The organism is Stappia stellulata, from assembly GCF_020176715.1.
Lineage (GTDB): Bacteria > Pseudomonadota > Alphaproteobacteria > Rhizobiales > Stappiaceae > Stappia.
On the sequence record NZ_JAIVMF010000001.1, the window covers coordinates 112819 to 225474 of the forward strand.

Below are 112656 nucleotides of genomic sequence, written 5' to 3' on the forward strand. Positions count from 1 at the left end.
CGATACTCGGCTCCGCCCCTTTGGTCCATACATCCGATCGGCGGGTCCGGGAAACCTGGCCGAACCGGCTCCGACAGCCTGGAACAGGCAGCAGGATCATCGCTGTCGATAGTTTTTTTCATCGGCGAGGTTCTGGGCGTCGCGCTTGCTTGCGAGCTGGCGGGCACCGCCGCTCCCGCTCCGCGTGCAACACGCGAACGACCTTCCCTTGAAGGTTGGTATTAAAAGGCTTTTTCTCGCATTCCTTATTGCCAGTCTCGTCGTGCCGCCGTTAGATGATTGAGGATAGAGCGAACGCCATCCCAACGACGAGCGAAGCAAGCGCAGCGCGGGGAGGAAGCGATGCGGATCAAGCAGGTGACGCCGACCGCCCTGCGGGGGCGGGCCGGTGCGGCGATCGACGAGTTCCACAAATGGTGGCTCCAGACCGACGGCACCATGCGCCCGGACATGCCGCATTTCGCACGCCAGGTGTTTCTCAGCCCGGAGGCGGACGGCGAGCGGATCCCCGACATCGGCTATCTGGGTCAAGGCTCCTTCATCAACGAAGTCATGGGCGGCAAGTTCGGCGACGATCAGGCGGCCGCCATCCGCCAGGCCGATCCACGGTTCGAGGCCAGCGTTGCGGCCGGCTATGCGATTGCATCAACCGGCCGCGCCGTGTGCGAAGACGTGGAGATGGAGGTCACCCCTCCCGGCATGCAAACGCCGCTCCACGTCGCCTATTACCGGATCATCGTTCCGGTGAAATTCGCACCCGAGACATTTGCCCTCGTCAATCTGACGCTTCCAAGAGACGACTGGCGCGTGACACACATTCAGCCAGATACAAGGCATCCTCGCGCGAACTGACCAGGAAGGCGTCGTCCTGCTGGCGTCCCGGCGCCGGGTCATGCCAGATCGTTGCAAGCGGGTACTGCCGGCAGGCGCCGTAGATATAGCCGAGCCCGAGCCGCACATGCTTGTCCCGCGCCAGGCCGACCGACCAGTCGGGCGCCCAGGACATCATCGACAAAAACAGCGCCATCTGCGCACCGTGTGCGAGCGCCCGGCGTGATTTGCCGGTCGACCGAAATTCCTCGGCGGTCAGCGCTTCACCGGAATAGCAAACCCGCCCCCGAATTTCCTGCATGGGCCGGCAAGACCAGGTTTCATCCAGAAGATCCTGCCCGACGGACCGGTACAGCCGCGTCAACTTGTTGCGATGGTGCTCCAGAAAGGACATGTCTCCGGTTTCGAAGACTTGCGAGCAATAGAACACCACCGGCTTTCCTTCGTGAAGAAGGGTCAGACAAAATCCGTTCTCGCGATTGAATTCGAAGTGCTCAAACTGGAAGTGCTCCGTTACATGCTTTCCTGCCTTTTCGATACTTTGAACGATGTCGCGAAAGTCCACGTCGACCCTGTACTCCAGATCCATTTCATGGAGCTTTCTGGCGAGAATGTCCCGCGCCCGGGCGAAGACGTCGGTTTTAAGCGGTCCGATTGTCATGATTCGATCCCTAAATCATTGGTGGTAACGGACCTTTTACGACGGCCGGAATCGGCTTGCGTCAATCCGGCCTGTTAAAAAAGCCAATGTCGGGATCGTGAAGGATGCCACAGGGAGCGCGCGAGCGACGCAGCGCTCCTCCAAGGGGCAGGCGAGCATCCGAGGCCGACCGGCGCACGGGCGCGAGCCATAGTGCCACCGGCAAGCCGTGCGGACAGAACGCGCAGAAACAGCGCACAGGCTATCCGGCAAGTGTCGGATCTGTCCAACATCGCACCGACAGGAGGTTGCTGAGAGTTATTGCGGGGTCCTGATGTTGCCCATGATGGCAATGGCGCGCGCAACCATCTCTTCCACCGCCTTATCCGGGATATCATACGTCCGGGCGTAGGCGGCCATGGCCAGAGCGACCGCCTGTAGGTTGTTTTCCTCGGCGAGTTCGCTGTTTTCACAAGCGGTCAAGACCGCCTCGCCGACCAGGACTTCCTCGATATCGCGTTCGCTCACTTAAAATCGCTCCTGCAAAATGACCGGGCCAAAAAGACCTGCACAAACGCAAGAGATCAGACCCGGTTTGCCTGCACTTGCAAGATTGTCAGATTTTACAATCTACCGCCGCTCACGACCAGTTGTTTTTGCCGGCACGCGCCTGCCGCTTCGCCCCGAAAAGGTGACATGCGGCAAGGCGCGGGTCGAAGGCCTGGTGCCGCACAGCGCGGTGCGACACGCCCCGAAATGTCCCGGCATCGGCGGGCGCCGGAATTGATCATACAAATTGCCGCTTGCCGACCCGGTCATTTTGTAAAACCATGAGGCAAGAAAAAAACAAAAAACCCGAGGGAGGTTGTCATGTGCCGCATTTTCGCCGGACAGGACCCGGCCGACTATGAACCCGAGACCCGCAGCCTGAGGCTGAACGGGCAAAGCACCAGCATTCGCCTTGAACGCTCGTTCTGGGACATTCTGGACGATATTGCCCGCAGCGAGGGCGTCAGCACGCCGGCCTTCGTCTCGAAACTCCATTCCGAAGTGCTTGAGCTGCGCGGCGAGACCCGCAATTTCACGTCGCTTTTGCGCTGTGCCTGTCTCGTCCGGCTGCGCCATACGCTGCCAGCCGTGCAGATGGAAGCGGCGGAGTGAAATTCTCCCTGTAGTAAACACATACCACCCGCCTTCAGTTCAGGCGCCTAGTCTTTCTCCCGGAGCAGCAATCATGCCGGGAGACCATCGTGGCGAAGTTTATTCACGCAATGATCCGCGTGCTCGACGAGGCGCGCTCGGTCGAATTCTATCGAACCGCGTTTGGACTCGAGATCGCGGACCGTTTCGTTTTCGACGACTTCACCCTGATCTATTTGAGAAATTCCGAAGCCGACATCGAGGTCGAGCTGACGGTCAACCACGGCCGGAGCGACCCTTACGATCTCGGCGACGGCTACGGCCACATGGCGTTTTGCGTCGATGACCTCGATGCGGAGCACGCGCGCTTCACGGCGGCCGGCCTGGCGCCACGCAAGATCGTCGCGTTCAACCGCGACGGCGCGTTGATGGCCCGCTTCTTCTTCGTCCAGGACCCGGACGGCTATCAGATCGAGGTGCTGCAACGCCACGGACGCTATCGCTGAGCGGCGGGCGTTCGAACGATCGGCAGGGAGGAAAACCGATGACACTGAAGCAGAAAGGCATAAGCCGGCGGCAGTTGCTGGCAGGCTCCGTGGCGGCGGGGGCCGCCTTCGTCGTGGGGGCGGGCTTCGTTGCCGCACCGACGGCCGCCTGGGCGATGGAGGTGAGCCACCTTCAGCCCGCCACCATGGCAACGCTGATCCAGATGGCGCGGGACATCTATCCCCACGATCACGTGGCCGACGAATATTACGCGGCAGCGGTCAAGGGCTACGACACGGCGGAGGCCGCACCCGGGATCGAAGCCGGCATCACGGCGCTTGATGCCGCCGCACGCGGCAAGGGGCACCCGAGTTATCTCGGCACCGGATGGGAGCGCGACCGCGTCGACATTCTGCGCGGCATGGAGGAAAGCGCCTTCTTCCAGGCGATCCGGGGCGGCCTCGTGACCGGGCTCTACAACCAGAAAGCCGTCTGGCCGCTCTTCGGATACGAGGGCGAGAGCTACTCAAAGGGTGGCTACATCGACCGGGGCTTCAACGACATCAACTGGATCTGAGGGAGGAAGCGGTCATGACAGCACCTTTCGAGCTGACCGACGACAGCGTGGTCGTCGTCATCGGAACGGGCGCCGGCGGCGGCGTTCTCGCCAACGAGCTGGCGCAAAAGGGCGTCAGCGTGGTGGCGCTGGAGGCGGGTGGACGCTACCTGCCCGAGGATTACGTCAACGACGAATGGGAAAGCTTCGGCCAACTGGCCTGGCTCGACAAGCGCACCACCTCCGGCGACTGGCGGGTCGCGCGGGACTTTTCCGGCCTGCCGGCGTGGATCGTGAAGGCGGTCGGCGGCACCACCACCCATTGGGCCGGCGCGTCGCTGCGCTTCCAGCCGCATGAGTTCAAGACCAAGACCACCTACGGCAATGTCCAGGGCGCCAATCTGCTCGACTGGCCGATCGACCTGGCCGAGATGGAGCCCTGGTACGAGAAGGCGGAAGCCAAGCTCGGCGTCACCCGCACGGGAGACCGGGCCGGCCTGCCGGGCAACAACAACTTCAAGGTGCTCGAGGCCGGCGCCAAGGCGCTCGGCTACAAGGAAGTGCACACCGGCCGCATGGCGATCAACTCCGCCGACTATGACGACCGCCTCGCCTGCCAGCAGACCGGCTTCTGCTTTCAGGGCTGCAAGTGGGGCGCCAAATGGTCGGCCGCCTATACGGATATTCCGCGCGGCGAGGCGACGGGCAATCTGGAGGTGCGCGAGCGCGCGCATGTGCTGAAGATCGAGCATGACGCCAGCGGCAAGGTGACGGGCGTGCTTTATGCCGACAAGGACGGCAACCAGCACCTGCAGAACGCCCGGATTGTCTGCGTCGCCGGCAACTCCATCGAAAGCCCGCGGCTGCTGCTCAATTCGGCAAGCGCGATGTTCCCGGACGGGCTGGCGAATTCCTCCGGACAGGTCGGACGCAACTACATGCGCCACATGACCGGATCGGTCTATGCGGTGTTCGACAAGCCGGTGCGCATGTGGCGCGGCACGACGATGGCCGGGATCGTCCAGGACGAGGCGCGCCACGATCCCTCGCGCGGTTTCGTCGGTGGCTACGAGCTGGAAACGCTGGCCCTCGGCCTGCCGTTCATGGCGGCCTTCCTCGATCCCGGCGGATGGGGACGGGAGTTCACCACGGCGCTCGATTCCTACGAGAACATGGCCGGCATGTGGATCGTCGGCGAGGACATGCCGCAGGAGACCAACCGGATCACGCTCAATCACGATGCGCTCGATCAATACGGCCTGCCGGCGCCGAACGTGCATTTCGACGACCACCCCAATGACGTCGCCATGCGCGCCCATGCCTACCGGCAGGGCATCGCGATCTACGAGGCGGTCGGCGCCACCCGCACCTTCCCGACACCGCCCTACCCGTCCACCCACAATCTGGGCACCAACCGCATGTCGGAAAACCCGCGCGACGGCGTAGTCAACCGCTGGGGTCAGACGCACGACATTGCCAATCTGTTCGTCTCCGACGGCAGCCAGTTCACCACGGGGGCTGCCGAAAACCCGACGCTGACCATCGTCGCACTGGCGATCCGGCAGGCGGACCATATCGCTGGACAGATGAGCCAAGGCACGCTGTGACCCGCGCCGCGCCGCAATCCTGTTTGCGGCACGGCAACCTGACGTAGAGGGCCCTTGAGGTTTGCCAACACCAGTCGCTATTTGTATGATTTAATATGGCCCGCATCCAAGAACAGGCCACAGTCGAAAAACAAGACCGAACTGTCTGGGAGGACATCATGAAACGCGCACTTTTTGCAGGCGTCTGCCTGTTCGCAATGACGGGTCTGGCGCAAGCGCAGGCACCGGTGCCGGACAATCTGGAGAAGCTGTCGAATTTCCAGAGCACCGGCACGACCGAGTTCACATTCATCGAGCAGTCCGGCGACTACGCCGACGGCATCCGCAAGACCCTGGAGCAGATCACCGTGCCCGACGGGTTCAAGATCGAGCTCTACGCGGTGGTGCCGGACGCCCGTCACATGGCGGTCGGACCGCAGGGGATCGTGACCTTCGTCGGCACGCGCAAGGACAAGGTCTGGTCGGTCACCGACCGCAACAAGGACCGTGTCGCGGATGAGGTGAAGGACTTTGCGCCCTCGCTGAAATTCGCGATCCCGAACGGACCGTGCTTCTCCAGGGACGGCTTCCTCTATATCGCCGAACAGAACCGGGTCCTGGTCTATCCGGCGGCAGAGTTCTTCTATGAAAGCCCCGATGTCGCGGCCTTCAACGTGGTCAAGCAGGGCGAGCTGATCCCGCCGGCGGAAGAGAGCTACAACCACACGGCGCGCGTGTGCAAGATCGGCCCGGACGGCAAGATCTACATCTCGCTCGGTCAGCCCTTCAACGTCGCGCCGCCCGAGAAACTTGAGCTCTACGACGAGGTCGGGATCGGCGGCATGATCCGCATGAACACCGACGGGACCGACCGCGAGGTCTATACCCGCGGTATCCGCAACTCGGTCGGACATGACTTCCATCCGGTCACCGGCGAGCTCTGGTTCACCGACAATCAGGTGGACGGCATGGGCGACGACATCCCGCCGGGTGAAATCAACCGCCAGACGGCAATGGGCCAGCATTTCGGCGCGCCCTGGTATGGCGGCGGCGATGTGCGCACCAACGAGTACAAGGATCAGGAACCGCCCGCGGATGTCGTGTTCCCGGCGGTGGAAACGATCGCCCATGCGGCGGATCTCGGCATGCACTTCTATACGGGCAACCAGTTCCCGGCGAAGTACAAGAACGCGATCTTCTCCGCCCAGCACGGTTCCTGGAACCGCACGACGCCGGTCGGCGCCCGGGTGATGGTCACCTTCATCGACGACGAGGGAAATGCCAAGATCGAGCCCTTCGCGGAAGGCTGGATCGACGAGAACGGCGAATACCTCGGACGGCCGGTCGACGTCGCCCAACTGCGCGACGGGTCGATCCTGGTCTCCGACGATCTCGCCGGCGCCCTCTACCGCATCTCCTACGAGGGCAATTGATGCGAAGAGCCACACTCATCGGTCTGGGCGGGGTTCTCCTCGCCCAGATCGCCCTCGCCCTGCCGGCGGTCGCCCAAAGCCCTGTCGGCGATCCGCAGGCGGGGCGCAAGAAGGCGGGCATGTGCCGCACCTGTCACGGTCTCGACGGGTTCGCGCGCATCCCCATCGCGCCCCATATCGGCGGCGAACCGGCCGGATATCTTGAAAAGCAGCTTAAGGCCTTTCGCCAGGGCACGCGCACGCACGAGATGATGAGCGTTGTCGCAAAGAGCCTCGACGACCAGTCGATCGCCGATCTCGCGGCCTGGTATGCCGCGCATTCGGTCGAGACAACATTTCCTGCGGGTGCCTCCGCCGAGGCCGCGCCCGAGGCCTGTGCCGCATGCCATGGAGCGAACGGCATCGGACAACTTGAAAACGTTCCGAATCTCGCCGGCGAAAGCGCGATCTATATCGACACCCAGCTAAAGGCGTTTCGCCTTGGAAAGCGCAACGACGAGGTCATGAGCGCGATTGCCGCCGATCTCACCAACGACGAGATCCGCGCGTACGCCGACTGGTATGCGGCGATAAGGCTGAAGATCACGCAGGCCGAGTGACCGACGCAAGAACGGCCTGAGCCTCTCGACCGGCGCGCTTGCGCGCCGGAGCCGTCAGTAGCGGATGCAGTCGGTGGCGGGTGGCGAAGGATCAGCGTGCCTGGTCGAGGATGCGCTTGCATTCCAGCAGCTCGAACAGCGTCGCTTGCAGGCGGCGAATGTCGTCCTTTGAGAGATTTCCTGAGGCTGCGGCCTCAACCCGCTCTCCAAGCAGGCGCTCCATCAACCGAAGGCCGGCACGCGCCTGGGACGGTTCACCGCCCTCCACGACGTCTGGAAGAATTCCACGGGGAAGATCCGCGTCTTGCTCGGCAACCGAGGCGACGGCACCCCCGACATCCGCACCCGTCGGCTGCGTCTTCGTCCCGCGACCGGACCCGGCCCGTGCTGTCGACGGCGACGGCGACGCACCCGTCGACGGCGAGGCTGCCTGGCCATCGTCGGTTCCGGCGACCTGGGCGGCAAGAGCGGCAAGCGGAAGACCGTCCTCGCGCCAGACCTGCATGACGAAGCGCGCGCCCTGTTCCTTCAGGATGCGCTGCACGCCCTTGATGGTATAGCCCTCGCCATAGAGCAGGTGGCGGATGCCGCGCAGGAGATCGATGTCGTCGGGACGATAATAGCGACGGCCTCCGCCGCGCTTCAGCGGGCGAATCTGGGTGAAACGGGTTTCCCAGAATCTCAGGACGTGTTGCGGAAGATCGAGGTCTTCGGCGACCTCGCTGATCGTGCGGAAGGCGTCTGGGCTTTTATCGGTCGACACGGACTTACCAGTCTATTGTCGCAACGGAATTCAATCGTCGCCGGATGGCCCGATCATCGTCTCGTTGATCTTCTTCTTCAAAACATTCGACGGCTTGAAGACCATGACGCGGCGCGGAAGGATCGGCACTTCCTCGCCGGTTTTCGGATTGCGCCCGATGCGCTCACCCTTGGACCGCACCACGAACGACCCGAATGACGAGAGCTTCACAGATTCACCGTCAACAAGACAATCCGCAATCTCCGACAGGACCTTTTCAACCAGTTCCGAAGACTCGGACCTGGAGAGGCCGACCTTCTGGTATACAGCTTCGCACAAGTCAGCCCGTGTGATTGTCTTGCCGCCCATGGTCCCTCCTTGGCCGAGCATATGCCCTAGCGGAAATAGGGATGTTCTTTATCGATGCGCAAGCGTATTGGCTTGCGCCCCGACGGTCAACCGCGTCGGACAAGTCCGACAGGAAAAACGCACGCCATACAAGCGTTTGACACCCTACCAGCGAAGCAGCGACGCGCCCCAGGTAAAGCCACCGCCCATCGCTTCCAGCATGATGAGATCGCCGCGCTTGATGCGCCCGTCGCGCACGGCCGCGTCCACGGCCAGCGGGATCGACGCCGCCGAGGTGTTGCCCTGGTCCTCCAGGGTGATCACGATCTTGGCAGGATCGATGCCGAGCTTCTTCGCACTCGCATCGATGATGCGCCGGTTGGCTTGATGCGGGATGAACCAGTCGAGCGCATCGGCATCGGTGCCGGTGGCGGAAAACGCATCCTCGACCACGTCGGTGATCATCGAGACGGCGTGGCGGAACACTTCCTTGCCCTGCATGCGCAGGTGACCGACCGTTTGGGTGGAGGACGGCCCGCCGTCGACATAAAGCTTGTCGCGATGGTTTCCGTCGGAGCGCAGGTGCGAGGTCAGGATGCCACGGTCGGCCGTCGTGCCCTCGGCCTCGACCGCCTCCAGCACCATGGCGCCGGCCCCGTCGCCGAAGAGCACGCAGGTGGTGCGGTCGGTCCAGTCGAGGATGCGCGAGAAGGTCTCCGCGCCGATCACCAGCGCCCGCTTCGCCATGCCGCAGCGCAGATAGGCGTCGGCTGTGGAGATCGCGTAGACGAAACCCGAACACACCGCGTGAACGTCGAAGGCGAAGCCGCTGGTCAGGCCGAGTTTCTGCTGCACCGTCACGGCGGACGCCGGAAAGGTGTTGTCGGGTGTCGCCGTCGCGAGAATGATCAGATCGATGTCCTGGGCCGTGAGACCGGCCGCCTCGAGCGCACGCGTTGCCGCCTTCACGGCCAGGTCGGAGGTGAATTCGCCCTCGGCCGCGATATGTCGCGCCCGGATGCCGGTGCGTTGCACGATCCATTCGTCGGACGTGTCGACCATCTCTGCCAGTTCCGCATTTGTCAGCCTGCGCTGCGGAAGATAGCTGCCCGTGCCGAGGACGATGGAACGCTTTATTGTCACTTATCACCTTCCGATCCGTCTCGCGCGCCGAAACGGCCGCGATGGTAGTGCTTCAAATCGTCTGAAATCTTGTGCATCAGGTCATTGCGGGCCATGTCATAGGCCAGTTCGATCGCGGAGGAAAAGCCTTCCGGATCCGTGCCGCCGTGACTCTTGATGACAATGCCGTTGAGGCCGAGAAAGACCCCCCCGTTGACCTTGCGCGGATCCAGCTTCTCGCGCAGCACCTGGAAGGCATCCCTGGCCAGCAGGTAGCCCAGCCGGGCGCGCCAGCTGCGGTTCATCGCGGAGCGAAGATAGCCGCCAATCTGTCTTGCGGTGCCTTCGGCGGTCTTCAACGCGATGTTGCCGGCAAATCCCTCGGTGACAACCACATCGACCGTTCCCTTGCCCAGGTCGTCGCCCTCCACGAAACCGGCATAGGTCAACGTGTCCAGATCGGCCTCGCGCAACAGGCGTCCGGCGGTGCGGACCTCCTCAAGGCCCTTGACCTCCTCGACGCCGATGTTGAGCAAACCGACGCTCGGGCGCTCGATGGAAAACAGCACACGCGCCATCGCGCCGCCAAGCAGGGCGAAATCGATAAGCTGCTGCGCATCCGCCCCGATCGTGGCGCCAACGTCGAGGACGATGGATTCGCCGCGGGCCGTCGGCCAGATCGCGGCAATGGCCGGACGCTCGATATTGGCCATCGTGCGCAGGCAGAACTTGGACATGGCCATCAGAGCGCCGGTGTTTCCAGCGGAAACGGCGACATCCGCCTCCCCGGTCTTCACCGCGTCGATGCTGCGCCACATGCTGGACTTCCACCGCCCCTGGCGAAGCGCCTGGCTCGGCTTGGCATCCATCGCCACCGCGACTTCACAGTGATGCAGGCTGGCGGTATCACGCAGCCGCGGATGCGCCTCCAGCAAAGGGGCGACCACATCCTTGTCGCCGTAAAGCGAGAAGACGATGTCCGGGCGACGTTCGAGCGCAAGCGCGGCCCCGGCCACGACGACCTTCGCCCCGTTGTCCCCGCCCATCGCATCAAGTGAAATTCGAACCGTTTGAGCCATCGTCCGCGTTGTTTCCGGCCGTTTCTTGTCCTGTCGACGACATGTCCCGCTGGTGGCATGTCCTGCCGGTGGCATCGGCCACCGCTCCAAGCCACCCTCCGGCGCGACCTTGTCCGGTTCCGGCGCGGGATGCCCACCGGCTGATGGTCCGCGTCAGGCCCACGACGGAAGCCGAGGCGTTGGCGAACATACCCGTTTGCCACCGCGAAACAACCGCTTTCTCCTTTCGCAGCGCAACGCGATTGCCCGCCAGTGACCGCGTCACTCGCTGTTTTTCTTCAACCCGGCAAGGACCGCAAAAGGTGACGGGCGCGACACGCCACCGCCTTTGCCGTCATCCTCCTCCTCGGGAGGACGATAGGCCTCGGGCACCTCGGCGGCCTGGGCGCGGGGGTACAGATCGAGCGCAAGGGCGAACTGTTCGCACAGCACGGCGCCAAGATCGAGATCGCGCCCGGTCAGCGGGTCCGGCGGATCATCGCTGAAGGCCTCGACCTCGATTTCCGCGGTCTCCTCCTCTTCCGCCGCGCGGGGATCGAAGCGGCGCGAGAAGGTCTCGTCGATCACCTGCTCGACCGGCGAGAGCGTCACCACGCAGGGCTGAGTCGCCCGCGCCCGCAGGTGCCCGTCGACCGCGATGCCGTCCTTGCGCCAGGGGCGAAGCCGGAAAACGCAGCTCATGTCCTGCAGGTCGAGCAGGTCGTAGGTCTCGATCAGACGGGCACGTTCCTTTTCGTCGGGCTCGAAGGTCACTTCCTTGGGTTGGTTGCCAAGACGGGTGACGTCAAACGGGCGGGTTACCGGAAACGTCTTCACGATCATGGGTCGGTCTCCCCTCATTTTACAAAATCGGTTGGCGCCGGCCAGTCGAGGCGACCGGCGAGGATCTCTTTCGTCTGCTGTGCAGCGAGCGCATCGGACGCGGCGCGAATGTAGCGGGCGATGGCGAAGGCCGCCGCGGGTCGCGGATCGTCGGCGAAGAGGTTTCGCTCGACCGTCTGGGCAAGCGACTGGGTGCCGCCGTCCCCGAGCGCCTGCGAATAGACGGCCGCGCGCCCGTAAAAGGCCTCCGCCATCTTCTTCACCTTCTTCGGCACTGTCACGTCACCCACGCCCATTTCCCGCAAGGTGCCGTCCATGTCCTCGAAAAACAGATCGAAGAGATCCTGCGAAAACGCCGTTTCGATCTCCGATCCGCCCCGCAAGCGCTCCAGAACGAGGATGGCATGCAGGATCACCAGTTCGAAACGGCCGTCGAATGTATCCGGCACATCCAGGCTGGCATAAAAGTGGGGTTGCCGCGCCTGCGCCACGATCGCGGTGTAGGTCGCGATGACTTGAGGGGGCGTGCGTCGGCGGAACAGACCGAATATCATGGTTTGCCTTCGTCTGGCGCGAGGTTGCCAAGTCGCCTATCGCAGGTTAGGGACTTTGCCTAGGATGCACGGTCCAGGACATTGACCGGCGTTTGCCCTTATGTCGGGCTTTGCCGCACGGAAAGCAACAGGACAAGTTTCAATGAAGAAATGGCTTCGCGGTGCACTGGTGGTGGGCGTGTTGGGATTGCCGCTCGGCGGCTGCTTCACAACGACCCTCAATCACGGTCATGTCATCCCGGCCGAGCGCGTGCGGGACATTCAGGTCGGCTCGTCGCGCGAACAGGTCGAACTCCTGCTCGGATCGCCGTCGACCATGTCCCGGCTGAACGGCGAAGCCTATTACTACATCTCGCAAACGAAAGAGACGACCGCGTTCCTGGCTCCCGAAACGGTCGAGCAGCGGGTGGTCGCCATCTATTTCGACGAGGACGGATTCGTGCGCGACACCGGCTACTACAGCCAGGAGGACGGCAAGATCGTCGACATCCTGACGCGCAAGACCCGCACCGGCGGTTCCGATTACGGCTTCCTGTCGCAGATCCTGCGCGGCGCGAAGAACCCGAGCCTCGGCCTCTGATCGAACGCAGGGCGCCCGACGGGTTCCCGGTCATGCAAAACGCCCGCCGCGATCCCGCGGCGGGCGTTTCTCGTCCAGCCTGAGTGAGCGGACCCGCCGTGTCGTACCGGCGGCTCCGACAGCCGGTCAGCCGTGCGCGAGCACGGCCAGCAGCAACAGGGCCATGATGTTGGTGATCTTGATCATCGGGTTCACGGCGGGTCCTGCCGTATCCTTGTAAGGATCGCCCACCGTGTCGCCGGTCACCGAGGCCTTGTGCGCCTCCGAGCCCTTCTCGTGCTTGACGCCATCCTTGTCGATGAAGCCGTCCTCGAAGGACTTCTTGGCATTGTCCCAGGCGCCGCCGCCGGCGGTCATGGACACCGCCACGAAGAGGCCGGTGACGATCACGCCGAGCAGCATCGCGCCAAGCGCGGCAAAGCCCTGCGACTTGCCGGCAATCGCGGTGATCGCGAAGTAGATCACGATCGGCGACAGCACCGGCATCAGCGACGGCACGATCATCTCGCGGATCGCCGCCTTGGTCAGCATGTCGACGGCCCGCCCGTAATCCGGCTTTTCCGTCCCCTGCATGATGCCCGGCTTTTCCTTGAACTGCCGGCGCACTTCCTCCACGACGGCACCGGCCGCGCGGCCCACGGCGGTCATCGAGATGCCGCCGAAGAGATAGGGAAGCAGGCCGCCGAACAGCAGGCCGACGACGACATAGGGGTTCGACAGGGAGAAGTCGACGCTCACCCCCTCGAAGTAGCTGCCGGGCGCCGCATTGGCCGCGAAGAACTTGAGATCCTCCGTATAGGCCGCAAACAGCACCAGTGCGCCGAGACCGGCGGAGCCGATCGCATAGCCCTTGGTCACCGCCTTGGTGGTGTTGCCGACCGCATCCAGCGCATCGGTGGTGACGCGCACCTCCGCCGGAAGGCCCGCCATTTCGGCGATGCCGCCGGCGTTGTCGGTGACGGGACCAAAGGCGTCGAGCGCGACAACCATGCCGGCGAGCGCCAGCATCGTGGTGACAGCGATGGCGATGCCGAAGAGGCCGGCCAGGTTGAACGCCGCCAGGATGCCCGCGATGATGATCAGCGCGGGAAGCGCGGTGGCCTCAAGCGAGATCGCAAGCCCCTGGATCACGTTGGTGCCATGCCCGGTGACCGAGGCCTGGGCGATTGAGCGCACCGGACGATAGTCGGTTCCGGTGTAATACTCCGTCACCCAGATGATCAGTCCCGTCACGATCAGGCCGACGAGGCCGCAGTAGAACAGCTGCCGTCCGGTGAAGGTGACGCCGCCCGAGGTCGTATACTCGGTGGAAAAGCCCAGCCAGAAGAACACGACGGCGAAAAGCGCCACGGCGGAGAGCACGGCGGTTGCGACGAACCCCTTGTAGAGCGCGCCCATGATCGAGTTGTTGGCACCGAGCTTGACGAAGAAGGTGCCGATGATCGAGGTCACGACGCAGGCACCGCCGATCACGAGCGGCAGCAGCATCAGATCGGTGGCAGCCCCCCCGGTGAAGAAGATCGACGCAAGCACCATCGTCGCAACGACGGTCACCGCGTAGGTCTCGAACAGGTCGGCCGCCATGCCGGCGCAATCGCCGACGTTGTCGCCGACGTTGTCCGCGATCGTTGCCGGGTTGCGGGGGTCGTCTTCGGGAATACCCGCCTCGACCTTGCCGACAAGATCGCCGCCGACGTCCGCGCCCTTGGTGAAGATGCCGCCACCCAGTCGCGCGAAGATCGAGATCAGCGAGGCACCGAAGCCGAGCGCGACAAGCGCATCGATCACCGTGCGGCTTTGAGCCGCAAAACCCATGCCCTCGGTCAGGATGGCGTAATAGACCGTCACGCCGAGAAGCGCGAGACCGGCCACGAGCATTCCGGTGACCGCGCCGGACTTGAACGCGATTTCGAGCCCGGCGGCGAGCGAATTGCTGGCCGCCTGCGCGGTTCGCACGTTGGCACGGACCGATACCAGCATGCCGATGTAGCCGGCCGCGGCCGACAGGATCGCGCCGATGGCGAAGCCAATGGCCACAAGCAGGCCGAGCAGCCAGACCAGAAGCGCGAAGATCACGACACCGACGATGGCGATCGTCGTGTACTGACGGTTGAGATAGGCCTGAGCGCCTTCCTGAATGGCGCCGGCGATTTCCTGCATGCGTTCATTGCCGGCGTCCGACGCCATGACGGACTGGACTGCCCAGATGCCGTAAGCGATGGAAAGCAGACCACATAAGATGACAAGTGTGAGTTCGAGCATTCTTCCCCCCAATGAAGGACGCGAGATGGGCCTGTATTTGTTTTGCTTCTGGCCCGGAGGATTTCGACGGTAGCCGTCCTGCGCCTGCCGTCAAGGCGCAGTTTGGCCAAGAGCGGCCGATCGGGGGAATCAGATGCCCGCGCCTGTCATTTCCAACGGGGGGAGTGCTGCGGTCAGACCCGGGAGGCGGAGCGCTCGGACAGGACCAGCCACGAGATAAGAATCACGCAAAGCAACGTGAAGGGGAAAACGAGCCAGTTGACGGTCGCCCATCCGAAGGCATGCAGCAGCGCTCCAGACGAGAAGGACGCTGCCGCGACAAAGCCGAAGACAAGGAAGTCGTTCACGGCCTGCACCTTGTTGCGCTCGGCCGGACGATAGACATCGGTGAGCATCGCCGTCGCGCCGATGAACCCGAAGTTCCAGCCAAGACCGAGCAGGACGAGGGCGATCCAGAAATTGGCGACATCCACACCCGCAAGTGCAACGACCGCGCAGCCGGCAAGAAGCGCCAGACCGACGACGACGATGCGCTCGCGTCCGAACCTGGCGATCAGGTGGCCAGTGAAGAAGCTCGGGCCGAACATCGCCAGCACATGCCACTGGATGGCGTGCGCCGCGTCGGTCTGGGTCAGGCCGCAGCCGATCATGGCGAGCGGCGTTGCCGTCATGACGAGGCTCATCAGTGCGTAGGAGGTAATCCCGCAGGCCGCCGCGACGATGAACCGGGGCTGCGCCATGATCTGGCGCATCGGACGGCTGGCGCCCGCCGCCACCGGCCCGCGCGCCGGACGGGGAATGGAGATGAAGGACAGGATGACGAGGCTGATCAGGGCGAGCCCGGCCTGCGCGATATAGGTGCCGGCAAACATGATCGGGTCGAAGAGATCGGCCGTGTTGATCACGGTTTGCGGTCCGATGATCCCGGCGGCGACACCTCCGGCGAGCACGAAGGAGATCGCCTTGGGGCGAAAGGCATCGCTTGCGGTATCCGCGGCCGCAAACCGGTATTGCTGCACGAATGCGCTGACGAAACCGCTGGCCATCACGCCGAAGCAGAAGAGCAGGAAATCCGCCTGGAAGATCGCATAGGCGGAGACGAGCCCGGAGAGAATGCCAAGCAGCGCCGAGCCGACAAAGCCGGCGCGGCGCCCGAAGCGATGCATGATCGCGCCCGCAGGCAGCGTACCGAAGGCCGTGCCCAGCACGAAGCTTGAGACCGGGAGCGTCGCAAGCGACTTGTCGGCGCCAAGCAGGCTTGCCCCGACGAGCGAGGCCGACGCGATGACGATGGAGGCCGACGCGCCGCCAAGAGCCTGGGCGATCGCCAGCAGGACCGCGTTGCGGCGCGCGAGGCGGTCGTCGACAAGGAGATCGGTTGCGTTGGCGGCTGCGGTCATCGTCAGGTCCGGCTGGGGTGCCATGGCCGTTTTCAGCCCGGAAAACAGGCCGTGCGACGGTCGCAAGCCCATGGCAAAGATGGGATGTCGACACCCGGTTTAGGACGCAAAATCGAAAAGCGCAAATCGCGGCATCGAAGGTCCCGGACCGGGCGCGCAAGCTTCCCCAGCGGCAGTCGCGCGGAAATCAGGCGTCGCCGCTGCCCGGCTCCGACGACTCACCGGCCGCTTTCGCCGAAGGCTGGCCGCCGAATTCCTTCTCGCGGAACTCCCGTGCCAACCGATCCAGCACGCCGTTGACCATGCGCGGCTCGTCGCCATCGTAAAACGCGCGGGCAACGTCGATATATTCGCTGATGACGACGCGCCCCGGAACATCCTTGCGCTTCATCAGTTCGAACGCCCCGGCGCGCAGGATCGCCCGAAGGGTGGTGTCGATCCGCTTCAGCGGCCAGCCGGCGACGAGCGCGCGGTTGATTACCGGGTCGAGAATGCGCTGCTGGTCGACAACGCCGCCGACCAGATCGCGGAACCAGGCCGGATCGGCTTCACGATACTGTTCGCCGTCGAGTTCCGCTCCGAGGCGAAACGCCTCGAATTCGGCCAGCACGTCGGCGAGATTCGCCCCGCCGACGTCCATCTGATACAGCGCCTGGACGGCGGACAACCGCGCGGCACCGCGCTTGTTTGCGGGGCGCGGCGTGTCGGCGGGTGCGGGCGTGGGGTCGGACATCGTCGTCAAACTCCGAGCTGGTCCCGGACGGCGATCATATCGAGTGCCGCCTGCGCCGCCGAGCCGCCCTTGTTCTTCTGCTTCACATCGGCGCGCACCCAGGCCTGGTCGCTGTTTTCGACGGTGAGAATGCCGTTGCCCACCGGCAAGGCAGCGTCGACGACCAGTTCCATCACCGCGCGGGCCGATTCATTGGCCACGATGTCATAATGGGAGGTCTCGCCGCGAATGACGCAGCCGAGCAGGACCGCGCCGTCGAAGTCGGCGACGCCGCCTTCCATCGCCGCCAGCGCCATGGCGAGCGCCCCGGGAATTTCCAGGACGCCGGGCACGGAAACGCGCGTCACCTCGGCGCCGTTGGCGTCGAGCACATCCATGGCGCCGGCCAGGAGCGCATCGGCGATGTCGTCATAAAAACGGGCATCGATAACCAGGATTTTCGGGGTTGCCATATCGCCTTTTCCACTCTCAAAGCGCGCGAGACCGAAAGCCTGAGGCCGGTCAGCAGCGCGCGGGATCGAATTTTGATGTCGCGGTGTCCTGCCGCTCAGCCCCGTCGCCGGTCAGCCGATGGGCGATCCGCCGGAGGCAAACCGCCGCGCGCGACGGCGGCTGTCAGGGTGCCGGTAGGAACCACGCCTCGCCCCCTTTGTCCAGCCCGGATTGCCGGTGCCTGCCCTGCGCCGGACGCGGGTCCTAGCGGTACTCGGCAAGCCGCGCCGCGTAGCGCGCCATCATGTCGACTTCCAGATTGACCAGATCGCCGGCCTTGCGGTCGCCCCATGTGGTGGCCGTCAGCGTGTGCGGAATGAGAAACACCGAGAAGGTGTCGCCCTCGACCTCGTTCACTGTGAGCGAGGTGCCGTCGAGGGCAATGCCGCCCTTTTTCGCGATGAAGGGCGCGAACTCAGCCGGCACGCGAAAGCGGAAGTAGACGGAATCCGGATGGTCGGTGCGCTCGATGATCTCGGCCGTGGCGTCGACATGTCCCTGCACGATATGACCGCCGAGCTCGTCGCCGATCTTCAGTGACCGCTCCAGGTTGATCCGCCCGCCGACGGTCCAGGTGCCGACGGTGGTCAGGCGCAGGGTCTCGGCCGCCGACTCGATGTCGAACCAGTTTCCATCCGTCCCCCGGCCCTTGGCCGTCACCGTGTGGCAGACGCCGTCACAGGCAATCGAGGCGCCGATGTCGATGCCGTCAGGATCATAGGCGGTCGCGATGCGGGTGCGCAGACCCGCAGGAATCGGAGAAATCTCGAGGATGCGTCCGATGTCGCTGATGATGCCGGTAAACATGCTCAATCCATCCTTCGCAGATAGCGCGTCATCGTGTCGGATCCGACCGGCACCGTTTTCTGCATCGCATAGCGACCGGTCTCGCACAGGGCTTCAAGACCGCGGCCGGCGAACGGGGGAATGCCCCCCTCGCCCACGATCATGTCGCCGCGCGAAATGATCACCTCGTCGGCAAGATCGGACTCCAGCAGCGCATTGGCAACCGTCGCCCCGCCCTCGACAAGCAGGCGGGTCAGACCGCGCTGGCCGAGCGCGCGCATGGCCGCATGCGGATCGATGCGCCCGTCCACGGGGGTTGCAAGCCGAACGACCGTGCACCCCGCCGCAGACAGCGCCGAGACGCGGTCCGGGTCGGCCTGCGCCGAGACGAGCACCCAGACCGGCACGTCCCGGGCGGAGCCGACGAGGCGTCCGTCAAGCGGAAGCCGGGCGGAGGTGTCGAGAACGACCCGCACCGGCGACCGGTTCGCCAGGCCGGGCAGACGGCAATTCAGGATCGGATTGTCGGCGATCGCCGTGCCCACGCCGACCAGAATGCCGTCGCATTCGGCGCGCAGCACATGGACGCGACGAAACACGTCCGGCCCGGTGATGGCAATCTGCCCCTCGCCCTCGCGTCCGATGAACCCGTCGCGGGAGACCGCAAGCTTCAGGATGACATGCGGCCGCCCCGCCAGCACCCGGCGGATATGGCCCGCATGATGCTCCGCGCAGGCATCGCGCAAGACGCCGGTAACGACCTCGACACCGCGCGCGCGCAGCATCTCGACGCCCCGGCCGGCGACGCGCGGGTTGGGATCGGACAATCCGATGACCACGCGCGAAATGCCCGCTTCGGCAAGCGCCACCGCACAGGGGCCGGTGCGGCCCTGATGGGAACAGGGTTCCAGCGTGACATAGCAGGTTGCCCCGCGCGCCCGCTCACCGGCCTGGCGCAGCGCGATCACCTCCGCATGGGCGCCGCCGGGCGGCTGGGTAACGCCCTGCCCGACAACCACGCCTCCGGATGCGGGGTCGCTGACAATCAGCGCCCCGACAGACGGGTTCGGCCAGACGCGACCGAGCCCACGGCGGGCATAGGAAAGGGCGGCTGCCATAAAGCGCGCGTCAACCGCGGCCATGGCGGCATGGTCACTGCGTTTCACGGGCTATCCGTCGTTGAATGTCGCGGCATCGGGGCCGCTCATCTCGTCGAGCAGCGCCTCGAAGTCCTTGGCCTCGCGGAAGTCCTTGTAGACTGACGCGAAGCGGACATAGGCCACATCATCAAGGACCTTGAGGCCCTCCATCACCAGATTTCCGATATCGGCGGCCCGCACGTCGCTGTCGCCGGAACTTTCCAGCTGGCGCACGATCCCGCTGATCATCCGTTCCACCTGGTCGGGATCGACCGGCCGCTTGCGGGTCGCAACGCGAACGGAGCGCTCGAGCTTGTCCCGGTCGAACGGCACACGCCGGCCGGTGCGCTTGACCACCGTCAACTCGCGCAGCTGCACGCGCTCGAAGGTGGTAAAGCGGCCACCGCATTCCGAACAGATCCGACGCCGGCGGATCGCCGTGTTGTCTTCCGTCGGCCGGGAATCCTTCACCTGCGTGTCATCGCAACCGCAATAGGGGCACTTCATGTGGCACTCGGCTCCGAACCGGTTTGCGCCGCCCCGGCCATACACACTGGCGACAGGAGCGGCGCAAGGCCGGGGTTGTCACAGGGAGCGGGCGCCCGGGGGCGCCTGCGTCCCCCTTAAAGACCGGGATAGATCGGGAAACGATCCGTCAGCGCGATGACCTTGTCCTTCACCGCCGCCTCGGTCGACGCATTGCCCTCTTCGGAGTTGGCGGCCTTGAGACCGTCCAGCACCTCGGTGATCAGCTTGCCGATCTCGCGGAACTCCTGCGGGCCGAAGCCGCGCGTGGTGCCCGCCGGCGTGCCGAGGCGAATGCCGGAGGTGATCGTCGGCTTCTGCGGATCGTTGGGAACGCCGTTCTTGTTGCAGGTGATGTTGGCGCGGCCGAGCGAGGCCTCCGCCGACTTGCCGGTCAGGTCCTTGGGCCGCAGGTCGACCAGCATCAGATGCGTGTCCGTCCCGTCGGAGACGATGTCGAGACCGCCCTCGCGCAGGGTTTCGGCCAGCACCTTGGCATTCTCGACGACGTTGCGCGCATAGACCTTGAATTCCGGCCGCAGCGCCTCGCCAAAGGCCACCGCCTTGCCGGCGATCACATGCATCAGCGGACCGCCCTGGAGCCCCGGGAACACCGCGGAATTGATCTTCTTGGCGATGTCCTCGCGGTCCGTCAGCACGATGCCGCCGCGCGGACCGCGCAGGGTCTTGTGCGTCGTGGAGGTCGCGACATCCGCGTGGGGGAACGGGCTCGGGTGCACGCCGCCGGCAACAAGGCCGGAGAAATGCGCCATGTCCACCATCAGATAGGCACCGACCGCATCCGCGACCTCGCGGAAGCGGGCGAAATCGATCTCGCGCGAATAAGCCGATCCGCCGGCAATGATGAGCGCGGGCTTGTGTTCGCGGGCCAGCGCCTCAAGCGCGTCGTAGTCGATCAGGCCGGTCGACGTGTCGAGGCCATATTGCACGGCGTTGAACCACTTGCCCGAGAGATTGGGGCGTGCGCCATGGGTGAGGTGACCGCCGGCATCGAGGCTCATCCCGAGGATGGTGTCGCCCGGCTTGATCAGCGCGAGAAACACGGCCTGGTTCGCCTGGCTGCCGGAGTTGGGCTGCACATTGGCGAAGCCACAGCCGAACAGCTGCTTGACGCGCTCGATGGCCAGGTCCTCGGCGACATCGACGAACTCGCAACCGCCGTAATAGCGGCGGCCCGGATAGCCTTCCGCATATTTGTTGGTCATGATCGAACCCTGCGCCTCAAGCACGGCGCGCGAGACGATGTTCTCGGAAGCGATAAGCTCGATCTCGTGGCGCTGGCGTCCGAGTTCGCGGGTGATGGCCGAATGGATTTCCGGGTCCGCGTCCGCAAGACCGCGCGTGAAGAAGTCCGGATAAATCGGCGTGTCGAGCGTTGAGTCGGTCATCGACATCGTCGGTCCCCTCTTTCGTGAACTGATCAGAACGCAAGCAAATGCTTGGGCAAGGCGCGCGGGCGGAGCGTGTCTCCGTCACCACCTGGTCGCAGGAGACGAACAGGCACCGCTGTCAAGGGCTTCGCAAATAGCACAGGCCAGATGGTGAACCAAGAGCGAAGACCGCATGGCGATCGCGTCACGGCGCGTTTGAAAGTCGCCTGGTCAGTTTTCGCAAGGCCAGTTGCTGCAAGTCCGCCTGGCTTGCCTGCCTGGGTCCGAGGACGACAACCTCGATCCCGGTGGTGGCGTCAATTGCCGTCACCCGAACCTGTCGTCCAACCGGAAAAAACTCGAAATAGACCTCGCCCGCCGGGCCGCCCGACTGGCTCATCCGGCCGCCCCGCCGATCCCGATCCGGCGCGAACGCCGCTTGCGGATCTTGAAACGAAAGGCGGACTTTTCTGCAGAAAAACGCATCTGCGGTCTATTGATAGGCGGAAACAGCCGTGCCGGCTCCATCGAGAGCCAACCCGTCGCGGTCGTAGATGTCGTCGCGGAAATGCACCACGCCCTCGGCGGTCGCCCAGCCGGTGACATAGGCCAGATACAGCGGGATCTGCGCCTTCAGACGAACATCCTCGCGCACGCCGCTGCGGATGGTTTCGTCGACCCGGGCACGATTCCAGTCCGGCGTGGTGCTCTCAAGCAGCCAGGTGATCAACTCGCGAACATTCTGCACGCGGACGCAACCGGAGGAATGGAACCGGTAATCGGACCCGAACAGGGACTTCGACGGCGTGTCGTGCAAATAGACCTGATGCTTGTTGTGGAAGTTGATGCGAACCGACCCGAGCGAATTGATCTCGCCCGGCTCCTGGCGGAACTGGAACTTCGTTGCCTCGTCCGTTCCCCAGTCGATCTGCTGCCAGGCAAGTTCGTTGCCCTTCCAGTCGAAAATCCGGATCCGGTTTTTCTCCAGATACTGCGGATCCTCGTTCATCTTCGGGATCAGGTCCTTGCGGATGATGGAGACGGGCACCGTCCAGTAGGGATTGAAGTTCAGCTCGTAAATCTTGGAGTTGAGGATCGGCGTCTGCCGGTCGATCTTGCCGACGACAGCGGTATGACGCGACCGCACGCGACCATTTTCGACCGCCTCGATCTCGGCGGCCGGAATATTAACCATCACGTAGCGGTCGCCCAGGAAGCCGGACATGGAGCGCAGGCGCACCATGTTGGTCTCAAGCTGCGACAAGCGCACCACCGCGGGCACGTTCATCGCGTCCAGCGTGCTCTTGCCGACCACCCCGTCCGGCGTCAGACCGTGGCGGATCTGGAAGCGGCGCACCGCGGCATCGACGTAGGAATCGAAGGTGTCGGACATACCTGCGGTCTGCTCGAGGTCGCCAGAGACCATCAGACGGCGGCGCAGCGAGATCACATTGTCCTCGCGCGTGCCCAGACGCATGGCGCGGCGTCCGCTCGTCACCTGCGGCCAACCGCCGTTCTGGACGATCGAGGAATAGCGCTGGATCGCGATTTCGACATAGGTCGCGGTGTCGGGGGAAAGTGTCGGAGACGACGATTCGACGGCCTGGAGACTGCGCATCGTGTTGTCGAACTGGTCGCGCCATTCAACGCGCTGCTGCTGTTCGATCAGCGCTTTCAGGGCCGCGTTCTGCGCCAGCGCCGGGGCCGGCGCTACAGCCGCGCACAGAAGGGACACGGCGCCGAGCAGGGAAACGCCAAGCAGGCCGCGCCGCATCCGGGGGCCCGTCGCACCCTGTTTTGCCGACTGAGATGCCACCATATTCATTCCGTCCCGCCTTGCCGTGCCATGTCACACAGAGGTATCGCCACCGGATTAACAAATACTCTCTCCCGAAACGGGAGCATCCGGCAACACCAGCCTGGTTTGCGCCGCAATCCTTAACGCATGGCAATATGGCACATTCATGTCGCAGCGTCCGCCCCGGTTCCGGCGGTCTACGGGGCGGCACACCGCATGGATCGGCCCGGATTGCCTTCCAGAAACGCATCGGGCCGCTCCATGAGGATGCGGCCCGATCGTCAGGTCGTCCGGATTTCGACGGCGTCGACCGCCGCCAGACCTCAAAGGCGATACAGGATCTGGTCGGTCCAGAACCGTTCCAGGCGACGGAGCGACCGGTTCAGCACCTTGAAGTCCTCCGGACCGATCTCGCCGACCTGTTCCACAGACAGCATGTGCCGCTGGTACAGAGCATTCACCTTCTCGGCGACGCCCTTGCCCTTCTCCGTCAGGCTGACACGAACCGACCGGCGGTCGGTGCGCGAGCGCTGATGGTGAATGAAGCCGAGATCGACCAGTTTCTTCAGGTTGTAGGAGACATTCGAGCCGAGATAGTAGCCGCGGGTGCGAAGTTCACCCGCCGTCAGCTCGGCATCGCCGATATTGAACAGAAGCAGCGCCTGCACGCTGTTGACGTCGGAGCGACCCTCGCGGTCGAACTCATCCTTGATCACATCAAGGAGACGCCGGTGTAATCGCTCGACCAGAGTCAGTGCCTCAAGGTAGAGCGGCTGGATATCATCGCCGTCTTCGGCCTGCAAAGCCGCGTCGACCGCTTTCGTTGCCGTCATCATCTGTTTGCGCCTCATGTATTGTTTGCGGTGCATTTTTTGTCACCTTGATGCAAACCATACCCGGCGGCCTCTAAAATCCGCTTAAAAAGGAGACTAAATCATCGGTTAACGCGCCAATGCATTGCATATTGATCGAATTCAGGAATTCTTAACTGTAAATATTGCCGGGTTGGGCGGTTTCGACCTCGAATACATGAAACGAGGGTTCAACGGGCAGCCGAATTTTTTTCAAGATTCCCGATGCGCGACAGATGGAAAAAAGGCCGACATCCACCCACCTCCGCATTTTTCACGAGGAAAAAAGCCGCGCCGACGAAATGCCGGCGCGGCCCGTAATCCGTGACCCAAGGCACCCTCGCCGCGTCAGGCGGTTTCCGCGCCACGCAGGAAGCGGATGATGCCGGAGAAATCCGTGCCCGCCTCGCCCTGATTGCAGAACAGATTGTAAAGGGCTGCGGCTTCCGCGCCGAGCGGGGTAGACGCCCCGCTGGCGCTCGCGGCCTCCTGGGCGAGCTTCAGGTCCTTCAGCATCATCGCGGCGGCGAAGCCCGGCTGATAGTCCCGATTGGCCGGAGAGGTCTCGACCGGGCCGGGAACCGGGCAATAGCTCGTCAGCGACCAGCATTGACCCGAAGCCGTCGAGGAGATGTCGTAAAGCTTCTGGTGATCGAGGCCGAGACGTTCGGCCAGCACGAAGGCTTCGCAGACGCCGATCATGGAAATTCCGAGCAACATGTTGTTGCAGATCTTGGCGGCCTGCCCAGTGCCGGCTCCGCCGGCATGGACGATCGTCTTGCCCATGATCTCCAGGTAGGGTTTGGCCGCCTCAAACGCCTCGTCCGGGCCACCAACCATGAAGGTCAAAGTGCCGCCGGCCGCGCCGGCAACACCGCCGGAGACAGGCGCATCGACCATCTTCATGCCGGCGGCCGCCGCATCCTTTGCCACGGCGCGGGCGCTGTCGACATCGATCGTGGAACTGTCGATCAGCAGGGTGCCGGGGCGGGCATTGGCGAGAATGCCGGTCTCGCCGCCATAGACCTTGCGAACATGCGTGCCTGCGGGAAGCATGGTCACGACGACATCCGCACTTGCCACGGCCTCGGCCACAGATTCCACCGGGTTGCCGCCGGCGTCCTTCAGCCGGGCACGCGCGTCGGGCGAGAGATCAAGTCCATAAACCGTGTGGCCGGCCGCCACCAGATTGGCGGCCATTGGCCCGCCCATGTTGCCAAGTCCGACAAATCCGATCGTTGCCATGGATGTCATCTCCCCTTTTCGATGTTTGAACGTGTTCTTGCCGCGCGCGGCGCGTCACCTTCGCTGCTCCCGGTCGCTCAAATACAGAAGCACCAGATAAATCGCGATGGTCGTGAGGTAGAAGCCGATCTCGTAGGGCCGGCGCCCGAAGACATCGGAAAACGCCGTGTGCATCACCACCTGCGTCAACGCGCGGGTGAGCCACATCACCGTGCCCCAGGACACGGTCAGCCACAGACCGATGGCGGCGACGAGATCCAGAACCGCGAAAAACACGGTGGCCGCCTGCCATTCGATCGGCATGTCCCAGAACCAGAACCCGCGCCAGGGCACGATGCCGATAATCCGGGCCCAGTGAATCAGCCCGCCGCCGATCAGAAGCACGGCCATCGCCCGCAGATACCAGATCAGCGCCACGGACCAAGCGGGCCGGTTTTTCCAATAGTCTTGTAGCAATGCGTTCATGTGATCTCCGGCCCCCCGCGCCCGGTCAGCGCAGCCCGGCGCCCCTTGTATCAGACATCAAGATCGCCGCCATCGGGAAGCTGGAAGTAGCGCTCGATCTCGTCCGACCGGACCTCGGCGATCTGCCCGGGCGACCAAATCGGTGCATTGTCCTTGTCGACGATCACCGCGCGTACGCCCTCATAGAAGTCGTGCCCTTTCAGGATATGACTGACAATGCGGTATTCGAGCCGCATGCAGGCCTCGAAATCGAGATCGGCGCCCTTGCGCAGTTGAGCGAAGGCAAGCGCGACACTGGTCGGCGATTTGGAGCGGATCGCGGCGAGCTGCTTCGATGCCCACTCCCCGTCATCCCCCTCGCCGGCAACCGCCTCCAGTGCCGCAAGCACCTCCTCGAGCGAGGACTTGCCGAAGACATCCGCACAGGTCGCCGCGCGGGCCGCGAGCGGCGCTTCACCGGCGCCGAGGTCGGAGGCCGTGCGCGCAAAGGCCGCAAGCGCCTCGTCGGGATGCGCGCCTTCGCAAAGAGCGGTGGTGAGCGCCTCCAGGTCGGACGACGTCACCGCCTGGGTGAGAACCCCGGCCCACAAGGCATCCGCCTGCTTCAGGCGGGCGGCACTCAGGGCCGCCATCATCCCGGTCTGATGCGGCATGCGCGGCAGGAAATAGGTTCCGCCGACATCGGGAAAGAAGCCGATCCCCGTCTCCGGCATGGCGAACATCGTGCGTTCGGTGCCCACCCGGTGGCTTCCATGAACCGAGACGCCGACGCCGCCGCCCATGACGATGCCGTCGACCAGCGCGACATAGGGCTTGGGGTAGCGCTTGATCTGGACGTTAAGACGATACTCGTCGGCGAAGAAATCGACCTGCGCCGGATCCTTCGCCTGCCCCTGATCGTAGATCCGGCGGATGTCGCCACCGGCGCAAAAGGCCTTTTCGCCCGCCGCCCGCACGACCACGCAGCGCACCGTATCCTCCTCGCGCCACTCCTCGAGCTTTTCGGCAAGCGCGGTGACCATGCCATGGGTGAGCGCATTCAGCGCTTTCGGCCGGTTCAGGGTGACAAGACCCGCATGGCCGCGGATTTCGAACAGGATTTCGTCTTCGCTCATCACGTCCTCACAACCTTGTCGCCGAACAGGATCAACACGGCGAGGATCACGCCGTAGCCCCACAGCATCATCGCCGCGAACAACACATCGAATGCCGGCGGAAGCGCTGGAAACACCTGCGCGAAGGCCAGCGTCGCGGCGGCATCTCCCAACAGCCCCGGAATAACCACTCCGGCGGCAAAGCGCGCGCTCTTTCCCGGTTCGCAGAACAGACGCGCAGCAAGAAGCGCGACCGCGCTGGCCAAGACGCCGCCGACGATCAGCGCGAGGACATAGGGAAGTCCCGGACCGACCAGAATGAGATGGCCGAACAGCCGGAAGACAAGGCTCGCGGCAAGCCACCCAATAATGCCAACGATCAGACCGCGTCGCATATCGTCATGCCCTTGTCCCCTTGCAACCGGCGCGCGGGGCTTTCAATCATTTCAACAAATCCCGAGCGATGATCAGCCGCATGATCTCGTTGGTGCCTTCCAGGATCTGGTGCACGCGGACATCGCGCAGGAACCGTTCGACCGGATAGTCGCGCAGATAGCCGTAGCCGCCATGCAATTGCAACGCCTCGTTGACGACAGAGAATCCCACATCCGTTGCCATGCGCTTGGCCATCGCCGCCATGCGGGTGGCATCCGGGGTCTTTGCGTCCACGAGCGTCGCCGCCTTGTGCAGCAGAAGCCGCGCCGCCTCCAGCTCCGTCGCCATGTCGGCGAGGCGGAACTGCAGCGCCTGGAATTCGGCGAGCGGCTTGCCGAACTGCTTGCGCTCCTTGAGATAGGCAATCGACCGGTCGAGACAGCTCTGCGCCGCGCCGAGCGAGCAGGCACCGATGTTGAGGCGTCCGCCGTCGAGGCCGGCCATCGCGATCCTGAACCCGTCGCCTTCCGCGCCGATGCGATTGGCGACCGGCACGCGGCAATCGCTGAAGTTCACCTGCGCGGTCGGCTGGCTCTTCCAGCCGAGCTTGGCCTCCTGCGCGCCGAAGCTCAGGCCCGGCGTGTCCTTTTCAACCACCAGACAGGAAATGCCCTTGGGACCGGCGTCGCCGGTGCGCACCATCACGACATAGATGTCTGAGCGCCCACCGCCGGAAATGAAGGCCTTGGAGCCATTCAGCACATAGTCGTCACCGTCGCGAACGGCGCGTGTGCGAAGGCTCGCCGCATCCGACCCCGATCCCGGCTCCGTCAGGCAATAGCTGGCGAAATGGTCCATCGAACACAGTGCCGGCAAGAACCGTTGGCGCTGGGCATCGTCGCCAAAGCGGTCGATCATCCAGGCGGCCATGTTGTGGATCGAGATATAGGCGGCCGTCGAGGTGCAGCCTGCGGCCAATTCCTCGAAGATCACCGCCGCATCCAGCCGGGTCAGCCCGGACCCGCCGACATCGTCCCCGACGTAAATGCCCCCGAAACCGAGCTCGGCCGCCTTGCGCAGCGTGTCTTCGGGAAAATGGGAGGTTTCGTCCCATTCCCGCGCGTTGGGCTCCATCTCGTCGCGTGCGAACTGGCGGGCAACATCCTGAAACGCGCGCTGGTCTTCGCCAAGAGTGAAATCCATCGAACCGCTCTCCTCCCGTAGCGTCGACGCGGGAACTCGCGCGGCGACCTGCCCCGTGGGATTATCCGCCCCCTGCGCCTGCGTCAATTGCGACCCTGAATTCCCTCTGCCCTGTCTTTCGGCCACAGGCTTTCCGGTGCTAGTGTCTCGGCTCAAAGGTAAAACGTCTTTCCCGGAGTAGAAGCATGACAGCGCCCCAGCGCCCCGCGAACGGTCCGAGCACCGCCACCGTCGATGCCGTCGTGGGCGGCCGGCGCATGCGTCGAAACCGGCGCACCGACTGGTCGCGACGCATGGTCCGCGAAAACACGCTGACGGTCGACGACCTGATCTGGCCGCTGTTCGTCACCCGCGGCACCAATCTCACCGAAGCCGTTCCCTCCATGCCCGGCGTGATGCGCCACAGCGTCGACCGCATCCGGGCGCAGGCGGAGGACGCCGCGGCGCTTGGCATTCCGGCGATCGCGCTGTTTCCCAACACCGACCCGGAGCTGCGCGACGCGCGCGGATCCGAGGCGCTGAACGCGGAAAACCTCGTGTGCCAGGCCTGCAGGGAAATCCGCGCGGCGGGACTTCCCATCGGACTGATCACCGATGTCGCGCTCGACCCCTACACCAGCCACGGCCATGACGGGCTGATGGAGGGCGAGACCATCGTCAACGACGAGACGGTGGAGCAGCTTGTGGCGCAGGCGCTGCTGCAGGCGGATGCGGGATCGGACGTGATCGCGCCTTCCGACATGATGGACGGACGCATCGGCGCGATCCGCGCGGCGCTTGACGCCAACGGACATCAGGACGTCCAGATCATGTCCTATGCGGCGAAATACGCCTCCGCGTTCTACGGGCCGTTCCGCGACGCGGTGGGCACCAACATCACGCTGGTCGGCGACAAGCGGACCTATCAGATGGATCCGGCCAATTCCGACGAAGCGCTGCATGAGGTCGAACTTGACCTGGAGGAAGGCGCCGACATGATCATGGTCAAGCCGGGCATGCCCTATCTCGACATCATCCGCCGGGTGAAGGACGCCTTCCTGCGCCCGACCTTCGCCTATCAGGTGTCGGGGGAATACGCGATGATCTGCGCCGCCGCCCAGAACGGCTGGCTCGATCGCGAGCGGGCGATGATGGAAAGCCTGATGGCCTTCAAGCGGGCCGGTGCCGACGGCGTTCTGACCTATTTCGCGCCAGAGGTCGCGCGTCGTCTCAAGGGCTAACCGCCCCTTGTCGGCGGAACGTCACGGCATGATCGACGACGTGCGCGGCGCCTGTGCAAGCAGCGCGGCAAGCCTGTCGATCCCCTCTTCGTAGCGGGCGTCCTGCGCGACATTGGCAAGGCAGAGCCGCACGGCCTGCGGGGCGTTTCTTGGCTCCACGCAAAAATGGCGTGCGGGACTGACGCGAACGCCGAGCGACGCGGCCTCGGCGGCAAATCCGTCCGCGGTCCAACTGTCGGGAACCGGCAGCCAGGCGATCCCGCCGGCAAGGCGCTCGCGGTCCAGTCCGGGAAGCCGGACATGGCAATAGTCGGCACGGCTGGCGATCCCTGCGCGCAGCAACGCGGCGCGCTCCGACAATTCCGGCTGTTCCAGCACCCAGCTTGCCGCATCGGCAAGCAGCGGCGACACCATCAGGCTCGTGGCGTTCAGCACCGCCTCGATATGGCGGATCCTCTCCACAGGACCGGCGGCAAATCCGACACGCAGCACCGGCGCGACGGATTTGGACAGTCCGGAGACCAGCACCGTGCGCTCCGGCACAAGGCGCGAAAACCCCGCCGGGGCATCCGGCATGAGAAAACCGTAGATCTGGTCCTCCACGATGGTCAGTCCCTGACGCGCCGCGACCGCGGCGAGATCCGCGCGCCGCGCCTGAGTCATGGAAATGCCCGTCGGGTTCTGCACATCGGGCATCACCACCACCAGCGAAACCGGATGACGGCGGCAGACCGCCTCAAGCGCGTCGGGACGCATGCCCTCTCCATCCCCAGCAACCGGATGCAACGGAATCCCGAGCGCGACGGCGGCCCCGATCACGCCGGGATAGGTTACCGCATCGCAGGCAATCGCTCCCCCGCGCGCGGCGAATGCCTGAAACGCGGCAGACAGCGCCGACTGCGCGCCATGGGTCAGCACCACCTCCCGCGCGTCGAGCCCCGGACGCCACCGCGTCAGATAGGCCGCCGCCGCCTCGCGGTCCTCCGCCCGGCCCGCTGAAGCGGTATAGCCGGCGGGAATGGCGCCGGCCGACAACCGCGCCGTTGCCCGCTCCAGCGCCGCGGATACAAGCGGTGCCGCGTCATGCATCTGAAAGCCGTTGACCGCGAAATCGATGACGCCCGCATCCGCCGCCGTTTGCGCCGATGCGCCGGGCGGGAAAGACACCCGCCGGTCCGTGGCGCCGACAAAGGTGCCCCGCCCGACCTCTCCGTGGGCAAGTCCGGCCACCACAAGCGAACGATAGGCGCGCGCCACGGTTGCCGGCGCACAGCCAAGCTGCCAAGCCGCCTCGCGGATCGGCGGCAGGCGCGTTCCGGCCGGCACGCGCCCTTCGGCGATCTCTGCGCGCAAATGCGTTTCGATGGAGCGGGCGGTCGCCGGCCGCGCCGGCGCATCGGCCGTGATCTGCGAGAATATTGTCATGAGTACAATATAAGAATTGTATCAAGTTTTGTCTCAGTCATTTTGTGGGCTCACGCGACAACTCCAACGCCGGGAGATTGCGGATGCCCTCCGATGTTCTCATGCCCCTCGCCCAATATGGCGTGCTCGTCCTGTTCATCGTCGCCATGGTCGGCTCTCCCGGGCCGGCAAACATGTCGCTGATGGCCAGCGGCGTCGCCTTCGGCGCAAGGCCCGCGGTTCCGTTCCTGCTCGGCACCATGAGCGGTTTCCAGATTATCTTCTGGCTGAACGTGCTGGGGCTCTATGCGCTGCTGCAGGGCGCGCCGCAGGTGTTCGAACTGCTGCGCTGGCTGTGCATCGGCTACATTGTCTATCTCGCCTGGACCATCGTGCGCTCGGGCAGCGGCGCGCCCGGCGACGCCCGGCGGGTTCCGGGCTACCTGCGCGGCCTGTGGGTGCACCCGCTCAGTCCCAAGGCCTATGCGATGCAGATTGCCGCGATCTCGCAGTTCGTCTCGCCGGAGCGCTATCTTGCCGATGCGCTTCTCGTATCGCTGACGTTCTGGGTGCTCGGCGGGATCCTGAACGGCCTGTGGCTGCTGGCCGGCGGCCGGTTGCGGATGGCCGTCCGCGCGTCGCGTTTCCTGTATTGGCTCAAGCTCGTCCTCGCCCTCCTCATGATCGGCTCGACCATCGCGAGCTTGCAAATGATCCCGGCTTGATGGCACAGGGGAGGTCCCGGTTCCTTTCGCGGTGACCTTTCATGTCGGTTTCGCTCGATTCCATCCGCACCGCGGCCCAGGTGATTTCCGGGGCCGTGATGCGCACGCCGTGCCTGCCGGCGCCGAAGCTCTCCCGCCTGACCGGCGCGGACGTCTGGGTCAAATACGAAAATCTCCAGGTGACCAACGCGTTCAAGGAACGCGGCGCGCTGGTGAAACTGTCATCGCTCTCGCCCGAAGACCGCAGGCGCGGCGTCATCGCCATGTCCGCCGGCAACCACGCCCAGGCGGTTGCCTATCACGCCGGACGGCTCGGCATCCCCGCGACCATCGTCATGCCGAAACCGACGCCCTTCGTGAAGGTCGCGGCGACGCGCGGCTATGGCGCGCGGGTGGTGCTGGCCGGCGAGATGCTGGCCGACGCGCAAGCCGAAGCCGAACGGATCGCGGAGGCGGAAGGCCTCGTCTGGGTCCACCCCTATGACGACGAAGCGATTATCTGTGGTCAGGGCACCATCGCGCTGGAGATGCTGGAGGACCACCCGGACCTGGAATGCCTGGTCGTTCCGGTGGGCGGCGGCGGGCTGATTTCGGGAATGGCGACGGCGGCCAAGGCACTGCGTCCGGACATCGAGATCATCGGCGTCGAAGCCGCGCTCTACCCGTCCATGAAGGGCGCGCTGGACGGCAAGGCCGTTCAGTGCGGCGGCGCGACGCTTGCCGAAGGCATCGCGGTCAAGAATGTCGGCAAGCTGACGCTGGAGATCGTGCGCAACAGCGTCGACGACATTCTCCTGGTCGACGAGGCGACCATCGAACAGGCGGTCAACGCCTATCTCACCCAGCAAAAGACAATGGCCGAAGGTGCCGGCGCCGCCGGTCTTGCCGCCCTTCTCTCTCACCGCGAACGCTTCGCCGGCCGCAGCGTCGGGCTGGTGATGTGCGGCGGCAACATCGACCCCCGACTGTTGTCCTCGATCATGGTGCGCGGTCTGGCGCACGAAGGGCGTCTGTTGTCGATCCGCATAACGACCCCGGACCGGCCCGGCGTTCTGGGCGACATCTCGACCCTGATCGGGTCGCTTGGCGGCAACATCCTCGAGGTCTCGCATCACCGGCTGTTTCTCAACGTCCCGGCGAAGGGAACCACGCTGGATGTCACGATGGAAACCCATGACCGCACCCATGCGCAGGAGATCCTCGCCGCGCTTGAAAGCCGCGACTTCAGTGTCCGCATGCTGGATCTGGGAGAATCGCGCCTGTGACGCTTTATCCCGGCCGCATTTGACAGCACGCCCGGCAATCCCCACCTGAAAGGGGCAACCGAGCGAAAGGACGCCATGACCTCCCCCTCCTCCGGACACAGCGAACAGGACGCCTCCGTGCCCGCCTATGCTCCCGCCTTCGACGACCCCAGGCTTTTTGCCAGCGTGCGCACGAACCGGATCTTTGCCTTCGTCATCGATGCGATCCTGATCGGCGCAATCACCTTGATGGCGACGGTGCTGGTGTTTTTCCTGGGCATCTTCACGCTCGGGCTGGGCTGGTTGCTGTTTCCCATTCTCTGGCCCGCCGTCGCGCTCATCTATGTCGCACTGACACTCGGCGGACCGACCGGCGCGACGCCCGGCATGCGCGCGATGGGCGTGACCATGCGCATGGCAAATGGCGGTCGGCCGGATATCCTGATTGCCGGCATGCATGCGCTGCTGTTCTGGTTCTCGATTTCCCTGCTTACACCGCTCGTGCTTGCGGTCTCATTGTTCAATGCCGAAAAGCGGCTCTTGCACGACCTGATCCTCGGCACCGTCGTGGTGAACCGCGCCGCGGACCTCCGGTAGGAGCCACACGGCGCCCGCCGTGGCAAAACTTTCCTGAATCAAGCCCTTCGGGAAAGCATTCCTTCTTTGCGAAGCGCCCTGTGGCGGATAGAAAGGACGTGGCGTTCGTCGCGCCGCGCGCCTTCGCGTGGCCGGAAAGAGGATATGGGCCGACCGCATGCAGCCAGCCGATCCTGCCATGATCCTCACGCTCGTGGTGATCGTCGCCACGATCGTGCTCTATGCGATGGAGCGCTTTGCGCTGGAATATGTCGCCCTGGGATCTCTCGTCGCGCTGATGCTCACCTTCACGGTGTTTCCTGGCGAGACCGGGATCGGTCCGGCCGAACTGCTCGCCGGCTTCGCCAATCCGGCGCTTGTCACCGTCACCTGCCTGCTGATCGTCGGCCACGCGCTATTCCAGACGGACGCGCTTGAAAAGCCGGCGCAATTCATCGTCAGGGCGACACGCCGCAATCCGCATCTGGCAGCGGCTCCGATTCTGATCGCGGTCGCCATCATCAGCGGCTTTTTGAACAACACGCCCGTCGTCGTGATGTTCCTGCCCATCCTCTCCGCCGTTGCCGCCGCCCAGGGAAAATCCTCTGCCCGGTTGCTGATGCCGCTGTCCTTCATCGCCATTCTCGGCGGCATGACGACGCTCATCGGCTCTTCGACGAACCTACTCGTGGCGGATGTGGCGGCGCGGACGAGCGACGTGCGCCTCGGGTTTTTCAGTTTCACCGGTCTTGGCGTGATCCTTGCGGCGGTCGGCGGGTGCTATGTACTCTTCGTCATGCCCTATCTGCTGCGCCCGCGAAAAACAATGGCGGACGAGCTACAGCCCTCGACGGGAAAGCAGTTCATCGCGCAGATCCACATCACCAACGATCATCCGCTGGAGGGCGCATCGGCGGTTGCGGGCCTGTTTCCGGCGCTCAAGGACATGACGGTGCGCCTGGTGCAGCGCGGCGAACGGCCGATCCTGCCGCCGTTCGAGAATGTGACCCTGCGACCGGGCGACACGCTGATCGTCGCGGCCACGCGCTCCGCACTGACCGCCGCGCTTGCGCGCCGCCACCCCCTGATGGCGACCGACGGCGACGAGAACGGCGAAACCGAAGTCTCCGTTCCTCAACGCTCCCTGACGCTGGCCGAGGCCGTGGTGGCTCCGGCCTCGCGGCTGAGCGGGCGCACCATTGCCCAAAGCGGCTTTCACACCGAAACAGGTTGCGTCGTCATGGGCGTGCAGCGGCGCTCGCGCATGCCACGCATGGCCATGACCGAGATCCGCCTGGAACCCGGAGACGTGCTGCTGCTGGCCGGAGGCGCGGAAGACATCAAGAAATTGCGAAATTATCGCGATGTTCTGCTGCTCGACTGGTCGGCGGCCGAGGTCCCGCCGCGCCGCCTCGCGCCCCGCGCTCTCGCGATCTTTTCGATCATGGTCTTCGTCAGCGCGACGGGACTGGTGCCAATTGTGACCGCCTCCGTCGCCGCGACCTTCGCGCTGATCGCCACCGGATGTCTCAACGTGCGTCAGGCGTTGCGCGCCGTCGACAGCCGTATCTTCATGTTGATCGGCGCCTCGATCGCCTCGGCCACGGCCCTGGAGGTCACCGGCGGAGCGCGGGCGATCGCGGACCTGCTTGTTGCCCAGCTCCAGAACCAGCCGCCGATGATTGTCCTGTCCGCGCTCTATCTTCTGGTGATGATGCTGACCAACATGCTGTCGAACAATGCGACCGCGGTTCTTTTCACCCCCATTGCCGTCAACATGGCGGGGCCGACGGGACTGCCGGTGGAAGCCTTCGTCACCTGCGTGATCTTTGCGGCGAACAGTTCCTTCGCGACGCCGATCGGTTACCAGACCAACCTCATCGTCATGGGCCCGGGGCACTACCGCTTTTCCGATTTTCTCATCGCCGGCACGCCGCTTGCCATTTTGCTCTGGCTAACGTTCACTTTGGTTGCGCCCGTGTACTATGGTTTCGCCATGCTGTAGCGGGCAAGAAGCGGAGACCCAACGAACGTGACGCGGCACCCGACCGATACCCCGCAATTCTATCTGACCGCGCCGGCGCCCTGTCCCTATCTGGACGGACGCAAGGAACGCAAGGTCTTTACCCATCTCGTCGGGTCCAAGGCGCAGACCCTCAACGACGTTCTGACGCAGGGCGGGTTCCGGCGCAGCCAGAACATCGCCTATCGCCCCGCCTGCGAGGACTGCAAGGCCTGCATCTCCGTCCGCGTCAGGGTGGACGACTTCCGCTGGACGCGGGCGTTTCGCCGGCTGTGGCGCAAGAATGCCGACATCATCGGAACGGCATCGTCTCCCGCCCCCTCCTCACAACAATATGATCTCTTCCGCCGGTATCTCGATGCCCGTCATGCCGATGGCGGCATGTCCGACATGACCGTGCTCGACTATGCGATGATGGTGGAAGACACGCATGTGGAGACCATGCTGGTCGAATACCGCAAGCGCGGTCCCGACAGTTTTCTCAACGGGCGCGGCGCCGGGCCGCTTCTGGCCGTCGCGCTGACCGACATGCTGAGCGACGGCTTGTCGATGGTCTATTCCTTCTTCGACCCCGACGAACATGCCCGCAGCCTCGGAACGCACCTGATCCTCGACCACATCGAGCGCGCCCGCGGGCTGGGCCTTCCTTACGTCTATCTCGGCTATTGGGTGAAGGGGTCACCGAAGATGGACTACAAGGCGCGCTTCCAGCCCCAGGAGCTTCTCGGCCCCGAGGGATGGGGGCCCGCCGAGACTGAGGCCCCGACCACCCCGGATTGAAGAGACCTCGCGGTCAGGGCGTTGCGTCGAGCTCCGCACGGATGGCGGAGAACACCGACCGAAACATGTCCCGGGACAGCCGGCCGGTGTTGGTGTTGTAGCGTGAGCAGTGATAGCTGTCGAAGATCACCGGCGCCCCCTCGGGCGCATGACGCGCCGCGTGGCCGAAGGGGAAGGACGCCTTTCTCTGCTGCAAAGCGGTCAGCGTCGCGTCATGCGCGATCCGCCCGAGCGCGAGGATCGCGACCACATCGCCCAGTCGCGCAATCGTTTCCTGCAGATAGGGCAAACAGGTGCGGATTTCCGCACCCGTCGGCTTGTTCTCCGGCGGTACGCACCGCACCGCGTTCGTGATCGCGGCATCGACAAGTGTCAGACCGTCATCGGGATGCTTCGCATAGGTGCCGCGGGCGAACCCGAAGTCGACCATCGTCTCGTAGAGAAGATCCCCGGCGTAGTCGCCGGTGAAGGGGCGCCCCGTCCGGTTCGCCCCCTTCAGACCCGGCGCTAGTCCCACCACGAGCAGCCGCGGCGACGGCGCCGAAAAGGTCGGTACCGGGGCATTGTGCCACTCGGGATTGCGGGCACGGTGCATTTCCCGGAATTCGACCAGCCGCGGACAGGCCGGGCAATCGCCCGGCGGGTTCAAGGGCAATGACATGCGCGCAACCGCTCAATAATCGTCTTCGTCTTCCGCTTCGACCCGACGCGGACGATCGGTCGCCGGACGGGCCGGACGCTCGCCCGGATCGCGGCCGACCTTCTTCGACAGCGTCGCAAGATCGATGAAATGATCGGCCTGGCGGCGCAGGTCGTCGGCGATCATCGGCGGCTGGGTCTGCAAGGTGGAAACCACGCTTACCTTACGTCCCTTGCGCTGCAGCGCCTCGACCAGCGAGCGGAAGTCGCCGTCGCCCGAAAACAGGACGATGTGGTCGACATGCTCGACGATCTCCATGGCATCGACGGCAAGCTCGATGTCCATGTTGCCCTTGATCTTGCGGCGGCCGCTGGAATCGACGAATTCCTTCACTGGCTTGGTGACGACCTTGTAGCCATTGTAGTCAAGCCAGTCGATCAGCGGCCGGATGGAGGAATACTCCTGATCCTCGATCAACGCCGTATAATAATAGGCGCGCAGCAAATAACCCGTCTTCTGGAATTCCTGAAGCAGCATTTTATAGTCGATATCGAAGCCGATTGTCCTGGCGGTCGAGTACAAGTTGGCGCCATCAATAAACAATGCAACTTTTTCCCTGGGATCGAACATCACTTTCAATGCCTTTCACTGTAATGCAGGCCGACCGCCGACAATCTCGAAAATATACCATATTAAAGAGCGGCCGCTCCGGATTTCCGGTTTCGCCCGACCGCTCGTCCAAGACTATTTTCACGCCAATCGTCGAGAGGACCGACCTGCCTACTCCGGAACTTTTCTGCCCCGGCGTCACGTGCCCGTGAAACACCCGTTTCATTTTTTCGGTGCTTCGTTCTTGTCCAGTCACCTAGTAGGCGTCCGGTTTAATTAAGTTCCCTACACCATTTTTGCAGGAAACGGCAACACAACTTCCTCGCTCTTCCAACGTGAGTCGCGCAAAGACACAACCGGAACCAAAAATTAACTTAAAAACAAATAACTCGCAGGATCCTCGGCAAGGCTTGCCATTGTGCTGTCAAGGCAGTACATATCGCGGCTTGCCGACCACAGTTTACGGAGAATACCAATGGCGCGCGTGACCGTCGAAGATTGCATCGACAAGGTCGAGAACCGCTTCGAGCTGGTGCTTCTGGCGAGCCATCGGGCGCGGATGATTTCCAGCGGCTCGCCGCTCACCATCGACCGGGACAACGACAAGAACCCGGTCGTGGCGCTGCGCGAAGTGGCCGAGGAGACCGTCAGCCCGGAAGATCTCAAGGAAGATCTTATCCACTCGCTGCAGAAATATGTCGAGGTCGACGAGCCTGAGGCGGATGCGGTTCCGATGGTTCCCAATGCCTCGCAGCAAAGCGGTGGCACCGAAGTGAACACCGTCGACGATTCCGCAGTGGAATTTGACCGCATGTCGGAAGAAGATCTTCTGCGCGGCCTTGAGGGCCTCGTCCCCCCCGAGCGCAAGGACGACATCTGACAGCGTTCGCCGACAGCCGCTCGAAACGTCGCGTTCTCCGGGGTCGGCACCTGCCTGCCCCGGATTTTCTGCTTTTTATCCGGCGCGGCTCAGATGCTGCGCCCCGGATTGCTGAGGCGTCACCGCAATGATGCGGCAATACGAGCTGGTTGAACGGGTCCAGCGCTTCAATCCGAACGCCGACGAGGCGCTGCTCAACAAGGCTTACGTCTATGCCATGCAAAAACATGGCAGCCAGATGCGTGCCTCGGGTGACCCGTATTTCTCCCATCCTCTCGAAGTTGCCGCGATCCTCACGGACCTGCGTCTCGACGACGCGACCATCGCGGTCGCGCTCCTGCACGACACCATCGAGGACACCTCCGCGACCCGCGACGAGATCGACCGCATGTTCGGTCCCGAGATCGGCAAGCTGGTCGACGGACTGACAAAGATCAAGCGTCTCGATCTCGTGTCGAAGCGGGCCAAGCAGGCGGAAAACTTCCGCAAGCTGCTTCTCGCCATCGCCGACGACGTGCGCGTGCTTCTGGTCAAGCTGGCCGACCGCCTGCACAACATGCGCACGCTCCATCACATGCCGGAGCACAAGCGCGGGCGGATCGCGGAAGAGACGATGGAGATCTATGCCCCCTTGGCCGGGCGCATGGGCATGCACGACATGCGCGAGGAACTGGAAGACATTTCCTTCCGCACCCTCAACCCTGACGCCCATGCCACGATCACCGAACGGCTTGCAGCGCTTGAAGAGAAGAACCAAAGCCTGATCGGCGACATCGAGGCCGACCTGACGCATCGGCTGGAGGAGCGCGGCATCGCGGCTATCGTGCGCGGGCGCGAGAAACGCCCCTACTCGATCTTCCGCAAGATGCAGTCGAAGTCGATCGCCTTCGAACAGCTCTCCGACATTTACGGGTTTCGCGTGATCGTCGGCACGGTGGAGGCCTGCTACCGCGTGCTTGGCGTGGTGCACACCACCTGGCCGACCGTTCCCGGACGGTTCAAGGACTATCTGTCGACGCCAAAGCAGAACGACTACCGCTCGATCCACACCACCGTCGTCGGGCCGAGCCGGCAGCGGGTGGAACTGCAGATTCGCACGACGGCGATGGACCGGGTGGCGGAATACGGTATCGCGGCGCATGCGCTCTACAAGGACGGCGAGCTCGGCGGGCGCAACATCGCCAAGCTCGACGAGGAAAGCCGCGCCTATGAATGGCTGCGACGCACCATTGAGATGCTGTCGCAGGGCGATACGCCGGAAGAGTTCCTGGAAAACACCAAGCTGGAACTGTTCCACGACCAGGTGTTCTGCTTCACGCCAAAGGGGCGCCTGATCGCCCTGCCGCGCGGCGCGACGCCAATCGACTTCGCCTATGCGGTTCATACCGACATCGGCAACACCTGCGTCGGTGCCAAGATCAACGGCCAGATCATGCCGCTCGTGACCGAGCTGCGGAACGGCGACGAGGTCGACATCGTCCGCAGCCAGGCGCAGACGCCGCCGCCGGCCTGGGAAAACATCGCGATCACGGGCAAGGCGCGCGCCGCGATCCGACGCGCGACACGCGAGTCAGCGCGCGAGCAATATGGCTCCCTCGGGCGACATATCCTGGAACGCGCCTTCCTGCGCGCCGGGCATTCGCTGACCGAAGAGCGTCTCGCCGGCGTGATCAGCACGACCGGGCATGGCAGCGTCGCGGATCTGTTGGCAGCGGTCGGGCGCGGCGACATGCGCGCCCATGACGTCGTCGCCGCCGTCTATCCCGACTATCGCGACGACCGGCTGCAGACCGCGCCGGTTGCCGGTGAGGAAGGCTGGTTCGACCTGGAAGGCGGAAGCGGAATGAAGTTCCGGGTCCCGGACGGGCACGGACCGACCGATGACGGCGACGGCACGGCCGCCTTGCCGATCAGCGGACTGTCCGGCGATCTTCCGGTGTCCTTCGCGCCCAATGGCGGCGCGGTTCCGGGCGACAGGATCGTCGGCATCCTGACACCGGGCGTCGGCGTCACCATATATCCGATACAGTCTCCGGCCCTGCAGGCCTTCGAGGAAGAGACCGACCGCTGGCTCGACGTGCGATGGGACATGAGCGGCGACGGGCACGAGCGCTTTCCCGCGCGAATCGTGATCGCGGCCCTGAACGAGCCCGGGTCCCTTGCAACCATCGCCGGGACCATTGCGGATCTGGACGGAAATATCGACAACCTGAAAATGCTGAAGCGGGCAGCAGATTTTCATCAAATCCTCATCGATCTTGAGGTATGGGATCTGAAGCATCTCACCCGGATCATGAATCAGCTCCGGGCCAAACCGAATGTGTCGAGCGTGACCCGGGAAATCGGCTGACCCCGCTATCGCGTGGCGCGAGACGACAAAGAACCGAAACATGCTTTTCAAACGCCGGACCTCGCCCAACCATCTGGAGAGACTGCGCGTCGCGGTCTGGCCACGCCACAGTTTCGCGCGCTCCGCACGGTATTTCTCAAAACGGGTCCTGCGACTGACCGCATCGCCAAATGCCATCGCCCTTGGCTTCGCCGCCGGCGTCTTCGCCTCCATCACCCCCTTCATCGGACTGCATTTCGTTCTCAGTTTCGTCATTGCCTTCATCATCGGCGGCAACATGCTCGCCGCCGCGCTCGGCACGGCGATCGGCAACCCCCTCACCTTCCCGTTGATCTGGGCATCGACCTACAAGCTCGGCGCGATCATCCTCTACGGGGAGGCGAAGACGCTCGACCACAAGGCCCTCGACCGCCATCTCGAAGGCGGTTTTTTCGAGCGCTCGCTGGATACGCTGCTGCCGCTGATCAAGCCGATGCTGGTGGGCGCGATGCCGCTCGGGCTTGTCGCTGGCGTGGTGTCCTATTTCCTGGTCTTCTACAGCGTGCGCACCTATCAGCGCTCGCGGCGGGTGCGGCTTGCCGCGCGACGCGGGCTCGCCTCCGCAAATCCCCGCAAGCCCGACCTCGACGCGCAGCCCTAACGCGGCCATATTGCCTTCGTGCGGCGCCAGCCGCCCTTGTTCGATTGCTTTCGGGAGTCTGTCATGACAAGCCAGCGCCTGCGTCTCGGCGTCAACATCGATCACGTCGCAACCATCCGCAACGCCCGCGGCGGTACGATGCCGGATCCGGTCCGGGCGGCACACGCAGCCGCACGTGCCGGCGCCGACGGGATTACCGCGCATTTGCGCGAGGATCGCCGCCACATTTCGGACGCCGACATCGAACGGCTGAGCCGCGAGATCGACCTGCCCCTCAACTTCGAGATGGCGGCGACCCCGGAGATGCTCGCAATTGCGCTGAAGGCCAAGCCGCATGCGGCGTGCATCGTTCCCGAGAAACGCGAGGAACGCACCACCGAGGGCGGACTGGATGCGCGCAGACAGCACAATCAGCTTGCCCCGATCGTCGCGAAACTTGCCGAGAACGGCAGCCGCGTCTCGCTTTTCGTCGAGCCGGATCCCGTCCAGCTCGATGCTGCCGTCTCGCTCGGCGCCCAGGTGGTTGAACTTCACGTCGGGCGGTATTGCGACCTCTTCGCGGAGGGCGACCATGCCGGCGCGGCAAGGGAACTCGCGCGCATCCAGGATGCCGCGCGCCACGGCGCCGCCGTCGGACTTGAGGTTCATGCAGGCCATGGCCTCACCTTCGAGACGGTGGCGGATATCGCGGCAATCCCGGAACTGGTCGAACTCAACATCGGCCATTTCCTGATCGGCGAAGCGATCTTCATCGGCCTGGAAGCCGCGATTGCCGAGATGCGCCAGCAGATGATGCTCGGGCGCGCCAGGGCCGCCTGAGCGATGATCGTCGGCATCGGCTCTGACCTGATCGACATCCGCAGGATCGAGAAGACGCTCGACCGGTTCGGCGAACGCTTCGTCATGCGTGTTTTCACCGAAGAGGAACGGCGCCGGTCCGACCGGCGCCGGCTGCGCGCCGCCTCCTACGCGAAGCGCTTCGCGGCCAAGGAAGCCTGCTCCAAGGCGCTCGGCACGGGCATCCGCATGGGCGTCGCCTGGCGCGAAATGGGGGTCGTGAACCTGCCGTCGGGAAAGCCGACGATGCAACTGACCGGCTCCGCCGAACGGCGCCTGGCAACCCTCGTGCCGGAGGGGTTTCATCCGCGCATCGACCTGACGATCACCGATGACGATCCGTTGGCCCAGGCCTTTGTGGTGATCACCGCATGGCCGGCGGATTGGCCGCAGGCCCTGGCGCCGGGGACACGCGACGGATGACACGGCGATCTTGGCGAGCGCTTTGCATTGCGCAGGCGAAAGCGAGCCGGTACAAGCCAAGACGCGCATGCGCCGTTTCCTCCAGGTACGTGCACGCCGGGCGTTTTCGCCACCAGAATGCCTGCGGGCTGCGCCAGGCCGGGCGCATGCACCACGAAGTTCCCTGCCGCTTTGGCCCTGTGTGCTGCGGGATGCCGGCACCAGGTATGCGTTCAAGTCGCGAAGGATCAAATGAGCGTGTCTGAAGACAAGAAAAGCAAAGACGGTGGGATCTACGAGACCACCAAGGTGCTTGTGCAGGCGCTTGCGCTCGCGCTGATCGTGCGAACGCTGCTGTTTCAGCCTTTCAACATCCCGTCGGGCTCGATGATGGATACGTTGCTGATCGGCGATTACCTGTTCGTCTCGAAGTACAGCTATGGCTACTCGCAGTATTCCTTTCCCTATGGCCTGATCCCGATCGAGGGCCGGATCTGGGCGGAAGAGCCGGAGCGCGGCGATGTCGCTGTCTTCAAGCTTCCGCGCGACAATTCCACCGACTACATCAAACGGGTGGTCGGCCTGCCGGGCGACGAGATCCAGATGATCGACGGTGTCCTGCACATCAACGGCACCGCCGTCGAACGCAGCCGAATCGACGATTTCATCACGACCGACTCCTTTGGCAGCGTGCGACGGGTCCCGCGGTTCCGCGAAACCCTGCCGAACGGCGTCACCTATGACACGCTCGATCTGACCATGCGCGGGACCTGGGACAACACCCGCGTCTACAAGGTGCCCCCGGGGCACTACTTCATGATGGGCGACAACCGGGACAACTCCACCGACAGCCGCGTGTTGTCGGCCGTTGGCTATGTTCCGTTCGAGAACTTCGTCGGGCGGGCGGAAATCCTGTTCTTCTCCGTGGATGAGGACGCTTCCGCCTGGATGTTCTGGAAATGGCCCTGGACGGTGCGGTTCAACCGCCTGTTCCGGACGCTTTGACCGGTCAGCCCCGTGCGGACGGTATGACGATGAACACGGACACAGCGCAGCGCAGCGCGGAAAAGGACCTGCAAGCCCGCCTCGGCCACACATTCTCCGATGGCTCGCTGCTGACCCGCGCCCTCACCCACGGCAGCGCGACAGCCAGGGGCGATGCCGGCACAAGCTACCAGCGGCTTGAGTTTCTCGGCGACAGGGTGCTCGGGCTTGCAGTGGCGACAATGCTGCATCACAGCTTTCCCCAGGCGGAGGAAGGCGAGCTTGCCCGCCGGCTCAACCAGTTGGTCCGGCGCGAGACCTGCGCCGATGTCGCCCGCGACCTCGCGCTCGGAGAGGCCATCGTCTTCGGCGACAGCGAGGCACAGACCGGCGGACGCAAGAAAACCGCAATCCTCGCCGATGTCTGCGAGGCGGTGATCGCGGCGATCTATCTGGACGCGGGCCTTGCGGCGGCGCAAACTCTGATCGAGCGTCACTGGGGCCCGCGCATGACCAACTACAGCGGCCCGCTGCGCGATCCCAAGACCATGCTCCAGGAATGGGCGCAAGGGCGCGGAAAGACCGCGCCGCGCTACACCATGACGGAGCGAAGCGGTCCCGATCACGCGCCGAGCTTTACCGTGCGCGTCGATATCGACGAAACAGAGCCGGCCTTCGGGACCGGAGGATCAAAACGCCTTGCCGAACAGCGCGCAGCCGAAGCCGCGCTCGTGCGTGAGGGCTTGTGGACGGAGACAGAACCCAGGTGAACGACACGCCAGACGAGACCACCGGCCCGGCCGGTACCACGACCGAGCCCGAAGCGATCGCCCCGTCCGAGACGCGGGCGGGCTTCGTCGCGCTGATCGGGGCGCCGAACGCGGGCAAATCGACGCTGCTCAATGCGCTCGTCGGGGTGAAGGTCTCCATCGTCACCCACAAGGTCCAGACGACGCGGGCGCTGGTGCGCGGCATCGCCATGCATGGCGCCTCGCAGATCATCTTCGTCGACACGCCGGGGATCTTCCGCCCGAAGCGCCGTCTCGAGCGGGCGATGGTCGACACCGCCTGGGGCGGGGCGCGCGAAGCGGATATCGTCGTCCTGCTGATCGATGCCAAGAAGGGCATCGACGAGGGGGCGGAAGCCATTCTCGACCGGCTGGCGGATGTGAAACTGCCGAAGCTGCTGGTCCTCAACAAGATCGACATCACCAAGCGCGATCACCTGCTCGAGCTGGCCCAGAAGGCCAACGAGCGCGTGGCCTTCGACGAGACCTTCATGGTGTCGGCGTCCAAGGGGTATGGCCTCGACAAGCTGATGGACCATCTGGCCGTTTCCGTTCCGCCGAGCCCGTGGCTCTACCCGGAAGACCAGGCTTCGGACCTGCCGATGCGCATGCTCGCGGCCGAAATCACCCGCGAGAAGCTGTTCCTGCGTCTTCACCAGGAATTGCCCTATATGTCGACGGTGGAAACCGAGAGCTGGCAGGAGCGCAAGGATGGCTCCGTGCGCATCGAGCAGACGATCTATGTCGAGCGCGACAGCCAGAAGATGATCGTGCTCGGTCAGGGCGGGCGCACCATCAAGGCGATCTCGCAGGCGGCACGCGGCGAAATCGCGGAAGTGCTCGGCTGCCCGGTGCATCTCTTCCTCTTCGTCAAGGTCCGGGAAAACTGGGCCGACGACCCGGAGCGCTACCGCGAGATGGGGCTGGAGTTCCCGCGCTGACGTCCGGCGCGCGGACCTGAACGGCGAGCGACCATGGAATGGAGTGACGACGGCATCATCCTCGCCACCCGGCGTCACGGGGAGTCGAGCGTCATCCTCGAGGTCATGACGCGCGGACGCGGGCGGCACCTGGGTCTGGTGCGCGGGGGTCGCAGCCGCAAGATGCAGGCGGCACTCCAGCCGGGCAACACCGTCGACCTGGTCTGGCGCGCGCGGATCGACAATCATCTGGGCACATTTGCCGTCGAACCCGTGACACAACGCGCCGCCGACCTGATGACGGCGGCAAGCGGCGTCTACGGGATCCAGGCGCTTGCCGCACTCCTGCATCTGCTGCCTGAACGCGACCCTCACCCCCTGCTCCACGCCGGCCTGACGGCGATCCTCGACCATCTCGGCACGCCGGCAATCGCCGGGCCGCTGATGGTCCATTTCGAACTTCAGGTCCTGGCCGAGCTCGGCTTCGGTCTCGACCTGGGCGAATGCGCCGCCACGGGACAGCGCACCGACCTGATCTATGTCTCGCCCAAGTCCGGCCGCGCCGTCTGCAGCGCCGCCGGCGCGCCCTATGCCGACCGGCTCCTCCCATTGCCGGCGTTCCTGCGCGCCCGCGACGGCGGAGAGATCGCAACACCGGGGTCCGAGGTCGACGGAGCGGCGCTGGCCGACGCATTCCGTCTGACCGGATATTTTCTCAACCGGCATGTCTACACCCCGCGCGGCGTGGCCGTGTCGCCGGCACGCGACGGCTTTATCGAAGCGGTGCGCCGCGCGACGGCTGCAAGCTGAAAAGCGCCGGTTTGCCTCGCTTAACCGCCGGCAATGCGTTGCGCGATTCGGTGAATGGCTGTAGCCAAGGCTTATGGGAAAAGACCTGATTCCGCCTGGCGGCATTGAACCGATCAATTTGCGCGACGCGCTCGAGGAGCGCTATCTCGCCTACGCGCTTTCGACGATCACCCACCGGGCGCTTCCGGATGTGCGCGACGGGTTGAAACCGGTCCATCGCCGGCTGCTCTACGCCATGCGCCTGCTGAAGCTCGACCCGAACGCAGGCTTCAAGAAATGCGCCCGCGTGGTCGGCGACGTGATGGGTAAATACCACCCGCACGGCGACCAGGCGATTTATGACGCCCTCGTGCGTCTGGCGCAGGATTTCGCCGTTCGCTACCCGATGGTCGACGGCCAGGGCAACTTCGGCAACATTGACGGCGATAGCGCTGCGGCGATGCGTTATACCGAGGCGCGGCTGACCGACATCGCCATGCGCACGCTCGAGGGCCTGGACGAGGACGCGGTCGACTTCCGCGAGACCTACGACGGTCTCGACCGGGAACCGATCGTCCTGCCGGGCGGCTTTCCCAATCTGCTTGCCAATGGCGCCGCCGGTATTGCGGTGGGCATGGCGACTTCGATCCCGCCGCACAACATCGGCGAGCTCTGCGCGGCCGCGCAGCTCCTGATCAAGACGCCCGACGCCTCCACGGAGGAACTGCTTACCCACGTCCAGGGTCCGGATTTCCCGACCGGCGGCGTGCTGGTGCGCAACGACGCGGCTTTCCTCGAGGCCTATGAAACCGGACGCGGCGGATTTCGCGTGCGCGCGCGCTGGGAGGTCGAGGACCTGGGGCGCGGCACCTGGCAGGTGGTGGTCACGGAGATCCCCTATCAGGTGCAGAAATCCCGCCTGATCGAGAAGATCGCGGAACTGCTGCAGGCGCGCAAGCTGCCGCTCCTCGACGACGTGCGCGACGAATCCGCCGAGGACGTCCGGCTCGTGCTCGTGCCGCGCAGCAAGAATGTCGACGCCTCGCTGCTGATGGAATCCCTGTTCAAGCTGACGGATCTGGAAAACCGGTTCTCGCTCAATATGAACGTGCTTTCGGGCGGTCGAGTTCCGATGGTGATGGGCCTGCGCCAGGTGCTGCGCGAGTGGCTCGACCACCGCAAGGACGTGCTGGTGCGGCGCTCGACCCACCGCCTCGGCCAGATCGAGCATCGGCTGGAAGTCCTTGGCGGCTACCTGATCGCCTATCTGAACCTCGACGAGGTGATCCGCATCATCCGCGAGGAGGACGACGCCAAGGCCTCGCTGCGGGCCGCCTTCGGCCTCAGCGACGTTCAGGCCGAAGCCGTCCTCAACATGCGCCTGCGCGCCTTGCGCAAGCTCGAAGAGATCGAGATCCGCAAGGAGCACGACAAGCTTACCGAAGAGCGCGAGCAATTGCTGACGCTGCTTGGCTCCGATGCACGCCAGTGGACCCGCATCGGCAAGCAGATCACCGAACTGGCGAAGGCCTACGGCCCTGAGACAGCTCTCGGCAAGCGCCGCACCACCTTCGGCGATGCGATCGACATCGACGTGACCGACATTCATCAGGCGATGATCGAGAAGGAACCGATCACCGTCATCGTCTCGGAAAAGGGCTGGGTGCGCGCACTGAAGGGCCACCAGACCGACCTCTCGTCGCTGTCGTTCAAGCAGGACGATGCGCTGAAACTTCATATCCACGCGGAGACGACCGACAAGCTGCTGGTCTTCACCACCGGCGGCAAGTTCTTCACCCTCGCCGCCGACAAGCTGCCCGGCGGGCGCGGCCACGGCGAACCCTTCCGCCTGATGGTCGACATGGACGAGGGCCACGACGTCGTCGACGTCTTCGTCTCCAAGGGCGACCGCAAGCTGCTGCTGGTGTCGACAGAAGCGCGCGGCTTCGTCGTCAACGAGGCCGATGTCATCGCCAACACCCGCAAAGGCAAGCAGGTGCTGAACGTCACGACGCCCGGCGAAGCGAAACTCTGCGTCGCCGCCGATGGCGATCAAGTCGCGATCATCGGACGCAACCGCAAGCTTCTCGTGTTCCCGCTGTCGCAGGTGCCGGAGATGAGCCGCGGGCGCGGCGTGCGGCTGCAGCGCTATCGCGACGGCGGCGTGTCGGATGCCGTCGTGTTCAAGGGCGCTAACGGGTTGAGCTGGGTCGACAGCTCCGGGCGCAGCTTCACCCGCTCGCTGGAGGAGTTGACCGACTGGCGTGGCGACCGGGCCCAGGCCGGCCGGCTGCCGCCGAACGGCTTCCCCCGCACCAACACATTCGGACGGCGGACGCTCTAGACCCGGTTGGCACCAGTCGCCCTGCGGCGTTCGCCGCCGGCGGTGGGTGAGGCCGGCGCGCTTGCAATCCGGCGCGCCGCATATTGAAATCCGGCAAGTCCTTCCTCCAACCCACTGGGGACATGCATGAGCCAGCGCATCGAGCCGTTTTCACGCGACGGGTTTCAGGTCTTTCGCGAGATCCCGACCCGTTGGATGGATGCCGACGCCTATGGCCACGTCAACAACGTCGAGTACCTGAGCTATTTCGACACGGCGGTAAATGGGTGGCTGATCTCGCGCGGGACCCTCGACCCGCGCTGGTCGGAACAGGTGTTCCTGGTCGTCGAAACGCAGTGCAGCTATTTCGAGGAACTGACCTTCCCGGACGTGGTTCACGCCGGGATCCGGGTCTCCCGCCTTGGCGGAAGTTCCGTGACCTATGAAATCGGCCTGTTTCGCAACGACGGACAGAGCGCCTGTGCGCAGGGCCGTTTCGTGCATGTGCAGGTGGATTCGAAGACCCGCCGCCCGGTGCCAATCACCGGAGAACGGCGGGCTCTGCTGGAGTCGATCTCGGTCCAGAAGGAACCTCGGTAAATCCAACGAATTGCCAAGCTTTCCTAAAGCAGGTTCTCATCTCGAATTCACAGGTTTCGCACAGCTTTTCCACCGAGCGGCGCACAGGTTATCCAGCCGTTTTCAACAGTCGGGCCTTTTCCCTGCTCCAGTCTCGCTTCTTCTCGGTCTCGCGCTTGTCGTGCAGCTTCTTGCCGCGCGCCAGGGCGAGCTCCAGTTTCGCCGTGCCCTTCTCGTTGAAGTAGAGCTTGAGCGGGACGATGGTCTTTCCGTCCTTCTGGACGGCAGACGACAGGCGCGCGAGCTCGCGCGCATGCACCAGCAGCTTGCGCCGGCGACGGGGCTCGTGATTGAAACGGTTCGCCTGAAGATACTCGGGGATATAGGAGTTGATCAGCCAGAGCTCCCCGCCCTCTTCGCTGGCATAGGATTCCGCGATGTTGGACTTGCCAAGGCGCAGTGCCTTCACCTCGGTTCCGGTCAAGACAATGCCGGCCTCAAGCGTGTCCTCTATCTCGTAATTGAAGCGCGCCTTGCGGTTTTCCGCAATGATCTTGCGTCCGCCTTCATTCGCCTTCTTCTTGGCCATGGTGATGCCCGGGCGCCGGCGCGGCCTCAGGCCACGCCGGCGCTGTCCTTGTTCAGTTGAGCAGGCCCGCGTGCGTCATCGCATCGCGGATCGCCGCCTGGGTTGTTTCCGATACCGGCACGAGCGGCAGGCGCAGTTCGTTGTCCAGCTTTCCGATCAGCGACAGCGCGTATTTGACGCCCGTCGGGTTCGGTTCGATGAACAGCGCATTGTGCAGCGGTGCCAGCCGGTCTTGGATCTCAAGCGCCGTGCGGAAGTCGCCCGCAAGGGTCGCTTCCTGGAACTGCGCACAAAGGCGCGGCGCGACGTTGGCGGTCACGGAAATGCAGCCCGTGCCGCCATGGGCGTTGAAGCCGAGCGCGGTGATGTCCTCACCCGAAAGCTGGATGAAGTCGGGGCCGCACACCTCGCGCTGACGGCTCGCCCGCGACATGTTCGCGGTCGCGTCCTTCACGCCCTTGATGTTCTTGCAGGTCGCAAACAGCTCCGCCATCGTCTCCGGCGTCATGTCGATCACCGACCGGCCGGGGATGTTGTAGATGTAGATCGGAATGTCGACTTCCTTGTCGATCGCCCGGTAATGCGCCTTCAGACCCGCCTGGTTCGGCTTGTTGTAATAGGGCGTTACGATCAGCAGGGCATCGGCTCCGGCCTTCTGCGCGAAGGTGGCGAAGTCGATGGCCTCGACGGTGTTGTTGGAGCCGGCTCCGGCCATCACCGGAACGCGGCCGCCGGCCGCCTCGATGCACAGATCAACAACGCGCTTGTGCTCGGCATGGCTGAGCGTCGGGCTCTCGCCGGTCGTGCCGACCGGAACGAGGCCGTGGCTGCCCTCTTTGATCTGCCAGTCCACAAACTCCTGATACGCTTTCTCATCAACCGCTCCGTCGCGAAACGGCGTGACGAGTGCGGGGATGGATCCCTTGAACATGACGGTCCTCTTGGAGTGTGGATCAGGTAACGGGCGGAACGCCCGGGTGGCGCACAATAGTCGCCGCGCGCTGGCGACGCAACACGCACTGTTCCGGGGCCGGATGCCTCTTTCAATCGTCGTTCGCCGGCGACTATCATGGCGGTCAACAACGGGGGAAACGCCTTGCCGAACAGCATGCAACCGGATCGATCGCCCACAGCCACCGCGAACGAAGCCACTCCCTTGGCAAGAGAATGGCTGGCAAGCGACGGACTTCGGCTCGCCGCGACGACCTGGCGCGCGAAAAACGCAGGGTCCTCGCCGCCGCAGGTCCTGTGCCTCGCAGGGCTGTCGCGCAACAGCCGCGACTTCACCCCGCTGGCCGAGGCGCTTGCCGCTCGCGGCTTTGATGTAACGGCGATGGACTATCGCGGCCGCGGCCGCTCGGACCATGACGCCGACTGGCGCAACTATGCCATCGAACGCGAGGCCGAGGACATCGACTGCGGCCTCGATGCGCTTGGCATCCCACGGGCCATCGTCATCGGCACCTCGCGCGGCGGGCTGCACGCGATGCTGCTTGCCCTGCGCTCGGCGGAGCGTGTTGCCGGCGTGGTGCTGAACGATATCGGCCCGACCATCGAACGCGACGGTCTGCATCGCCTTGCCGGAACCATCGGCCACACGATGGAGGCAGCCGACTGGCCGTCCGCCGCCGCCCGGCTTCGCTGTGCCCTGGCAGAGCAGTTTCCCGGGCTCGATGACGCCGGCTGGGAGCGGTTTGCGCGGCAATTGTATGTCGAGACGCCCGACGGGCTGCATCTCGACTATGACGAAAAGCTGCGCCACACGCTTGAAGATCTCGACCGGGAGGCGGACCTTCCGGATTTCTGGCCCGTGTTCGATGCGATCCGCGCCACGCCGCTGCTGGCGCTGCGGGGCGCCCATTCCGACCTTTTGAGCGAGGAAACCTTCGCCGAGATGATGCGCCGACACCCGGATGCAAAGGCCCTCACCGTTGAGAATGAAGGCCACGCGCCGCTTCTGTGGGACGCGAAAACCCAGGACGCGATCGTCAACTTCGCCTGCCGCTGCGCCGGAAAATCCGACTGAGCGCTAGCGCAGATGCACGGTCACGCGGGCCGAACGGCCATCGGCGTCGATCACCGAGATCGTCGACGTGCCGGGCCCGTCCGGTACCAGCGTCAGGGCGCGCGCATGGGCGCCATTGGCGACCGGCGCTCCGTTCGCCATCCAGACAAAGGGACCGCGCCCGCGCCGCGCCTTGATCACAAGCGGCAGCGGTTCGCCTGTCGGGGATGCGCTGGCCAGTCCAAGCTCGATAACCGCCCCGTCGGGGGGATAGAAGATCTCCGGCGCTGACGTCACGCCCTCCACAGCCTCGCGCGACGCCCGGGTCCGGGCATGTTGCAGGGGCGCCGGAACGGGATCGCGTCCGGCAAGCTCCGCCGTTGGCGGCGGCGACAGCCGTTCGCGCTCGGGTCCGACCCGCTGAAACGCCTCGAACAGGATGGGTGCGGCCGAATCGAAGCCTGTCATGCCCGGCACCGGGGTGCCGTCCGCCCGCCCGGTCCAGACGCCGATGACGTGGCGGCCGTCATAGCCCACCGCCCAGGCGTCGCGATAGCCGTAGGAGGTCCCGGTCTTGTAGGCGACGCCCTCGCCGCGCGCGGCTGCCGGCGGCGGCACTTCCGACAGGATCTCGCCGATGCGCCAGGCCGCCGTCGGCGAAAGCACCCGCTTATTCGCTGCAAGCACACCCGCACCTTCGCCTCCACCACCGGGTTCGATCCGCAGGCGAACGGGGGCGCCCTCGTTCGCGATCCCCGCATAGAGCGAGACGAGATCCGCAAGCGACAGCCCGAAACCGCCAAGCGCCACGGCAAGTCCGGGCGGCTGATCGCCGGAAAAGCGCGGCGTGGCCCCGGACCTGCGCAGGCGCGCGACAAAGCGCGCGACCCCGACCGCATCCAGAAGCGCCACCGCCGGAACATTCAGCGAAGCCAGCAGCGCATCGCGCACGCGCACCGTTCCCTGAAACGACTGGTCGAAATTGGTCGGCGAGTAACCGCCAAGGGTCGCCGGGCGGTCGTCGATCAGACTGTCGGGATGGGCGATGCCTTCCTCGAAGGCCAAACCGTAGATCAGTGGCTTGAGGGTCGATCCGGGCGAGCGCAGCGCGCGCGTCATGTCGACGTGCCCGCGCCGGGCCTCGTCGAGCAGATCCGGCGACCCGACATGGGCCCGGATTTCACCGCTTTGGTGATCGGCGACGATCATGGCGACCGAGACATGCGGACCGAGGCGCCGGGCGCGGGCCTGTGCAAGCTGCTCCAGCCGCGCCTGCAGGTCCGCATCAATGGTGAGGCGGATCTCGTTGTCCCCATCCCGGGCTGCAACAGCATCGCGGGCCGCATGCGCGGCAAGGCGCGGGACTTCGCGGCGCAGGGTCGGAACCGGCGCGCGCGCGGCGGCATCGACCTGTTCGGGGCTCAGCACCCCGCGAGCCGCCATGACCGCAAGCACACGGTCGCGCGCCTGTCGCGCGGCCTGCGGATAGCGATCCGGGCGTCGCAGTTCCGGGGCCTGCGGCAGGGCGACCAGCAGCGCCGCCTCGGCCGGGGTCAGCCGCGCCGGCTCCTTCGCGAACCAGGCAAGCGTCGCCGCGCGAACGCCTTCGATATTGCCGCCGAAGGGCGCGCGCAGCAGGTAGAGCGCGAGAATGTCGGCCTTGGCAAGATCGCGTTCGAGCGCCAGCGCCAGCACGATCTGTCGCCATTTCGATGCAAGCCCGCGCGTCGAGCGTTCCATCGTCAGGCGTGCCGTCTGCATCGTCAGCGTCGAGGCGCCCGACACGATCCGCCCGGCCAGGAACGACTGGACGCCGGCGCGAAGAACGGCGCGCGGATCGACCCCTGCATGCGCATGGAACCGTCTGTCCTCATAGGCCAGCAACATGCGGATGTAGAGCGGATCCACATCGACCAGTGACACCGGGAGCCGCCAGCGGTCGTCGGGGGTCTGGAAGGCGCGCAACAAGGCTCCGTCGCGCGCCAGAACGGCTTTGGAGACGGTGACCTCCGCTGAGGTGCGCGTGACGGGAACCGAGGCGACCTGCACCAAGAGGAGGACAGCGAGCGCCACGCCCGCGGCAAGGATCGCGGCAAGGCCGTAGGCTGCCCGTCTTGCGACGCGCCGGAGGCGTCCACCCGATGCGCCCTGCCCCTTCATCCGCGGATCCATCGCCGGGCGCTACTGTCTCGGGCCCAGCACCTCGAACCGACCCGCGGCCGTGCGTCCGTTCAGGTCGGGCCGGTACATGTCCTCCACCGTTGCAGGCGGAAGCGCGAAGCGGCCCGGCACCGATGCGCGGGCGAGATAGGCAAAGGTGTAGCGGTCTCCGTTCAGCCGCGTCTCGTCCACGGCCACGACGAAGCGGTCATCGCGGAACTCGACGTGCTCCGCATTGTCGATGCTGTCGAGCCAGTCGAGCGCGCCGACGTCGCCGGAGCGCACCAGCCTCGGATTGTCGATGGTGAGCCCGGCCGGCAGCCGGTCCACCACCATGACACGCCCGCGTCCGGGCCGGTCGCGGGTCACCGTCAGCACCACCGCGAGACGGGTGTTCACCGCGACGCCGGCCGGATCGACGGAATTGCCGTCTAGGTCATAATAGGCGCGCGTGATCCGGTACCCCTGGCCCGTGGCCGGCTCGGGCACGGACGGCTTGCCGGTGACCGTGACAACCACGTCCTGTGCCGTCCCGCCCCGGTTTGCCAGCGACACCGGGTCGGTGAGCAGGTCTGCGCCGTCGAAGCGGCTCGCCAAGGCACCGCTGACCGCATTGCCGTTGAGGGCAAAGGCACTTTCCGCCGCTGTTTGCTGAAGCTCATGGCCCGCAAGCAGAAGCCAGGCCATGTCCTGCGTGGAGAGGCTGGACGCTGCATCCTGGCGGTTGCCTACCTGGCGCGCGAGCGCCGGCGTGTCGAGGCCGTCGACCTTCGCGCGGGTCGCATAGGCCAGAGCGCCGGCGGCATCGCGCAGGGCGGTCCCGTAGTCGTCCCGGTAGCCGATGGATTCCGGCTGCTCGGTGGCTCCGAGTGCAGCATCGAAGGCAAGCTTCGCCCGCGTCGTCTCGCCATACAGCGAAAGGGCCGCGCCGATCTGGGCCTTGGCCAGCGCGGAGCCGAAAGCATCGAGCTTCACATCGGCATAGTAGCGCAGGTCGCCGAGCGATGCGCGGCTCGCCCGGGCCAGAACATAGAGCGCATAGGCAATGTCCTCGCCGCCGCTCTCGAAGTCGGAGGCATAGGCCACCCGGTTCTCGAGATTGTCGAGGGCCGCGGTCATCGCGCGTTCCGGCACATCGTAATTGCGGTCACGGGCACGCAGCAGGAAGTCGGTGACATAGGCATCCAGCCAGGTGTCGCTGCCGCCGTAGCTGTTCCACAGTCCGAACGCCCCGTTCGACCCCTGATTGCCCAGCACGCGGCCGATTGCCGTCTGGACCCTCTCGCGCACGTCCACGTCGGTATCGAGGCCGGCGGAGATCGCAATTTCGTTGACATAGAGAAGCGGAAGGGCCCGCGATGCGGTCTGCTCCGTGCAGCCGTAGGGATAGCGGTCGAGCGCGGCCAGAAGCCCCGGCACATTGATGCGGGCAAGACCGCCGTTCGCCACGCTCACGCGCGCCGTGCGCGGCTGCAGCCCGGCAAGCGTTCCGGCATCCAGCATCAGACTGCCGCCGGCGGCGAGCGTCACATGGGAGCGCCGTGTGACGGGCGGCGTGGTGTCGCGTACGCCGAGCGCCAGCGTCTTCTCGCCGACCGGACCGTCCGGACCGCTCAGGCGCAGCACGACAGACGCGTCCCCCGGCAGGTCGCCGGCACGGATCGGAACGCGCAGGCTGCGGCGCTCCTCCGCCTCCAGACGCAGCTGGCGGCGGTTCGCTCCGAGATCGGTTGCGATCGGACCGGCGATCTCGGCGGTGATCTCGTAGTCGCCGGCCGCGCCCTCGACATTGTCGATCTCGACCAGCAGGCGCGAGTCATCGCCGGGCGCGAGGAAACGCGGCAGCGTGGCGGTCATCACCAGCGGATCGCGCACGGTGACGTCCCGCTGCGCCTCGCCGACGCCGCCGGCACTCCAGGCGACGGCCATCAGCTTGAGCGTTCCGTTGAAGTCGGGGACCTCGAAGGACACGGTCGCCCGCCCCTCGGCGTCCGTTTCGACGACACCGGAAAACAGCGCCACAGGGGCTTCCTGCGGCGGCGGCGCGCCGAGGTTCAGGCCCATGCCATCGCCGCCGGAGCGAACCCGCCCGCGCTCGCCGGCGGTCCTGTCGATCAGCTGACCGTAGAAGTCGCGAATGTCGACGCCGAGACGGCGCTGGCCGAAATACCAGCCGGACGGTTCCGGCGCCTCGAAACCGGTCAGGTTGAGAATGCCGACATCGACCGCCGCGATGGTAAGATAGGCGGGCTTTCCGGGCTCCTGCCCGGCAACGCGCACGCCGACGTCGAGCGTCGTGCGCGGGCGAATGCGCTCGGGTGCATCCAGCGACACCGTGTGCCGGCGCGCACCCGGATCGACCTTGAGCCACTGCAGACCGAGGGCCCGCGACGGCATGCGGTTTTCCTTCAGGTCCATCGGCTGCAACAGGGTCGCAGTCACATAGGCGCCGCTGCCCCAGTCGTCGGTGATCTCGAAGGAAACTTCGCTTTCGCCGGCTGTGACCGGCACGGTACGGCTTTCGATCAGACGGTCCGACATCACGGAGACTAGCGCGACGCCGTCGACCCGCGGCGTCATGCGCAGGGTCGCGGTTTCGCCGACGCGGTAGGCTTCCTTGTCGAGCCCGACTTCCAGCACGTCGGGCGTCTGGGAGGACGCGGAGGAAACATACCAGCCGGCGTTGAACTCCACGCTGGTCGCCATCCCGGAGCCGCTTCCGCCGGCGATTTCCAGCCGGTAGCGTCCCCAGTCGACGGGCACGGACAGACGCGCGGGCGCGCCGTCCGCAATCTCCAGCGTCCCGCTTTCCATGCGACGCGAGGTGGTTACCGGCTCGTAGGACCAGCGGCCGTCCGCGCGATACCATTGGTAGCGGGTGTCAAGCTTGGACAGGTTCCAGCTCACACCATCCGCCGCAATGCGCTCTCCCGACGGGGAGATCGCAACGATGTCGAATTCCGCCGGACCGCCTTCCTCGACACCGCCGTCAAACGCCGGCTTCACGCCGAGGCGCGGACCGTCGGGACGGATCGGCAGTTCCAGCCCGCGTTCGACGAACCGTCCGCCAGCCTCGACCAGACGCGTCACGATCCGCGCCCGGTATCCGGCTGTCGTGTCCTGCAACTCGGGGAGCGGAGGCACGAATTGCACCCGACCGTCCGCATCCGTCTCAAGACCGTCTGGAAGGCTGGCGCGATCCGGGAAGATCTGCTCGTCCGCCAGACCGAAGCTGTAGCCCGGATACCCCGGCATCTCGCGCGTCGGGGTGACGATGACCTCGCCCTCGAGGCGTTGACCGGAGGCCGGAGCGCCATAGAGGAACCGTGCGGTGATCGAGACCTCCGGAGGGCTGGCGGGATCGAAGGCCTCGGCTTCGGTTTCCGGCGTGTAGTCGACGCGCTCGGGCTGAAAATCCTCGACAAGGAAAGAGGTCTGTGCAAGGGGCGCGGCCTTCGGGTCGGCATGGACGCGCAACGTCCAGCCGCCCTGCTGGGCGCCGGCGGGAAGGTCCAGGGCATGCGCCCGTCCGCCCTCGCCCGCATCCGCGACCACGACCCGCAGATGCTCGACGCCGTCGGGCCGGTCGTAGATGAAGGTCAACGGAAGGCCGGCACGGGCATCGGCGTTGCGGTCGCGCGCCATGGCGCCGGCATGAACGGTCTCACCCGGGCGGTAGACCCCGCGATCGAGCCAGGCGAAGACATCGACAGGACCGGGTGCTGCACGTCCCGAAACGCCGCGGTCGCTGAGATCGAAGGCAGGCGCCGTGAGGTCGAGAAAGGCGTAGTCGCCCGCGCCGGTCTCGACGCTGACCAGCGCCGGTGCCAGTCCGCCGGTGCCGCGCGACAAGCCCGGAGCGAAACGGGCAAAGCCCTGCGCGTCGCTCTTCACCTCCCCAAGCAGGTCGTTGTTGACGGCGACCAGACGCACCGTCGCATCTGCCACCGCCGAGGCATCGGACAACGCGCGGACAATCACCGTGGCGCCATCGGCTCCCGAATAGGCGCTGATGCCGAGGTCCGAGACGAGGAACCATTGCGTCGCGCGCGGTCCCCACTCGTTCTTCTTGTCGGCGGCGGCGCGCGCGACCATCGCATAGATGCCGGGCTCCATCTCCAGCCCGAGATCCGTGACCGGGATTGCCGTGGTCACATCTGTGTTCAGCGGTGCGCGCGTCTCGATCTCGCCGCTCCAGACCTTTTCGCCATATTCGTCACGCAACTGGTCGGCGCGCGACGGATCGAGCTGCGACAACACGCGCCGGTCGCGCAGGGCCGGCGCAAGACCGCGCTCGCCGATCCTGTAGATCTCGGCCTCGACCGTCGAGGTGTTGACCGAAACGACCGGAATCGTGGCCCCATCGCCGGCGGGCAGCACATAGGCGCGCCCGAGGAAGCGAACGGACGGGCTGCGATCGCGCACATAGACGTTGAGCGAAGCCGACTTTTCCAGCGTCTCGCCATCCGCGGCGGGCACGCCCTGGCGCACCAGCACCGAATAGCGCTCGCCGTGACGGACGCCATCGATGCAGATCTGCGCCTCGTCGCCCTCGACCGAGAACGGGCCGGCGCCCGTCACGCGCACGAAGGGCTCCATGTCGGCGTTGCGCTGCAGCTTGTCGGAAAACACCACGCAGATCCGGGGCGTGGCCGAATCCGCATCGACCTGATGGTCGAGAATGCGAAAGCCGTGTTCCGCGACGAGCTGGTCGTACCGCTTGCGCAGACCCGGCTGCTCCTGAAGCGCGAGCGCTGCCCGCCAGGCCTTGATTGCCGGCCTGTAGAGCTGGCGCTTGACCAGCGAGGCGCCCAGGATCTCCAGCGCCGCCACCTGCTCGTCCGCGTTTGCCGCCGTCAGATAGGCGTTGATCGCGGCGGCGGTCGCATCCTCGCGCACGGCGTTGCGCCGCTGCCAGTCGTCCGGTTCCTGGCGCAGCAGGCTTTGCGACAGCCCGGACCAGAGGTCATGCCGATCTGGGGCAAGAACCAGGGCCCGGGCGAACCCGGCCTGGGCATCCTCCGCCGCGCCCCGCGCCAGGGCCTCGCGCGCGGCACTCATCTGCGCCGAAATCGCGCCCTCGCCTGCCCGGTACACACGCGGCAGCTGGCGCGCGAAGCTGGCAGCCGTATCCATGAACGTGCGCGGCAGATAGGAAAGGTCTGCCCCGCGCTCCTGCGCAAGGGTTTCATCCCGCGCCTCGACGACGACGACACGCCCGGCAACGGCGCCGGCAAAGCTCTGCAGGCTGCCAACGTCGGATTTCAGGAAGCACCATCCGGCGGAGGTGTTGAAAGTGAAGGCCTTGCACTGACGGTCGCCGACGCAAGCCGCCTTGCAGGCCTCGAGATCGACGTCCTTGAGCGTACGGTAGTCGCCTCCGAAATAGTCGGCCTCGTCCACCGTCACGATGCGGCGGTCCTGGGAAACCGCCTCACGCATCGCCCCGGGAAGGGCAAGTGTTGCCGCCATCGCCAGCATGGCAAGCGTCCGCAGACCCCGCGTTTCGCGCTTCGCGCACATGTGACGTCCGAACATGCCGACCTCCCGGGGAGTTTCTTTTCTCAATGTTCAATCGATCACGCAATCTTGACAAGTCCAAGACGCAATTCGCAAAAATCCACCGGGGCATGGGTCGCAGCCGGCCCGCTCCCTAGTCTCCGTCTGCGACGCTCGTGCGCCGCGCGTCCAGGGCGTCGGCAAGCCTGCGGACTTCTTCAACAAGCAGCTCGACGCCGGCGCGAAAATCCGGGTCGACGGGGGTACGCGCCGCGGCCCGTTCCTGTGCGACGGCTTTTTCGGAGACGCCATTTGCGCCGAAGGTCGCCGCCAGCGACCCGATCACGTGACTGGCCGCAGCCGTCGTCGCCGGATCCTCCGTGGTCGCGAGACGGTCTGCCTGTGCGCGCAAGTCGATCACGCATCGGGCGTAGATATTGTCGCGCAGATCTGGCGGCAGGTCCCGGTCCAGCGGCTGGAGCTTCTCGTCGTCGAAAAGCGTGTCCTGCAATGTCCGCTCCGCCTGGGATGCGGGCGAGAGCCAGCGCTCGCGGCCGGGCGCTCCACCGCCCAGGACCTCCGCAAGGGTCCGGCGCAAGGCCGCGGCATCCACCGGTTTCGTGACGAAGGCATTCATTCCGGCCTCGAGCGCTTTGTCGCGCTCCTCCACCAGCGCATGCGCGGTCAGCGCCACGATCGGCGTCGTCTCATGGCCGCCTTCGCCAGCGCGGATCCGTCTGGTTGCCTCGATCCCGTCCATCTCCGGCATCGAGACATCCATCAAGACCGCATCGAACACGTCGTGCTGCAACCGGTCCAGCACCTCCCTGCCGGTTTCCGCGGTGGAATACCGGCAGCCCCAGCGATCCAGCAGGTGCCCTGTCATCATTCGGTTCGTCGCATTGTCTTCGGCAAGCAGGATCATCGCGCCATGCAGGACGCGATAGTCCGGAGCCCGGTCCTCGGTCTCGGTCCCGGAGACCTCCAAGGCATCGGCGCGGGCCAGGTCGAGCGAGACGAGGAACCGGCTTCCTCCCCCCTCGCGCGGCTGAAGCGAGAGGCTGCCGCCCATCCCTTCCGTGAGTTCCAGGCTGATCGCAAGTCCCAGCCCCACGCCCTCGCCACGCGACCCCGTCCCCTCGCGACTGGTCACGAACCTTGAAAAGACCTTCGCAGGATCGGTCCCGGAAATGCCAACCCCGGTGTCTTCCACCTCGATCAGCAGCGGAATCAGATTGCTTGCGTCTTCTGCCGCGGTTTTCCTGAGGCCGACTTTCACGCTCACCCCGCCATGCGGGGTAAATTTCACCGCATTCGCCACGAGATTGATGAGCACCTGCCGGATGCGACCGGCATCGCCAACGAGCCCATCGGGAACATCCGGCGCGACATTGACGTCAAGGAACAGCCCTTTTTCGGCAACCTTGGCCGCAAACAGCGCCCGCACGGCCTCTACCAGCGCTGCCGGATCGAAGGGCGCATCGAAGAACGCAAGCCGGCGCGCCTCCAGGCGGGAGAAATCCAGGACGTCGTTAAGGATCTGAAGCAGCGCAAGTGCCGCGTCCCGGGCTGTTTCGGTATGGCGCTTTTGATCCGGCTGCAAAGGCGTATGCAACAGCAGGTCGAGAAGGCCAAGGACGGCATTGAGCGGGGTGCGGATCTCGTGGCTCATCATGGCGAGGAAGTCCGACTTCGCCCGGTCGGCCTCCTCCGCTTGCACCCGCGCCTCCTCAAGCGCCACCGTCTTGGCACGCTCCTGCGTGATGTCGCGCATGAAGGCGATGATGACAGGGCCGTTTTCTCCAAGCACCGAGTTGAACGCCACTTCCATCAGGATCTCGCCGCCGTCTCGGGTCAGCGCGCGCGCTTCTATCCGCACCCCTTCCGTGTCGAGATGGGGGGCTTGCAAAACGCTGCGGATCTGTTCGTCGTAGGCCCGCCGATGGCGTTCCGGAACAAGCAGCCCGCGTGCCGCAACACCCATCACATCCGCCCGCGCGTAGCCGAACACCCTTTCGGCCGCCGGATTGAACTCCAGGATATCCCCCTCGGCATTGACCACCACGATGGCGTCGAGCGCGCCGCCGACCACTGCCCGCAACTGTCCTTCGCTCTTGCGCAGAGCTTCCTCGCGACGCTTGAGCTCGGTGATGTCGATGCGAAAACCGACGGTCTGCCCATCCGGCATGCGGCGCTCGAAAACGCGAAGCCAGCGCCCGTCACCAAGATGCTGCTCGATCGGTTGCGATGGCGGCGAGCGATGGAGGCGCAACCGCTCGGCGATCCAGCCTTCGGGATCCTGAAGGGCATCGGCATACTGGCCAAGCGCCACGCCGTAGCGCAGCATTTCCTCAAATTGCTGCCCCGGCCGGATCGCCTCGGCGCTCAGGGAATAAAGGTCACGGTAGCGCTGATTGCAAATCACGAGGCGGTCGTCGGCATCGTAGAGAACAAAGGCGTCGGGAAGGGCTTCGATCGCCCCGCGCAAGCGCTCCTGAGCCTGGCGCAATTGCCGTTCGGTATCCTTGCGCCTGGAAATATTCCGCACCACCGCAACATAAAGCCGCGCCTTCGCGGTTTGCACGCTGTTGACCGCCAGTTCGACGGGGACACGGCCGCCGTCGAGCCTCAGTCCGTCGAACTCCATGGTCTGGCTTAAGGGCTCGGAGTCGCTCGGAGACGGAAACAGGTGAAACGCAATCGGCTCCACGTGTCCGGGCGTGGCGAACAGCGAAATCACGGATCGGCCCGCGAGCCCCGCGCGCTCATGCCCGAAGATGCGGTTCGCGGCGGGATTCGCACTCTCGATCACGCCTTGCGTGTCGTAGATCAACAGACCCTCACCGATGCTTTCGACAACCGTTCTGAGACGAGCGTCCCGTTCGCGCGTTTCGCGCTGGGCATTGGCGAGGTCTTCCAGACGCCGAACCTCCGCCTGCGCGGCGCCGGTCTTCAGCGTCGCCATCTCGCTCTGCCGCCTCTGGCGGTTCAACAGAATGCCAAGCAGGAAAATGCTGGTGAGCGCGGCGGTCACGGCCGACAATTCGATGGTGTCCTCCGCCCGCAGGGACAAATCGCCGATCCGCGACCGCCCGACGAGCATCCCGACACCCTCGGGCACCTCCCATTGCAACCGTTCCGGTTGCCCCGCCGCCATGCCACCCGCACCGTGGCAGGCAAGGCAGCCGCGGGTGTGTTCGAGCGGCACCGCCATGAAGAGATCGATGCCACCGTCCCGGCGAGCGCTGGTTGAAAACACGCCTTCCTGACGCTCGAATAAGGCGGCGCGCGCCCGCGACAGCGCATCGTCCTGCGGTGGCGATGGGATCTGCGGCCGCCTCGGTTCGACCGAATAGAGGATCCGCATCGCGACATCGACGTCCGGCGCATCGTCGGCCCCGTCCGCTTCGCCCCCAGGCGGCTGCTCCTTCGCATCCCGGGAAACCGTATGATAGAGGCCATGACGCTCGGCCATGCGCAACCGCGCTTCCAGAACCTGGTTCGCCTCGTTGATGAGGTCCACGCGCATATGGTCGACCACCACCCAGATGGCCGCCGCGCACAGGGCAAGGACACCTGCAATCAGGACCGCCGTGCGGACCGTAGGTCTGGTAGGTGCCGATGCCATTGCCGCGGCAGTCTCCTTTTTTCAGGCGGAACCGCGAAGTCCCGATTGGCGTCTCGGACATGGTGTCGGTTGCATGCAAGCCTAGCACGCGGCGCCGGTCGCTGCGCCATGACATCTGTATGTGTCGCCTGGGTATTTCGTCTGTATGTGGCGGTGCGAACGAAAGCGTGACGAGACACCCGCCGCAAGATCCTCTAACCAGACACCCGATCAAACTCCACGATACGAGGGCAGAATGCCAGACCTCAGCGACTTCCCCATCACCTCCCGCTGGCCCGCGACAATGCCGGACCGAATCCAGCTCTACTCCCTGCCGACGCCGAACGGCATCAAGGTCTCGGTCGCGCTGGAGGAACTCGGCCTCCCCTATGAGGCGCATCGCGTCTCCTTCGACACCAACGACCAGATGACGCCGGAATTCCTCTCGCTCAACCCGAACAACAAGATCCCCGCGATCATCGATCCCGATGGGCCGGACGGAGCGCCAATCGGCCTCTTCGAGAGCGGCGCGATCCTGATCTATCTTGCGGAAAAGACCGGCCGGCTGCTGCCCGGGGATCCGCGCCGGCGCTACGAGTGCCTGCAGTGGCTGATGTTCCAGATGGGCGGCGTCGGGCCGATGTTCGGGCAGTTCGGCCACTTCCACAAGTTTGCCGCCGACAAGGTGACGGATCCCTATCCGCGCGAGCGCTACCTCAACGAAACGAAGCGTCTGCTCGGCGTTCTGGAACAGCGCCTGGACGGGCGCGCCTACATCATGGACGACGACTACACCATCGCCGACATCGCGATCGTGCCATGGCTGCGCACGCTCGGCGGTTTCTATGAAGCGGGCGCCCTGTCCGGGCTCGACGCATTGCCCAGTGTGCAGCGCTGGATGAAGCGCTGCCTGGAGCGCCCCGCCTTCCAGCGTGGCATTGCCATCCCGGCATGAGGCAGGCCCGTTGCCGGCCGGCCGCTTTCAGGCATCAGGCCGGCAACGGGATCCCGGCCGAGGTTTCCGGCACATCGTAGCCGCGTTGAACGGCAGGACGGGCCGCGAGCTCGAGATACCAGCGACGCACGTTCGGGAAGGCGCCGAAATCGACGCCCTGCCACTGATACCGGCTCGCCCAGGGCCAGATCGCGATATCGGCGATCGAATAGTCGCCGGCGACGAACTCGTGCTCGCTCAGTTGCCTGTCCAGCACGCCATAGAGCCGGCGCGCTTCGTCCGCATAGCGCTCCTCCGCATAGGCGGCCTTTCCCGGATTGAAATGCAGGAAATGATGCGCCTGCCCCAGCATCGGGCCGAAACCGCCCATCTGCCACATCAGCCATTCGATGACCCGGAGCCGCTCGGGCCCCTCGCGCGGCAGGAGCCGGCCGGCCTTTTCCGCCAGATACAAAAGGATCGCGCCCGATTCCATCAGGCTGACGCCGGCCTCCCGGTCGACGATTGCCGGGATTTTTCCGTTCGGGGAGATATGGAGGAAGTTCGGCCGGTACTGCTCCCGGTTCAGGATATCGACCGGAAACACGGTGTAGGGCAGCTCGCATTCCTCCAGCATGATGGAGACCTTGCGCCCGTTGGGGGTTGTCCATGTGTACAGGTCGATCATTGCCGCTCCCCTGGCCTGGCGCTGCTGACGCCCGAAAGGTCCATTTCGACATAGACCCGCCGGCGGTTCAAGCCGGATGCCCGCGGCCATCCACGCGAATCGACAGCCCCTCACCGTCATTCAATTGACACGTAGTAGCCGGACCCAAGCCCGGTCCGTTCACGCTGAGTGGACAGTGAATTCAATAGGGCGTGCTTGATGATCGGCCCCGCACGGACGAAATGTGCAGCATGCCGCCGCGCTTGCGGTTCTGCCCAAGACACGACTTCAAGAGGGTTTGCATGACCAAGATCCGTACCGCCGCCGCACTCGCGGCGCTTCTCTTCGCCACCCCGCTCGCCGCCGAGCCCGTGGCCTATGACTTCGACAAGTCCCACGCCAACCTAGTCTTTTCCTACGACCACCTCGGCTACTCCACGACCGACGGCCGCTTCGGCGACTGGGACGGCGAGCTCCTGATCGATCTCGACACGCCCGCCAATTCCAAGATCTCCATGACGGTCAACGTCGAGAGCATCGACACTTTCTGGGCCGAGCGCGACACGCACCTGAAGAGCGCCGATTTCTTCGGTGTCGAAGAGCATCCAACCGCGACCTTCACCTCGACCAGCGTCGAGAAGACCGGCGAGACCACGCTGGCCGTTACCGGCGACCTGACGATCAAGGGCATCACCAAGCCGGCGACCTTCGACGTGACGGTCAACGCCCAGGGCGAACATCCGATGGCGAAGGTGCCGGCCGTCGGTCTCGACGCGACGACGGTGGTGAAGCGCACCGACTATGGAATGGACATGTATGTGCCTTATGTCGGGGATGAGGTGACGATTTCCTTCAGCGCCGAAGCGCTGCAGGCAAAGTAAACGCCCGCACTTTCGGGCACGCGGGCGAACACCCGCCCGCGTGCCCGTATCCGGACCCGGCAGCGCGTCCCCAAGGAGGCCATGATGCAGATCCGCAATACGTCCAAGGGATATGGCAGTGTCGCCATCGCATTTCACTGGACCATGGCCGTGCTGATGATCGGCCTGTTCGCGGTGGGCAAATACATGACCGGCCTGGACCCGACCGCGCCGGACACTTTCGCGATCTATCAGTGGCACAAGTCCTTCGGATTTCTGGTGCTCGGCCTTGCCGCGCTCCGGCTAGTCTGGCGGTTCGCCAATCCGTCTCCGGCCCTTCCAAAGGAGATGCCGGCCTATCAGCGCACGGCCGCACATCTCGGCCATGCCGGGCTCTATGCGCTGCTCTTCGCCTTGCCGATCTCCGGCTGGCTGATGGTCTCCGCCTCCCCCTGGGGCATCCCGACCGTGCTCTTCAACGTGATCCCGGTTCCGCATCTGCCCGTACCTGAGATGTTGGGGACGAAGGCACAGGCGGAAAACCTCTTCAAGGAGGTTCACGAACTTCTCGGGTTCGCCCTTCTCGCGCTTTTCGTCGCGCATGTCGCGGCGGCCTTGAAGCATCATTTCATCAACCGCGACGCGGTCTTCAAGCGCATGATTTCGACGGCGCCCGCACGCGCCGAGACGCCTCGCCGGAGCTGACCGCCCGGATTGCGGACCGTCAAAAACGCTCAGGAGTTACCATGACCCTATCTTGCGCACTGACGCGACTGGCTCTCGCGGCAGGTCTTTTCGCCCTTGTTGCCGGTCCGGCAACGGCCGCAAATTGGACCGTCGACCGGGAGGCCAGCAAGATCGCTTTCGTCGCGCAGCAGAACGGCGCACCCGTCGAAGGACGTTTCGAGGACTGGAGCGCCCGGATCCGGCTCGACCCGGAAGCGCTGGAGGACGCGGAAATTTCCGCAACCGTGCGTCCCGGCTCGGCGCAAACCGGCCAGCCGCAGATCAACCAGACCCTGCCCGGGGCCTCATGGTTCGACACTTCGAGCCATCCGGAAGCGACCTTTACCTCGCAGGACATCGTCTCCACCGGCGACAACGCCTATGAGGCGCGCGGAACCTTGACCATCAAGGGCACAAGCCAGCCCTTCGTCCTGCCCTTCACGCTGACCATCGACGGCGACACGGCGCGCGCGGAAGCGCAAGTCTCGCTGGCCCGAATGCTCTTTGGTGTCGGCACGGATGTCGCCCCGCCGGCGGTCGCCGATCCCGTGACCGTGACCCTTGAGATCACGGCGACCCGCTAAGGCCGGTCGCCGTGCTCACCGGATATGAAAATCTGAAGGCGTGTCCCTTGGCGCGGGCTCCCCGATTGGCGTAAAAGGCGGCACCCTCTTTCCCCTAGATGCAGGTCAAGGTCCGCCATGTCCGAACAAAAGTCCCCCGCCTACCGTCATGCCTCGCTGTTTCCGCTGACCGAGGACACGACGCCCTACCGCAAGCTGTCCGGCGACCATGTGCGCGTCGACAGCTTCAACGGCGAGGACGTGCTGGTAGTCGAGCCGGAAGGGCTGCGCCTCCTGGCCGAGGAGGCCTTTGCCGACATCAACCACTTCCTGCGACCGGGCCATCTCGCGCAGTTGCGCAAGATCCTCGACGATCCAGAGGCAACCGAAAACGACAAGTTCGTCGCCTTCGACCTGTTGAAGAACGCCAATATCTCGGCGCACGGCGTATTGCCGATGTGCCAGGACACGGGCACGGCGATCATCATGGGCAAGAAGGGGCGCCGCGTGTGGACCAATGGCGCGGACGAGGCGAAGCTGGCGGAGGGCGCGCGCGACGCCTACTTCAAGAAGAACCTGCGGTATTCGCAGCTCGCACCGATTTCCATGTTCGAGGAGAAGAACACCTCCAACAACATGCCGGCCCAGGTCGAGCTCTACAGCGAGGGCGAGGACGCCTACAAGTTCCTGTTCATGGCGAAGGGCGGCGGGTCGGCCAACAAGACCTTCCTCTATCAGGGCACGCCATCGCTGCTGACTCCCGAGCGGCTGATCGATTTCATCAAGGAAAAGATCCTGACGCTCGGCACGGCGGCCTGCCCGCCCTATCACCTGGCCATCGTCATCGGCGGCACATCGGCGGAAATGACGCTGAAGACGGTGAAACTTGCCTCCGCACGCTATCTGGACGGTCTGCCGGATGCCGGCTCGGAGCTTGGCCACGCCTTCCGCGACCACGAAATGGAAGCGCAGATCCACAAGCTGACGCAGGACACCGGCGTCGGCGCGCAGTTCGGCGGCAAGTATTTCTGTCACGACGTGCGTGTGATCCGCCTTCCGCGACACGGCGCGTCACTGCCGATCGGCATCGGTGTCTCCTGTTCCGCCGACCGTCAGGCGCTGGGCAAGATCACCAAGGACGGCATCTTCCTGGAGGCGCTGGAGCGCGAGCCGGTCAAATATCTGCCGGAAGTGACCGACGAAACCCTGTCCGACCACGTGGTCAAGATCGATCTCACCCGGCCGATGCCGGAGATCCTGCAGGAACTCTCCCGCCACCCGATCAAGACCCGCCTGTCGCTGACCGGCCCGGTGATCGTCGCCCGCGACCTGGCACATGCCAAGCTGCGCGCGCGCCTGGAAGCCGGCGAACCGCTTCCGGACTATTTCAAGCAGCATCCGATCTATTACGCCGGACCTGCGAAAACGCCGGAAGGCTATGCCTCCGGCTCCTTCGGCCCCACGACCGCGGGGCGCATGGATGCCTATGTCGACCAGTTCCAGGCGGCCGGCGGCTCCATGGTGATGCTCGCCAAGGGCAACCGCTCGGCCCAGGTGCGCCGCGCCTGTCAGGCGCATGGCGGCTTCTACCTCGGCTCGATCGGCGGCCCCGCCGCCCGCCTCGCCCAGGACTGCATCAAGAAGGTCGAGGTCGTCGAGTTCGAGGAGCTCGGCATGGAAGCCATCTGGCGAATCGAGGTCGAGGACTTCCCCGCGTTCATCGTCATCGACGACAAGGGCAACGACTTCTTCAAGGAACTCAATCTCGGTTGAGCCGACCGCATCGGGACACATCCTCACAAGGATGTGATCCCGGTCACGTCCTCACGCCAAAATTTCGCTACGGTTGTTCCACGACGGCCCTTTGCATTAACCGCTTTGCAAGGGACAATGCCGATCATCGTTAATGGACCGCCGACCGCTGGGAGGATGGTTTGATTGACCACCGGATGGGGATCTTGAGATGCGTTTCTTTCGTTTGCTAGCAATAACCGTGGCTGCGGCGGTCGTCGCCACGCCAGCGCTCGCCGCCCGTTACTTCGACCCGGCGACCAAACAGTGGATCGACTACAGCGCCTATGGCGCGCCGAGCGGCAAGTCGCCGATCCCGCGCAAGCGGGTCAGCTATGACGGTCCGTATGGCCCCGGCACGATCATCATCGACACCAGTGAGCGCCGCCTCTATCACGTTCTGGGCAACGGACGCGCCATGAAATACGGCATCGGCGTCGGCCGCGAGGGCTTCCAGTGGGCCGGCACCCAGCGCATCACCCGCAAGGCGGAGTGGCCGGGCTGGACGCCGCCGCCGCAGATGCGCGCCCGCGAGCGCCGCAAGGGCCGGATCCTGCCCGCCCACATGCCGGGCGGACCGAACAACCCGCTGGGTGCGCGCGCCATGTATCTCGGCAGTACGCTCTATCGCATCCACGGCTCCAACGAGCCCTGGACCATCGGCACCGCCGTTTCGTCCGGCTGCATCCGCATGGCCAACGACGATGTGAAGCACCTGTATGACAATGTCCCCGTCGGGACGAAGGTCGTCGTCAAGCGCTGATACAGCGCCACCGCCGCAAGGCGCCATCAAACCTGTTGCAAGAGGGCCGGTTTTCGCCGGCCCTTTTTGTTGCCCCGCCCCTTATGGCGCAGCGCGCCGCCAGCACTGCAGCGACTCCCCCGCGAACTAAAAAGGCGCTAACCTTCAGCCGGCAAACCAGGATCGGCGGAGGTCGGGATGAGACATCGCGCAAGATGCACATCAATGCCGCATGCGGGCGCAAGGGCAATCCACGGCCGCGGCCCAAACGTCACAAGACGACTTTGGCTGCTTGTCAGCGCCGCCCTGCTCCTTCCCGCGGTTGCACAGGCAGACCCCGCGCTTGAAAGCCGCGGCAAGGCGCTGTCACAGCTCCACTGCGCGCGCTGCCATGTGGTCTCGCCCGACGACAGGATGAGTGGCATTTCCTCAACGCCGTCCTTCATGATCATGGTGAAGGCATTGTCGGACTGGCGCGACCGCTTCGAGACATTCTATGCCCGCCGGCCGCATCCCGCGCATGTCCGGCTCGACACGGACGACGCGCGTCCCCCCGATCAACCGGCGACGATCAAGGAAGTGGTGCTTCAGGCCGAAGACATCGACGCGATCGTCGCCTACGCCCAAAGCCTGGACGCCAACTGACCGCCCATGCGAAGTGCGACCGGAAACCAACCGGCGCGTCAGCCGAGAACCACGACCTTCGCCCCGACCTTGACCCGCGAATGCAGGTCGATGACGTCCTGCTGCCACATGCGGATACAGCCGGAAGACGCGTTGGTGCCGATACTGCGCGGCTGGTTCGTCCCGTGAATGCGGTAGAGCGTGTCGACGTTGCCCTGCCAGAGATACAGCCCGCGCGCCCCGATGGGATTGCTCGGCCCGCCATCCTGGCCGTCGCGGTATTTCTCCAGCTTGGGATCGCGTTCGATCATCTCGTCGGGCGGAAACCACTTCGGCCATTCACGCTTGAAGCGGATCGTCGCATCGCCCGACCAGGCAAACCCGGCCCGTCCGACGCCGATGCCGTAGCGCAGCGCCCGCCCTCCCGGCTGGACCAGATACAGGAACTTGTTTTTCGGATCGACGATGACCGTGCCCGGCTCTTCCGAGGTGATGTAGCGAACCGACTGGCGAAGGTATTTCGGATCGAAGTCCTGCCAGGGAATGGCCGGAATGCGAAAGCCGCCGTCGGTGCGCGCCGCATAGGCGAGCGCATAATCCGGCGCGCCGTCGGCGCGCGGGGTCAAGCCCGCGGCTTCGATCGACCGCCCCTTTGTCTGACACGCCGCAAGCAGCAACGGCAGGCCGGCGATGAGCGCGCGGCGGCTCAGGAGGCCCGGTTCGAGAGGACGACGTGAAAGACGTTGGCGCACGACACAGGTCTCCGGTGGAAGCAGCCCCGAATTATTGGCCTGATTCCGCGCCCTTGTCGACGTACGGCCCGACGCCCGGTCCTCATTTTCGATGTTTGGGATCCCGTGACAGTCCCTTTGCCTCGAGATCCTTCAGGTATCCGCCCCACATCTCGTCCCGGTCTCGGGCAAGCTTCAGGAAATAGTCCCAGGAAAAGATCCCCGTATTGTGCAGGTCGTCGAAGTGAATGCGCACGGCATAGTTTCCGACAGGCTCGATCTGCATGATGCCGACGTCGCGCTTGCCCGGCACTGTCTGCTTTTGTGCCGGCGAATGGCCCTGCACCTCGGCGGAGGGCGAACACACCCGAAGATACTCGGCGTCGAAGGTGTGGCTTTCCCCGGTGTCGAAGGCGACGGTCAGCTGCTTCTTGTCCTTGGCGAGGCGGATCTCTGTGGGCCAGGGCTTGCTGTCGGTCACGGGTTGCGTCCTCTCACTCGAAAAAAGCCCCATCCGGGGCCGGGAACATGGTCCGGACCATAGCGTTTCGATGGCTGGCGGCAAGTCCGCAACCACAAGGGTCTCAGGGCTTCGCGGTCTGGACGCCGGAAAGCCGACACTCCTCCCTTACGGCAATTGACGCCGGGCGTCATTCCGCTACCTTGCCAAGAACAAACGGATGCCGCGCCCTGGGCGACAGGCAGGAGATCGGGAATTGGCAGCTCCGCGAGGACGCGCCATCACCCAGTTGAGGAAACGGACATGCCCCAGCCGATGATCGACCCCTTCGGACGAGAAGTCAGCTATCTGCGCGTATCGGTGACCGATCGCTGCGACTTCCGCTGCGTTTACTGCATGGCGGAGGACATGACCTTCCTGCCCAAGCGCGAAGTGCTCAGCCTCGAGGAACTCGACCGCCTGTGCTCCGCCTTCATCGAGAAGGGCGTTCGCAAACTGCGGCTGACCGGCGGCGAGCCCCTGGTGCGCAAGAACATCATGAGCCTTATCCGCAGCCTGTCGCGCCATCTCGACAGCGGCAAGCTGGAAGAGCTGACCATCACCACCAACGGCTCGCAGCTCTCCCGGTTCGCCCAGGAGCTCTACGATTGCGGCGTGCGACGCATCAATGTCTCGATCGACACGCTGGACACGGCGAAGTTCAAGACGATCACGCGCTGGGGCGACCTCGGCAAGGTGATGGACGGGCTTCGCGCCGCGACCGCCGCCGGGCTCAAGGTGAAGATCAACATGGTCGCGCTCAAGGGCGTCAACGAGCACGAGATCGTTCAGATGATGCGCTGGTGTCACGAGCAGGGCTACGACCTGACGCTGATCGAGACCATGCCGCTCGGCGAGATCAACGAAGACCGCACCGACCAGTATCTGCCGCTGTCCACGGTGCGCGAGCGCATCGCCGCGGAATTCACGCTCACCGACATCCCCTACAAGACCGGCGGACCCGCCCGCTACGTCAGCGTGGCGGAGACCGGAGGCCGCGTCGGCTTCATCACGCCGATGACCCACAATTTCTGCGAAAGCTGCAACCGGGTGCGCGTCACCTGCACCGGCATGCTCTACATGTGCCTCGGGCAGGACGACAGCGCCGACCTGCGGGCAGCCCTTCGGGCCTCGGAAAGCGACGAGTTGCTGAACGACGCCATCGATGAGGCGATCGGGCGCAAGCCCAAGGGGCATGATTTCGTGATCGACCGGCAGACCCGCCAGCCGGCCGTGACCCGGCACATGAGTGTGACCGGCGGCTGAGTGCGGCCATGCAGAAAACCGACAGTGGATCGAAGCGCGCGCTGCTTGACCGGCCGGCGACGCGGCTATCCGCGCTCGCGGTCGCGGTCCTTGCGGTCCTCGCCATCGTCTGGATCGGGCGCGTCGGCTTCGCCGGCGTGGCGCTGACGCCGTTCGAGCACCTCGCGCCGGCTGACGACACGGGCTCTGCCGACAACCCGCAACTTGCCGCTTGCCTGAAGGAGCGGGTCGGGGCCGTCGACCAGATGCGGGCGGATGCGGTGATCGACGACGGACAATACGGGACGTTCAAAGCCCGAGCCGTCAGCTATTGCCAGGCACAATTTCCACCGCAATAGCAAACGCCAGGGCGAATTCAGCAGGCCCCGGGTGACAATCCACGTCAGCTGAAGCGCATCCGTCGGCGCGCCGGGCGCGCGGGTGGCTCCGGCCGCGATGCCTCGGCCCGCTCTCCTTGATCATCGCTGGGCGATCCGTCCCGCAAATCCGGAACAGGCTCAGCCGGTGACGCCGCACCAATTGCCCCTGCTGGACCGGACGGCGCATCGCCTTGCGCCAAGTCAGATGACCCATCGGCTGCGTCCGCCTGATCATCCACCCCGGATTGCGTATCCGGAACGGTGCCCTTTTCGTGTTCTGCGCCGTCTTCGCCCTGAACCGCCCCGGCGACGTTTGTCGCTTCATCAACGGCCGGTTCAAGCGGAGGTGCCTCACTCTCCGCTGCCGCCTTCGCGGTGGCTTCGGCCTTGTCCCGCTCCTCCATCCAGCCGTAGCCGTTGCCGACCTTCCAGGAGGTCTTCAGGCCTTCGACCAGAGTTTCGACGGTACGGAAGTCCTCGTCATAGTCGTTGAGACCATCGACACAGGCGAGAACCGGGTTGGATCGCCACAACTTCCGCAGTGCTGCGTTTTTCAGCTGCTTTGAAACACCTTCTTTCAAGAAGACCGAATAATCGGAGTCGAACGCCAAGGTCTCCAGGTCGACTTCTTCAGCGGCCGACTGGTTTTCCTCGCGAACCCGCGCCGCCTCGGCGACTTTGTCCGCCTGCTCCTCCGGCGCCGGCGCCAAGCGCGTTTCATCGCGCTCGCGTTCCTGGCGCACCGCCCGTTTGCGCTGAGACCAGCGGCTCAGAAACCCGGCCTCCTCGTCGCCGGTCATCCCCTTGCCCGATGATGTCTTTCCCGCCGTGTCCCTGCCGTTTGCGCTCATGATCCGTCCTCTTCCGACCGGCCGTCGGGGTTGAAGATCGGGGCCTTTCCGAAAATCTGCCGTTCCTCGACCGCCTTCGTCCGGCGCCGTTTCCTGAAAGCAGGCGCCTCGGGAATCGCGGTCAGGAACCGCGCCATCCAGGCGACCGTCGCAGGCGGCATGGGCACCCGTTCGACCAGACTGTCGGGGCGCTCCAAAAAGCCTTCCGCCTCATAGGGATCAGCGGTCAGGCCAAAGACGCGCCATCCCGGTTCGGCGCCACTGTCGCTTGCTTCCAGCAACGCCCAGACGCAGGGCGCGCCGGTTTCGATATTGCTGTCATAGGCCTCGACCATCTTGTGATGCAGCGTCAGCGCATGCGGCGCCGACAGATACCGCACCGTCTCCCCGTCCCGGGCGATTTCGCGCCAGCCGTGGGTTTCGGGAGGATCCGCGACCACTTCCGGCACGGCCCAGACCCAGTCCACCCACCGCGATGTCGCCGGTCGCCGTTCGAGAACGACGCCGAGCATGGCCGACACTTCCCGTTCCACGCAAAACTCCCAAAATCCGTTGACCCGCATCGGCGACACGGGCCTCTGAGTCACCTCAGGTCATCTTCTGATTTTGGGCCTTTGCAGCCTGAAAGACAATGTCTGTCCTTTGTCAAGACCGCAGCGTCTTCTCTCCCGCACGCGGATTTGCGGCAAAGGCAATCTCGGTTAGGAAAATCCCGTTCACCTGCGCTATCTTCCCGGCAAAACGACAAGCTGAGGGAACGCGCCGCCCGGCGGCCCGACGTTTCCGCGACGGAGGAATTCATGACCGCGACCCAGCCAAGGGTTCTCCTGTGCGACTGCGAAAAGACCATGCGCCTCGATCCCGCCCGGATCGACGGACTTGACGCAAACACCCCGCTCCACACCCAGTTGTGCCGCTCGCAACTCGCCGCCTTCGAAAAAGCCCTCGCCACCGGGGAACCGCTGGTCGTGGGCTGCACGCAGGAGGCGCCGCTTTTCGACGAATTGGCCGAAGAGCACGGCGCCACGCAGCGCATCGACTACGTGAACATTCGCGAGCGCGCCGGCTGGTGCGCGCGCGGCACCGATCCGCACCCGAAGATCTCGGCACTTCTCGCAGAAGCCATGGTCACCGGAGAGCCGGCGTCCCTGCGCTCGATCGAATCCGACGGTGTTTGCCTGATCTACGGCAAGGGCCAGCAGGCCCTCGATGCCGCCCGCGCGCTCGAAGGCCGGTTGTCCGTTTCGCTTCTCCTGAGCGATGCCTCGGATCTCGTGCTGCCGACGGTTCTCGAGGTGCCCGTGCACAGCGGACGCATTCGCACGGTGTCCGGCTCCCTCGGGGCCTTCTCCGTGACGGTGGACGCTTATGCGCAGATCCTGCCGTCGTCACGCGGATCGGCGCAATTCGCGATGCCGCGCGACGGTGCAAAGTCGACCTGCAGCCTCATTCTCGATCTGTCCGGCGAAACGCCACTGGTCACCGCGCCCGACAAGCGCGATGGCTACAAGCGCGTCGACCCGAAAGACCCGGCCGCGGTGGCACGCGCGCTTTTCGACATTTCCGACATGGTCGGCACCTTCGAAAAGCCGGTCTACGTGGAATATGACGCCTCGATCTGCGCCCATGGCCGATCCGGCAAGACCGGCTGTTCCAAGTGCCTCGACGCCTGCCCCGCCGGCGCGATCACCAGCAACGGCAACCAGATCGCGATCGATCCGGGCATTTGCGGAGGCTGCGGATCCTGCGCCGCACATTGCCCGACCGGTGCGGTGGCATATCAGTATTCGGCGCGCGACACGCTGATCCACCGGCTCCAGACCCTGCTCGCCACCTACGCCAATGCCGGGGGCAAGGACCCCGTCGTGCTGGTGCATGACGAAAGCCACGGGCTCGACCTGATCAACGCCATGGCGCGCTTTTCGGACGGGCTGCCGGGAAACGTGTTGCCGGTCGCGGTCCATGCCGTCACCGTCTTCGGCCATGACGCGATGCTCGCGGCCGTGCTTGCCGGCGCCAGGCGCATGGTCTTCCTCTGTCCGCCGTCGCAGGCCGACGAGACCGCGGCGCTTGAGCGCGAGATCGCTCTCGCCACGGCTCTGCTTGAGGGAATGGGCTATGCGGGCAGCGACGTGTTCTCGCTCGCCCTGGAAGCCGACCCGGATGCCGTCGCCGGATGTTTCACGCCTGCGTCCGGACCGCTCCCGACCACGCCCGCAACCGTCGCTCCCGTTGGCGGCAAGCGGGACGTCGCGCGCAGCGTCATCTCCCGGCTGATGCAATCGGCACCCGCGCCGACCGAAGTTATCGCGCTGCCGGAAACGGCGCCCTATGGGCGCATTTCAATCGATGCCGAAGGCTGCACGCTGTGTCTAGCCTGCGTCTCGTCCTGTCCGGCCAATGCGCTGGCCGACAATCCAGACAAGCCGCAGGTGAGCCTGACCGAGGCCGCCTGCGTGCAATGCGGATTGTGCGCCACCACCTGCCCGGAGAACGTCATCACGCTGGAGCCGCGCTACAATTCGGCGCCGGAGGCGATCCGCCCGATCGTGCTGCATGAGGAAGAGCCGGCGACCTGCGTCTCCTGCGGCAAGCCCTTCGGCACGAAGTCCTCGATTGCCCGCATTCGCGAGAAGCTCTCTGGCAAGCACTGGATGTTCCAGCGCGAAGACCAGGCCCGGCTGATCGAAATGTGCGACGACTGCCGCATCTCGGCGCAATGGGAGATGCCGGATACGCCGCTTCGCGGCGGAGCGCGGCCGCGGATCGCGACGACGGACGATTATCTGGCGCTCGAAAAGACGCCGCTTTCGGCCGACGATTTCCTCAAGGACGACTGATCTTCCAGTCGCCGAACCAAAAGCGCCGCCGGGATCGTCCGGCGGCGCTTTTCGTTCGACTGCGGATGAACTACGCCGATCCGGCCGGCGGGTCGAGTTCGGGGTCGGCGAGGTTCTGCCGCAGCATCTCGGTGTACTGCTTGACCATATGCTCGACGAAAGCCTCGTGGTCGTCGACCTGCAACACCGCCTTGGCGACATGGGCGTTGTAGCGCGAGGCCGCCCACAGGAAGGCCAGATGCAGGTCGGTTGCCGGGATCTTGCGGTTTTCCCGATTGGCCACATCAATGAAGCGGGCGGCGACCTGCAGGAAGCCGGCGGTGTCGAGTTCCCCTTGCGCCCGTGCCGCGCGGCGGTCCTGGCGATTGCTCATCAGCGATATTCCCTCGGTTTGGTCTGTTCCCGGCGATTTTCGGCCGGTCGGTCAGGTCACCTCGAACCAAGACATCATGCCGGCGACCTGGTGTTCCAGCATGTGGCAATGGACCATCCATTTTCCCGGATTGTCGGCGACAAAGGCGATTTCGACGCGCTCGCCCGGATCGGCGAGAACCGTGTCGCGCCATTCCTCGCGTGCCACCGCCGCGCCGTTGCGCGACACCACCTTGAAGTGATGCCCGTGCACGTGAATGGCATGCGGCCAGCGGGTGTCGTTGATGATCGGCATGCGGACGGTTCGCCCCCGGGCGACCGTAAAGGCTGCCGGATCCTCGTGACTGCCGGCAATGCCGTTGAACGACCACACCTTGCCGGCATCGACAAGCTCGCGCATGCCGCGTTGCTCGCCCTTGAGCATGGCGCCGCTCATCCGGCCCATCGCCCCGCCCTCCATCAGCAGGTCCTGCGTGAGGGCGCCGTCCATATCGAGCGCCGTCGGCAGCGGATTGGCGGGAAGTGAAATATCCTCCGGCAGCGGCGTCGTGCGCGCCACGGGATCCCCGTCCAGAACGAATTCGCAGGCCGCAAACGGCTGACCGGACGCTTCTTCGATGGTGAAGGTCTTGGCCTCGGCGGACAGGTCGACCATCAGGTCCGCGCGCTGCGACGGCGAGATGACCAGGGTTTCATCGGCCAGGAGCTCAGGCGCAATCGGCTGGCCATCAAGCGCGACGAGATGCGGGGCAAGACCGCTGAAGCGAATGGTGAGGATGCGCGCGTTGGCGGTGTTGACCACCCGCAGCCGCAAGCGCTCGCCGGGACGCGCCGGAAACCGCGGATAGGGCTGGCCGTTGACCGTCAGTACATTTCCGAGACGGCCCGCATGCGCCCAGTCGTGCATGGCCCCGAGGCTTGCGACATCGATCTGGCGCGCCTCGTCGAGACGCCAGTCGTCAAAGGCCAGCACGACGTCGCGGTCATAGGCCTTCTGCCCGGGCTCCTCGACGACGAGAACGCCGTAGAGCCCTCGCGCGAGCTGCTCCCAGGAACGGTTATGCGGATGATACCAATAGGTGCCCGCGTCCGGCGCCTTGATGCGATAGTCGAATGTCTCGCCCGGCTCCACCGCCGGCTGGGTCAGTCCGGCGACGCCGTCATAGGCGTTCTCGATGCGGATGCCGTGCCAGTGGATCGTCGACGGCTGCTCCAGCTCGTTCTTGAAGCGGACCTCAAGGGTTTCGCCCTGTTGCATCGTGAGAAGCGGGCCGGGAACCCGACCGTCATAGCCCCAGATGTCGGTCAGCGGACCGTCGGTTTCCCAAAGGGCCGCCCGGCCCTTGCGCGCACTCAGGACGCGCGGTTCCGGCTCCGCCGCCCGGACCGCCGCACGACCAACCAGAGCCGGGAGCATGAGCCCCATCGCGGCGCCGGTCCCCGAAAGAAGCACCCCACGGCGTGTGATCCCAACCGACTTTCTCATCACGTCCCTCTTCAAAACCCGCAATCGCCTTCATACAAGAGCCTAAGCCCGAAACCTGGGTGTGTGAAACCTGAAAGCAAGTGGTCGGTCCGGAACCGCGCGGGCCGGGCCGTCTCAGCCGGTCCAGGCCTCCTCGCCGCGGAGCTCCAGCCTGCGGGCGATCGTGCCGAAGGTCACCGCACCGGCGCAGGCCAGGGCCATCACCAGAATCAGCGACCAGACCGTTCCCGGCCAGAGCACCCCCGACAGCAGCCAGCCGGTCAAAGCGGAAGCGACGGCTCCCGCGCCGATCTGCAAGCTGCCGGTCAGGCCGGAGGCCGCGCCGGCCAGATCGGGGCGCACGCTGACGGAGCCGGCAATGGCGTTGGGCAAGGACATGCCGTTGCCGATACCAACGACGAACATCGGCGCGAACAGCGACAAGGGATGGACGAACCCAAGGGCGAATGTCGCGGCGATGGCGGAGACCGCGCAAATCAGCACGCAATTCCCGCCGAAAATCATGCGCGAGATCCCCAACCGCTCAGAAAATCGCCCGGAAATGCCGTTTCCGACCATATAGCCGGCCGCGACCATGATGAAATAAAGGCCATATGCCGAGGGCGACATGTCGAACAGGCGGGCGGCGAGAAACGGCGCTCCGCCGAGGAACGAAAAGAAAACTGCCGACGTGAAGGCCGAGGTCAGCGTGTAGGCCCAAAAGAGTTGCGACCGCGACAGCGCCGAATAGCTACGCACCAGACCGCGCACCCCACCCCCGGACGCGCGGGAATGGTTGGTCTCGTGCAATTCCGCCCAGGCCCATGCGAGCACCAGCGCGCCAAGGGCAATCATCAGGTAGGAACTGGACCGCCAGCCGAAGGTCTCGTCGAGAACGCCGCCGATGGCCGGCCCGATCATCGGCGCGACCGCCATGCCCATGGTGACATAGCCGATCATGCTGGCGGACTGCCGACGGTCGAAAAGATCGCGCACGATGGCGCGCCCGAGCACAATGCCGGCGCAGCCGCCGGCCGCCTGCAGCATGCGCCCCGCCAGCATCACCTCGATGCTGGTCGCCGCCGCGCAGGTCAAGCTGCCGAGAAGAAAAACGCCAAGCCCCCACAACAGCACCGGCCGCCGGCCATAACGGTCGGACAGCGGGCCGATGCCGATCTGCGCGATAGCGATCGCCGCAAGATAGAGCGACAGCGACAACTGAACCATCGCCGCCGTGGTGCCGAACACATCGACCAGCACCGGCAGCGAGGGAAGATAGATATTGAGTGCGAGCGGGCTGACGGAGGATACGGCAACGAGCAGGGGAAGCGAGGGGCGGCGTTGCGGCAGGGCCGTCGATAGGCTGTTTGTCATACGGTTAAGTACGGTCTGTGCGCCGGCATTGGCAAGACCAAAGGCCGGCGCACAGGGGAAGTGCCTATCACCTCTTTTTGAATATCGGCGGCGGAAATCAAACGCCCGGACCGCGCATCACCGGGCGGAACACGTGCCGAAACAGGGAGCGGACGGCAAGCGCGCGTTCGCGGCGACCCTTTTCCGTCAGGAAGCGCAGATCAGCATCGCTCAGGTGAAAAGGATCAAACCGCTGGGGGTCATGGCGGGACATCGCAAGCTCCTGTCTTCGACCGGCGATGTTGGTGAACATCGCCTGTCACCTGAAGTAGTTTGTTGCGCTCACCACGACAAACGCGTATTTTTCTGCTTTCAGATTAGGAAAACTCATCCGAATGCGCTTCAACCTTCCCCATGTGAACAGCCTGCGCGTGTTCGAGGCCGTGGCCCGGCACATGAGTTTCTCGCGTGCGGCGGCGGAACTGAACCTCACGCCGTCGGCCCTCAGCCATCAGATCCGAACGCTCGAGGACCATTTCGGCCAGCCGCTGTTCAAGCGGATGAACCGGTCGATCGCGCTCACCCAGGCCGGGCGACGGCTGCTGCCCGGCGTCGAGCAGGGGCTCCTGCTCCTGAACGAGGCCGTGGCGGAGCTGGCGGCCCCGCACAGCGACACCCGGCTTGTCGTATCGACCGGTCCGGCCTTCGCCGCGAAATGGCTCGTGCCGCGCCTGCACCGCTTCGTGGATGCCCATCCCGACATAGAGATCCTGGTGTCGGCGAACATGAAGAACATCGACTTCGTCACGGGAGATGCCGACGTCGGCATCCGCTTCGGGCTTGGCGACTACGACGGGCTGGAAGCCGAACCGCTGCTGGAGGAAACCGCGACCCCGGCCTGCACGCCGGAGATTGCGGCACGTTTGACCTCGCCGGAGGCCCTTGCCGGGGCCTCGCTTCTGCATGACGACAGCATTCGCCACCTTCCGGACGTCCCGGGTTGGGCGGACTGGCTCGCCGCGGCTGGGGCCACAAGCGTTGACCCCTCCCGAGGGCTGCGGTTCAACCACGCCGAACACGCGCTCGATGCGGCCGCGGCGGGCGCCGGCGTGGTGCTCGCGCGGCAAAGCCTTGCGGCCGGCGACATTCGCATCGGTCGGCTGGTCACGCCATTTGCGCTGAAATTGCCGATCCGCCCGAGATTTCACCTGGTCGGGCTGCCCGCAACCTTCCGCCGCCGCGCGGCCGCGACCTTCCGCGACTGGGTGCGTCAGGAGATCGCGGAAACGTCAGCTGCCGCGTAATCCCGTCGTGGCCGCAGGACCGGCTGTACGCAGACGCTTGCGCTCGCGCATCAGGCTGTAGAGGCCGGTTGCGACCAGGATGGCGATGCCGGCAAGTGTCGCAAGATCGGGAATATCGCCCCAGACCACATAGCCGATCAGGATCGCCCACAGGATGATGGAATAGCGAAAGGGCGCGACCATCGAGATGTCGCCCATGCGCATCGCAGTGATCAGACAGGTAAAGCCGACGAGAATGAAGCCGGCCGCGGTCGCCAGGAAAAGCAGCTCCTTCGTCGTCGGCATCGGCCATGTCTCGGTCGTCGACAGCGCAAGCCCCATCAGCGAGACCCCGCACAAAGTGGCAAAGGAAACCCCGAGAGTGGGGATATGCGGCGGTAGGACGTTGGTCGAAAGATCACGCAGAACCATGAACATCACCCCGGCAAGCGCGACCAGCGCCCAGGCGTCGAAGCCCGCCATGCCGGGACGCACGATCAGCAAGACCCCGCAAAACCCGACAATGATCGCCGTCCAGCGCCGCCAGCCGACCGGCGCACCGAGAAAGATCGCCGCCCCTGCAGTCACCAGCAGCGGCAAGGCCTGCAGGATCGCGGTCGCATTGGCGATCGGCAGGTGAAACAGCGCCGTCAGATAGAACATGGTCGCGACAACCTCGGCGAAGACGCGCACGCCGACCCATTTGTTCAACAGCAGCGGAAAGCGGCGGATCGAGCCATTGGCGACGCAGATCACCAGCAGGAAGGCGAGCGCGAAGACCCCGCGCAGGAACATGATCTGCCCGAGCGGCAGGTTCTCCGACACAAGCTTGACGAAGCTGTCGTTGAAAATGAAGCCCATCATGGCGAGCATCATGATGGCGACGGCGCGCCCATTGTCCGGGGAGGTCATGTCAAGCCTTGCAGGTTGCGCCGCATCCGAATGGAGCGGAGGAAAATCAGTTTCGGCGGCGCACGGGGAGGTTTGTCAAAAGGTTCTGCGGCTTCATGCGAATGATGCCGTCGTTCCCCACAGCCAGCCCGAGCCAGACGGGCTTGCCGCGCATGGCCTCGATACTATCGCTGCGGTTGTCAAAGTCGAGCCGGAACAGCGCTGCGATGCGGCCCAGCTCGCTCTCGTCCACCGGCGTTCCCTCATAGAGCGCGTTCAGGAGGCGCGTCGCCTCTGAATCGAGCCCGATATGCCAGGACCAGCGTTCGTCGCGGATCGACTGCTGCGGCTGGATCCGAACGCCGACGCCGTGGAAATGACCGATCCAGCTTTCCAGCACGCGCGCGAAGGCATCGAGCGCCGGTTCGGTGAAGCGGAAATCGATCGCCGTATCGAAGCGGTCGGAGCGCTCCCAGTAGATGTCCTTGTTGTCGTCCCCGAGCACATCGAGGGCAACGTCCCGCGTCGGCGTGCCCGCCTCGGCAAGCAAGGCGCCCAGTCCGCCAAGGCCGCCGGTCTTCGAATAGGTCTCGACGATCTCGGCATCGGCGAGCATCAGCTGGCCGTCGGCGGTGGTGACCGACTGCTCGCGGAACAGGATCTCTCCGGCCCGCACCCGAAGCGGATCCGCCACCTTGCGCAGGATATTATGCGCGATGAGATGGACCATCTGGTCGATGAACACCGGCGGGATGGAGACCGTCGCCCCCTCGCCGAACAACGCCGCATAGGACGCCTCTATCGTGCCATGGCGCGCCAGATGGTCGCGAAACGCCAGAATGACCCGGTAGTTGTCGGCTGCATCCGGATCCCTGATCGCCGCGATCTCCTCGTCGGCGACGGCCCGGAATGGGTCGCTCATCAGTGCCTCGAACAGGCGATGTTCCGCTTCGCAGGACTCCTCGACGGGATGGATCTCCGGGCGGGTGTAATAGGCGCGCAGGAAATCCGGCGTGACCGTGAGCCAGCCGTTTTTCTCCCGCTCCACCAGATGCATGCCGGAGGATTTCCAGAAGCTTGGCATCACTCGTCTCCGCTCACGTCCCAGATCCGCGCGTGCGGCGCGTCCTCAGGCGGGGTCACCAGATGGAAGCGTTCGTTGATTGCCCCCTCGTCATCGATCTCGCGCTGGATCGCCAGTAGGGAATTGATCTCCAGTTCCTCCGCCAGTTCCATGGTGTCGGCGATCTCGGCCTCCGCCACGCCATGTGCGGCCTCGGCGCTCGGCGCACCGTGCTCGTCGACGAAATGCTGGGCAAGACGCTCCACCAGCCGGGCGCGCTCGTCTTCGGAGATCTCGGCCGGCGTCGCCAGCGTGGACCAGCCGAAGGTTTCAAGCGACAGGAAGCCCGACACGAAAGCCTGGCGGATCTTTCCTTCCAGACCTTCCGGCGTGTAGGCGCGAAAGGCGAAGGTGCCCGGAATGACCCAGTCGCCCGGCTCCGCCGCTGCGGGAAACACATGGGCGTCCGATGCATCGAGACGGATGGCTTTCAGGAATTTCGGCATGATCAGGCCTCCGAGGCCTCGAGAGAGGGGGACGTGAGATGCTCGTTCAGCTTCAGCGACAAGGTGTCGCCGCCGGCCGCGGCATCGCGTTTGAGGAGCAGGTTGCCGCCCTCGTCCAGTCCCAGAAAAGTGCCTTCGACCACACCGCCGGCCGTCTTGACGGCATGCGGACCGCGATAGCCCTCGGCGCGGAAGAGCCAGTTTTCCAGAACCGGCGCAAAGCCGTCGACATCCCAGGAATGGATCCAGGTCAAGAGGTGGCGCGACAGCGATTCAATCACCTGTGTCCGGTCGAGATCGACCGCCCCCTCGTCGATCAGGCTGGTGCGGTCGGGCGTTTCGCCAGGCTCCAGCGGGCCATCGAGCGGCGCCAGCCGGAAGTCGAGCGCAACCACGAGCCAGAGCGGCGCGCCGTCCTCATCCAGCTCGTCGCTCGTCGCCAGGCGCACTTGTCCCACCGTCGCGCCATTGACCTTGAACACATCCGGCCAGAGAAAGGTGAGCGCCGTCTCCGGCGGCGTGATGGCGCCGAGCGCGTCATTTGCCGCCACCATGGCGAGGAAGAGCATCTCTACCGCCCGGTCGGGAGGAACCTCGGGTTCCAGAACCAGCGCCAGTGACACGACATCCGTGCGTCTGGACCAGACGAGATCGCCGGCGGAGAACCGCCCTGCTCCCGCCTCCGCGCAGGCGGTTTCGAAAACATCTGCGCTCGCCGGCGCGGGATGGCCCGTCAGCAGGGGCGGAAACGTCGGGTCGGGCGTCAACACGGCCCCTCTCCTTCACAGATTGAATCACATCGTTCAAGCGGTGCCCGAACGGCCGGACGCGCCGGATCGAGAGTCCCGTCAAGGACTTGACGGCACGCAGTCATCTTCTGAATCAACTGCAAGCGCTCAGCCGTCGCCCAGATCGATCTCGCCGGTCACGACATGTTCGAACGACTGTCCGTCGATGGTCAGGACCACACGCGCGGGCAAGGTGCCGCTGGTCAGACCGGCATCGCGGACATGCGCCTCAAGCGCCTGCTGCGAGGTCACACCGACCTGCTTCAGGAACTTGCGCATGGACATGTTGAAGGTGTCGTTGTCCATCTCGTCTCTTCCTTGTGTGACGGGTCTCACGCGAGAGCCTTTCGCCTTCGCAAAATGATTCAACCCGTTGTCAGTCAGATTCCGTTTTTTGTTTCAAGTCTTTGATCAGTCGTCCAAATCGAGTTCGAGATCAAGCTCGGCGCCATCGCGGCGCAGCGTCACTTGTCCCCGCGCGTCGGCGCGTTCCATCCGCCCGCGCAAGGCCGCCACCGTGCGCACCGGCCAACCGTCGAACGCCAGCAGCACGTCGCCGATCCGCAGCCCCGCGCGCGCCGCGGGACCGTCGGCGGCCACATCGACGATCGCCAGCCCGGGACGCTCCGGGCCCAAAGGGGTAGCACGCAGGCGCGCGCCAAGCGACCTGCGCGCTGAGCTGCCGTCGCGCGCCGCCGCCACCACCCGCTGCACGAGGGGCGCCGACACCGCGAAGTTCACGCCGATATCGCCGTCGCTCGCTTTCGTGTAGATCGCCGACAACAGGCCGACAAGCCGTCCTTGCGTATCGACAAGCGCTCCGCCGCTGGCGCCGGGATTGACCGCCGCGTCGGTTTGCACAAAGTCCTCGATGGCATTGAAGCCGATCCCGCCGCGCCCCTGTGCCGAAACCACGCCGCAACTGATCGAGACACCGAGGCCGAAGGCATTGCCGATGGCGCAGACGGGCGTTCCGGCAACGGGATCGCGTGCGGCGAGCGCAAGCCCCTCTCCCGCCACCGCATCCGGCACGGCGGCGCGCAGGACCGCAAGATCGGTTTCCGGGTCGCGATGGAGGATTTCCACGGCAAGGATGCGCCCGTCCTCAAGCCGGATCCGCGCGGCGGTGGCGCGGCCAAGCACGTGATCGGCGGTCAGCAACAGGCCATCGGGCGACAGGCGAACGGCAGAGCCCTCCGGCTCCTGCGTATTCACCGCGCCGGCCGGCCAGTCCGGCAGGAGGGCAACGACCTGGCGACGCGCGGCCGAAAGGCTCTCAAGCGCTGCGGACGACGGGGAACTCCCGATCGGCACTGCCATAGCCTGGTCGGCCAGACCTGGAGACGCGCTCACGCCGAGGGCAATCACGACGCCGAGACCGGCCGCCCTCGCCCTGCTGATCAGATCGGGCAAGGGTGTGATCAATCCCCGTCGCCGGACGACAGCCGCACCGCCCCGGGCGTGTTGGTCGAGTAAACGGCACTGGCGGAATAATCGAGACCATGCGTCAGAAACGCCCAGGCTCCGGTCCCAATCACCGCGACTGCAATGATCGCTGCTACGAACGCCTTCATTTCCCGTCTTCCTTCTTGATCTGCGCGGGCGCCGCACCGGGCGTCGTCGCCTGTTTCAGAAACCGTACCAGCGCATCGCGTTCCTCGACGCTCTTCAGTCGCTGGATCGGCATTTTCGTCCCCGGCGTGACGACATCCGGGCCGTGATCGAACAGGTCGGAGATCGTCTTTTCGGTCCAGGTGAAGTCCGCGTCCAGAAGCGCCTGCGAATAGGGATATCCCGGCAGGCTTCCTACCTTTCGCCCGAAGACGCCGTAAAGCGTTGGCCCGGCCCGATTGCCGTCATCCGGCGTCAGCGTATGGCAGACCGAGCACTTGCGAGCGAACTGCAGCGCGCCGGGGTCTTCCGTATCCGCCACCTGGAAGCGGCGCGGGAAGGAACTGCCCACAGGTTCGAACGGCTTGCGCGGTGCGATCTGCCACGCATTCACATGGTCATCGAGCCCTGCGTAGAAGGCGACCGCCCTGTCGCTCGTCAGCGCCAGGCCCCAGACGGGGCCATAGGGATTCTCGTAGCGTTCGAGAAGTTCCCAGGCTCTTACGTCATAGACGCGGATTTGTCCGTCGCCACCGCCACTGGCGAGCAGACCGCCGTCCCGGTCCTGCGCGAGGGCCAGCACCGGCCGGTCGTGGCTTGCAAGCTGCTTGGCGACCTCCCCGCTTGCGATATCGACCACCGCGACCGTTCCGTCCGTTGCACCGAAGGCGATCTCTTCGCCGCCCTCCAGAAGACGGAGGACGTTGATGCCCCAGCCGTGAACGTGAACCTCCCGGAGCAGCGCGCCGTCGCGGCGGGAAAAGGAGCGAATGACCCCGTCCGACGATCCGGTGAAAACCGTTTCCGCGTCCAGGGAAAACGCCACCGCATTGACGTTGTTGCGATGGCCGGTCAACCGCCCGGCCGAAACGAGTGCTTCACCGCGAACCTCGAAAAGATGCGCGCTTCGGTCCCAGGAGGCGACCGCAACATGGCGACCGGACGCCGACACCGCGAGCGACAGCATCTTGTCGTCGCCAGTATCGACACGCGAGAGAACCGACCCGTCGGCAAGGTTCCAGAGCAGCACCGCTCCGTCGTCGCCGACCGATACGGCCTTGTCGCCATCGGGCAGGAAACGGGCATCATTTGCCGCCGCATCATGCCCGATCAGCCGCTTTGCCAGCCGCGCCTCGCCATCGGACAGGTCCCAGAGGATCACGGAGTAATCGAACGACGTGGTCAAGGCGCGGCGCTCGTCGACCGAAAGAACCACGGATTTCACCGGTCCGCCGTGACCGCTCAGCCGCTCCGGCCAATCGGAGGCCGTCGCCGCACCGGTGAGTGCGGCGACGATCAGGGCGGCACATCCCACGAGATGCCGCACCACGGAGCCTACTCGGCAGGCTGGGGCGTCGGAGCGGTGGTCGACTTGCCCGCCTCGCCCTGACGCGCAAGCACTTCCTCCACCCAGAGCGAATGGTGCTCCTTGGCCCAGTTCAGGTCGACCTCACCCGACCCCATCGCATCGAACGCGCCTTCCATGCCGATCGAGCCGATGTAGATATGGGCGATGATCACACAGACCAGGAAGACACTCATGATCGAATGCCACAGCGTCGCGAGCTGCTGTTCCTGAAGCACGGACAAGGCGGTGGGCAGGCTGGTCCCGAAGATGGAATTAACCACCTCGAAGGTCCCGCCGAAGAAATGCGTCGTGTAGGGGAACAGAAGCGACCAGCCCGACACAGACACCGACAGACCGCCAAGGATCGTCAGCCAGAAGATCATTTTCTGGCCGGCGTTGAACTTCTTCGCGGGCGGATGGAGGTGCTTGGAGAACAGGCCGCCGGCCTGCAGGATCCACTTGATGTCCGTGCGATCGGGCAGGTTGTGCCGCACCCACATCACGAAGATCATCGCCAGCCCCGCCATGAAGGCGAAGGCAAGATAATTGTGCAGATACTTGCCGATCATCGTCAGCCAGGCGAAGGCCTCCGCGCCGATAACCGGCATCAGAACGTATCGGCCATACATCACGTTGAGGCCGGTCAGCGCCAGAATGATGAAGGAAGACGCCAGCAGCCAGTGACCGAAACGCTCCACACCGGCAAAGCGGGTGATGGTCTTGTCGCTGCGCCCGTGCTCGATCTTGATCCGCCCGCGAATGGCAAAGAACAGGCACAGGACCACAATGATCGCGAGCAGCGCCCAACTGGCGTAAAGGGCGATGGGACCATTGCGCAACGAGCGCCAGAGTTCGCCTTCCGACTGAACCAGCGTGGCGGATTTCTGGTCCGGGATCGACACATTGCCGGCTTCGCCCTGGCGCACCGCCCGCCAGAAATCCGTATCCGACGTTCCGCCAAGCGTATTGCCGGGAACGAGGCCATCGACCGGAGATTCGCTTGCAACCTCGGGCGCTGTGCCCTGCTGCGCCAGCGCCGGCGTATCAGCCGCAAGGACGATTGCGGCAAAAACCGCCAGCGCAATGCCGCCGGCCCTGGCGGCACGCGCCAGGGTGCCAAGCCTCATGAAAAGTCCATTCGCGATCATGACCATCGTTCACTCTCCCGCCGACATGACGCCGGGCTCCCTCGAATTCGTCTGCTGTGCGGACCCGGTCCGCACCCCGCCCCTCGCCCGCGGCCTCGCTCAGAAGCGCTGACGATCGCCGCGCTGCTGCAGGGCGCGGCGGTCGGCTTCGGTCAATTCCTCATCCGGTGCCCCCTGATAGACGCCCTTTTCGACGATCAGCGGCCGATTCTGTTCATCTTCCCGACAGCCGGACAGCGCAGAGAGTGCAAGCACCGACAAAGCGACAACCGCCAACGTCCGATTTCCCGATCCCACGTTCAAACTCCTTGCCCATCTCACCCGCGCCGACCGTCCGCCCAACCGGCAGCACCATCGACCGACCTGATATTCCTGCCCGACCGGACCGGTTCCTCGAAGGGTCCGTCGCCGGCAAGGCCGGATGCGACCCGACGGCATCCGTATTACACCGTATGTCTTAGCGCATCCCAGACCTTTTGCCAGTCCGCAGACACCGTTGCGCGGGATTTTCCCACGCACACAAATCTCAGAAAACGTTGCGGCCGGGGCCATGCGAAAACGCGCGGGCGGAGCAGAGCCCAAAAGGAGCAGACCCCGTCAATCAGCAGGCAACGACCGCCTGGCCTTCGCGGGCGCCCTTGCGCGGGTCGCACCACAGAAAACAAAGGCGGCCAATGGCCGCCTTTGCCGTGTTCGTCTCAGGCGGCTTCGACCTAGAAGCTGCCGGACTTCTGCTCGTAGGCCGTGCCCCAGCCCCAGGCGCCGCTGCCGAAGCCGCGGGCGACGACGCGCTCGCGGTAGATCGACGACACGACGTCGCCGTCGCCAGCAAGAAGCGCCTTGGTCGAGCACATCTCCGCGCAGAGCGGCAGCTTGCCTTCCGCCAGACGGTTGCGACCGTATTTGGCGTATTCGGCCGACGAGTTGTCGGCCTCCGGGCCACCGGCGCAGAAGGTGCACTTGTCCATCTTGCCTCGGGACCCGAAGTTGCCCGCCTGCGGGTACTGCGGCGCGCCGAAGGGGCACGCGTAGAAGCAGTAGCCGCAGCCGATGCACAGGTCCTTGGAGTGCAGGACCACGCCCTCGTCCGACTGGTAGAAACAGTCGACCGGGCAGACCGCCATGCAGGGCGCGTCCGAACAATGCATGCAGGCGACAGAGATCGAGCGTTCGCCCGGCTTGCCGTCCTGGATCGTCACCACGCGGCGACGATTGATGCCCCACGGCACCTCATGCTCGTTCTTGCAAGCTGTCACGCAGGCGTTGCACTCGATGCAGCGCTCGGCGTCACAGAGGAATTTCATCCGTGCCATGATCTATCCCCCTTACGCCACGCGCTCGATGCGGCACAGCGTGGCCTTTGTTTCTTGCATCTGGGTGACCGAGTCGTAGCCATAGGTCTGGGCCGTATTGGTGGCCTCACCCAGGACATACGGGTCGGAACCCTTCGGATACTTGTGCCTCTGGTCCTCGCCCTGGAAGTGCCCGCCGAAGTGGAAGGGCATGAAGGCGACGCCGGTGCCGACACGTTCGGTGACCATTGCCATGACCTTCACCTTGCCGCCTTCCGGACCATGCACCCAGACCATCTCGCCATCGCGAATGCCAAGGTCGTTGGCATCGCGGGTGTTGATCTCGACGAACATGTCCTGCTGCAACTCGGCCAGCCACGGGTTGGACCGCGTCTCGTCGCCGCCGCCCTCGTACTCCACCAGGCGCCCCGAGGTGAGAATGATCGGGAAGTCCTTGGAGAAGTCGTTTTCCTGGATCGACTTGTAGCGGGTGGGGACACGCCAGAAGGTCTTGTCCTCATAGGTCGCATATTTGTCGAGCAGGTCGCGGCGGTTGGTGTAGAGCGGCTCGCGGTGCAGCGGCACCGGATCCGGGAAGGTCCACACGACGGCACGGGCCTTGGCGTTGCCGTAGGGAGCGCAGCCATGCTTGATCGCGACCCGCTGGATGCCGCCGGACAGGTCGGTCTTCCAGTTGGTGTTCTCGCCGGCGACAGCCTCGATGGAGGCCCGCTCCTCGTCGGTCAGGTCCCCGTCCCAGCCAAGCTTCTGGAGCATGGCCATGGTGAACTCGGGATAACCGTCCTCGATCTCCGACCCGGCCGGCCAGGAAGATTCGGCGAGCAGATTGTCGCCATCCTTCTCGACGCCGAAGCGGGCGCGGAAGCCCATGCCGCCCTCGGACACCGGAAGCGACGTGTTGTAGAGAACAGCCGAACCGGGGTGGTTCATTTCCGCCGTTCCCCAGCACGGCCACGGCAGGCCATAGAAATCGCCGTCGGCAGGACCGCCCATCGCGCGCAACGTCGTGCGATCGAAGGTGTGCTGATTCGCCATGTGAAGCTTGAGGCGCTCTGGCGACTGGCCGGTGTAACCGATCGTCCACATGCCGCGGTTGAACTCGCGGGTCACGTCCTCGATCACCGGCTCGTTGCCCTTGACTTCGATGTTCTTGAACATGCCGTCGGCGAAGCCGAACTTCTTGGCGAAGAGATAGGCGATCTCGTGATCGGTCTTGCTCTCGAAGAGCGGGTCGATGACCTTCTCGCGCCACTGCAGCGAGCGGTTGGACGCGGTCACCGAGCCATAGGTCTCGAACTGCGTCGTCGCCGGAAGCAGATAGACGCCGTCCTTGCGGTCATGCATCACCGCCGACATGGTCGGGAACGGATCGATGATGACCAGAAGGTCGAGCTTCTCCATCGCCTTCTTCATGTCGGGCAGACGGGTCTGCGAGTTCGGGGCGTGCCCCCAGAACACCATCGCACGGGTGTTGTCCGGCTGCTCCAGATTCGCCTTGTCCTCAAGAACGCCATCGATCCAGCGGGACACCGGGATGCCCTTCTGGTTCATCATGGCGACGTCCTTGCCGTCCGGCCCCTTCATCGTCGCAAAACGAGCGGCAATGTCCTCGAAGGGAACATCCCAGACGCGGGCCCAGTGCTTCCACGAGCCTTCTGCGAGACCGTAGTAGCCCGGCAACGTATCGGCGAGAACGCCCAGATCGGTGGCACCCTGGACGTTGTCATGGCCGCGGAAAATGTTGGTTCCGCCGCCTTCCTTGCCCATGTTGCCGAGTGCAAGCTGCAGAACGCAATAGGCGCGGGTATTGTTGTTGCCGTTGGTGTGCTGCGTGCCGCCCATGCACCAGATCACCGTCCCCGGACGGTTGTTGGCAAGCGTGCGCGCGACGCGCTTGAGCTGCGAGCCGGGAACGCCCGTGACGCGCTCGGTCTCTTCCGGCGTCCACTTGGCGACCTCGGCGCGGATCTCGTCCATGCCCCAGACGCGCTGGCGGATGTACTCGCGGTCTTCCCAGCCGTTCTCGAAGATGTGCCAGAGAATGCCCCAGACGAGCGCTACGTCCGAGCCCGGACGGAAGCGGACGTACTCCGACGCATGCGCCGCGGTGCGCGTGAAGCGCGGGTCGCAGACGATCAGCGGCGCGGCGTTTTCTTCCTTGGCCTTGAGAACATGGAGCAGCGAGACGGGATGCGCCTCGGCCGGGTTCCCGCCGATGATGAAGATCGCGCGGCTGTTGTGGATGTCGTTGTAGGAGTTCGTCATCGCACCGTAACCCCAGGTGTTGGCAACACCTGCGACCGTGGTGGAGTGACAGATACGGGCCTGGTGGTCGACGTTGTTCGTGCCCCAGAAGGCGGCGAACTTGCGCACCAGATATGCCTGCTCGTTGTTGTGCTTGGCCGAGCCGAGCCAGTAGACGCTATCCGGTCCGCTTTCGTCGCGGATCTTCAGCATCTGGTCGCCGACTTCCTCGATCGCCTGATCCCAGGAAATCCGCTCCCACTTGCCGTCGACGAGCTTGGTCGGATACTTCAGCCGGCGCTCGCCGTGGGCATGTTCACGTACCGACGCGCCCTTGGCGCAATGGGCCCCCAGGTTGAACGGGCTGTCGAAACCGGGCTCCTGCCCCGTCCAGACGCCGTCCTGCACCTCGGCCAGCACCGTGCAGCCCACCGAGCAGTGCGTGCAAACGGTCTTCTTGATCTCGGCTGCAGCAGCCGTCGGCCCCGCGGCCTCCGCCTTGCGAACCATGCCACCGGTCAGCGCCCCGGCCGCGGCGAGACCGCCCGCGGCAAGACCGGACCGGCGCAAGAACGTCCGACGGTCCATCGCGCTGGCCCCCATGGCCTCCACGGCGGAGGTCAACCGGGTGCGACGGGCGACTGCGCTCGTCTTTTTCCTCAGCATCTCGTTTCTCCCTCAATCGCGCGAGGCATTCCCTTTTCGCCCGCGCGGTGGGCCTCGCATCTGTGCCGATCCGAAGCCTGCGAAAACCGCCGCATCCCTGCCCTTCAGGACAGACGCGGCGTGTCCATACCCGTCTTAGAAGCGTGCCGACTTGTAGAAGGTCTTCACGTGATCCGTCTCACGGTAGCCCGCTGCCGTCTCGGGAAGCGCCTGCTCGGCCGAAGCTTTGCCCGCGACCAGCGTCGCCGAGCCGGCGACCGCACCAAGACCCGCAAGCTTCAAAAAGCTGCGCCGATCCGCTTCCACCGCTGTCTCTTTCCGTTTCATGTCAACCTCCTCGGTTAAAAGCCGGACATCGGTCCGCACCACATTTTGGGGCACGCGGACCCGGGGTCCGCGCATCCGTCAGTCACACCGCGCCGCGCCGTTCCGCAAACAGCGCATCCGCATGATCTTCCAGTTCGATGAACACCTGCCCGAGCCGGCCGAGCGCGGGATACACCGCTCCGCTGTCTGTAGCCGCAAGGTCCTTAAAGAAATACGGCGCCCAGGTCGCCAGATGCGCCCGAAAGAAGCGCGACGGCGCGGTCGCCGATCCATCGCCGAATTCGCCCTCGATCAGACCGGCCATCATCTGGCACAGGGCCGCGATATGGTCTTCCGGCTCCTTGACCTCGGGATCACGCTCCATCCCGAGCCGGCGCATGTCCTGCCGCAACAGGGCGAGCGGCTTCTCGTTCAGGAAGCCGGTCAGATAGTAGGAGCCATAGGGAACGAGTTCGCCGCGCCCGACGCCGATGAACAGATCATGGTAGTCACGGGCAAGCTTCTGGGGGTCGGCCTCGGCCGCCGCCCTGGCAAGCACCGCTATCGCGTCCGCCAGATCGCCCGCACCGCCACTCAGACCCGACACGACATCAAGCCAATCCTGACCGACCGGACCCTGCAGGCCGCTCGCCAGCAGACCATATAACGCCACGCGATCCCGGTCCTCGGGCCCCACATCAAGGTCGGCGCCACTGGACGGCGCATTGTGCGGTTCTGTCAAACGGTCGCCGGTCGCGTCTTCGCCCGGAACCAGAAATTCTTCAGCCATCATTCAGGCGGTCTCCCTCGCATTGAAAGATAGCGGTTGGGAGCAAACGGTTGCAAATGAATTCAGTTTTGCGTCGCGTGAGGGGGAATCCGCTCTTTTCTTACAATTGGCGAGAATTTTCGGAGCAAACAACATCAAAAATCACAAAACGCACAACCAGAGAGTGATTTCTATGTTGCGATGCAGCATTTTCCACCCTCTTGTGTCGATTGCCTGCCCTTCCCGGGTCGACAAACCGGGAAGCGATCTTGCTCCAATGAAAAAAGCTGAGCTTTTCCGAAAACTTATAAGAGGCAAATGACATAGACTTTGGTCTAATTCGGGCGACATGTAAGGCGAACGCCGCGGGTGCGATTCGCATTGCCGGCCCGCGACCCAAGTTGACGTGAAAAGGGCGCCGCGGCAGCCGCGACGCCCGATCTTCACTTATCTCCACGTCAGGGCCGTCAGCTCTCGATCACGATCTTCGGCGCGGCGCGCTCACCGCCCTCCTTGTGCCGCTCGACCTCGGCCCAGACCTTCGCGGCGATGTCCTTGTAGACACGCGCGTGGGGACCATCCGGGTCGGTGACCACCAGCGGCGTGCCGGCGTCGGAGTTTTCGCGGATCGCCATGTCGAGCGGAACCTCGCCGAGGAAGGGAACGCCGAGTTTCTCGGCTTCCGAGCGCGCACCGCCATGGCCGAAAATGTCGTGACGCCCGCCGCAGTCGGGACACAGGAAATAGCTCATGTTCTCGACGATCCCGAGCAAGGGCACGTCGACGCGGCGGAACATGTTCAGCCCCTTGCGGGCATCGATCAGCGCGAGATCCTGCGGCGTCGACACGATGACGGCCCCCGCGAGCGGCACGTTCTGCGCCATGGTCAGCTGCGCGTCGCCCGTTCCCGGCGGCATGTCGACCACCAGAACGTCGAGGTCCCCCCAGGCAACCTCGCGCAGCATCTGGGTGATCGCGGAAATGACCATCGGCCCGCGCCAGATCATCGGGGTTTCCTCTTCCACCAGGAACCCCATCGACATCACCTTGATGCCATAGCCCTCGAGCGGCTTCAGAATACGACCCGACACGGGTTCGGGACGTCCGGTGACGCGAAACAGACGCGGGATCGACGGGCCGTAGATATCGGCATCGAGGACGCCGACCTTGAGACCGTTCGCCTGCAGCGCCAGCGCAAGATTGCAGGTGGTGGTGGATTTGCCGACACCGCCCTTGCCTGACGCCACCGCGATGATCGCCTTGACGCCCGGAACGCCCGGCTTGTCGCCGGCTCCGGCCGCTGCCGGCTTCGCCCGCCCCTGCATCGGCGGCGGCACATTGGCCGCATCGCCGGCGCTCGGCGCGGGGCGCACGGGCGGAGGCGTCGGGGCCGGCCCGCTGCCCTGCCCGCGTTCCGAGGTCAGGGCCGCCAGAACCTTGTCCACACCGGGCAGCTTGGCGACGACTTTTTCCGCCGCCTGGCGCAGCGGTTCGAGTTCCTCGGCGCGCTCCGCCGGAACCGTGATGGAGAAAATGACCCGTCCATCGGAGATGAACACATCCGACACAAGTCCGAGCGACACGATATCGCCTTTCAGATCCGGCCCCTTGACCTTCGCCAGTTCGGCCAGAACCTCCTCGCGCGTCGGCATCTTATTCCCCTTCTTCTTCCAAAACATGATGTCAAACCCGTCCCCGGAACCGATGCCCGGAACGTAAGGGGATCGGGGTAAAGGTCAATTGCCAATCCCCGACAAAGATGGTCGCCCGCGGATGGTCGCTCACCAAAGGTTTCGGCGGATCCATAAAATGTGACGCGAATTCTCTTCAAATGTGCCGGTTTCCCTCGGTGGATTAACGAAATCGGCAACCCCAGGAGCTCAGAGTGGGTCTCAAGGGGCACGACAAGAAACGGGAACCAGTGCGATGACGCTGCAAGCGCTTTGCTACACGTGTGAAATCGATTGGACCGCCGTTCGCAGGCCGGCCGAGACGGAAATCGAACGAGCCCTGGCGCGCGCGCGCCGGCTGAACCGGCTCAATGGCGTGACGGGTGCGATCCTGCTCTACCCCGACCGTCTGGTTCAATGGCTGGAAGGCAATGCGAACGGGTTGGCGGACAGTGTGGACTGTGCCAGCCGCGACCCGCGGCTGCGCGGCGACATTCGAATCCTGTGCAAGGGAAACGTCGAGACGCGGCTCTTCGGCCGGTGCTGGCTGTATTTCGCGGACTATCGCGAGGCCGACGCCCGTCCGGACGGCCTTCTCGGTCAGCTCGGGCACGAAGAGACCGCAATCGCTTGCGAGGATTTGCGTCGCGAACTTCGTGCGGTTGCAGCGCATCTGGAGCCCGCCCGCTTCACCCATGCGGCGATGCTTGTGTAACAATCCGCGGAGCACCCCGGGCCGGGTGCTTGCCGGCAAGTTAATGCAATCGCGCAATAATCCGCGACGGCGATTACGGAAACCGAACCTCTGACCTGTAGGGTTCTCACACAACCGAGAACACCGGGACAGGCTCAGATGACCGTAACGCGGCTTTGCTATCGCAGCACGCTGGACTATTCGAAAATGACACTTCCGCTGGATGAGGAAATCAACCGGCTGCTGGCATATGCGCGCGCCAATAACGCCCGCAAGGGCATCACCGGCGCCCTGCTTCTTGCCGGGTCGACGTTTTTCCAGCTTCTCGAAGGGCCTGATGTCGACGTTCGCGAGACCTTCGCCAGAATCCGGGATGATTCGCGCCACAAGAACCCCGTGGTCATCGACGAGCGCGTCGACACGGAGCGGCTGATGCCGCATCAGTGGCTGTTCTTCACCGATACGATGGATGCCTATGACGGCGTTCTTGCAAGTCTCTTCCTGCCGATCGCCAACACGCCGGAACTCGTCGGCTATGACGATCTGGTCTCGGTCATGATGTTCAGCGCAACCCGGGTCGCACGCGGCTTCGAAACCCGCGACGTGATGCGCGCCTGAGGGACGCTCAAACCGGCGCCGAGAGTGAATCCAGGCAGATTTCTCCCGCCTGCTTCCGGCGCCGGATCGCGGTGTCCCAGGGCGTTGGCAAAACGCCCCTTGCCAGCGCTCCGCCTCCTTCCATAGTTTGTTGAACCAGTGGCGTCGCCCGCCATGGTCGGAAGGATACTGTCTTGACCCCATCCAAACTCTCCGCCGCGCGCTTGCCGGATTTCCATATCCGGCCGGACCCGGACGACGGTCGTCTGTCACAGGCCGTTTTCGGCATCGACCAGGACGGCAAGCGCGTCGACCTCAGGGTCGTGAACGAACGCGCGCTCACGCTTTTCCTGAATGCGCAGGAGATCGTCACGATGATGACGATCGGCGACCGGCCGGACCTGCTGGCGGTCGGCTATCTGCTCAACCAGAACATGTTGCGGCCGGACGACATCATCACCGGGATCGACCATGACGAGGACCTGGAGGTCGTCATCGTTCGAACCGAGCGGGCCACCAACTACGAAGAGAAGATGAAGAAGCGCGTGCGCACCTCGGGCTGCGCGCAAGGCACCGTTTTCGGCGACGTGATGGAGCGGTTCGACGAGATCGCGCTGGACCCGGAGGCGCGGATCCACACCTCCTGGCTCTATGCGCTGACGAAGAAGATCAACACCCAGCCCTCGCTCTATCTGAGCGCCGGTGCGATCCACGGCTGCGTGCTGTGCCAGGAAGACCGGGCCGTCGCCTATATGGAAGACGTCGGCCGGCACAACGCGGTGGACAAGATCGCCGGCTGGATGTGGCTCGACAAGGTGCCGCCGGCCGACAAGATCTTCTATACAACGGGTCGCCTCACCTCCGAGATGGTGATCAAAACCGCGATGATGGGCATTCCCATCCTGGTGTCGCGCTCCGGCTTCACCGCCTGGGGCGTGGAGCTTGCCCGCAAGGTCGGGCTGACGCTGATCGGGCGCGCGCGCGGCCAGCGCTTCGTTGTCCTCTCGGGTGCCGAGCGCGTGGTCTTTGACATGGATGCGCGCGACGCGGACGGCGAGGATCCCAGACACGCCCGCAAGGGCGCACGGGCCGGAGACGCAAATTCATGACCGCGCCCGCGCTCGTTGGATGCATCCTCGCCGGCGGTCTCGCGCGCCGGATGGGCGGCGGCGACAAGCCGCTGCTGACGCTCGACGGCCTGCCGATGCTGTCGCATGTCATCGCCCGGCTTGCGCCCCAGGTGGATGCGATGGTCCTGAATGCCAATGGCGACCCGGCCCGCTTTCAGGCCTTCGGCCTGCCCGTCGCAGCGGACCCGATCGAGGGATTTGCCGGCCCGCTTGCCGGCGTGCTGGCCGGGCTGACATGGGCGCGCAGCCATGCGCCACAGGCCGAGGGCATCGTCACCGTGGCGGGCGACACGCCGTTCTTTCCGCGCGATCTCGTCGCCACCCTGCTGGGCGCGCGCGGCAGCGACCCGGACACGATCGTGCTGGCGCGTTCCGGTGGCCACATGCACCCCGTTTTCGGCTATTGGCCGCTGTCCTGCGCCAACGATCTCGACGCCTTCCTGACGGACGGCGCAACGCGCAAGGTTCTCGCCTTCGTCGACCGGCATCCGAATGCGACCGCCGAGTTCGATGCGGGCCCGGATGGCGGCGATCCCTTCTTCAACATCAACACGCCGGAGGATCTGCGCGCGGCGGAAAAGGCGGACGCATTGCGATGAGCGCATCGAACACGCCGGTCTTCGGCATCACCGGCTGGAAAAACTCCGGCAAGACCACCCTGGTTGTGCGGCTGGTGGAAGAGTTCACCGCGCGCGGCTTTCGGGTTTCCACCGTCAAGCACGCCCATCACGCCTTCGATATCGACCATGAGGGAACCGACAGCCATCGCCACCGTCTGGCCGGCGCGAGCGAGGTTGCCCTGGTCTCGGGCCGCAGATGGGCGCTGATGCATGAATTGCGCGACGATGACGAACCGGCGCTTGCAGAGATCCTCGCGCGGCTTTCGTCCTGCGATCTCGTGCTGATAGAGGGGTACAAGCGCGAGGCGCACGCCAAGATCGAGGCCCGCCGGGCCGATGCGCGGCAGCAGACGCCGCTCGCCCCCAATGATCCGCATATTCTTGCCGTTGCCAACGACCGCCGGGAGCCGGACGAATCGCTGCCCCAGTTCGATCTCGACGACATTCCGGCGATCGCGGATTTCATCGCTGCGCATTGCGGTCTCAAGCAGCCGGGAAAGGTCCGCGATGCCATCGTCTAGGCGCCTGATCGACGACTGTTTCCTGCACGACAAGGACCGGCTGCGCCATCATGAGGCGCTTGAGATCCTGAGGTCCCGGGTCGCGCCGGTGACCGGGATCGAGACCGTGCCGCTGGCGCAAGCCGCCGGGCGATGCCTGGCCGAGGCGGTCGTCGCTCCCCGGGATGTGCCGGGCGCCGACAATGCCGCCGTGGACGGCTACGCCTTCCGCCATGCCGATCACGCGGAAACCGGCGGGTTCTTCCGGCTGCAGACACGCATTGCTGCCGGACATCCGGTCGAGACGCCGCTTCTTCCCGGCGCGGCCGCGCGGATCTTCACCGGCGCACTGATGCCGCCCGGCGCCGACACGATTGCCATGCAGGAGGACTGCGACACCCACGAGCAGGACGGCCAGCCCTTCGTGATCGTGCCGCAGGGGCTGAAGCCGGGTGCAAACCGGCGCCGTGCCGGCGAGGACCTCAAGGCGGGTGCGGAACTGGTCGCGCCGGGCACGCGGCTGCGCCCGCAGGATCTCGGAGCGATCGCCTCCACAGGAACGGCTGAGGTAAAGGTCCATGCTCCCGTGCGCGTCGCGCTGATCTCGACCGGCGACGAATTGCGCCGGCCCGGCGAAAGCCTGCCGCCCGGCGGCGTTTACGACAGCAACCATTTCCTGCTCCGCGCGCTGCTGGAGACGATGGGCGCGACCATCACCGACTTCGGCATTTTGCAAGACGACGCGGACGTCGTCCGCCAAGCGCTGACCGACGCGGCTGCCGATCACCACGTCATCCTTACCACCGGCGGCGCCTCGCGCGGCGAGGAAGACCACATGGTCACGGCCCTCGACACGCTCGGCAGCCGGCACATGTGGCAATTGGCGATCAAGCCCGGGCGGCCGATGAGTTTCGGCCAGATCGGGGATTGCGTGACCCTCGGGCTTCCCGGCAACCCGGTCGCCGCGATGGTGTGCTTTCTTTTGTATGTGCGCCCGGTTCTCTCGGTGCTGGGCGGTGGCGCGTTTCTGGAGCCGCAGCGGTTCCAGGTTCCGGCCGCCTTTTCCGTCGCCTCGAAAAAGCCGGATCGTCGCGAGTTCTACAGGGGCATTCTCGACAAGGATGACAAGGGGCGCACCGTCGTGCGCAAGTTCGAACGCGACGGCTCGGGCCTGATCACCGGCCTGCGCGAGGCGGACGGGCTGATCGAAATCCCGGAGGCCGCGACCGGGGTGACCGAGGGTCAGCCTGTCGATTTTCTTCCCTTTGGCGAGTTCGGGTTGAGCGGGCGATGAGACCGCTTTGCGGCACTGGGGAAATCGCACTGCAAACCTGTTGAAATCCAGACGATTTTGGTGGGAGTATGTCCGCTGGTACTCAAGGGCGCGCAGTCGTCCGAAAACAAGAACCAGACAACAGGGGACACCCACAATGCGTTTCATGAAAGTCGCGGCCGCGGCCGCCATTTTTCTCGCGGCAGTCGGCGGCGCCGAGGCCAAGGACTGGTCGAAGATCCGGATCGGCACCGAAGGCGCCTACCCTCCGTTCAACAACCTGACGGCTGACGGTCAGCTCGTCGGCTTCGACATCGACATCGCCAATGCGCTCTGCGCCCAGATGAAGGTCGAGTGCGAATTCATCACCCAGGACTGGGACGGCATGATTCCCGCGCTTCAGGCCGGCAAGTTCGACGCCGTGATCGCCTCCATGTCGATCACCGAGGAACGCCTCGAGAAGGTCGATTTCACCAACAAATACTACAACACGCCGCCGGCCATCGCCGTGCCCAAGGACAGCCCGATCACCGAGGCGAGCGATGCCGCGCTCGACGGCAAGCTGCTCGGCGCCCAGTCGTCCACCACCCACTCCAACTACGCCGAAGCCAAGCTCCCGTCCGCGGAACTGAAGCTCTATCCGACCCCGGACGAATACAAGCTCGACCTCGGCTCGGGCCGTATCGATGCGGCCATCGACGACGTCGTGGTGCTGTCCGACTGGCTGGCCACCGACGACGGCGCCTGCTGCAAGCTGCTCGGCACGCTGGTGCCGGACCCGGTGATCAACGGCCAGGGCGCCGGCATCGCGATCCGCAAGGACGAGCCGGAGCTGAAGGCGATGTTCAACGACGCCATCGCCGCGATCCGCGCCGACGGCACCTACGAGAAGATCCAGTCGAAGTATTTCGACTTCGACGTCTACGGCGGCTGATCCGATCCGCATAACTGGCGAAACGCATGACATGGCCGCGACCGGCCATGTCATGCCCGCATGCGGGTTGCCGGCATGACCGATGCACTGACACTGCTGTCCTTCGGCTCCGAGGGCTGGGGCGACGAAATCGCGCGCGGGACGCTGATCACCGTCAGCCTCGCGCTCGCCTCCCTGCCGTTCGGCCTTGTCATCGGTTTCGTGGTGGCGCTTGGCAAGAAGTCTGAGGAACCGTCGCTGCGAACGGCGGCCAATATCTACACGACCATCTTCCGTGGCCTGCCCGAACTGCTGACGCTGTTCATGGTCTACTACGGCGTCCAGATCCTGCTGAACAAGATCTACCAGGTCTTCGTTCCGGACGGCTTCGTCGATGTGAACGCCTTTGTCGCCGGCATGGTCGCCCTGTCGGTGGTGTTTTCCGCCTATGCGTCCGAAGCCTTCCTGTCCGCTTTTCGCGGCATCAAGCAAGGGCAGTATGAAGGCGGTTACGCGCTCGGGCTGAGGCGCGGCCAGACGCTGCGGTTGATCATCTTCCCGCAGTTGATCCGCCTCGCCCTTCCCGCCCTCGGCAACCTCTGGCTCATCCTGCTGAAAGAGACGGCGCTGATCTCCGTGATCGGGCTAGACGACATTTTGCGCTGGTCGGGCATCGCCGCGCGCGTGACCAAGGAGCCGTTCCTGTTTTTCGGCGCCGCCTGTCTGATCTATCTGTTGCTGGCCATGATCTCCTCGATCGGCCTGACCTGGATCAGAACATGGGCGCAACGCGGGGAGGGTCTGCGATGAGCCTCCAAGACCCTCGTGATGCAGTGCAACTGCCCCCGCCGGTGCTGCCGCGTGGCTGGAGCGGCACGCGCGTGACCGGTCACGTCCTTGTCGCCCTTTGGGCCGTCGCCGGTGCCTATCTGCTCTACTATCTCGCCTCAAACGTGTTTTCGAGTTTCGTCGCCAATTACTGGGACGACTATGTCGACGGGGTTGTTATCACGATCCAGCTTGTGGTCATCTCGATCGTGCTCGGGGCCTTGCTGTCGCTGCCGGTCGCGCTTGCGCGCTCCTCGCGCAACATCGTGCTGTCGAGCCTCGCCTACGCCTATGTCTACTTCTTTCGCGGCACGCCGCTGCTCGCGCAGACCTTCCTGATCTATTATGGCGCCGGCAGTTTCCAGCCGCTGTTCAGCGATCTCGGGATCTGGTGGTTCTTCCGCGACGCCTGGTATTGCGCCGTCTTCGCCTTCACCCTCAACACCTCCGCCTATCAGGCGGAAATCCTGCGCGGCGCGGTCCAGAACATCGACAAGGGTCAATGGGAAGCCGCTGCGGCACTCGGCATCCGCAAGGGCGTCACCTTCTGGAAGGTGATCCTGCCGCAGGCGATGATCGTGGCGCTGCGGCCCTATGGCAACGAGCTGATCCTTTTGATCAAGGGCTCGGCCATCGCCTCCATCATCACGATCTACGACCTGATGGGCGAGACCCGCCGCGCCTACTCGCGGTCCTACGACTTCCAGGCCTATATCTGGGCGGCGGTGCTTTACCTGATCGTCGTGGAGACGCTGCGCCGGATCTGGGACAAGCTCGAGACCCGGCTCACGCGCCACCTTAAGAGAAACGGATAAAATATCGCTCAAAAACGGTTTTGTTCGGTTTTGGAATTTGCTCTGCGAGCCCCGCGACCGCGCGCTTGCCAAGGTCGCCGCGCCGGTCTAGAGCGAACCGGATGACGTTGCGGGTCCGTCGCGTCGCCATCATGCGCCGGGCGGCGCGCTCCCTTTTCGTTTCCGCTGGAGACCCCATGTCCAAGACATCGAAATCCCCCCTCCACCCGGCTTCGCTCCTCGCCCACGGCGGCGGCGGCGTGGATCCGGCGACCGGCGCCGTGGTGCCGCCGATCCAGCCGGCAACGACCTTCGCGCGCGACGCGGAGTATCGCCTCATCAGCGATACGCATCTCTATGCCCGCGACGACAATGATCTCGTGCGCCAGATCGAAAGCCTGATCGTGGAGCTGGAAGGGGCTGCGGACAGCCGCCTCTTCGCGTCCGGCATGGCCGCCATCGCCGCGACGGTGCGCACGGTAAAGCCCGGCGGCACGATCCTCGTCCAGTCCGGGATCTACTGGGGCACGACCTCCTGGCTGCGCAAACATTGCGATCACGCCGGGATCGCGCTGATCGAGGCGGATGCCGCCGATACGGCCCGCTTCTGCGAGACGCTGGTGGAGAGCGGTCCGTCTCTGGTGCTGATCGAAACGCCGTCCAATCCGTGGCTGACCGTCGCCGACATCGCGCCGATTGCCGAGGCCGCCAAGACTGTCGGAGCAACCGTGGCTGTCGACGCAACCGCTGCGACGCCGCTGTTGATGCGTCCGCTGGCGCTTGGCGCGGATCTGGTGATCCATTCTGCGACCAAGGCCCTCAACGGGCATTCCGACGTTCTTGCCGGGCTCGTGTCCTGCCGCGATGCGGACAGCGCTGCCTGGAGCTTCATCCGCACCGAGCGCCACGATGCCGGCGCCATCCTGTCCTCCTTCGATGCCTATCTGCTGCTGCGCGGGCTTCGCACGCTGGCGCTCAGGATGGAGCGCATGTGCGCGAACGCGCAGACGATTGCCGAGACGCTGGCCGCCCATCCCGCTGTCGAGACCGTTCTCTATCCGGGCCTTGCGGATCACCCGAGCCACGACCGCGCCAAGGCGCAGATGCACGGCGGATACGGCTACCTGATGTCGGTCATGGTCAAGGGCGGTGGCGCCAACGCCCTTGCGGTCGCGGGACGGCTGGAGCTGATCAAGCGGGCGACATCGCTGGGCGGCGTGGAGAGCCTCGTCGAGCACCGGCACACCATCGAAGGCGACGCGACGGGCGTGCCGGAAAACATGTTGCGGCTTTCCGTCGGCATCGAGAACGCCGACGACCTCATCGCCGACCTCACGGCCGCGCTGTCGCCGACGCGACGCTGACCCCGGCCGACCGGCTCAGAAATCCGGTCGGTCTCCGCCTTTCGCCGGGATCGACAGGGTTTCCTTGTGTCCGCGCAGCCAGCCGACGAACGCCTTGACCGAGGCGCGCTGCACTCCCGGCTGCGTCACGATGTGGTAGCCCGAACCGTCGCGCACATCCTCAAACAGCACGCGCAGAAGGCCGCTCTGGATCTCCGGCTCGATGAAGGCCCGCGCGGTTGCCGTGACCCCCTCGCCGCGCATCAGCCCGTCAAGCATCATGTGCCCGGGCAGATGCAGCACATTGAGGTTTCGCTTGGAGACAACGCCCTGCCGGTCGAGCCAAAGCGCCAGTTCGTTGGTGCCATACTCCTGAAGCCAGGGAAATTCGTAGATCCGCGCCGGATCGGGAAAGGGCTCGGTGCCGACGAGCGAGGTCGCCGCGACGATCACGAAATTGGTCAGCAGCAACGGCTCCGACTCCAGTCCCGGCCAGCGCCCGTCGCCGAAGCGGATGGCGATATCGACCCCGCCGGGTGAAAAATCCACGAGCTCCGCCGTCGGATTGAGCATCAGCTCGATGTCCGGGTGACGATGACGGAACTCCGCGATCCGGGGCATAAGCCAGCTGACGGCAAAGGCAGGGGTCATGGTGACATGCACGGGGCGGGTCGCATCGGCGCGCGACAAGGCATCGACCGCCCGGCGAATGGTCGAAAAGCCGTCGTTGAGGCTGCGGGCGAGTTCCCGCCCCTCCATGGTCAGCGCCACGCCGCGCCCTTCCCGCACCACGAGACGCACGCCGAGAAAGGCTTCCAGTGTCCGCATCTGCTGGCTGATCGCCGCATGGCTGACGTTCAGCGAGCGCCCTGCCGCCGAATAGCTAAGGCATTCCGCCACCGCGGAAAATGCCCGCAGGCTGCTCAGCGAGGGCATGTCGCGCCAATCCATATGTAATCCAGACTTACATGTTGAATGTTTTCCTGAGTGGCTTTTCCTGCCGTTTTCCGCAGTATGGATAGCACCACACGGCTTCAGAGAGGGCAAGCCAATGTTTGATATCTTCGCCAACTCGATCATGACCGCGACCCGGGCGCGGACCGACGAACGGCTTCCCGACCGCTATGTCGATCCCTTCGGCCTGACCACCGGCCCCGCCCGCAACACGAGCAACCGGCGTCGTCTGCTGACGCGAGGGCGCCGGTAAGCGTGCGGCCCGCCAAAAGCCCCCTAAGCATTTCGGCGGGCCGCCACGCTGACACACCGCTTCGATTGCGCTAAAACCCCTGTCGAAACCTTTTGCGGCCGCCAGCTCTGACTGCGGCCGCTTTTTCGACACGCAGGGAGGCGCGCCTTATGGCAAAAGCAGCATTCATCGGCCTTGGGGTCATGGGCTATCCCATGGCCGGCTATCTGGCGAGCAAGGGCGGTCACGACGTAACCGTCTACAACCGCACCGCCGCCAAGGCCGAAAAATGGGTCGCGGAACATGGCGGCCGGCATGCCGCCACCCCGGAAGAGGCCGCACGCGACTGCGACTTCGTTTTCGCCTGCGTCGGCAATGACGACGACCTGAGATCCGTCACCATCGGCGAGGGCGGCGCCTTCCACGGCATGAAGCCCGGCGCGATCTTCATCGACAACACCACCGCCTCCGCAGAGGTCGCCCGCGAGCTCCATGCGGCAGCGGCCGAACGCGGCTGCGGCTTTCTCGATGCCCCGGTGTCGGGCGGACAGGCGGGCGCGGAAAACGGCGCGCTTACCGTCATGGTCGGCGGCGACGAGGCCCACTATGAAGCCGCACGTCCCGCGATCGCGTGTTTCGCAAAGATGGTCGGCCTGATGGGGCCGTCCGGTGCCGGCCAACTCACCAAGATGGTCAACCAGATCTGCATCGCCGGCCTCGTGCAGGGCCTGTCGGAAGCAATCCATTTCGCCAAGTCCGCCGATCTCGATGTCGCCAAGGTGATCGACGTGATCTCCAAAGGCGCGGCGCAGTCCTGGCAGATGGAAAACCGCTGGGAGACCATGCGCGACGGCAAGTTCGACTTCGGCTTCGCCGTCGACTGGATGCGCAAGGATCTCGGCATCTGCCTCAAGACCGCGAATGAAACCGGCGCCCGCCTGCCGGTGACCGCGCTGGTCGACCAGTTCTACGCCGAGGTCCAGAGCATGGGCGGGCATCGCTGGGACACCTCCAGCCTGATTGCGCGTCTGGAAAACGCCGACCGCAAGGGCTGACCGCCCCGCAACAGGCCGGCAAAAACGAAAAAAGCCCCGGGCGCTCGCAGCGTCCGGGGCTTTTTTTCGTCAGTCGCACCTCACGTGCAGGACCCTGCTATTCGCCGGTTGCCTCGGCAACGATCTCTGCGAGGAGCGCATTCACCTCCGCCAGTGCCTTTTTCGATGCGTCCGATCCGGTTTCGTCAAGGCGGCGATAGCCGACGGTCACCTTGCCGGGCTGATCCGGCGTTTCATAGAGGAAGACCGCATAGGGGCAGAAGGCGACATTGCCCGGAGCGGCCTCCATTGCGGCGCGCGACAACCGCGCGGAGCAGAAGAGCATCGTTTCCGCCTTGGTGAAGATGGTCGCCTCGGAGCCGACATCGGCGCCGGTGCGCGCCAGCATGTCGCCGATGTGCGAGACGTAGTCGATCACCAGGCCCCGGTTGACGATGGCGCTTTCCAGATCGAAGCGCACATCGTCGTAGGCCCGCTCGACCGTCTTGCCGCTTGCGGCCTCCGGAAGCCCGGACTGCGCCTGAGCGCCCCCTGCGGCGCCGGCCACAATCATCAGTGCTGCCAAGCCTGTGCGAATGAACGTCATGCCATGCCCCATTTTCGGGTCTCCTCCGGCTCATTTGAATTCGGCCCGAAGCCTAACCGAGCCACGACCGTCAGGCCATGACATATCTCAAACCTTGAATGTAAGAACGCAAACGCGCGCCCTCAGACTGATGACCAAGGGTGTGACTGCTCTCCAGCGTCATACCGGGCAAGCGGACGCGCGACCCGGTATCGGAGAGCCAACACCCTATCCGTTTTGTGGAGTTGCCAGCGGCCGAACCCCTGCCTCACCGATCCCGGATCGCAGCTCGCGCTGCGTCCGGGAGAACGCCTACCGGAGGCGTTGTCATCATTTCTCAGGGCGCAGACGCACGCCCTTTCCCAGGCCCTCACGCCTCGCGGTCGGCGCGTGATTTCTCCGTCGGCACATAGGCGAGCGGCAATTCGCTGGTGCTCTTGATCTGCTCCATCGCGAAGGACGTCGAGACATCGGAGATCTCGATGCGCGCGATCAGCCGTTTGTAAAAGGCGTCATAGGCCTCGATATCCGGCACGGCCACCCGCAGCAGATAGTCGACCTGTCCGGCCATGCGGTAAAATTCGACGACCTCGGGAAACTCGGAAATCACATCCGCGAACTTGCGCAACCAGTCGTCATTGTGCTGCGAGGTCGTGATCGACACGAAGGCCGTCACCTTCACGTTGACCTTCCGGGGGTCGAGAATGGCGACGCGCCGTTTGATCACGCCGTCTTCCTCAAGTTTCTGGATGCGGCGCCAGCACGGGGTGGTGGACAACCCCACCCGCCGGCCGATCTCGGCAACGGGAATGGTGCAATCCTCCTGGAGGATGGAGAGAATTCGTCTGTCAATGCGATCGATCATGGTTTCACGGCTCGGTTGGACCGCGCTCGCCATGGATTCATTTTCCAAAAAATGACCAGAGCGCAATGCGGATTTTCTTCAGGGACCCGCATGATGGAGAAAGTTAGATTTTTCTTCCAAATTCATGCCTGTTTCCGCTTGCCGCGTTTTGTTTCCGATGTCAACTCACTCTCTCAGGAAACGAATTTTCGGGCGGGTTTTCATCCCGCCAAGCAAAGGGAGCAGACATCATGCTTCGTCTTAACCGGATCGCTGCCCTGATCGGGCTTACCGTCTCACTCGGGTTTGCGCCCGCCGCCGTCGCCGCTCCGGAGGTCACGCCTCTGGTCTCCACGCAGTGGCTTGCGGACAATCTGGATCGCGACGACGTCCTCGTGGTCGACATCCGCTCGCCCTTCGCCAACTCCGGCCGCGAGGACTACCTCAAGGCCCACATCCCCGGCGCGGTGTGGAGCGAGTATCCGGGCTACTGGCGCACCGACCGCGACAGCATCGTCGGCGTGCTGCCGTCGGTGGAAAAGCTCGAGGCCGCGCTTTCGGAACTCGGCGTGTCCGATACCAAGGCCGTCGTGATCGTGCCGGCCGGCACGACCAGTTCGGAATTCGGTGCGGCCGCGCGCATCTATTGGACCCTGAAGTATCTCGGCCACGACGCGGTCGCGATCCTCGATGGTGGCCACGCGGCCTGGGTTGCGGAGAACCGCCCGGTGGAAAGCGGCAATGTGGTGCCGACGGGCGATATGTTCATCGCCGAACCGCGCGATGCCTATCTGGTGCAGACCTCGGACGTTGCGTCCAAGCTCAACAGCTCCGCGGTTCTCGTCGACGGACGTCCGGCCGCGCAGTTCAGCGGCAAGGAAAAGCACTCCAAGGCGACCCGCTTCGGGCGCATTCCGGATGCGGTCGGTCTCGACCAGGCCGTCTTCTATGACGAGGAGAAGGGCCGGCTCAAGGATCGCAGCGAAATTGCGTCGCTGGTCTCGCCGGAACTCGCCGACAAGAGCGTCGAGGTCGTCTCCTACTGCAACACCGGTCACTGGGCCGCGACCAACTGGTTCGTGCTGCACGAGGTGCTCGGCTACGAGAACGTCTCGCTCTACGACGAGAGCATGGTCGGCTGGTCGCAGAACGAGAGCCTGCCGATGGCCTCCGAACGCACCACCTTCGACGATATCAAGGCGTTCTTCTCCGGCCTGCTTGGCTGAGCACGATCGCTACCTCGATGACAGGATGACGCCGGCGGCCGCAACCGCCGGCGTTGTCATGTGAGCAGAGCGGCGATCTCGCGCTTGAGAACCGGCAGGCAGTCGCGTTCGAACCACGGATTGGTCCGAAGCCAGGCGTTGTTGCGCCAGGAGGGATGCGGCAGGCAGATCGCCGCAACACCCTCGGCGCTCGTCGCGTCGAGGATCTCGCGCCACGCGGCAACCGTCTCGCGAACGGACCCTCGGCGATGCCGTCCGAGATGATAGGCCTGCGCATAGGCGCCGATCACGATCTTGAGACGAAGCTGCGGCATCGCCTTAAAGACCCGGTCGTGCCACTGCCCCCCGCATTCCACGCGCGGCGGCAGATCGCCGCCCTTTGCATCGAGGCCTGGAAAGCAGAAGCCCATCGGCACGATCGCGATCCTGGAGGCGTCGTAGAATTCATCTTCGCCGACCCCCATCCAGTCGCGCAGGCGGTCGCCGCTCGGATCGGTGAAGGGTCGTCCGCTCGCATGCACCCGGGTCCCCGGCGCCTGGCCGCAAATTGCAATCCGGGCGGTGGACGACAACACGCACACCGGCCGCGGTTCATGCGGCAACGGCACACGGCGGGGCGCGTCGCGACAGACCCGGCAGTTTGCGATCTCGCGTGCCAGCGCCTCGGTTCGCTTGCGTTTCGGTTCCTCGGGTGTCGCGCCCAAAGCTGACGTCTCCTGCACGTGTTGTCTTCCCTGCGGCCCCGGCCGCCCGTTCGGCGGGACACGATCTATTAACCACGTCCCTGAGGTCTCTATTAAGGGTTCATGACCATGATGAGGAGACTTCCAATCGATCGGGCAAATCCCCGATAACCCTTGTCCAGGCACGTATGGCGGCGCAAGACAGCATCTCAAGCGAGGCCAAGACCGCGCGAAACAGCGAGCGGGCCCAACGTCGGCGCGATGTCGCGCGCACGGTGCGCAGCGTGCGCGAACGCCTGTCGTCTGCCGACGGCACGCCGCCGAATTTCGACTACGAGCTGCTTCTCACCTACGCCAAGAACCGCTTGAGCGCGGCTCTGGCGTTGCCGCTGTTCGCCCTGATCGTCGGCGCGATTTCGCTGCTGTGGATGGAACCCGGCATTATCGGCGGCTGGCTCGCCTTCACCCTGTTTGCGCATATCCTGTTGCTGATGGCGTGTCGCCGGTTCGAGCGCGAGGCAACACCGGATGGCAGTCTTGGCGCCTGGCGCCGCCAGATGATCCTGGGCGACCTGCTCTACGGCCTGTGCTGGGCCGGGTTCTTTCTGCTGCAGTCGACCGCGCCCGGTCATGACGGATCGGAAATCTTCCAGTTCGCCACCATGCTGATCGTGATCGCGATGCTGACGATGCTCTCGGCGAGCATCCCCCGGGCGCTGCTTGCCGGCACGCTGCCGATCACGATTGCCATCGTGGTGTCGTTCCTCAGCGAGCAGAGCGCGATCCACTACGCGATGATGGCCATGGCCGTCGGCGCGCAATGCTTCTTCGTCATGCTCGGCAACCAGCTTCACGTTTCCACGGTGACGATGCTCGCCTTCCGCGCCGAGAAGGACCACCTGATCTCCGAGCTCGAGCAGGCCAAGGCGATTTCCGACGAGGCCCGGCGCCGGGCAGAGGAAGCCAACCTCGCCAAGTCGCGCTTCCTCGCGACGATGAGCCATGAGCTGCGCACGCCGCTCAACGCCATTCTCGGGTTCTCCGAGGTGATGAAAAGCCAGTTGCTCGGCCCGATCGAGAACCAGACCTATTGCGAGTATGCCGGCGACATTCACAGCTCCGGACAGCATCTGCTCAACCTGATCAACGAGATCCTCGACCTGTCGCGCATCGAGGCCGGCCGCTACGAACTCACCGAGGAGGCGGTGCCGCTTGCAACGCTGATCGACGAATGCAAGCACATGATGGCGATCCGCGCGCGCAAGAAGAACATCACCATCACCGAGGTGCTGGAGGCAAACCTGCCGAAGCTGTGGGTCGACGAACGCGCCGTGCGGCAGGTCGTGCTCAACCTGGTCTCGAACGCGGTCAAATTCACCCCCGCCGGCGGCGAAGTCACCATCAAGGCCGGCTGGACCGCCGGCGGCGGTCAGTACATCTCGATCCGCGACAACGGCCCCGGCATTCCGGAGGACGAGATCCCGCTGGTGATGCAGGCCTTCGGTCAGGGCGCGATCGCCATCAAGAGCGCTGAGGACGGCACCGGTCTCGGCCTGCCGATCGTCCAGGCGCTGGTGCAGATGCACGGCGGCAAATTCGAACTCAAGTCCAAGTTGCGCGAAGGCACCGAGGCACTGGTCACCTTCCCCTCCAGCCGGGTGCTGGAAGCGATGCCTGCGCTCGAGGAAACAGGCCTTGCGGTCCCCGCATCGCGCCGCGCCTCCAGCCGGAAGATCGTGCGCAAGGCCTCCTGACCTCCCAGAAAGCCCGCGCTGCGCCTTATTCCACGCCCTTGCCCGACACGCCCGCGTCCGCGAAGGTCGCCATGCCGTCGTGCACCTGCGCGGCAGCCTTGACGATCCCCGCCGCAAGCGCGGCACCTGTCCCCTCGCCCAACCGCATTCCCATGTCGAGCAGCGGCGTCTTGTCCATTTCCGCCAGCGCGCGCGGGTGCGCCGGCTCCGCCGACACATGGCCGAACAGGCAATGGTCGAGCGCATCGGGGCGCATCTTGTAGAGCACAGCGACAGCGGCGGTGGCGACAAAGCCGTCGACGATCACGGGAATGCGCTGCAGGCGCGCCGCGATCACCGCACCGGCCATCGCAGCGATCTCCCGACCACCGACACGGCGCAGCACTTCCAGCGGATCCTTGACGTCGCCGATCCGCGCGACCGCGGCCGCAACTGCAGCGCGCTTGCGCTCCATGCCATCGCTGTCGACACCCGTGCCCGGTCCGACCCACTCCTTCGGATCGCCGCCGAACAAGGCGGCAAGAACGGCAGCGGCGACCGTGGTGTTGGCGATGCCCATTTCGCCCAGGCACAGCAGGTCCGCGCCCCCGGCAACAGCCTCCATGCCGAACGCCATCGTCGCCGCGCAATTCGCCTCGTCGAAGGCGTCTTCCTCGGTAATGTCCGGGGTGGGCATGTCGAGTGCGAGATCGAACACCTTCAGCCCCAGGTCATGGGCGATGCAGATCTGGTTGATCGCCGCGCCGCCGGCGGCGAAATTCTCCACCATCTGGCGCGTCACGGCCGGCGGATAGGCCGAAACGCCCTTTGCCGCGACGCCATGATTGGCCGCGAAGATCGCCACCATCGGCCGGGTGATCTTCGGCCGGCTCTTGCCGCTCCAGCCCGCGAGCCACTCGACGATCTCTTCCATACGGCCGAGAGACCCGGCCGGCTTGGTCAGATTGCCCTCGCGCGCCCGAACGTCCGCGACCGCCTCGGCGTCGGGACCGGGCATCTGGGCGACCAGATTTCGAATGTCGTCAAAGGGCAATGCGGATGCGGAAGAGGTCATGCAGGAGACTCCGGATGGGATAGACGAACCCGCCTTGGCGCCGGGCGGGCGCCGATCTATAAACCGTCAAGCGACGTGCCGCAAAGCCGGATCGAAGGACCCCATGCCAAGCCCAAACGACCGACTTGCAACCGCCGCGATCTGGACGCCGGGCCGGCTTGTCGCGGATATCGCCGCGACGCTTCGGTTTTTCTCGCGCCTGCCCGTTCCGCGGATCAATTCCCATGACGATCCGGCCGCGCTTCCGGACTTTCGCCGCGCCGCCGCCGTCACGCCGCTGAGCGGCCTCGCCATAGCGCTTCCCGGTGTTGCCGTCTTCCTGCTGGCGTCACTGACGGCCCTGCCGGCAACCGTCGCGGTCCTTATCGGCCTGTCGGTGAACATTGCCCTTACGGGTGCGCTGCATGAAGACGGGCTTGCCGATGTCGCCGACGGGTTCTTTGGCGCGGGCGCGCCGGAACGGCGGCTGGAAATCATGAAGGACAGCCGGATCGGCGC

112 protein-coding genes and 1 pseudogene (1 of these 113 only partly in view) are annotated in these 112656 nt (G+C 64.8%); 52 read left to right on the plus strand and 61 right to left on the minus strand.

What is annotated here, in order from left to right; translation table 11 throughout:
- The first annotated feature begins 342 nt into the window (after nt 1–342).
- Nucleotides 343–852, plus strand: a complete 510-nt coding sequence (locus tag LC092_RS00545; protein ID WP_224803992.1) for a hypothetical protein — start codon at nt 343–345, stop codon at nt 850–852.
- Here the strand turns inward: LC092_RS00545 and LC092_RS00550 are convergent.
- Together LC092_RS00550 and LC092_RS00555 are read right to left on the minus strand one after the other, a co-directional pair.
- Nucleotides 776–1492 carry a hypothetical protein gene (locus LC092_RS00550; RefSeq protein WP_224803994.1) on the minus strand — a complete coding sequence of 239 codons (717 nt, stop codon included), beginning with the start codon at nt 1490–1492 and terminating at the stop codon, nt 776–778. The two genes, LC092_RS00545 and LC092_RS00550, sit on opposite strands and share 77 nt — an antisense overlap.
- 297 nt (nt 1493–1789) lie before the next feature.
- Nucleotides 1790–1999, minus strand: a complete 210-nt coding sequence (locus tag LC092_RS00555) for a hypothetical protein (protein ID WP_224803996.1) — start codon at nt 1997–1999, stop codon at nt 1790–1792.
- A 342-nt stretch (nt 2000–2341) separates the two neighbouring features.
- Between LC092_RS00555 and LC092_RS00560 the strand changes: the two genes are divergently transcribed.
- From LC092_RS00560 to LC092_RS00585, 6 genes are all read left to right on the plus strand, one after another.
- A complete protein-coding gene (locus LC092_RS00560) occupies nt 2342–2632 on the plus strand; it encodes a ribbon-helix-helix domain-containing protein (RefSeq protein WP_224803998.1) in 291 nt (96 codons plus the stop codon).
- Nucleotides 2633–2721: 89 nt separating this feature from the next.
- Nucleotides 2722–3117, plus strand: coding sequence for a VOC family protein (locus LC092_RS00565; protein ID WP_224804000.1), 396 nt, complete (start codon nt 2722–2724; stop codon nt 3115–3117).
- A 38-nt stretch (nt 3118–3155) separates the two neighbouring features.
- Nucleotides 3156–3674 (plus strand): Twin-arginine translocation pathway signal, encoded by a 519-nt coding sequence (locus tag LC092_RS00570; RefSeq protein ID WP_224804002.1) that lies wholly within the window; start codon nt 3156–3158, stop codon nt 3672–3674.
- Nucleotides 3675–3688: 14 nt separating this feature from the next.
- Nucleotides 3689–5260, plus strand: a complete 1572-nt coding sequence (locus tag LC092_RS00575; protein ID WP_224804004.1) for a GMC family oxidoreductase — start codon at nt 3689–3691, stop codon at nt 5258–5260.
- A gap of 158 nt (nt 5261–5418) precedes the next feature.
- Complete coding sequence (locus LC092_RS00580) at nt 5419–6672, plus strand: PQQ-dependent sugar dehydrogenase (RefSeq protein WP_224804006.1); 1254 nt, start codon at nt 5419–5421, stop codon at nt 6670–6672.
- Nucleotides 6672–7271, plus strand: a complete 600-nt coding sequence (locus LC092_RS00585) for a c-type cytochrome (protein ID WP_224804008.1) — start codon at nt 6672–6674, stop codon at nt 7269–7271. The genes LC092_RS00580 and LC092_RS00585 overlap by 1 nt, the downstream gene beginning before the upstream one ends.
- Nucleotides 7272–7362: 91 nt before the next feature.
- Here LC092_RS00585 and LC092_RS00590 read toward each other — a convergent pair whose 3' ends face one another.
- The 6 genes from LC092_RS00590 to LC092_RS00615 all read right to left on the minus strand — a co-directional run bounded on the left by LC092_RS00590 (nt 7363) and on the right by LC092_RS00615 (nt 11938).
- Nucleotides 7363–8034, minus strand: coding sequence for a MerR family transcriptional regulator (locus tag LC092_RS00590; protein WP_224804010.1), 672 nt, complete (start codon nt 8032–8034; stop codon nt 7363–7365).
- Nucleotides 8035–8064: 30 nt separating this feature from the next.
- A complete protein-coding gene (locus tag LC092_RS00595) occupies nt 8065–8382 on the minus strand; it encodes an integration host factor subunit alpha (RefSeq protein ID WP_029056855.1) in 318 nt (105 codons plus the stop codon).
- Between the two features lie 144 nt (nt 8383–8526).
- Nucleotides 8527–9504, minus strand: coding sequence for a beta-ketoacyl-ACP synthase III (locus tag LC092_RS00600; protein WP_224804012.1), 978 nt, complete (start codon nt 9502–9504; stop codon nt 8527–8529).
- Nucleotides 9501–10562, minus strand: a complete 1062-nt coding sequence (gene plsX, locus LC092_RS00605) for a phosphate acyltransferase PlsX (RefSeq protein WP_224804014.1) — start codon at nt 10560–10562, stop codon at nt 9501–9503. The genes LC092_RS00600 and plsX overlap by 4 nt, the downstream gene beginning before the upstream one ends.
- 261 nt (nt 10563–10823) lie before the next feature.
- Nucleotides 10824–11384: a YceD family protein gene (locus LC092_RS00610; RefSeq protein ID WP_224804016.1), complete on the minus strand. Its 561-nt coding sequence runs from the start codon at nt 11382–11384 to the stop codon at nt 10824–10826.
- A 14-nt stretch (nt 11385–11398) separates the two neighbouring features.
- Complete coding sequence (locus tag LC092_RS00615) at nt 11399–11938, minus strand: ubiquinol-cytochrome C chaperone family protein (RefSeq protein ID WP_224804018.1); 540 nt, start codon at nt 11936–11938, stop codon at nt 11399–11401.
- Between the two features lie 142 nt (nt 11939–12080).
- On the opposite strand from LC092_RS00615, the gene LC092_RS00620 reads away from it, so the two are divergent.
- Nucleotides 12081–12518: an outer membrane protein assembly factor BamE gene (locus LC092_RS00620; RefSeq protein WP_224804019.1), complete on the plus strand. Its 438-nt coding sequence runs from the start codon at nt 12081–12083 to the stop codon at nt 12516–12518.
- Nucleotides 12519–12644: 126 nt separating this feature from the next.
- Here the strand turns inward: LC092_RS00620 and LC092_RS00625 are convergent, their stop codons facing one another.
- The 16 genes and pseudogenes from LC092_RS00625 to LC092_RS00700 form a co-directional block, all read right to left on the minus strand.
- Nucleotides 12645–14780 carry a sodium-translocating pyrophosphatase gene (locus LC092_RS00625; RefSeq protein WP_224804021.1) on the minus strand — a complete coding sequence of 712 codons (2136 nt, stop codon included), beginning with the start codon at nt 14778–14780 and terminating at the stop codon, nt 12645–12647.
- Nucleotides 14781–14953: 173 nt separating this feature from the next.
- Nucleotides 14954–16204, minus strand: coding sequence for an MFS transporter (locus LC092_RS00630; RefSeq protein ID WP_224804023.1), 1251 nt, complete (start codon nt 16202–16204; stop codon nt 14954–14956).
- 163 nt (nt 16205–16367) lie between these two features.
- On the minus strand, nt 16368–16913 hold the full coding sequence (nusB, locus tag LC092_RS00635) for a transcription antitermination factor NusB (protein ID WP_224804026.1): 546 nt from the start codon (nt 16911–16913) through the stop codon (nt 16368–16370).
- A 5-nt stretch (nt 16914–16918) separates the two neighbouring features.
- Nucleotides 16919–17365, minus strand: a complete 447-nt coding sequence (ribH, locus tag LC092_RS00640; protein ID WP_224804028.1) for a 6,7-dimethyl-8-ribityllumazine synthase — start codon at nt 17363–17365, stop codon at nt 16919–16921.
- A 244-nt stretch (nt 17366–17609) separates the two neighbouring features.
- A complete protein-coding gene (locus LC092_RS00645) occupies nt 17610–18212 on the minus strand; it encodes a riboflavin synthase (protein ID WP_224804890.1) in 603 nt (200 codons plus the stop codon).
- A 2-nt stretch (nt 18213–18214) separates the two neighbouring features.
- On the minus strand, nt 18215–19357 hold the full coding sequence (gene ribD, locus LC092_RS00650; protein WP_224804030.1) for a bifunctional diaminohydroxyphosphoribosylaminopyrimidine deaminase/5-amino-6-(5-phosphoribosylamino)uracil reductase RibD: 1143 nt from the start codon (nt 19355–19357) through the stop codon (nt 18215–18217).
- Between the two features lie 3 nt (nt 19358–19360).
- Nucleotides 19361–19837 carry a transcriptional regulator NrdR gene (nrdR, locus tag LC092_RS00655; RefSeq protein WP_224804032.1) on the minus strand — a complete coding sequence of 159 codons (477 nt, stop codon included), beginning with the start codon at nt 19835–19837 and terminating at the stop codon, nt 19361–19363.
- Between the two features lie 116 nt (nt 19838–19953).
- A complete protein-coding gene (gene glyA, locus LC092_RS00660) occupies nt 19954–21270 on the minus strand; it encodes a serine hydroxymethyltransferase (RefSeq protein WP_224804034.1) in 1317 nt (438 codons plus the stop codon).
- Between the two features lie 181 nt (nt 21271–21451).
- Nucleotides 21452–21646 (minus strand): DUF6898 family protein, encoded by a 195-nt coding sequence (locus tag LC092_RS00665; RefSeq protein ID WP_224804036.1) that lies wholly within the window; start codon nt 21644–21646, stop codon nt 21452–21454.
- Nucleotides 21647–21739: 93 nt separating this feature from the next.
- Nucleotides 21740–23020, minus strand: coding sequence for a L,D-transpeptidase family protein (locus LC092_RS00670; RefSeq protein ID WP_412103512.1), 1281 nt, complete (start codon nt 23018–23020; stop codon nt 21740–21742).
- Nucleotides 23021–23367: 347 nt separating this feature from the next.
- Nucleotides 23368–23880, minus strand: a complete 513-nt coding sequence (ldtR, locus tag LC092_RS00675) for a transcriptional regulator LdtR (RefSeq protein ID WP_224804041.1) — start codon at nt 23878–23880, stop codon at nt 23368–23370.
- Between the two features lie 363 nt (nt 23881–24243).
- Nucleotides 24244–25155, minus strand: a pseudogene (mmsB, locus tag LC092_RS00680) (3-hydroxyisobutyrate dehydrogenase); the annotation flags it as partial.
- 39 nt (nt 25156–25194) lie between these two features.
- Nucleotides 25195–25605: a DUF6163 family protein gene (locus LC092_RS00685; RefSeq protein ID WP_224804045.1), complete on the minus strand. Its 411-nt coding sequence runs from the start codon at nt 25603–25605 to the stop codon at nt 25195–25197.
- Between the two features lie 50 nt (nt 25606–25655).
- A complete protein-coding gene (locus LC092_RS00690) occupies nt 25656–26720 on the minus strand; it encodes an enoyl-CoA hydratase/isomerase family protein (RefSeq protein WP_224804046.1) in 1065 nt (354 codons plus the stop codon).
- Nucleotides 26720–27094, minus strand: a complete 375-nt coding sequence (locus LC092_RS00695; protein ID WP_224804048.1) for a DUF5367 family protein — start codon at nt 27092–27094, stop codon at nt 26720–26722. The genes LC092_RS00690 and LC092_RS00695 overlap by 1 nt, the downstream gene beginning before the upstream one ends.
- Nucleotides 27095–27140: 46 nt before the next feature.
- Nucleotides 27141–28277 (minus strand): isobutyryl-CoA dehydrogenase, encoded by a 1137-nt coding sequence (locus LC092_RS00700; RefSeq protein WP_224804050.1) that lies wholly within the window; start codon nt 28275–28277, stop codon nt 27141–27143.
- A 185-nt stretch (nt 28278–28462) separates the two neighbouring features.
- Between LC092_RS00700 and hemB the strand changes: the two genes are divergently transcribed.
- Nucleotides 28463–29497 carry a porphobilinogen synthase gene (gene hemB, locus LC092_RS00705; RefSeq protein WP_224804052.1) on the plus strand — a complete coding sequence of 345 codons (1035 nt, stop codon included), beginning with the start codon at nt 28463–28465 and terminating at the stop codon, nt 29495–29497.
- Between the two features lie 21 nt (nt 29498–29518).
- Here hemB and LC092_RS00710 read toward each other — a convergent pair whose 3' ends face one another.
- On the minus strand, nt 29519–30922 hold the full coding sequence (locus LC092_RS00710) for a PLP-dependent aminotransferase family protein (RefSeq protein WP_224804054.1): 1404 nt from the start codon (nt 30920–30922) through the stop codon (nt 29519–29521).
- 83 nt (nt 30923–31005) lie between these two features.
- Between LC092_RS00710 and LC092_RS00715 the strand changes: the two genes are divergently transcribed.
- From LC092_RS00715 to LC092_RS00735, 5 genes are all read left to right on the plus strand, one after another.
- Nucleotides 31006–31626 carry a LysE family translocator gene (locus tag LC092_RS00715; protein WP_224804056.1) on the plus strand — a complete coding sequence of 207 codons (621 nt, stop codon included), beginning with the start codon at nt 31006–31008 and terminating at the stop codon, nt 31624–31626.
- A gap of 41 nt (nt 31627–31667) precedes the next feature.
- On the plus strand, nt 31668–32891 hold the full coding sequence (locus LC092_RS00720; protein WP_224804058.1) for a threonine ammonia-lyase: 1224 nt from the start codon (nt 31668–31670) through the stop codon (nt 32889–32891).
- Between the two features lie 75 nt (nt 32892–32966).
- Nucleotides 32967–33467, plus strand: a complete 501-nt coding sequence (locus tag LC092_RS00725) for an RDD family protein (RefSeq protein WP_224804060.1) — start codon at nt 32967–32969, stop codon at nt 33465–33467.
- Between the two features lie 157 nt (nt 33468–33624).
- Nucleotides 33625–35451 carry an SLC13 family permease gene (locus LC092_RS00730; protein ID WP_224804062.1) on the plus strand — a complete coding sequence of 609 codons (1827 nt, stop codon included), beginning with the start codon at nt 33625–33627 and terminating at the stop codon, nt 35449–35451.
- Nucleotides 35452–35478: 27 nt separating this feature from the next.
- Nucleotides 35479–36249, plus strand: a complete 771-nt coding sequence (locus tag LC092_RS00735) for an arginyltransferase (RefSeq protein WP_224804064.1) — start codon at nt 35479–35481, stop codon at nt 36247–36249.
- Nucleotides 36250–36262: 13 nt separating this feature from the next.
- Here the strand turns inward: LC092_RS00735 and LC092_RS00740 are convergent, their stop codons facing one another.
- Nucleotides 36263–36910, minus strand: a complete 648-nt coding sequence (locus LC092_RS00740; RefSeq protein ID WP_224804066.1) for a uracil-DNA glycosylase — start codon at nt 36908–36910, stop codon at nt 36263–36265.
- Nucleotides 36911–36922: 12 nt separating this feature from the next.
- The gene (locus LC092_RS00745) at nt 36923–37519 is read right to left on the minus strand and encodes an NYN domain-containing protein (RefSeq protein ID WP_224804068.1); all 597 of its coding nucleotides are present in this window, start codon (nt 37517–37519) and stop codon (nt 36923–36925) included.
- A gap of 454 nt (nt 37520–37973) precedes the next feature.
- On the opposite strand from LC092_RS00745, the gene rpoZ reads away from it, so the two are divergent.
- The 11 genes from rpoZ to LC092_RS00800 all read left to right on the plus strand — a co-directional run bounded on the left by rpoZ (nt 37974) and on the right by LC092_RS00800 (nt 49011).
- The gene (gene rpoZ, locus LC092_RS00750; protein WP_224804069.1) at nt 37974–38378 is read left to right on the plus strand and encodes a DNA-directed RNA polymerase subunit omega; all 405 of its coding nucleotides are present in this window, start codon (nt 37974–37976) and stop codon (nt 38376–38378) included.
- Between the two features lie 127 nt (nt 38379–38505).
- Nucleotides 38506–40728, plus strand: a complete 2223-nt coding sequence (locus LC092_RS00755) for a RelA/SpoT family protein (RefSeq protein WP_224804071.1) — start codon at nt 38506–38508, stop codon at nt 40726–40728.
- A gap of 40 nt (nt 40729–40768) precedes the next feature.
- Nucleotides 40769–41368, plus strand: a complete 600-nt coding sequence (locus LC092_RS00760) for a DUF2062 domain-containing protein (protein WP_224804073.1) — start codon at nt 40769–40771, stop codon at nt 41366–41368.
- 63 nt (nt 41369–41431) lie between these two features.
- Nucleotides 41432–42187, plus strand: a complete 756-nt coding sequence (locus LC092_RS00765; protein WP_224804075.1) for a pyridoxine 5'-phosphate synthase — start codon at nt 41432–41434, stop codon at nt 42185–42187.
- Between the two features lie 3 nt (nt 42188–42190).
- A complete protein-coding gene (acpS, locus tag LC092_RS00770; protein ID WP_224804077.1) occupies nt 42191–42628 on the plus strand; it encodes a holo-ACP synthase in 438 nt (145 codons plus the stop codon).
- 231 nt (nt 42629–42859) lie between these two features.
- Nucleotides 42860–43612, plus strand: a complete 753-nt coding sequence (gene lepB / locus LC092_RS00775; RefSeq protein WP_224804079.1) for a signal peptidase I — start codon at nt 42860–42862, stop codon at nt 43610–43612.
- 29 nt (nt 43613–43641) lie between these two features.
- Nucleotides 43642–44361, plus strand: coding sequence for a ribonuclease III (gene rnc / locus LC092_RS00780; RefSeq protein ID WP_224804081.1), 720 nt, complete (start codon nt 43642–43644; stop codon nt 44359–44361).
- Between the two features lie 56 nt (nt 44362–44417).
- Nucleotides 44418–45320, plus strand: coding sequence for a GTPase Era (gene era / locus LC092_RS00785; RefSeq protein WP_224804892.1), 903 nt, complete (start codon nt 44418–44420; stop codon nt 45318–45320).
- A 33-nt stretch (nt 45321–45353) separates the two neighbouring features.
- Complete coding sequence (gene recO / locus LC092_RS00790) at nt 45354–46109, plus strand: DNA repair protein RecO (RefSeq protein WP_224804083.1); 756 nt, start codon at nt 45354–45356, stop codon at nt 46107–46109.
- Between the two features lie 73 nt (nt 46110–46182).
- Entirely contained in the window at nt 46183–48432 is a 2250-nt protein-coding gene (gene parC, locus LC092_RS00795; protein WP_224804085.1) for a DNA topoisomerase IV subunit A, read from the plus strand.
- A 126-nt stretch (nt 48433–48558) separates the two neighbouring features.
- On the plus strand, nt 48559–49011 hold the full coding sequence (locus LC092_RS00800) for an acyl-CoA thioesterase (RefSeq protein WP_224804087.1): 453 nt from the start codon (nt 48559–48561) through the stop codon (nt 49009–49011).
- 88 nt (nt 49012–49099) lie between these two features.
- Here LC092_RS00800 and smpB read toward each other — a convergent pair whose 3' ends face one another.
- Both smpB and dapA read right to left on the minus strand, forming a co-directional pair.
- Nucleotides 49100–49579 carry an SsrA-binding protein SmpB gene (gene smpB, locus LC092_RS00805; protein WP_224804089.1) on the minus strand — a complete coding sequence of 160 codons (480 nt, stop codon included), beginning with the start codon at nt 49577–49579 and terminating at the stop codon, nt 49100–49102.
- 52 nt (nt 49580–49631) lie between these two features.
- A complete protein-coding gene (dapA, locus tag LC092_RS00810; protein WP_224804091.1) occupies nt 49632–50510 on the minus strand; it encodes a 4-hydroxy-tetrahydrodipicolinate synthase in 879 nt (292 codons plus the stop codon).
- Nucleotides 50511–50735: 225 nt separating this feature from the next.
- Between dapA and LC092_RS00815 the strand changes: the two genes are divergently transcribed.
- Entirely contained in the window at nt 50736–51605 is an 870-nt protein-coding gene (locus LC092_RS00815; protein WP_224804093.1) for an alpha/beta fold hydrolase, read from the plus strand.
- Nucleotides 51606–51608: 3 nt separating this feature from the next.
- On the opposite strand, the gene pbpC is transcribed toward LC092_RS00815, so the two are convergent.
- The 3 genes from pbpC to LC092_RS00830 all read right to left on the minus strand — a co-directional run bounded on the left by pbpC (nt 51609) and on the right by LC092_RS00830 (nt 62871).
- Nucleotides 51609–53744: a penicillin-binding protein 1C gene (pbpC, locus tag LC092_RS00820; RefSeq protein ID WP_224804095.1), complete on the minus strand. Its 2136-nt coding sequence runs from the start codon at nt 53742–53744 to the stop codon at nt 51609–51611.
- 21 nt (nt 53745–53765) lie between these two features.
- Nucleotides 53766–59282 carry an alpha-2-macroglobulin family protein gene (locus tag LC092_RS00825; protein WP_224804097.1) on the minus strand — a complete coding sequence of 1839 codons (5517 nt, stop codon included), beginning with the start codon at nt 59280–59282 and terminating at the stop codon, nt 53766–53768.
- Nucleotides 59283–59397: 115 nt separating this feature from the next.
- Nucleotides 59398–62871, minus strand: a complete 3474-nt coding sequence (locus LC092_RS00830) for a PAS domain S-box protein (RefSeq protein WP_224804099.1) — start codon at nt 62869–62871, stop codon at nt 59398–59400.
- Nucleotides 62872–63106: 235 nt separating this feature from the next.
- On the opposite strand from LC092_RS00830, the gene LC092_RS00835 reads away from it, so the two are divergent.
- Entirely contained in the window at nt 63107–63805 is a 699-nt protein-coding gene (locus LC092_RS00835) for a glutathione binding-like protein (protein ID WP_224804100.1), read from the plus strand.
- 34 nt (nt 63806–63839) lie between these two features.
- Here LC092_RS00835 and LC092_RS00840 read toward each other — a convergent pair whose 3' ends face one another.
- Complete coding sequence (locus LC092_RS00840) at nt 63840–64472, minus strand: glutathione S-transferase family protein (protein ID WP_224804102.1); 633 nt, start codon at nt 64470–64472, stop codon at nt 63840–63842.
- Between the two features lie 281 nt (nt 64473–64753).
- Here LC092_RS00840 and LC092_RS00845 point away from each other — a divergent pair, with 281 nt between their 5' ends.
- From LC092_RS00845 to LC092_RS21315, 6 genes are all read left to right on the plus strand, one after another.
- A complete protein-coding gene (locus tag LC092_RS00845; protein ID WP_224804104.1) occupies nt 64754–65332 on the plus strand; it encodes a YceI family protein in 579 nt (192 codons plus the stop codon).
- Nucleotides 65333–65416: 84 nt separating this feature from the next.
- Entirely contained in the window at nt 65417–66016 is a 600-nt protein-coding gene (locus tag LC092_RS00850) for a cytochrome b (protein WP_224804106.1), read from the plus strand.
- A 41-nt stretch (nt 66017–66057) separates the two neighbouring features.
- Entirely contained in the window at nt 66058–66621 is a 564-nt protein-coding gene (locus LC092_RS00855) for a YceI family protein (RefSeq protein ID WP_224804108.1), read from the plus strand.
- A gap of 117 nt (nt 66622–66738) precedes the next feature.
- Nucleotides 66739–68373 (plus strand): fumarate hydratase, encoded by a 1635-nt coding sequence (locus tag LC092_RS00860; RefSeq protein WP_224804111.1) that lies wholly within the window; start codon nt 66739–66741, stop codon nt 68371–68373.
- A 190-nt stretch (nt 68374–68563) separates the two neighbouring features.
- Nucleotides 68564–69154, plus strand: a complete 591-nt coding sequence (locus LC092_RS00865; RefSeq protein ID WP_263626943.1) for a L,D-transpeptidase — start codon at nt 68564–68566, stop codon at nt 69152–69154.
- Between the two features lie 204 nt (nt 69155–69358).
- Nucleotides 69359–69778, plus strand: coding sequence for a c-type cytochrome (locus LC092_RS21315; RefSeq protein ID WP_412103498.1), 420 nt, complete (start codon nt 69359–69361; stop codon nt 69776–69778).
- 38 nt (nt 69779–69816) lie between these two features.
- On the opposite strand, the gene LC092_RS00875 is transcribed toward LC092_RS21315, so the two are convergent.
- Together LC092_RS00875 and LC092_RS00880 are read right to left on the minus strand one after the other, a co-directional pair.
- Nucleotides 69817–70509, minus strand: coding sequence for a L,D-transpeptidase (locus LC092_RS00875; protein WP_224804117.1), 693 nt, complete (start codon nt 70507–70509; stop codon nt 69817–69819).
- 82 nt (nt 70510–70591) lie between these two features.
- Nucleotides 70592–71002, minus strand: a complete 411-nt coding sequence (locus LC092_RS00880; protein WP_412103499.1) for a gamma-butyrobetaine hydroxylase-like domain-containing protein — start codon at nt 71000–71002, stop codon at nt 70592–70594.
- A gap of 249 nt (nt 71003–71251) precedes the next feature.
- Here LC092_RS00880 and moaA point away from each other — a divergent pair, with 249 nt between their 5' ends.
- Nucleotides 71252–72253 (plus strand): GTP 3',8-cyclase MoaA, encoded by a 1002-nt coding sequence (gene moaA / locus LC092_RS00885; protein ID WP_224804122.1) that lies wholly within the window; start codon nt 71252–71254, stop codon nt 72251–72253.
- A gap of 8 nt (nt 72254–72261) precedes the next feature.
- The gene (locus tag LC092_RS00890) at nt 72262–72591 is read left to right on the plus strand and encodes a hypothetical protein (protein ID WP_224804124.1); all 330 of its coding nucleotides are present in this window, start codon (nt 72262–72264) and stop codon (nt 72589–72591) included.
- Between the two features lie 44 nt (nt 72592–72635).
- Here LC092_RS00890 and LC092_RS00895 read toward each other — a convergent pair whose 3' ends face one another.
- The gene (locus tag LC092_RS00895) at nt 72636–73463 is read right to left on the minus strand and encodes a DUF3306 domain-containing protein (protein ID WP_224804127.1); all 828 of its coding nucleotides are present in this window, start codon (nt 73461–73463) and stop codon (nt 72636–72638) included.
- Nucleotides 73460–73996 carry a DUF3305 domain-containing protein gene (locus LC092_RS00900; protein ID WP_224804129.1) on the minus strand — a complete coding sequence of 179 codons (537 nt, stop codon included), beginning with the start codon at nt 73994–73996 and terminating at the stop codon, nt 73460–73462. Before LC092_RS00900 ends, LC092_RS00895 begins: the two co-directional genes overlap by 4 nt.
- Before the next feature lie 267 nt (nt 73997–74263).
- Here LC092_RS00900 and LC092_RS00905 point away from each other — a divergent pair, with 267 nt between their 5' ends.
- Nucleotides 74264–76303 carry a 4Fe-4S dicluster domain-containing protein gene (locus LC092_RS00905; RefSeq protein WP_224804131.1) on the plus strand — a complete coding sequence of 680 codons (2040 nt, stop codon included), beginning with the start codon at nt 74264–74266 and terminating at the stop codon, nt 76301–76303.
- A gap of 70 nt (nt 76304–76373) precedes the next feature.
- Here the strand turns inward: LC092_RS00905 and LC092_RS00910 are convergent, their stop codons facing one another.
- From LC092_RS00910 to LC092_RS00925, 4 genes are all read right to left on the minus strand, one after another.
- Nucleotides 76374–76676, minus strand: a complete 303-nt coding sequence (locus LC092_RS00910; protein ID WP_224804133.1) for a DUF3144 domain-containing protein — start codon at nt 76674–76676, stop codon at nt 76374–76376.
- Nucleotides 76677–76727: 51 nt separating this feature from the next.
- Nucleotides 76728–78101, minus strand: coding sequence for a multicopper oxidase family protein (locus LC092_RS00915; RefSeq protein WP_224804135.1), 1374 nt, complete (start codon nt 78099–78101; stop codon nt 76728–76730).
- A gap of 174 nt (nt 78102–78275) precedes the next feature.
- A complete protein-coding gene (locus tag LC092_RS00920; RefSeq protein ID WP_224804137.1) occupies nt 78276–79514 on the minus strand; it encodes a multidrug effflux MFS transporter in 1239 nt (412 codons plus the stop codon).
- Between the two features lie 97 nt (nt 79515–79611).
- Nucleotides 79612–79767, minus strand: coding sequence for a hypothetical protein (locus LC092_RS00925; protein ID WP_224804138.1), 156 nt, complete (start codon nt 79765–79767; stop codon nt 79612–79614).
- Nucleotides 79768–79888: 121 nt separating this feature from the next.
- On the opposite strand from LC092_RS00925, the gene gcvA reads away from it, so the two are divergent.
- On the plus strand, nt 79889–80797 hold the full coding sequence (gene gcvA, locus LC092_RS00930) for a transcriptional regulator GcvA (RefSeq protein ID WP_224804140.1): 909 nt from the start codon (nt 79889–79891) through the stop codon (nt 80795–80797).
- On the opposite strand, the gene LC092_RS00935 is transcribed toward gcvA, so the two are convergent.
- The 15 genes from LC092_RS00935 to LC092_RS01005 all read right to left on the minus strand — a co-directional run bounded on the left by LC092_RS00935 (nt 80783) and on the right by LC092_RS01005 (nt 95081).
- Nucleotides 80783–81688: a DMT family transporter gene (locus tag LC092_RS00935; RefSeq protein ID WP_224804143.1), complete on the minus strand. Its 906-nt coding sequence runs from the start codon at nt 81686–81688 to the stop codon at nt 80783–80785. The genes gcvA and LC092_RS00935 overlap by 15 nt on opposite strands.
- A gap of 46 nt (nt 81689–81734) precedes the next feature.
- Nucleotides 81735–82751: a DUF6352 family protein gene (locus LC092_RS00940; protein ID WP_224804144.1), complete on the minus strand. Its 1017-nt coding sequence runs from the start codon at nt 82749–82751 to the stop codon at nt 81735–81737.
- Complete coding sequence (locus tag LC092_RS00945; protein WP_224804146.1) at nt 82751–83236, minus strand: DUF6505 family protein; 486 nt, start codon at nt 83234–83236, stop codon at nt 82751–82753. Before LC092_RS00945 ends, LC092_RS00940 begins: the two co-directional genes overlap by 1 nt.
- Nucleotides 83237–83238: 2 nt before the next feature.
- Nucleotides 83239–84006 (minus strand): biotin/lipoate--protein ligase family protein, encoded by a 768-nt coding sequence (locus LC092_RS00950; RefSeq protein WP_224804148.1) that lies wholly within the window; start codon nt 84004–84006, stop codon nt 83239–83241.
- 126 nt (nt 84007–84132) lie between these two features.
- Nucleotides 84133–84330 (minus strand): DUF6494 family protein, encoded by a 198-nt coding sequence (locus LC092_RS00955; protein WP_224804150.1) that lies wholly within the window; start codon nt 84328–84330, stop codon nt 84133–84135.
- 105 nt (nt 84331–84435) lie between these two features.
- Nucleotides 84436–85437 carry a S1C family serine protease gene (locus LC092_RS00960; RefSeq protein WP_224804152.1) on the minus strand — a complete coding sequence of 334 codons (1002 nt, stop codon included), beginning with the start codon at nt 85435–85437 and terminating at the stop codon, nt 84436–84438.
- A gap of 8 nt (nt 85438–85445) precedes the next feature.
- The gene (locus LC092_RS00965; RefSeq protein ID WP_224804154.1) at nt 85446–85598 is read right to left on the minus strand and encodes a hypothetical protein; all 153 of its coding nucleotides are present in this window, start codon (nt 85596–85598) and stop codon (nt 85446–85448) included.
- Nucleotides 85595–86965 (minus strand): c-type cytochrome, encoded by a 1371-nt coding sequence (locus LC092_RS00970; RefSeq protein ID WP_224804156.1) that lies wholly within the window; start codon nt 86963–86965, stop codon nt 85595–85597. Before LC092_RS00970 ends, LC092_RS00965 begins: the two co-directional genes overlap by 4 nt.
- Before the next feature lie 5 nt (nt 86966–86970).
- Nucleotides 86971–88110 carry a formate dehydrogenase subunit gamma gene (locus LC092_RS00975; protein ID WP_224804158.1) on the minus strand — a complete coding sequence of 380 codons (1140 nt, stop codon included), beginning with the start codon at nt 88108–88110 and terminating at the stop codon, nt 86971–86973.
- A gap of 120 nt (nt 88111–88230) precedes the next feature.
- Complete coding sequence (locus LC092_RS00980) at nt 88231–88407, minus strand: hypothetical protein (RefSeq protein ID WP_224804160.1); 177 nt, start codon at nt 88405–88407, stop codon at nt 88231–88233.
- Between the two features lie 437 nt (nt 88408–88844).
- A complete protein-coding gene (gene fdh3B / locus LC092_RS00985) occupies nt 88845–89444 on the minus strand; it encodes a formate dehydrogenase FDH3 subunit beta (protein ID WP_224804161.1) in 600 nt (199 codons plus the stop codon).
- Between the two features lie 12 nt (nt 89445–89456).
- Complete coding sequence (locus LC092_RS00990) at nt 89457–92354, minus strand: formate dehydrogenase subunit alpha (protein ID WP_224804163.1); 2898 nt, start codon at nt 92352–92354, stop codon at nt 89457–89459.
- Between the two features lie 135 nt (nt 92355–92489).
- Nucleotides 92490–92681 carry a twin-arginine translocation signal domain-containing protein gene (locus LC092_RS00995; protein ID WP_224804165.1) on the minus strand — a complete coding sequence of 64 codons (192 nt, stop codon included), beginning with the start codon at nt 92679–92681 and terminating at the stop codon, nt 92490–92492.
- Between the two features lie 82 nt (nt 92682–92763).
- Entirely contained in the window at nt 92764–93453 is a 690-nt protein-coding gene (locus tag LC092_RS01000; RefSeq protein ID WP_224804167.1) for a molecular chaperone, read from the minus strand.
- A gap of 443 nt (nt 93454–93896) precedes the next feature.
- On the minus strand, nt 93897–95081 hold the full coding sequence (locus LC092_RS01005) for an Mrp/NBP35 family ATP-binding protein (protein WP_224804169.1): 1185 nt from the start codon (nt 95079–95081) through the stop codon (nt 93897–93899).
- A 274-nt stretch (nt 95082–95355) separates the two neighbouring features.
- Between LC092_RS01005 and LC092_RS01010 the strand changes: the two genes are divergently transcribed.
- The 10 genes from LC092_RS01010 to LC092_RS01055 all read left to right on the plus strand — a co-directional run bounded on the left by LC092_RS01010 (nt 95356) and on the right by LC092_RS01055 (nt 103812).
- The gene (locus tag LC092_RS01010) at nt 95356–95814 is read left to right on the plus strand and encodes a BLUF domain-containing protein (protein WP_224804172.1); all 459 of its coding nucleotides are present in this window, start codon (nt 95356–95358) and stop codon (nt 95812–95814) included.
- 138 nt (nt 95815–95952) lie between these two features.
- Nucleotides 95953–96411: a BLUF domain-containing protein gene (locus tag LC092_RS01015; protein ID WP_224804174.1), complete on the plus strand. Its 459-nt coding sequence runs from the start codon at nt 95953–95955 to the stop codon at nt 96409–96411.
- Nucleotides 96412–96584: 173 nt separating this feature from the next.
- Complete coding sequence (gene fdhD, locus LC092_RS01020) at nt 96585–97499, plus strand: formate dehydrogenase accessory sulfurtransferase FdhD (protein WP_224804175.1); 915 nt, start codon at nt 96585–96587, stop codon at nt 97497–97499.
- On the plus strand, nt 97496–98119 hold the full coding sequence (gene mobA / locus LC092_RS01025) for a molybdenum cofactor guanylyltransferase MobA (RefSeq protein ID WP_224804178.1): 624 nt from the start codon (nt 97496–97498) through the stop codon (nt 98117–98119). The genes fdhD and mobA overlap by 4 nt, the downstream gene beginning before the upstream one ends.
- Nucleotides 98116–98661, plus strand: a complete 546-nt coding sequence (gene mobB / locus LC092_RS01030; RefSeq protein WP_224804179.1) for a molybdopterin-guanine dinucleotide biosynthesis protein B — start codon at nt 98116–98118, stop codon at nt 98659–98661. The genes mobA and mobB overlap by 4 nt, the downstream gene beginning before the upstream one ends.
- Nucleotides 98648–99934, plus strand: a complete 1287-nt coding sequence (gene glp / locus LC092_RS01035) for a gephyrin-like molybdotransferase Glp (protein WP_224804181.1) — start codon at nt 98648–98650, stop codon at nt 99932–99934. The genes mobB and glp overlap by 14 nt, the downstream gene beginning before the upstream one ends.
- A gap of 136 nt (nt 99935–100070) precedes the next feature.
- Nucleotides 100071–100847, plus strand: coding sequence for an ABC transporter substrate-binding protein (locus LC092_RS01040; RefSeq protein WP_224804183.1), 777 nt, complete (start codon nt 100071–100073; stop codon nt 100845–100847).
- Nucleotides 100848–100922: 75 nt separating this feature from the next.
- Nucleotides 100923–101636: an ABC transporter permease gene (locus LC092_RS01045; protein WP_224804184.1), complete on the plus strand. Its 714-nt coding sequence runs from the start codon at nt 100923–100925 to the stop codon at nt 101634–101636.
- Entirely contained in the window at nt 101633–102469 is an 837-nt protein-coding gene (locus LC092_RS01050) for an ABC transporter permease (protein ID WP_224804187.1), read from the plus strand. Before LC092_RS01045 ends, LC092_RS01050 begins: the two co-directional genes overlap by 4 nt.
- 176 nt (nt 102470–102645) lie before the next feature.
- Entirely contained in the window at nt 102646–103812 is a 1167-nt protein-coding gene (locus LC092_RS01055) for a trans-sulfuration enzyme family protein (RefSeq protein WP_224804189.1), read from the plus strand.
- 15 nt (nt 103813–103827) lie between these two features.
- On the opposite strand, the gene LC092_RS01060 is transcribed toward LC092_RS01055, so the two are convergent.
- Nucleotides 103828–104742 (minus strand): LysR family transcriptional regulator, encoded by a 915-nt coding sequence (locus LC092_RS01060; protein ID WP_224804191.1) that lies wholly within the window; start codon nt 104740–104742, stop codon nt 103828–103830.
- Between the two features lie 100 nt (nt 104743–104842).
- Between LC092_RS01060 and LC092_RS01065 the strand changes: the two genes are divergently transcribed.
- On the plus strand, nt 104843–104998 hold the full coding sequence (locus LC092_RS01065) for a hypothetical protein (protein ID WP_224804193.1): 156 nt from the start codon (nt 104843–104845) through the stop codon (nt 104996–104998).
- A gap of 149 nt (nt 104999–105147) precedes the next feature.
- Nucleotides 105148–106032, plus strand: coding sequence for an NAD(P)-dependent oxidoreductase (locus LC092_RS01070; protein ID WP_224804195.1), 885 nt, complete (start codon nt 105148–105150; stop codon nt 106030–106032).
- Between the two features lie 97 nt (nt 106033–106129).
- Here the strand turns inward: LC092_RS01070 and LC092_RS01075 are convergent, their stop codons facing one another.
- Together LC092_RS01075 and LC092_RS01080 are read right to left on the minus strand one after the other, a co-directional pair.
- On the minus strand, nt 106130–106630 hold the full coding sequence (locus tag LC092_RS01075; RefSeq protein ID WP_224804197.1) for a DUF302 domain-containing protein: 501 nt from the start codon (nt 106628–106630) through the stop codon (nt 106130–106132).
- A gap of 337 nt (nt 106631–106967) precedes the next feature.
- Nucleotides 106968–107459, minus strand: coding sequence for an Lrp/AsnC family transcriptional regulator (locus LC092_RS01080; protein ID WP_224804894.1), 492 nt, complete (start codon nt 107457–107459; stop codon nt 106968–106970).
- Between the two features lie 233 nt (nt 107460–107692).
- On the opposite strand from LC092_RS01080, the gene LC092_RS01085 reads away from it, so the two are divergent.
- Nucleotides 107693–108667, plus strand: a complete 975-nt coding sequence (locus LC092_RS01085; RefSeq protein WP_224804199.1) for a sulfurtransferase — start codon at nt 107693–107695, stop codon at nt 108665–108667.
- Nucleotides 108668–108723: 56 nt separating this feature from the next.
- On the opposite strand, the gene LC092_RS01090 is transcribed toward LC092_RS01085, so the two are convergent.
- Complete coding sequence (locus LC092_RS01090) at nt 108724–109371, minus strand: uracil-DNA glycosylase family protein (RefSeq protein ID WP_412103500.1); 648 nt, start codon at nt 109369–109371, stop codon at nt 108724–108726.
- Between the two features lie 167 nt (nt 109372–109538).
- Here LC092_RS01090 and LC092_RS01095 point away from each other — a divergent pair, with 167 nt between their 5' ends.
- Nucleotides 109539–111104: a sensor histidine kinase gene (locus tag LC092_RS01095; protein ID WP_224804200.1), complete on the plus strand. Its 1566-nt coding sequence runs from the start codon at nt 109539–109541 to the stop codon at nt 111102–111104.
- Between the two features lie 25 nt (nt 111105–111129).
- Here the strand turns inward: LC092_RS01095 and cobT are convergent, their stop codons facing one another.
- Nucleotides 111130–112158, minus strand: coding sequence for a nicotinate-nucleotide--dimethylbenzimidazole phosphoribosyltransferase (cobT, locus tag LC092_RS01100; protein WP_224804201.1), 1029 nt, complete (start codon nt 112156–112158; stop codon nt 111130–111132).
- Nucleotides 112159–112261: 103 nt separating this feature from the next.
- Between cobT and LC092_RS01105 the strand changes: the two genes are divergently transcribed.
- Nucleotides 112262–112656 carry the start of an adenosylcobinamide-GDP ribazoletransferase gene (locus LC092_RS01105; RefSeq protein WP_224804202.1) on the plus strand. The gene runs 433 nt beyond the window's last position, so the window shows 395 of its 828 coding nt (coding positions 1–395); it begins with the start codon at nt 112262–112264; the stop codon falls past the right edge of the window.

Bases quoted from the DNA above. Each gene is read 5' to 3' on its own strand.
- LC092_RS00545 (WP_224803992.1), top strand. From the start codon at position 343: ATGCGGATCAAGCAGGTGACGCCGACCGCCCTGCGGGGGCGGGCCGGT.
- LC092_RS00550 (WP_224803994.1), bottom strand. From the start codon at position 1,492: ATGACAATCGGACCGCTTAAAACCGACGTCTTCGCCCGGGCGCGGGAC.
- LC092_RS00560 (WP_224803998.1), top strand. From the start codon at position 2,342: ATGTGCCGCATTTTCGCCGGACAGGACCCGGCCGACTATGAACCCGAG.
- LC092_RS00570 (WP_224804002.1), top strand. From the start codon at position 3,156: ATGACACTGAAGCAGAAAGGCATAAGCCGGCGGCAGTTGCTGGCAGGC.
- LC092_RS00575 (WP_224804004.1), top strand. From the start codon at position 3,689: ATGACAGCACCTTTCGAGCTGACCGACGACAGCGTGGTCGTCGTCATC.
- LC092_RS00580 (WP_224804006.1), top strand. From the start codon at position 5,419: ATGAAACGCGCACTTTTTGCAGGCGTCTGCCTGTTCGCAATGACGGGT.
- LC092_RS00585 (WP_224804008.1), top strand. From the start codon at position 6,672: ATGCGAAGAGCCACACTCATCGGTCTGGGCGGGGTTCTCCTCGCCCAG.
- LC092_RS00595 (WP_029056855.1), bottom strand. From the start codon at position 8,382: ATGGGCGGCAAGACAATCACACGGGCTGACTTGTGCGAAGCTGTATAC.
- plsX (WP_224804014.1), bottom strand. From the start codon at position 10,562: ATGGCTCAAACGGTTCGAATTTCACTTGATGCGATGGGCGGGGACAAC.
- LC092_RS00610 (WP_224804016.1), bottom strand. From the start codon at position 11,384: ATGATCGTGAAGACGTTTCCGGTAACCCGCCCGTTTGACGTCACCCGT.
- LC092_RS00615 (WP_224804018.1), bottom strand. From the start codon at position 11,938: ATGATATTCGGTCTGTTCCGCCGACGCACGCCCCCTCAAGTCATCGCG.
- LC092_RS00620 (WP_224804019.1), top strand. From the start codon at position 12,081: ATGAAGAAATGGCTTCGCGGTGCACTGGTGGTGGGCGTGTTGGGATTG.
- LC092_RS00625 (WP_224804021.1), bottom strand. From the start codon at position 14,780: ATGCTCGAACTCACACTTGTCATCTTATGTGGTCTGCTTTCCATCGCT.
- LC092_RS00630 (WP_224804023.1), bottom strand. From the start codon at position 16,204: ATGGCACCCCAGCCGGACCTGACGATGACCGCAGCCGCCAACGCAACC.
- nusB (WP_224804026.1), bottom strand. From the start codon at position 16,913: ATGTCCGACCCCACGCCCGCACCCGCCGACACGCCGCGCCCCGCAAAC.
- ribH (WP_224804028.1), bottom strand. From the start codon at position 17,365: ATGGCAACCCCGAAAATCCTGGTTATCGATGCCCGTTTTTATGACGAC.
- LC092_RS00645 (WP_224804890.1), bottom strand. From the start codon at position 18,212: ATGTTTACCGGCATCATCAGCGACATCGGACGCATCCTCGAGATTTCT.
- nrdR (WP_224804032.1), bottom strand. From the start codon at position 19,837: ATGAAGTGCCCCTATTGCGGTTGCGATGACACGCAGGTGAAGGATTCC.
- glyA (WP_224804034.1), bottom strand. From the start codon at position 21,270: ATGTCGATGACCGACTCAACGCTCGACACGCCGATTTATCCGGACTTC.
- LC092_RS00665 (WP_224804036.1), bottom strand. From the start codon at position 21,646: ATGAGCCAGTCGGGCGGCCCGGCGGGCGAGGTCTATTTCGAGTTTTTT.
- LC092_RS00670 (WP_412103512.1), bottom strand. From the start codon at position 23,020: ATGCGGCGCGGCCTGCTTGGCGTTTCCCTGCTCGGCGCCGTGTCCCTT.
- ldtR (WP_224804041.1), bottom strand. From the start codon at position 23,880: ATGATGACGGCAACGAAAGCGGTCGACGCGGCTTTGCAGGCCGAAGAC.
- LC092_RS00685 (WP_224804045.1), bottom strand. From the start codon at position 25,605: ATGAACGCATTGCTACAAGACTATTGGAAAAACCGGCCCGCTTGGTCC.
- LC092_RS00690 (WP_224804046.1), bottom strand. From the start codon at position 26,720: ATGAGCGAAGACGAAATCCTGTTCGAAATCCGCGGCCATGCGGGTCTT.
- LC092_RS00695 (WP_224804048.1), bottom strand. From the start codon at position 27,094: ATGCGACGCGGTCTGATCGTTGGCATTATTGGGTGGCTTGCCGCGAGC.
- LC092_RS00700 (WP_224804050.1), bottom strand. From the start codon at position 28,277: ATGGATTTCACTCTTGGCGAAGACCAGCGCGCGTTTCAGGATGTTGCC.
- hemB (WP_224804052.1), top strand. From the start codon at position 28,463: ATGACAGCGCCCCAGCGCCCCGCGAACGGTCCGAGCACCGCCACCGTC.
- LC092_RS00710 (WP_224804054.1), bottom strand. From the start codon at position 30,922: ATGACAATATTCTCGCAGATCACGGCCGATGCGCCGGCGCGGCCGGCG.
- LC092_RS00715 (WP_224804056.1), top strand. From the start codon at position 31,006: ATGCCCTCCGATGTTCTCATGCCCCTCGCCCAATATGGCGTGCTCGTC.
- LC092_RS00720 (WP_224804058.1), top strand. From the start codon at position 31,668: ATGTCGGTTTCGCTCGATTCCATCCGCACCGCGGCCCAGGTGATTTCC.
- LC092_RS00725 (WP_224804060.1), top strand. From the start codon at position 32,967: ATGACCTCCCCCTCCTCCGGACACAGCGAACAGGACGCCTCCGTGCCC.
- LC092_RS00730 (WP_224804062.1), top strand. From the start codon at position 33,625: ATGCAGCCAGCCGATCCTGCCATGATCCTCACGCTCGTGGTGATCGTC.
- LC092_RS00740 (WP_224804066.1), bottom strand. From the start codon at position 36,910: ATGTCATTGCCCTTGAACCCGCCGGGCGATTGCCCGGCCTGTCCGCGG.
- LC092_RS00745 (WP_224804068.1), bottom strand. From the start codon at position 37,519: ATGTTCGATCCCAGGGAAAAAGTTGCATTGTTTATTGATGGCGCCAAC.
- rpoZ (WP_224804069.1), top strand. From the start codon at position 37,974: ATGGCGCGCGTGACCGTCGAAGATTGCATCGACAAGGTCGAGAACCGC.
- LC092_RS00755 (WP_224804071.1), top strand. From the start codon at position 38,506: ATGATGCGGCAATACGAGCTGGTTGAACGGGTCCAGCGCTTCAATCCG.
- LC092_RS00760 (WP_224804073.1), top strand. From the start codon at position 40,769: ATGCTTTTCAAACGCCGGACCTCGCCCAACCATCTGGAGAGACTGCGC.
- LC092_RS00765 (WP_224804075.1), top strand. From the start codon at position 41,432: ATGACAAGCCAGCGCCTGCGTCTCGGCGTCAACATCGATCACGTCGCA.
- acpS (WP_224804077.1), top strand. From the start codon at position 42,191: ATGATCGTCGGCATCGGCTCTGACCTGATCGACATCCGCAGGATCGAG.
- lepB (WP_224804079.1), top strand. From the start codon at position 42,860: ATGAGCGTGTCTGAAGACAAGAAAAGCAAAGACGGTGGGATCTACGAG.
- rnc (WP_224804081.1), top strand. From the start codon at position 43,642: ATGAACACGGACACAGCGCAGCGCAGCGCGGAAAAGGACCTGCAAGCC.
- recO (WP_224804083.1), top strand. From the start codon at position 45,354: ATGGAATGGAGTGACGACGGCATCATCCTCGCCACCCGGCGTCACGGG.
- parC (WP_224804085.1), top strand. From the start codon at position 46,183: ATGGGAAAAGACCTGATTCCGCCTGGCGGCATTGAACCGATCAATTTG.
- LC092_RS00800 (WP_224804087.1), top strand. From the start codon at position 48,559: ATGAGCCAGCGCATCGAGCCGTTTTCACGCGACGGGTTTCAGGTCTTT.
- smpB (WP_224804089.1), bottom strand. From the start codon at position 49,579: ATGGCCAAGAAGAAGGCGAATGAAGGCGGACGCAAGATCATTGCGGAA.
- dapA (WP_224804091.1), bottom strand. From the start codon at position 50,510: ATGTTCAAGGGATCCATCCCCGCACTCGTCACGCCGTTTCGCGACGGA.
- pbpC (WP_224804095.1), bottom strand. From the start codon at position 53,744: ATGAAGGGGCAGGGCGCATCGGGTGGACGCCTCCGGCGCGTCGCAAGA.
- LC092_RS00825 (WP_224804097.1), bottom strand. From the start codon at position 59,282: ATGTTCGGACGTCACATGTGCGCGAAGCGCGAAACGCGGGGTCTGCGG.
- LC092_RS00830 (WP_224804099.1), bottom strand. From the start codon at position 62,871: ATGGCATCGGCACCTACCAGACCTACGGTCCGCACGGCGGTCCTGATT.
- LC092_RS00835 (WP_224804100.1), top strand. From the start codon at position 63,107: ATGCCAGACCTCAGCGACTTCCCCATCACCTCCCGCTGGCCCGCGACA.
- LC092_RS00840 (WP_224804102.1), bottom strand. From the start codon at position 64,472: ATGATCGACCTGTACACATGGACAACCCCCAACGGGCGCAAGGTCTCC.
- LC092_RS00845 (WP_224804104.1), top strand. From the start codon at position 64,754: ATGACCAAGATCCGTACCGCCGCCGCACTCGCGGCGCTTCTCTTCGCC.
- LC092_RS00850 (WP_224804106.1), top strand. From the start codon at position 65,417: ATGCAGATCCGCAATACGTCCAAGGGATATGGCAGTGTCGCCATCGCA.
- LC092_RS00855 (WP_224804108.1), top strand. From the start codon at position 66,058: ATGACCCTATCTTGCGCACTGACGCGACTGGCTCTCGCGGCAGGTCTT.
- LC092_RS00860 (WP_224804111.1), top strand. From the start codon at position 66,739: ATGTCCGAACAAAAGTCCCCCGCCTACCGTCATGCCTCGCTGTTTCCG.
- LC092_RS00865 (WP_263626943.1), top strand. From the start codon at position 68,564: ATGCGTTTCTTTCGTTTGCTAGCAATAACCGTGGCTGCGGCGGTCGTC.
- LC092_RS21315 (WP_412103498.1), top strand. From the start codon at position 69,359: ATGCCGCATGCGGGCGCAAGGGCAATCCACGGCCGCGGCCCAAACGTC.
- LC092_RS00880 (WP_412103499.1), bottom strand. From the start codon at position 71,002: ATGGGGCTTTTTTCGAGTGAGAGGACGCAACCCGTGACCGACAGCAAG.
- moaA (WP_224804122.1), top strand. From the start codon at position 71,252: ATGCCCCAGCCGATGATCGACCCCTTCGGACGAGAAGTCAGCTATCTG.
- LC092_RS00890 (WP_224804124.1), top strand. From the start codon at position 72,262: ATGCAGAAAACCGACAGTGGATCGAAGCGCGCGCTGCTTGACCGGCCG.
- LC092_RS00895 (WP_224804127.1), bottom strand. From the start codon at position 73,463: ATGAGCGCAAACGGCAGGGACACGGCGGGAAAGACATCATCGGGCAAG.
- LC092_RS00905 (WP_224804131.1), top strand. From the start codon at position 74,264: ATGACCGCGACCCAGCCAAGGGTTCTCCTGTGCGACTGCGAAAAGACC.
- LC092_RS00910 (WP_224804133.1), bottom strand. From the start codon at position 76,676: ATGAGCAATCGCCAGGACCGCCGCGCGGCACGGGCGCAAGGGGAACTC.
- LC092_RS00915 (WP_224804135.1), bottom strand. From the start codon at position 78,101: ATGGGGCTCATGCTCCCGGCTCTGGTTGGTCGTGCGGCGGTCCGGGCG.
- LC092_RS00920 (WP_224804137.1), bottom strand. From the start codon at position 79,514: ATGACAAACAGCCTATCGACGGCCCTGCCGCAACGCCGCCCCTCGCTT.
- LC092_RS00925 (WP_224804138.1), bottom strand. From the start codon at position 79,767: ATGTCCCGCCATGACCCCCAGCGGTTTGATCCTTTTCACCTGAGCGAT.
- gcvA (WP_224804140.1), top strand. From the start codon at position 79,889: ATGCGCTTCAACCTTCCCCATGTGAACAGCCTGCGCGTGTTCGAGGCC.
- LC092_RS00935 (WP_224804143.1), bottom strand. From the start codon at position 81,688: ATGACCTCCCCGGACAATGGGCGCGCCGTCGCCATCATGATGCTCGCC.
- LC092_RS00940 (WP_224804144.1), bottom strand. From the start codon at position 82,751: ATGCCAAGCTTCTGGAAATCCTCCGGCATGCATCTGGTGGAGCGGGAG.
- LC092_RS00945 (WP_224804146.1), bottom strand. From the start codon at position 83,236: ATGCCGAAATTCCTGAAAGCCATCCGTCTCGATGCATCGGACGCCCAT.
- LC092_RS00955 (WP_224804150.1), bottom strand. From the start codon at position 84,330: ATGGACAACGACACCTTCAACATGTCCATGCGCAAGTTCCTGAAGCAG.
- LC092_RS00965 (WP_224804154.1), bottom strand. From the start codon at position 85,598: ATGAAGGCGTTCGTAGCAGCGATCATTGCAGTCGCGGTGATTGGGACC.
- LC092_RS00975 (WP_224804158.1), bottom strand. From the start codon at position 88,110: ATGAGGCTTGGCACCCTGGCGCGTGCCGCCAGGGCCGGCGGCATTGCG.
- fdh3B (WP_224804161.1), bottom strand. From the start codon at position 89,444: ATGGCACGGATGAAATTCCTCTGTGACGCCGAGCGCTGCATCGAGTGC.
- LC092_RS00990 (WP_224804163.1), bottom strand. From the start codon at position 92,354: ATGCTGAGGAAAAAGACGAGCGCAGTCGCCCGTCGCACCCGGTTGACC.
- LC092_RS00995 (WP_224804165.1), bottom strand. From the start codon at position 92,681: ATGAAACGGAAAGAGACAGCGGTGGAAGCGGATCGGCGCAGCTTTTTG.
- LC092_RS01000 (WP_224804167.1), bottom strand. From the start codon at position 93,453: ATGATGGCTGAAGAATTTCTGGTTCCGGGCGAAGACGCGACCGGCGAC.
- LC092_RS01005 (WP_224804169.1), bottom strand. From the start codon at position 95,081: ATGCCGACGCGCGAGGAGGTTCTGGCCGAACTGGCGAAGGTCAAGGGG.
- LC092_RS01010 (WP_224804172.1), top strand. From the start codon at position 95,356: ATGACGCTGCAAGCGCTTTGCTACACGTGTGAAATCGATTGGACCGCC.
- LC092_RS01015 (WP_224804174.1), top strand. From the start codon at position 95,953: ATGACCGTAACGCGGCTTTGCTATCGCAGCACGCTGGACTATTCGAAA.
- mobA (WP_224804178.1), top strand. From the start codon at position 97,496: ATGACCGCGCCCGCGCTCGTTGGATGCATCCTCGCCGGCGGTCTCGCG.
- mobB (WP_224804179.1), top strand. From the start codon at position 98,116: ATGAGCGCATCGAACACGCCGGTCTTCGGCATCACCGGCTGGAAAAAC.
- glp (WP_224804181.1), top strand. From the start codon at position 98,648: ATGCCATCGTCTAGGCGCCTGATCGACGACTGTTTCCTGCACGACAAG.
- LC092_RS01040 (WP_224804183.1), top strand. From the start codon at position 100,071: ATGCGTTTCATGAAAGTCGCGGCCGCGGCCGCCATTTTTCTCGCGGCA.
- LC092_RS01045 (WP_224804184.1), top strand. From the start codon at position 100,923: ATGACCGATGCACTGACACTGCTGTCCTTCGGCTCCGAGGGCTGGGGC.
- LC092_RS01050 (WP_224804187.1), top strand. From the start codon at position 101,633: ATGAGCCTCCAAGACCCTCGTGATGCAGTGCAACTGCCCCCGCCGGTG.
- LC092_RS01055 (WP_224804189.1), top strand. From the start codon at position 102,646: ATGTCCAAGACATCGAAATCCCCCCTCCACCCGGCTTCGCTCCTCGCC.
- LC092_RS01060 (WP_224804191.1), bottom strand. From the start codon at position 104,742: ATGGATTGGCGCGACATGCCCTCGCTGAGCAGCCTGCGGGCATTTTCC.
- LC092_RS01065 (WP_224804193.1), top strand. From the start codon at position 104,843: ATGTTTGATATCTTCGCCAACTCGATCATGACCGCGACCCGGGCGCGG.
- LC092_RS01070 (WP_224804195.1), top strand. From the start codon at position 105,148: ATGGCAAAAGCAGCATTCATCGGCCTTGGGGTCATGGGCTATCCCATG.
- LC092_RS01075 (WP_224804197.1), bottom strand. From the start codon at position 106,630: ATGGGGCATGGCATGACGTTCATTCGCACAGGCTTGGCAGCACTGATG.
- LC092_RS01085 (WP_224804199.1), top strand. From the start codon at position 107,693: ATGCTTCGTCTTAACCGGATCGCTGCCCTGATCGGGCTTACCGTCTCA.
- LC092_RS01095 (WP_224804200.1), top strand. From the start codon at position 109,539: ATGGCGGCGCAAGACAGCATCTCAAGCGAGGCCAAGACCGCGCGAAAC.
- cobT (WP_224804201.1), bottom strand. From the start codon at position 112,158: ATGACCTCTTCCGCATCCGCATTGCCCTTTGACGACATTCGAAATCTG.